The sequence below is a fragment of the Acinetobacter sp. D009 genome, from assembly GCF_038562025.1.
GTDB lineage: Bacteria > Pseudomonadota > Gammaproteobacteria > Pseudomonadales > Moraxellaceae > Acinetobacter > Acinetobacter pittii.
Genome location: NZ_CP151886.1, coordinates 517,642 through 632,984, shown reverse-complemented (window position 1 = coordinate 632,984; position 115,343 = coordinate 517,642). Strand labels below are relative to the sequence as shown.

The window sequence follows — 115,343 nt, the reverse complement described above, 5'->3', positions numbered from 1 at the left end:
TAGTAGGTGAAAAAAAAGGTGGTGTTGAACGCGCTGCCAAACAACTACAAAGCTTCGGCAAAGTACTTAAACTCGATAGTGCACGCCACTGTCAGCTATGGCACTTAAAGATTGAAAAAACAGAACAAATTAAACCTCTCGAAAGTTGGCTTAAAACTTATACTGTTCATGTTAATCAACAAGAGCTTACGATTTGTGCCCTTCCCGGTGTATTTAGTCAAAATCATTTAGATGTCGGAACTGCTGTTTTACTCCCTTATCTTAATCAGGTGAAATCAGGTAGAATTGCCGACTTCGGGTGTGGTGCTGGAATTATCAGTTGCTATTTGGCAAAAATAAATTCAAGTAATATTATTCATGCCCTAGATATTGATGCTTTCGCTTTACGGTCAACGGAAATGACTTTTAGTCGAAATGGAATAGGTTCAGACCAGCTGAGATTGCAGCCTGTTACAGGTATTGCAGACGCTCCAACAGAACTCGATGCCATTGTCAGTAATCCCCCTTTCCATCAGGGTATTCATACCAACTATGATGCAAGTGAAGGACTCTGCCAGAACGCTAAAAAACATTTAAAGGCATCAGGTGAGCTATGGATTGTAGCAAACCGTTTTTTAAACTATCCGATCTTAATTGAGAAGCACTTTGGTCAGTGCCAGATTAAAACTGATCATCAAGGCTTTAAGGTGTTATATGCCTGTGCATAACAAACTATGTAAGGAATCTCCATGAGCGAAACACATGCTCCTGAAAAACTCCAGCGTAAGCTTGGGGCTCGTCATCTGAATATGATCGCCATTGGTGGTTCCATTGGTACAGGCCTCTTCCTTGCTTCTGGATCAACCATTGCAAACGCTGGCCCTGGTGGAGCGCTACTCGCCTATTCACTCATTGGCATTATGATTTACTTCTTAATGACCAGCTTAGGTGAGCTTGCAACTCACACACCAACATCCGGTGCCTTTTTTACTTACGGCAGTCGTTATGTCGAAGAAGGCTTTGGTTTCGCTCTAGGCTGGAACTATTGGTATAACTGGGCAATTACGGTTGCATTCGAACTTGTTGCGGTTCAGTTTATTATGAAGTTCTGGTTCCCTGATATTCCAGGGTTCTATTGGAGTGCCCTGTTCCTTATTGTTATCTTTCTGATCAATGCCATGACAGTAAAGGGATTTGGGGAAAGCGAATTCTGGTTTTCGATGGTCAAAGTAATTGCGATTGTTGCATTTATTATTATTGGCTTAGCCATGATCATCAAGATTATGCTAACTCCAGGTGTGGCAACTTTCGGAAACTGGACCTATAAAGAGGCACCTTTTGTAGGCGGTTTACAAGCCATGATTGGTGTCGCCATGATTGCCGGATTCTCTTTCCAAGGAACCGAAATGGTTGGGGTTGCTGCTGGCGAATCAAAAGATCCAAAGAAGACAATTCCACTTGCAATCAAACAGATTTTCTGGCGAATTTTATTATTTTATATCCTATGTATTTTCATTATCGGCACTCTGATTGCCTATGATGACCCGAATTTATTACAAGCAGCTGCCACTGAAGATATCGCACTATCTCCATTTACATTGCTTTATGAAAGAGTAGGTTTTGCTTTTGCTGCGAGTTTAATGAATGCTGTCATTCTTACTGCTATTTTATCAGCAGGTAATTCAGGCATGTATTCCTCAACTCGTATGTTGTTTAAAATGGCTCAAGAAGGCCGTGCACCAAAGTGGTTTGCAAAACTTGATGGTCGTGGCGTTCCAATGAACGCGCTATATGCAACGACATTTATTGCTGCATTCTGTTTCTTAACGACATTTATTGGTGAAAAACAAGTATTTAACTGGCTACTCAATATGTCGGGTATGTGTGGTTTTATTGTTTGGTTAGGAATCGCGATTTCACATTACCGTTTCCGTAAAGGATACATTGCTCAAGGCTATAAATTAGAAGATTTAGCATATCGTGCCAAATTTTTCCCATTTGCACCTTGGTTTGCATTTATTCTCTGTTCAATCATTATCTTAGGACAGAACTACCAAGCCATTTTAGGTGGAAAAATTGATTGGTTAGGCTTACTTTCAACCTATATTAGCTTACCTTTGTTCTTGATCATTTGGTTAGGTTATAAGTGGAAAAATAAAACCAAATTGATCTCTTACGATCAAATGAACGTCAAACCTGAACAAGATTAAAACTGGTCATTAAAGTAAATCAAAGATCAAAAACTTGATCTTTGATTAAAAGAGCGTAAAATGCCGTTCAGATTTTCAACGGCACTTTTAAATAAGGAGGACATCATGCCATTAGTACAAGGTAAAACAGATTAAATAATTTGGCACGATGTCAGCTCACGGACAAGTGTACAAATTCACACCACTTGTCCGAATGCTTAAATTTAAAACCTAGCATTCGCTAGGTTTTTTTATGCCTGCTCGGACAAAAATAAGAGAAAAAATTATGGGCATACAAAAAATATTAAACAAGGAGGCACTCTACGGTGTCCCTGTTAAAATTTTCACTCAAGACATAGATAGTGAAAGTATCGAACAACTCAAGAAAATGGCACAACTGCAATTCATCTATTCTCATATTGCTGTTATGCCCGATGTTCACCTAGGAAAAGGCGCAACTGTAGGTAGTGTTATTCCAACTAAACACGCCATAATCCCTGCTGCTGTAGGGGTAGATATTGGTTGTGGTATGAATGCAATTCGCTTGAGTTTAAAGGCTTCACAATTACCTGATAACTTAAGCCGTTTGCGTGATGCGATCGAACGTAAAGTACCGGTTGGCTTTGCTTTGCATAAACAAGTCAAAGCGAAAGCTTCTAGCATTATTCCACTTGAAAAACGCTTAGAACCAATTATCAAAAAGCATCCTGGACTTGTTCGAATGCTTCGACAATTTGATGCAACATGGCAAAAGCAACTTGGTACTTTAGGTGGTGGCAATCACTTTATAGAATTATGTATTGATGAAAATCAAGATGTCTGGGTGATGCTGCATTCAGGTAGCAGAGGGCTCGGTAATGTTATTGGTACTTATTTTATTGAACTTGCCAAGAAAGAAGCTCAGCATCGCTTTGGCCATGTACCAGATAAAGACTTAAGTTATTTTGCTGAAGGCTCAAAAAGTTTTGATGATTATGTAGAAGGTGTAGAGTGGGCACAAGAATATGCTTTTGAAAATCGCAAAGAGATGATGCGATTAATTTTAGAAGCGATCCGCACTCTTCTACCTTCTTTTCAAACGACAAAAGAAGCGATTAATTGTCATCATAACTATGTAAGCCGTGAAACACATTTTGGCGAAAATCTATTGATTACCCGAAAAGGTGCAATTAGAGCAGGCTTAGATGAGCTAGGTATTATTCCAGGTTCAATGGGAGCACGATCTTATATTGTTAAAGGCAAAGCAAATCCTGAATCATTTTGCTCTTGTTCTCATGGCGCTGGTCGCAAAATGAGCAGAAGTAAAGCAAAAGTTCTTTTTAATCAGCAAGATCTTATTGAACAAACCCAAGGAATTGAATGTCGTAAAGACAGTGGCGTTGTCGATGAAATTCCAAGCGCCTATAAAGACATTGATGAAGTCATGGCGAATCAGTCAGACCTCATTGAAGTCGTTCATACTCTAAAACAAGTTTTATGTATTAAAGGTTAAAGCATGAAAATTAAAGAAATGCCAAAGATTAAAGTCCGTAATCAAGTAGCTCTATCCCCTTTACTCCACAAAGGTGGTATGCACGAAACGGAAAAACCTCGTGCCCAACATCGCAAAGATAGACAAGATACTAAACAGCTATTGAAGAAAGGTGTTTGGTAAATAATTTAAACAAAGATCGAAGTAATTATTAAGGAGACACAGAAATGACTAAATATTTTAAAAATCGCAATAAAAAAAGCGACTCTAACGAGTCGCTTTTTTACTGTTCAAGAACTCAAATTATTGAGCTGCTGCAGGAGCTGCCGCTTCTTGACCAGGTTGAACAACTACAGTACGGCTACCAGTGATTGTCGCGAATACACGACGGTTCATAGCACGGCCTTCTTTAGTTTTGTTGTCAGCAATCGGTTGATCCCAAGCGAAACCTTGAGTAGACAAACGAGATGCATCAACGTTGTATTCGTTTACAAGAGCTGATTTAACAGAGTTAGCACGAGCTAAAGATAAACGTTCGTTCAACTTACGTGGACCAGTGTTATCTGTGTGACCTTCGATACGTGCAGTAGCGTTAGGGTATTCAGTTAACTTCTCAGCAACTTTAGCGATTTCTGGCTTGTATTGGTCTTTGATGTTTGATTTGTTAGTATCAAAGAACACACGAAGTTCCATGTTAAGGTCTTCAGTTAACTCTTGTGGTTGTGGAGCAACTGGAGTTGGTTCAACTGGAGCAACTTCTACTACAGGAGCAGCAGGCTTCAAGTGACCACCAAGAACTACGTTTAAACCAGCAAGAGCTGTATAGTTCCAGAATTTTTCGTCAAAGTTATAAGTACCACGAGCTTCTGTACGAAGAGATAAAGCATCGTTTAAGCGCCAGAAAGCACCAACACCAGCATTACCTAAAGTACCTTCTTCACCATCACGGTAAGCTAAACGAGCATCATCAAATTCATATTTGTAGTGACCAGCACCTAACAATACGTATGGCTTGATTTTGCTATCGTAGTTTTTAGTGATTAGATCAGAAGTAACATAGAAGTTACCGTTGATTTGTTTTTGTTTGTATTCACCGTAATTAGTGTCTACATCACCTTTTACTTGGCTATATTCAGCTTCGAAACCTAACCATGGTGTTAACTCGATACCAAGAGCTGCACCAACGAATAAATCGTCTTGTAATTCAGGTCCGTTAGTTAACTCACCTTCGTTACCGCCATTATTGTGTTGAGTGTCTTGGAAAGTGTAACCAAGCAATAATGGAGTAACAGTTACGCCAGCATTAGCAGCAGCTAATGGAGCAGCGACAAGCATAGCAAGTGCAATACGACTCAATTTCATGGATATCCTCCAGAGATAACAATTGTTGTTCAAGCTCAGCCTAAATTTATTGGCCCCTGAGATATTTTCACCCCAGTATTATTTTTAAGCTATTCACATTTGAATCATACAAACACTTGATAGACTTTCCAAGTGCTTGATAATTTTAATCAAGTAAATTATTGACAAAATTACTTACAATTTCCGTTGTAATTCGGTAATTTTTCACTCAACTAGCAAATATGAACAACTTCTTTCTTTCGCTTACGGTGATTTTACCAGTATTCTAGCATCCTGATAACCTTTATTTAATTTTGTGTTTCCTCACTATAAAAATCATTATAAATCATTGATAGAAAGCATAAAATCAAAATATTTCTTTATATATTAAGGAATTTTAATGTTTAAAACTTCCGGTTTCACGTTGTTGGAACTCACTATAACGCTCGCAATTCTTATGATCATGGTCACTATAGCGCTTCCTTTATATCATCAATTTATGGCTTCTGTAGAATTAAAAAATTCGTCTCGACTACTCACAATTCATATACAAAAAGCCAAATACGACGCAATTCTACGACATAAGAGTGTCGTACTTTGCCCAAGTGTTGATTTGTCTACATGTAATAGTAACTGGGATACAAGTCTTATAAGCTTTGTAGACACGAATCAGAATCTACAAAGAGAAAACAATGAAGAAGTATTAACCAATGTTGAACTTGCTCATCGCTACGGTTCTTTAAAATTTCATAAGTTTGGAAAAAAACTAAATAGTATTGTATTTCAGGGCGACACAGGACTGCCACGCGAATCTAACGGCACTTTTATTTACTGTTCTTATAACCAGCTTAAAAACTTTAAATTAGTTCTCAGCAAAATGGGACACACCCGTTTAGAAGACCTTAAAAATTGTTAGAACTCTACAGTCTAATGCAGAAGATATCTCTCTTTGATTTTTGCAATATACTGCCTAGGTTTTAAACATTTCTTATTTTGAGATTAAGAACAATCGGAGATTACAACAATGACTGACATCGTAATTGTAAATGGTGCTCGTACTGCCATGGGTGGTTTTCAAGGATCACTATCAGGACTTACAGCGCCTGAATTGGGTGCGGTAACGATTAAAGAAGCAATCGCACGAGCAGGTTTACAGCCTACTGATGTCGAAGAAGTCATTATGGGTTGTGTACTGCCTGCTGGCCTAAAGCAAGGTCCAGCACGTCAAGCGATGCGTAAAGCTGGCTTACCAGACTCTACAGGTGCAGTAACGATTAACAAGCTTTGTGGTTCTGGCATGAAAGCTGTTATGCAAGCCGCTGATATGATTAAAGCAGGTAGTGCTGAAGTTGTTGTTGCTGGTGGCATGGAGTCTATGACAAATGCACCTTATGTTTTACCAAAAGCACGAGCTGGCTATCGCATGGGCCATGGCGAAATTAAAGATCATATGTTCTTTGATGGGCTTGAAGATGCTGAAACTGGGCGTTTAATGGGTTCATTTGCTCAAGATATGGCCAATACTCGTGGCTATACACGTGAGCAAATGGATGACTTTGCGATTCGCTCTTTAAAACGTGCTCAAACAGCAATTACTGAAGGTTATTTCAAAGACGAAATCGTTCCAGTTACTGTACCTAGTCGTAAAGGTGATGTCGTTGTTGATCAGGATGAACAACCTTTAAATGCCAAGATTGACAAGATTCCTTCACTCAAACCAGCTTTTGCAAAAGACGGTACGATTACCGCCGCAAATGCAAGTTCTATTTCGGATGGTGCATCTGCATTAGTATTAACTTCAAGTGAAGTTGCAGCACAGCGCGGTTTGCAACCGCTTGCAAAAATTATCGCGACAGCGTCAAACTCTCAGCATCCTTCAGAATTTACGATCGCTCCAGTTGGTGCTATCGAAAAAGTGCTTAAAAAAGCGGGATGGAATGCGCAAGACGTTGACCTGTGGGAAATTAACGAAGCGTTTGCTATGGTTACCATGTGCCCAATTGATGATTTCAAACTTGATGCAGAGAAAGTAAATATCAATGGTGGTGCTTGTGCACTAGGTCACCCTGTAGGTTCTACGGGCTCTCGTATTATTCTTACACTTATTCATGCACTGAAACGTACTGGCGGTAAAAAAGGTATTGCTGCACTCTGTATTGGTGGTGGTGAGGCAACAGCAGTTGCAATTGAACTCATTTAATCCAAATTCATTATTTTAAAATCCCACTTCGGTGGGATTTTTTATGAAAAAACTACAAAAAATGACCCACAAAATCACTTTTAAGTTTTAACTTATTCCTTTAAACGAAAACAACAATGGACAATAACAATGCAACTCAATCACTATCTCAATTTCCAAGGTCAAGCAGAACAAGCCTTTAACTTTTATAAATCAGTATTTGGTGGTGAATTCGGTATGTTAAGCCGTTATGGTGATATGCCAGCGCCTGAAGGTGTGACGTTATCGGAAGCCGACAAAAATCTGGTTCTACATGTTTCACTGCCAATTAATGAATACACTGTGCTTATGGCCTCAGATACAAATGATCAGTTCTGTGCTCCTAACAGCGTTTTTACCCAAGGAAATAATCACTATATCTCGATCAATCTTGAAAAAGATGAGCAAGAAAAAGCAAAACAACTTTTTGATGCTTTATCTGTTAATGGTCAAATTGAAATGCCTTTAGAAAAAACGTTCTGGGGCGCATTGTACGGTGCTTTTACCGATCAGTTCGGTATAAAGTGGATGGTTAACTGCCAGCTTGATACCTAATATGTTCAATATTTAGCCCTTATAGAGATACTTAATATTTCTATAAGGGCTTTAAACATCGATATTGGAATATTGCGCAATAATCATTAAACCTACAGTAATAAAACCAATTCCCACCCATCCTGCCACATCAATATTCTGACCAAGAAAAATCTTTGCTAAAAAAGCTGTTGCTAATACACCTATCCCAGACCAAAGCACATATAAGATTCCAGCTTGCATATATTTCAAAGCAATAGCAGCGCATGCAAAAGAAATAATATACAAAACCAGAGCAATGCCCTGAGCTGTTTTATTGACTAAGCCATTCCCCTTAGCAGAATAAAATGTTGAGAGTACATCTGTCGCAATAGCAAAAAGTAGCCACCAAGCACCAGGATTTATTTTTGAAATTAAACCTAACATTGTTGTTCTTCAGTCGAGTCAGTTAAAAATTATTCATAAAAAAAGCTGAACCTGAGTTCAGCCTTTATATTTAAAAACTATTTAAGCACCAGTTTGATAACTTGCTTGCGGTACGGCTGTTGAAGCTTGGTATGGGTTGGTAAAGTCTTGCAAACCAGCTGCCGCTTCTTGCACATCTTTACCTTCTTTAATCACAAAACTATCAAAACCTGAACGTTTTAAATAGTTTAAGACATCCTTAAACACATCACCAGTTGCACGCAACTCACCTTGAAAACCTTGACGACGTAGTAGTGCAGCGAATGAATAACCACGACCATCACCAAAACCCGCAAACTCAATGAAGATTGCATCAAGTTCATTTAATGGAAATGTGTGCTCTTCAGGTGAATCATTTACAGTCACATACAAAGCTTTTTTGCCTTGAACGTTAGCTAATTGATCGAGTTGAGCTGTTGTTACAACAACATCACCTTGGGGAATAACACCATCTTCAGCAATGATTTGATAAGTATTATCTGTAATCGTGCCATCTTTATAAAGCACTGGTAGAGCTGTATTAAGCATATGCACGCTCCTTAAATGGTTGAATTCCTACACGGCGATATGTATCAACAAAACGCTCACCTTCAGTACGTAGATCAAGATAAGTATTCAATACTTCTTCAATGACATCTGGCACTGCATCTGCTGCAAATGATGGGCCTAAGATGTCACCAATTGATGCATCATGGTCTGAATTACCACCTAATGTAATTTGATAGAACTCAGCGCCTTTCTTATCTACACCTAAAATACCGATGTTACCTACGTGGTGGTGACCACAAGCATTCATACAACCAGAAATATTTAGATCTAAATGACCAAGATCATAAATTTTGTCTAAGTCATCAAAACGACGTGTAATCGCTTCAGCAATTGGAATTGATTTCGCATTTGCAAGTGAACAGAAATCACCGCCTGGGCAACTAATGATATCGGTAATAAAGCCGATATGTGCACGCGCCATATTTTGTTGTTCAAGCGCTTGCCATACATCAAACAAATCTTTTTGAGGCACATCTGCCAAAGCAATGTTTTGTTCGTGAGTCGTGCGAAGTTCGCCAAACGTATATTTATCAGCAAGATCTGCAATAAAGTTCATTTCTTCAGTGGTCATATCACCCGGTGCAATACCTGCGCGTTTTAGAGAAATCGTAACAATACGATAGCCCTTCACTTTATGCGCATGCGTGTTGATATTGAACCACTGTTTGAATTTTGGATGCTCTGCAAACAATGCTGTGAAATCTTCATCTTCCAAATCTTGATAGTCAAATGGTGTGAACTCTTCATCTAACTTTTTCAAGATTTCTGGCTGAATCTTCAATGCTTCACGTGTATGTTCAAATTCAGCTTCAACTTTTTGTGCAAACACTTCAGGAGTTAATGCCTTAACTAGAATTTTGATACGCGCTTTATATTTGTTATCACGACGACCATGCAAGTTATAAACACGTAAAACCGCTTCTAAATAAGCAATTAAATCTTCACGTGGTAAAAACTCACGAATCACACTACCGATGATTGGGGTACGGCCTAAACCACCACCAGCCATAATTTTATAGCCGATCTCGCCTGCTTCATTACGCACGATATAAACACCAATATCGTGGAATGCAGTTGCCGCACGATCTTTTTCTTCAAGTGCAGAAACAGCAATTTTGAACTTACGTGGCAAGAATGCAAATTCTGGGTGGAATGTACTCCACTGACGAATCAACTCACATGTTGGACGTGGGTCTGCAATTTCACCAGCAACCACACCTGCATATTGGTCAGTTGTCGTGTTACGAATACAGTTACCACTGGTTTGAATGGCATGCATTTGTACAGTTGCAAGTTCAGCCAAAATATCTGGCACATCTTCAAGCGCAGGCCAGTTCAACTGGATGTTCTGACGTGTAGATACATGTGCATAACCACGGTCATAAGCAGTTGAAACTTCAGCAACTTTACGTAATTGTTTAGAATTCATTAAGCCATACGGCACAGCTATACGCAGCATAGGCGCATAACGTTGCACATATAAACCATTTTGCAAACGTAATGGACGATATTCGTCTTCAGAAAGTTTGCCAGCTAAATAGCGTTCTGTTTGATCACGGAACTGAGCAACTCGTTCATTAACCAGCTGCTGGTCGAAATCGGTATATAAATACATGGCGTATGGCTAGTAGATTCATTATTAAGGCGGATAGCATAGCGAGCTTTTATTCATCAATAAAATGCTTTTTTTGCATATTTAATAACGGTTTTATTGATAAGCTTTAATATAAATCGACATAAAAAAAGCCCGGATAAATCCAGGCCCTTTCTATAAAAGCTTTTTATTTGTTATCTGGTAAGGCATAAGCCACTAAATAGTCGCCCATTTTCGTACCAAATGAACCATGACCACCAGCCATGATCACAACATATTGCTTACCATTGATTTCATAAGTCATTGGTGTTGCTTGCCCACCTGCTGGTAAACGCGCTTCCCAAAGTTTCTTACCGTTAGTAACGTTAAACGCACGTAAGTAGTTATCTTGAGTTGCACCAACAAACATGACATTACCGGCAGTAGAAATTGAACCACCTAAACCAGGCACACCAATTTTCACAGCTGGTAACTGGAACAAGTTCGGCAAGCTGTCACGAATTGTACCAATACGTTTTTTCCATACCACTTCATGAGTTTTCAAATCAACGCCAGCTACATAGCCCCAAGCCGGTTGTTTACAAGGTAAACCAAGCGGAGATAAGAATGCGCTAATTTCAACACCATACGGTACGCCGTACATCGGTTGTACGCCCTGCTCAGTTCCCGCACCTTTTGCAGTTTGTGCACGGTTTGGATCAGCAGGAATTAAACGACTGACGAATGGCAGACCAATCGGGTTCATTACAGCAACCTGACGATCAGGGTTAACTGACATACCACCCCATTCAAATACACCTAAGTTACCAGGGAAAACTAAAGTACCGTTTTCAGATGGTGGAGTATAAATACCATCGTAATTTAGACGTTTGAAAGATACACGACACATAAGCTGATCAAGCATAGTGGCGCCCCACATGTCTTTATCAGTCAATTTATCTTGTGGTGCCAAGTTCAAGTCAGAGAATGGCTGAGTTTTTGAATAGAACTCACCTTTAGTTTGTGGTCCACGTTTAACTGTTTGTGGAACTGGTTTCTCAGTTACAGGAACAATCGGTTGACCATTACGGCGATCAAGCACAAAGGCATTACCTGTTTTCGTCAATACATAGATTGCAGGAACAGTTTGGCCAGCTTTGTTTTTGATATCAGCTAAAGATGGTTGTGATGGTACATCCATATCCCATAAATCGTGATGGGTTGTCTGGAAGTTCCACACTAATTTACCAGTAGAAGCATTAATCGCTAACATTGAGTTTGCATAACGCTCTTTCAGCTCGGTACGGTCACCACCCCAGATGTCTGGTGTACCTACACCTGTTGGTACATAAACGATGTCAAGTTTGGCATCGTATGCTAAAGGTGCCCACGCATTTGGTGAGTTGTGAACAAAAGTAGTACCTTCGCCCGGCATTGCATTTGGATCCGCTGCGCCAGTGTCAAATACCCAAAGAAGTTTACCAGTGTTAACGTCGTATCCACGAATCACACCAGATGGCTCTTTATTTGAGTAGTTATCTGTTACAGAACCAGCAATAACAACAGTTGAACCAGTCACAATACCAGGAGATGTTGGGTTATAACCGCCTGGATAAGCATATGGCATGAACTCTTGTAAGTTCACTTGACCATTTTGACCAAAGTCAGTACATGCTTTACCAGTGTCAGCATTTACAGCCACTAAACGGCCATCGTTGACTGGTACAAATACCTTACGTGGACATTGTGTAGAGCTAGATTTCTTGCTTTGAAGACTCGTTGCAAACTCAGTTGTATTGTTTGCATCGTAGTACATCACACCACGACAAGTTAAATGCTGGAACGATTTATCCGTTTTAAGTTTCGGATCAAAACGCCATTTTTCTTTACCTGTAGCAGGATCAATCGCAATTAACTGCTGGTGAGCTGTACAGATAAACATGTTATTACCGATTTTAATCGGTGTAACCTGATTGGTCGTTTCGCCAGAGTCGTTATCTGTCTTAAGATCGCCAGTACGTAAAGTCCAAGCAACTTTCAAGTCTTTTACGTTTTGGTCATTGATCTGTTTCAATGGAGAATAACGCACACCTGCTTGAGTACGACCATAAGCTGGCCAATCACTTTCAGCAACACCAGGCACGGCTTGAGCTGTTTCTGGTTGAGGTGTTTTGATTTCACCATTAATTTCTTGCGGATCATTGAAGATAGAATAAACCATCAACACGATTGCAATTGCTAAAGTTGAAGATAAGGCAATCTTACTTGATCCAAGGTTGTTGATTCCACGAGTTACAGCCGGAACCAATAACCATAAACCAAGAATACCTAAAATATCTAAACGTGGTGCAAGCGCCCAAAAGTCTGTGCCAACTTCCCAGACACTCCAGATAATAGTTCCTAGCATTAATGCAGCATAAACCCACAAAGCAGTAGAAGCACGCTTGTAGAGTTGCCATGCAACAATGAGGAGTAATACTCCAGCTATAATGTAGTAAATTGAACCGCCTAGTGTAGCGAGCCAAATACCTCCAATTAACAGGAATAACGCCAGTAACCCAATAATAATTACGGTAAAAGTCGTTAAACCTGATCTTGAAGTAGGTTGATTCATAAACCACCTCTTATCAATCATCATTTTTATAGGAAAGATGTGCCAAGAACCTTATAGAAAAATGGCATCACCAATACATCTAAAACAAATTCAGGCATCAAGAAAAAACGGAAGGTCAGGATAATTCAATCAATGATTTAGCCCTCGACAATCCGTTTTTCGGAGTAATTACGCTTAGAATTCAGTTGAGAATTTAATACCGCCAACCCAAGTGTTATCACCATTTTTTAATGCACCAACATGACGAACATATTGCACATTTGGACGAATAGTTAACCAGTTAGTGGCATGAATACCGTAGTAAAGCTCGGTATTGTATTCAGTGTCATATTCTTTAGTTTGAACATCGTTCCAATCATCATTGATATGGATACGAGCCACACCGAGTGCCAACTCATCTTGAGGACGTTGATTGAGCAAACCTTTATAGACCAAGCCTACATTTTGCATGTTATCAATTTTGTTGGTATCAGAATCGTGGAAAGTCAGGTTCACAAAACCTGTCAAACCGCGATCTGTTTGATCAGCAGGCTGGAATAATTTTTGTTTTGCAGTTACCCACACCCCTTGTTTATGAGATGTTTGGGCCTTATTCGTAATTTCTTCAGCGTCAGCAGTGCTGTAGTAATAACCTAAACGGTATTCACCAGCCATACTTTGAACACCTAATTTAGGTGACCAAACTACTTCGGCAGGAATAATTGCACCGTGAGAACCATCAGTACTTAAGTTAAAACCTTTGCCTCGATCCAGATTTTCTGGGTTGTATTCATATACACCAATTTGGGTATATAAGTCAGGTTGCAAGTTATATTTAACACGCATTGCCCATTGGCTTACTGGCCAGTTATACCACTGATCACCCACCCAGTTACCGACTTGCGAACCACAAAGGGCCAAGTTCTGGAAATCGCAATCAAAACTGTTAAAGTCTTCACCTTCACCAAAACGACCAACTTTCACATCTAACTTCTGGTCAAGGAATTTCTTCTTGATCCACAAATCTGTTAAACGCCAAGTTTGTTCACGCCCCCACACTTCTTGCACCGAGCTTAAGTGCCCTGCTAAAGCTGGTGAATGTTCAGAAAGCGACTGCCCATCACGATATGTTAATGTGATTTGAGCTTCAGTATCTTGCCAACCTAAAATTTTATTTAGGTCAAAATGAGTTCCTAGTGCAAGTTGCCCCGTATAAGCACTACCATGCGTAGACGTATTTTTTGAATCTAAAATACCGGCATATTCGCCGGTATATCCAAAAGAAAAATCATAACCTTGTGCTTGTAACGCGGTGCGTTGACCGTTCCAATCACCCAACATCCAAGGACTATTTGGGTCGAATGCAGCAGCAGCTTGTGCATGCTGTATAAAAAGAGTAATTGATAAAACGGATAAACAGGAAGCCATCAAGGATTTATGTGTTTTCATGTTTACATACCTTTTATGTCTTTGTTTATAAAGGGTACGCTAATTTTATGTAAAGAAATTATTCAAAATGTTAATCGATTGATTAATCTAATAATAATCTTAATACACATTGTATGAAAAATGGCCCCAGCTCTTTACCACTGCCCTTCACCAAGTTTTTGACCTATAAAGGAATATCTCATTTTCGATCTTGAAAACTTAATTGGACAAGCCAATTGTGGTTCTGTATCCGCTGTATTATTTTGCAAAGGTACATCCACAATCCATCCACGTTCTTGTGCTAAAGGCGAGTTTAAGGACTCTGTTAGGCTTAAAACAGGTTCTACACACACATCAAGATTTGCAAAAATTTCATGCCATTCTTTAAATGATTTCGTTTTAATTTTCTCTTGAATGGCTTGTTTAACTTCTTGTCGGTCTTCGACATCTAAAGAAGCACCTTTTTGTAATAATAAAGGCAAATCAAGCGCCACTGATAAACCAGACATGAATTGTGGCTCAAGACTACCTATTGAAAGATAACGTCCATCTTGAGTCATATAATAGTCATAAAAAATACCGCCATTGAGCATGCCATGCTCTGGTGCCTGTTCAACCTGTGCAGCAAGTGTCGCTGATGCGGCCATACTGTTTAGGCTAGCAACACAATCGGTCATGGAAATATCAATATATTGTCCCATTCCACTACGTCCACGTTCAACGACCGCAGCCAAGATCGCAATGACCGCATGAAGTGAACCACCTGCAATGTCTGCAACTTGAATACCAAGTGGTGGTGGACCACTGTCTTGTCGGCCGCTATATCCAGCAATACCTGCTAAAGCTAAATAGTTAATGTCATGCCCAGCTCTGTCTTTATAGCTCCCCGTTTGTCCATAACCTGTAATTGAACAATAAATGAGACGTGGGTTAATTTCGGCAAGTGTCGCGTAGTCTAAACCGAGACGGCGCATAACATCAGGTCGGAACTGCTCTATAACAATATCAAACTCAGAAATTTTGGCTTTAATCAGATCAATACTCGCCTTATCCTTTAAATCGAGAACAATCGACTGTTTATTTCGGTTTAAATAACTATGTGCTGTTGCTTGACCATTTGCATATGGCGGCATGATTCGGATTAAATCAGGACGTGATGGAGATTCGATATGGATGACTTCTGCTCCCATATCGGCCAAATACATTGTGGCAAAAGGTCCAGGTAAGAGCGTCGAGAAATCGAGAACTTTAAGTCCATTTAATGCTGTCATCATCGTATTTTTAACCACTATTATTCGAATTTTCTTTTATATTAGTTAAGCAAATATACTAAAACAATGTCATGTTCAGCCATTTACCTTGATCATTTCGGCAATTTAACATGTAAAAAGTGCTTTTACTCTGTTGTAAATCGCCAATTTATTTTTTTAGACGGTCATTTAGGTCAATTTAAAGTGAACATCAAAGAGACTGAAGGATTCAATATGAGTCGCGATACGATTAGCATCCACTTCGTGAATGCGGCTTTGACAGGCGTAAAACGCCTTGGCATGGATGTTGAAATGCTCCTTTCACATGTGGGTATTGAAGCGGAATTATTACGTCAACCTAAAGCTCGAATCTCACCAGAACAATACACTCGTTTTATAAAAATGTTGTGGATGGTCACACAGGATGAACACGTTGGATTTGACGTACAACCGCGTCGTCTGGGCACTTTTGCCATTATGTGTCAGTTGATTATTCACGCAAAAACATTGGGCCAAGCCCTTGAACTGTCATCTCAATTCTACAAATTATTTGGCGATGAATGGTCTGTAACTCTAGAGCGTGACAAACATGAAGCACGTCTAGTTCCCCTCATTCCAAAAACTTTAGATCCAGACCATTTCATTACTGAAAGCATGCTCATGATTTGGCACGGTCTAGCATCATGGTTGATTGAACGTCGTTTGCCATTAGAACGTGTTCATTTTAGCTATCCACGTCCTGCACATGCCGATGAATATGATGCATTATTTTTTGCACCAGTTATGCAGTTTGATGCACCACGTACTGAAATTACCTTTGCAGCTGATTATCTTGATTTGCCAATCCGCCAAGATGAGAAAACGCTAGAAGAATTCTTAAAAGCAGCTCCTGCTCAGCTTTTAGTAAAATTCAAAAACACCAACTCGCTAACTTCTCGTATTCGTGAAGTGCTCAAAAGCCAAATTGGTGAAGAAATGCCAACGCTTAATGACGTGGCATCAATGTTGTATTTATCTCCGCAAACCTTACGCCGCCGCTTGGCTGCCGAAGGTAAAAGCTACCAAGGCGTAAAAGATGCCCTACGCCGAGATGCTGCGATTCACTTGTTACTCAACCCTGAGTTAACACTTGAAGATGTTGCCCAACAAGTTGGCTTTAGTGAAACCAGTACTTTCCACCGTGCATTTAAAAAGTGGACGGGTGTAACCCCTGGCCTATATCGCCAGCTACATGGTTATCACTAATTCTTAAATCTATTTAGCTTCACATTTAGCCCAAGTTCAACTTGGGCTTTTTTGTATTTCTATTGGCAAAAATCATCACCTGACTGGTGCGCTTATCGTCATTGCGTTGCCTTTTAAAACCAGTACACTCAAAACACAACAAAGTTTAAGTAATAAAAAAGGAACTGTTATGAGCGAGGCTTATATTATTGATGCCATTCGCACCCCACGCGGAAAAGGAAAAAAAGATGGCTCTCTTTACGAAGTAAAACCAATTACCTTACTCACCACATTATTAAATGAATTACAGCAGCGCCATCAACTCGATACCTCTAAAGTTGACGATATTGTTTTGGGCTGCGTAACACCAATTGGCGATCAAGGTGGTGATATTGCCAAAACAGCAGCGATTGCAGCAGGTTGGAATGATGATGTTGCTGGGGTGCAAATCAATCGCTTTTGTGCATCAGGCTTAGAAGCAGTCAATATGGCAGCAATGAAAGTCCGCTCTGGTTGGGAAGATTTAGTGGTTGCTGGTGGCGTTGAATCAATGTCACGCATTCCAATGGGTTCTGATGGCGGACCGTGGGCGTTAGACCCTGAAACAAACCTTAAATCATCATTTGTTCCGCAAGGTATTGGGGCCGACCTCATCGCAACCTTAGATGGCTATAGCCGTGAAGATGTTGATAATTTCGCTGTGAAATCACAACAAAAAGCTGCGGCAGCTCAATCAAATGGTTATTTCGACCAATCAGTTGTGCCGGTAAAAGATCACTCAGGTGTGGTGATTTTAGAGAAAGATGAATTTATTAAAGGCAATACCACACTCGAAGGTCTAACGAAGCTCAACCCAAGCTTTGAAATGATGGGGCAAATGGGCTTTGATGCAGTTGCTTTACAAAAATATCCAGAAGCACAAAAAATCAATCATGTTCACCATGCAGGTAATTCATCAGGCATTGTCGATGGAGCAGCTGTAGTTTTATTAGCTTCTGAAAAAGCTGTCAAAGAACAAAATTTAAAACCACGCGCTAAAGTTTTGGCGACTGCATTGGTTGGTACCGACCCAACCATCATGCTGACTGGCCCTGCGCCTGCTGCACGTAAAGCTTTAGAAAAAGCTGGGCTTACGATTGATGATATTGACCTATTTGAAGTTAATGAGGCATTTGCGGCAGTTGTTATGCGTTTTATTAATGAACTCAACGTCCCAGCTGAGAAAGTCAACGTAAATGGCGGTGCGATTGCTTTAGGCCATCCACTAGGAGCAACAGGTGCCATGATTTTAGGCACTTTACTTGATGAGCTTGAACGACAAAATAAAAAGCGCGGTTTAGCGACGCTCTGTGTTGGCGGTGGGATGGGTATTGCCACCATTATTGAACGCGTATAAAAATTAGGGATATAGAAGATGAGTGCAATTCAATACGAAAAGAATGCCGACAATATTGTCATTTTAACGCTTGATTCAACTGGTCAATCTGCGAACACCATGAATGCCGAGTTTCGTGACTCGCTCGATGAAGCGACTCAGAAACTTAAAGCAGAAACAGAACTTTCAGGGGTTATTTTCCGCTCGGCTAAAAAAACGTTCTTTGCAGGCGGTGATCTAGATGAACTAATTCAAGTTCAGCCTGAACACGCAACTGACTTTTTCAACATGGTTGAAAAGCTAAAAGGCCATTTACGTACAATTGAAACGCTTGGTATTCCAGTCGTTGCAGCATTAAATGGCACAGCACTTGGCGGTGGTTGGGAAATCGCATTAAGTTGCCATCACCGTATTGCAATCAATGACCCGAAAAGCAAATTTGGCTTACCAGAAGTTACTTTAGGTTTGTTACCAGGCGGCGGTGGTATTGTACGTATGGTACGTTTGCTTGGGCTTCAAAATGCATTTCCTTTCTTAATGGAAGGCAAACAGTTCGGTGTTGATAAAGCAAAATCTTTAGGTTTAATTCATGACACTGCCGAAAATGAGCAAGAACTTTTAGATAAAGCAATTGCTTGGATCAAGGCCAATCCAAAATCTCAGCAGCCTTTTGATGTAAAGGGCTACAAAATCCCGGGTGGCGATCCAAAAACTCCAGCAGTTGCACAAGTTCTTGCAATTGCGCCAGCCATGTTAAGAGACAAAACTAAAGGTTGTTACCCTGCCCCTGAAGCAATTATGGCTGCCGCAGTTGAAGGTGCTCAAGTTGATGTCGATACTGCACTGCGTATTGAGTCTCGCTACTTTACTCAGCTTACAACAGGTCAAATTTCTAAAAATATGATCGGTACTTTCTGGCATGGTCTAAATGCAATTAAGTCTGGTGCGAGCCGTCCTGCCGATGTTGCAAAATGGCAAGCCACTAAAGTGGGGGTGTTGGGCGCGGGCATGATGGGTGCAGGCATTGCTTATTCAACAGCCATTAAAGGCATTCCAGTTGTACTTAAAGATGTATCTGTTGAAAATGCAGAGAAAGGCAAAGCATATTCACAAAAGCTCTTAGATAAACGTGTTTCACAAGGCCGCATGACCGCAGAAAAACGTGATCAGGTTTTATCGCTCATCACAGCTACAGCTTCTGCCGAAGACTTACAAGGCTGTGATTTAATTATTGAAGCAGTATTTGAAAACCAAGAGCTCAAAGCGAAAGTTACTCAAGAAGCCGAGCAATATTTAGCGCCTAACGGTGTGATGGCATCAAACACCTCAACCCTGCCAATTACAGGTTTAGCGCAAGCAAGTAAGGATGATAAAGCTTTTATCGGTCTGCATTTCTTTAGCCCTGTCGACAAAATGCAGTTGGTTGAGATTATTAAAGGTAAAAACACCTCCGCAGAGACACTTGCCAAAGCTTACGACTTTGTACAACAAATTGGAAAAACACCAATTGTTGTCAATGATAGCCGTGGTTTCTTCACGAGTCGTGTGTTTGGTACTTTCATTCAAGAAGGTATGCGCTTGCTTGCCGAAGGTGTCCACCCAGCGCGTATTGAAATGGCAGCACTGAAAGCGGGTATGCCAGTTGGCCCCCTCGCTATTCAAGATGAAGTATCTTTAACATTAACCGAACATGTTGCCAGTGAAGCACGCAAAGCTCTTCAGGCCGAAGGAAAAGATTTACCTAAAACTTCTGTAGATGAAGTGGTTCACACCATGATTCATGAGTTAAACCGTAAAGGTAAAGCTGCTGGAGCTGGTTTTTATGAATACCCTGAAAATGGTAAAAAGCATATATGGGAAGGCTTAAACCGCTGGAAAAAAGATCATGATATTTCTGAACAAGATATGATTGATCGCATTCTGTTTGTACAGGCGTTAGATACCTTACGTTGTTATGAAGAAGGCGTATTAGAGTCAGTGATTGATGCCAACGTCGGTTCTATTTTTGGAATTGGTTATGCCCCTTGGACTGGAGGAGCAATTCAATTCCTAAATCAATACGGCACTGATAAAGCACAAAAACGAGCTGAAGAATTAGCTGCCAAATATGGTGAACGTTTTACACCGCCCGCATTACTAAAGACCAAAGCAGAGCAGAAACAAAATATTCAATAACTTAGACTTATTGAATATTTAAAAACTGCATAAACCTTGCCCATATAAATATATTTTATTTATATGGGTTTTTCTTTATGACCTTTAAGATTCCTGCCACCGACCTAAATATGCTATAAATAGACTTCATTTTTGTGCTTCTACAGCACATTCGAGAAATTCTTATGTCCGATAAAAATTCTTCAGAGTCAGCAATTTTAGGCTGGAAATTTGTTCTGATTGTTGGTGTTTTAAGTGCAACTTTCCTTGGCTTTTTCTATTTAGCAATGAGTAATGAACCTGACTATATGCCAGGTGCACAGCGCAAAGCACAACAAGAGCAAATGCAGCAAAAGGCTGAGCACTCTACAGAGCAACACGCTCAACATAGTGACAACATGCCTGAAATGGATATGCAAGAACATAAGCAATCAACTCAGTAATCAGATATTTTTCAAATGACAGATTTTTCCCGCAACGCACTGGTTGTAGAAGGTGGAGGCATGCGTGGTGCCTTTACCAGTGGTGTACTTGACGCGTTTTTACAACAACAGTTCAACCCATTCGATTTATATGTTGGTGTATCGTCTGGTTCAACTAATGTCGCCAACTACCTAGCAGGCCAGCAAGGCCGCACTTTAACATTTTATATTGATCATTCACTGCGTCCTGAATTTATCGATTACAAGCGCTTTTTTAAGGGCGGCGATTTACTTGATTTAAAATGGATGTGGGAAATTGGTGAGCAAGAGCATCCTCTTGATCAACAGAGTCTTTTTGCCAAAAATCCTGATTTTTATATGGTGTTGACGCATGCTAAAACAGGTCATGCAGAATATCTTCGTGCGGGTAAAGACAATTTACTCAATGCGCTTCGTGCTTCTAGCTCAATTCCAGTTTTAACGCGTCATCCCGTCGATATTATGGGTGAACCTTATTTTGATGGTGGTGTTGCAGATGCCCTACCCGTTCGCTGGACGGCTCAGCAAAGTGGCGTCAAAAAACTGTTAGTTTTACGCACTCGCCCGAAAAATTACTTCAAGGCAAGTAGTCGAGGTGATCAATTCCTAGCAAAATATGCTTTTAAACATCATTATGGTTTCGCTAGTAGCTTGCGTAGCCGCTGTGCTCGTTATAACGCTTCAGTAGATTTCGTTCGTGGTCAAAACTCAGACCAGCAAATTTTAGAAGTGTGTCCACCTCCTCTTAAAAATATGGCTGGCCGTTTAACTACCAATCCGAAAAAGCTTCGCTACAGTTATGAAGTTGGTTTAGAGACTGGCTTACAAGCCATCGAAAACTGGAATGCAATGAAATAAATCTAAATTGAGATTTCTAAAAAGAAGTCTCAATTTAACTCTAAAACCATATCAATATGTGGAATGCCACAGTCTTGGTAAACTTCACCTTGCACGTAAAAACCTAAAGCTTCGTAAAAAGCGGTCACATAGGTTTGTGCTGAAAGCTTTAAGTAAGGCAATTTATGTTGGCGCGCATATTCAATAATATGCTGCATTAAAATTTTACCTATACCCTGCTTTCGATAAGGCATTAAAACAGCAACACGCCCTACGCTATGCTGTGGCAACAAACGTGCTGTAGCGATAGGCTGCTCTTTGTCATAGACAATAAAATGTAGAACTGTGGCATCCAAGTCGTCCCATTCATCTTCAGGTGCAATTCCCTGTTCTTGGATAAAGACTTGTTCACGGATGTATTTGGCATCTTGCTCAAGCTGTTCCCAACCACCCTCTACAATTTTATACATCCATTCACCTTCCTAGCACTTGCAGCCAATATTTTCGATCGGCAACTGATCTTGTAACAACAATTCCAGCGTTTGTTTTTTAATTCCGTACATTTCTTTCAATGCTTGGATTTGAGCCATAATCTTGGCGTCAGGTTGTGAAACATTTTTGCGTTTTGTTGCCAAAATCATTTTATTTTTGCTGGTATGTTCAAGCGATACAAACTCAAAAACTTTGGTTTCATAACCATACGCTTTTAAAAGTAACGCACGTAAAGTGTCGGTTAACATCTCGGCTTGTTGTCCAGCATGAATACCAAACTGTAGCATTGGTTGTAAAACTTCTGGGCTATGTAATTGAGGGCGTAACTCTTTGTGGCAACATGGCGCACACATAATCATCGAAGCGTTTAAACGGATTCCAGTATGAATAGCAAAATCTGTCGCAATATCACATGCGTGTAAGGCAATCATTACATCCAGCTTTTCCGGTTGATAACTACGAACGTCACCTTCAAAAAAGTCTAAGTGGTTAAAATGCACTTTGTCTGCAACGTTCTGGCAAAATTCCACCAAATTACGGCGCAGCTCTACACCAGTAATCAATGGTGTTTTCTGCTGTTGTTGCAGATAATCATACAATGCAAAAGTTAAATAACCTTTCCCCGAGCCAAAATCGACAATGCGTAACTCTTGTTGAGACGCATCAATTTGTTCATAGGCACTCGCAAAAATTTCGATAAATTTATTAATCTGTTTCCATTTACGAGCCATGCTTGGAATGACCTGAGCTTTTTCATCAGTAATACCCAGCTCTTTTAAAAATGCATTTCCCTGCTGTACATAGCGCTGCTTTTCACGGTCATGCGCCTGAACCGTTTGTGTCGTATTTACCGCCTGCTTTTTACCCATATTTAATATGGCTTTTTTCTTATTTTTTTTAAGCTGAATTTCTTGAGTGGTTGAAAATAAGTTTGCTTGCTTACACTGATTGATTAAATGCTCAATCTGTTGCAAACCTTCTTGAAATGAATAGTTTTTAGTCACATCTTGGGTCGTGTGATGATATAGAGCTGAAAGCTGTTTTTGACCATGTAGCTCTACAACGCGGAAAGTGATTTTTTCCAGTTGCGCTAACTCTCCCTTATATTGGCTCAAGATCAAACGCTCAAAAGCTTGTTGGTCAAGCATTTGCTTGATTTCATAAAAGAATTGCTGTTCTTGCTCAAAGGAGAAAACCGACACGGATATACCTGAAAAATGAAGACTCATATAAAATAGAAGTTTAAAGGGTCTAGGATTAAAAATAAAATAACTTTACGACTGTTTTGTATTTCTATACATTTGTATTTTTAATCAAAAAAATTAAAGTTATGAGTAAATCTGTGTTGGAAACTTACGATCCAAAAGAAGAACTATTTAATGCCTATAGTCATGGTGCTGGTGTTGTTATGGCAGTTGTAGCTTCTATCTTTTTAATTATAAAGGGATCTTATCTTTCAACTGCTCAGTGGGTGGGTTTATGGGTATATTCATTTAGCCTAATTTTAGTTTTTACCAGTTCTACACTCTATCATTTTGCTCAAACACAAAACCTACGCTACTGGTATAAAAAACTCGACCATACTGCTATTTATTATTTAATTGCGGGAACATATACCCCGTTCTTAAGCATTGCTATACCTACGCAAAAAGCTCATATTTTACTTATTGCTCTCTGGAGCATTGCTGCAATTGGTACACTTTTCAAGTTAGTTTTTATTCATCGTTTTCAGAAAATTTCGCTACTTGCTTATGTTCTTATGGGGTGGCTTGCTGTATTTGTTATGGATGATATGCGCACCTATCTGAGTAAAGACGCGTTGATTTTGTTAATTATTGGCGGATTAGCTTATACGGTTGGAGCATTGTTTTACGCGTTAAAAAAGGTAAGATATACCCATGCGATCTGGCATATTTTTGTGCTTTTAGGTGCAGGGGCACATTTTCTTGCAATCTATTGGTACGTAGTTTAGTCCATTTTTCACTCATATTCAGTGATCCTGAAAGAGTCATGGATGATGTTCTTTCACGCTATTCTTTGAGAAAAATACGTCTTTAAAAAGAGTAGTCATTAAAAATAAATTTTAACGGATATAAGGACTTATATGGAGTCAACCTCTGCGACTGCTGCTCCTGTAGTAGCCACTAATTCAAAAACACGAGTTTTGTTTGCAAGCTTAGTCGGTACAACTATTGAGTTCTTCGACTTTTATATCTATGCAACAGCTGCCGTGATTATCTTTCCTCACCTATTTTTCCCTGCTAGTAGTGGCAGTGCCGCAGTCTTACAATCTCTGGCAACCTTTGCAATTGCCTTTATTGCTCGTCCTATCGGTGCCGCATTATTTGGCCATCTAGGAGACCGTATTGGTCGTAAAGCCACATTAGTTGCAGCTTTACTGACCATGGGTATTTCAACCGTATGTATTGGTTTACTTCCGACTTATGCTCAAATCGGGATTATCGCACCATTACTATTAGCTGTTTGTCGTTTAGGACAAGGCTTAGGTTTAGGCGGTGAATGGAGCGGCGCAGTATTATTAGCGACTGAAAACGCCCCAGAAGGTAAAAGAGCATGGTATGGCATGTTTCCACAGCTAGGTGCTCCAATTGGCTTTATTCTGGCAACAGGTTCATTCTTATTATTGAGCGCAGTTATTCCTGAGCAAGCATTTATGCAATGGGGTTGGCGTATTCCATTCATTGCCAGTGCTGTATTGGTTATTGTTGGCTTATATATTCGTTTAAAACTTCATGAAACTCCAGCTTTCCAGAAAGTCTTAGATAAGCAAAAAGAAGTTAATATTCCATTTAAAGAAGTTTTAACCAAACATACAGGTAAGCTTATTCTTGGTACAGTTGCAGCAATCTGCACCTTTGTTGTGTTCTATCTTACTACCGTATTTGCCTTAAACTGGGGAACCACTAAACTGGGTTATGCGCGTGGAGAGTTTTTAGAACTTCAATTGTTTGCCACACTTTGCTTTGCCGCATTCATTCCTTTATCGGCTATTTTTGCAGAAAAATTTGGTCGGAAAACAACTTCTATTGGCGTCTGTATCGCTGCTGCGATTTTCGGTTTGTTCTTCTCTAGTATGTTAGAGTCTGGAAATACCTTAATCGTATTCCTTTTCTTATGTACTGGCTTGGCGATTATGGGATTGACCTACGGTCCGATCGGTACAGTTCTTTCTGAACTTTTCCCAACTTCAGTTCGATATACAGGTTCAGCATTAACTTTTAACTTGGCTGGTATTTTTGGTGCATCTTTTGCCCCACTCATTGCGACTAAGCTTGCTGAAACTTATGGTTTATATGCAGTTGGTTATTATCTTACGGCTGCATCACTTTTATCATTAGTTGCGTTCTTACTCATTCGTGAAACAAAAAATGATGATGTAAATAATCAGATTTAAAGTTTTAAAGACACCCCCATAAAAAAGCCAGTTCAATTTGAACTGGCTTTTTTATACGTATATGAATTAATTCATTGATGCAGGATTTGCTGGAGCAACACTATTTGTTGCAGCTGGCGCTGTTACATTGCTTGCTGCAACTGCTGCTGGTCCTGCTACAGCTGCTTCACCGATTAAAGCAACTTTTGCTTTTTCTTGGCTTTTTGCAGAAAGAGCTGGGTTACTTGCCACAATACGATTAATGTTTGCTGAGTTTGCTGGAGCAATCGCAGTAGTTTGTAAAATAATTGGGCGATTACCTGTGTTACCCAACGTATAGCGAATACCTGTACGTGGACTAATCACTGTAGTATTTTCTTGCTTCACTACAGCTTGAGCCGAAGTTGGGCCTTTTGCTGCAAGTACTTTGTCAACCGTTGTCGTTTGAGGGGCTGAAGCTGCTTCTGCTGCAAAAACAAAACTTGGTACAGCAAGAACAGTTAAAAATAAAGGTTGTAATACTTTTTTCATTGTCTTTCCAACATACACTCTGGATGAGAAGTAAATAGCATTTAATGCTTAAAACTGCAAACATTATTCACAGGCTTACTACAAACATAAAAAAAGCAGAACAATTGTTCTGCTTTTTTTTGTGGAGGCAGATTAGATCTTACCGTGACATTGCTTATATTTTAGTCCTGAACCACATGGGCATGGGGCATTACGGCTTTCTGGAACAGGGAAAGCTTGCTGATCGGCAGACTCGTTCATGGTTTCTTGAGAAAGTGTAACTTCACCAGTTAAACCATCTACATCATCATGTTCAAAAGAAAGCTTCATCGATTCAGCTTGCTGCTGCTGTTGAGCTTCCATTTCTGCAAGTTCTTCTGGTGTTGGGATATGTACACGAGACAAATCAGTCACAACATCAGTTTTAATAATACCCAACATGTTTACGAACAGGTTGAAAGCTTCTTTCTTATATTCCTGCTCAGGGTTCTTTTGCGCATAGCCACGTAAGTGAATACCTTGACGCAAATAATCCATTGCAGCCAAGTGATCTTTCCAATGGCGATCAAGAGAGTTTAAAACGAAATGGCGCTCAAGCATTGCTGCTGATTCATCACCCATTTGAGCACGGCGCTGACGATAACGCTCAATCACTTCATCACTAATACGCTCAACCAAACCTTCTTCATCTAAACGACGATCTTGGTCTAACCATTCTTGAATTGGCAGCTCAATACCTAAATCAATACGTAAAGCATTTTCTAATCCTTCCACATCCCATTGGTCATGAATTGACTCTGGTGGAATAAAGTTAGCAATCATGCCTTGCATCACTTCACGATGCATTTCTTCAACGTATTCTTTTAAGGTATTTTCAGCTAATACTTCATCACGTTGAGAATAAATGATCTTACGCTGTTCATTATTTACATCATCGTATTTCAATAAGTTCTTACGAATATCGAAGTTACGCGCTTCAACTTTACGCTGAGCATTCTCAATCGAACGACTCACCATTTTATGTTCAATCGCCTCGTCTTCTTTCAAACCCATCGCACGCATCATACCAACGACACGGTCACCTGCGAAAATACGCATAAGGTCATCTTCAAGAGACAAATAGAAACGAGAAACACCAGGGTCACCTTGACGACCGGCACGACCACGTAACTGGTTGTCAATACGACGTGATTCATGGCGTTCAGAACCAATGATATGCAAACCACCTGCTTGCAATACATCTTCGTGGTCTTGTTCCCATTGTGCTTTTAGACGTGCTTCATCTTCTGCTGTTGGGTTTTCAAGTTTGGCAAGCTTAGCTTTCCAGTTACCACCCAAGATAATATCCGTACCACGACCAGCCATGTTAGTTGCAATCGTTACTGCATTCGGGCTACCCGCTTGAGCAATAATGTCAGCTTCACGCTCATGCTGCTTTGCATTCAAAACTTCATGATGAATACCAGCTTGCATTAGCTTAGAAGATAAAATTTCGCTGGCTTCAATGGTTGCTGTACCAATCAAAATTGGAGCAACACCCTGCTGACGAATATTCATAATTTCTTGAATAATCGCGTTATATTTGCCGTTACGGTTTAAATAAATTAAATCGTTTTGGTCGTTACGAATCATTGGACGGTGAGTTGGAATAATCACAACATCAAGACCGTAAATTTCTTTCATTTCCGCAGCTTCAGTATCAGCAGTACCTGTCATACCTGAAAGCTTTTTATAGAGACGGAAATAGTTCTGGAATGTTGTTGTCGCTAAAGTTTGGTTTTCAGGCTGAATTTCTAAGCCTTCTTTTGCTTCAACAGCTTGATGCAAACCTTCTGACCAACGACGACCCGGCATCGTACGACCCGTATGTTCATCGACAATAACCACTTCACCATCATGAATAATATAGTGAACATCACGTTGGAATAGGAAATGCGCACGAATAGCAGCAGATACATGGTGAACAAGGTTTAGGTTTGTTGCTGAATATAAGCTTTCGCCTTCAGCCAACAAGCCCATTTGAATAAGTTCTTGTTCAACAGTTTCATAACCAACTTCGGTCATTTCAACTGAACGCTGCTTTTCATCAATCCAGAAATGACCACCATCTGCTACTTTTTCTTCTTTTTGCGGATGTAATTTAGGTGGAATTGTATTGATTGCACTGTAGAGGTGTGAAGAGTCTTCACTTTGACCAGAAATAATTAATGGTGTACGAGCCTCATCAATTAAGATCGAGTCAACTTCATCGATAATGGCATAGTGCAAACCACGTTGTTTCTTTTCTGCTAAAGAAAACACCATGTTGTCACGTAAGTAGTCAAAACCGAATTCGTTATTGGTACCGTAAGTGATATCAGCAAGATAAGCTTCCGCTTTTTCTGACGGACCTTGCATTGAATAAATCGTACCAATTGATAGACCCAAAAACTCAAATAATGGGCGGTTCAACTCGGCATCACGCTGTGCCAAATAATCGTTCACAGTAATGACATGTACACCCTGGCCACTCAAAGCGTTTAAATAACACGCCAGAGTACCCATAAGGGTTTTACCTTCACCAGTACGCATCTCGGCAATCTTACCTTCATGTAAGGTAATACCACCGATTAACTGAACGTCATAGTGACGCATACCCATCACACGCTTAGCAGCTTCACGACAAACTGCAAACGCTTCTGGAAGTAATTTATCTAAACTTTCGCCATTATTATAACGTTGTTTGAATTCTGGAGTTTTTGCAGATAAGTCTGCATCGCTTAAAGCTGATATCGTCGGCTCGAGCGCATTGATTTGCTCAACAATTTTGCGCATGCGTTTGAGTTCACGCTCATTTTTTGTACCGAAGATACCTCCGATCAGACTTGCCAACATGGATAAACTCTCTAAATCTTGCTTGGTCAAATGAATAAACTTTTTCTCAGTCGTTTATTATGGTGCCAGAAATTTGAAGTACAAGGGGTTTGCACAAAACCCCTAAAAAAAATCTGATAGTTAGACGAATGGTTTTTTCATTCATCTAATCTCCCCTTAATGTGCCGAGCACCAAAAACACACCATTAACGCTCATCGATTAAGCATAACTTCCGAGAAATCTAATTTAGCAAATTTACCTTAAAGTTACATTGATTAAGCACTTAAAATAATGAGTTTTAGTCATATATATTTACACTTATATAAAAAGTTCATAATAAAATATAAAAACAATAATTTTAATCATAAAGTAAATGCTGCATATTCATTCAATCGAATAACAAATTATGCGCAATTGAGGAAAGATCATGACACTACGATTAGGAGATACTGCTCCCGATTTTCAACAAGAATCGAGTGAAGGCACAATTAATTTTTATGATTTTTTAGGGGATAGTTGGGGAATCTTATTTTCACATCCAGCCGACTATACTCCCGTATGTACAACTGAATTAGGTTATACAGCAAAATTAAAAGATGAATTTACGAAGCGTAATGTTAAAGCGATTGCTTTGTCAGTAGATGATGTAGAGTCTCACAAAGGCTGGATCAACGACATCAATGAAACACAAAACACAACTGTAAACTTTCCAATCATTGCAGATAAAGATCGTAAAGTATCTGAGCTTTATGGTTTCATCCATCCTAATGCCAGTGAAACACTCACGGTGCGTTCTTTAATAATTATTGATCCAAACAAAAAAGTTCGCTTAATTATTACCTACCCTGCTTCGACGGGCCGAAATTTTAATGAAGTCTTACGTGTTGTGGATTCATTACAATTAACAGACAAGCATAAAGTTGCTACACCAGCGAACTGGCAACAAGGCGAAGATGTCGTTATTGTGCCATCACTTAAAGATGAAGAAGAAATTAAACAACGTTTCCCTAAAGGTTATACGGCTGTTAAACCTTATTTACGCCTCACGCCACAGCCAGAAAGCAATAAAACCGACTAAAGGTTTTATTGCTTGCAAGACAAACGAAGTGCGTAGGCAAAACTTTGAAAAGTTAGCTACAAGACAAGCGAAGCGCGTAGGCAAGCATCTGAAAAATTCCCTACAAGACAAATGCAGTGCGTAGGCACACTTAGATTAAATATCACACCCGAAAAAGTCATCCAGAGTGATGGCTTTTTTATTTATGTATTGAATACTCATGGTTTTTATTGCTCAGATCAGTTATAACTCGAAATGATTCGGTAAAAAAATAAAAATCATGATCTATAAAATTCATCATTTAAAGTGTGGCAGTATGTGCCCAGTTTGTGCACCCTTATTTGGACAAAAAGGCTTCCGAGCTGAGGTAATCTGTCATTGTCTTTTAGTTGAAACTGATCGAGGCTTAGTGCTTATCGATACTGGCTTTGGCTTGCAAGATTACTTACATATGAAACAGCGCCTAGGCTCATTAGTTAAACGCTTAGGCAATATTGAGCATAATCTTGAATTTAGTGCGATCCAACAAATTCAAAAGCTCGGGTTTAGCCCCAAAGATGTACAGCATATTTTTGTCACTCATCTTGATTTCGACCATGCTGGTGGTATCTCAGATTTTCCTCATGCCACAGTTCATGTTTTAGCAGCAGAATACAACGCTGCCCAACTTCCAAATTTTAAAGGCAAACTTCGCTATAGAACCAATCAATATAAAGATCATCGGTATTGGAACTTCGTTGAATATCAAAAAGGTGAAGCATGGTTCAACCTCGAAAAAGTTAAAGGTTTTCCGCTGTTTCAAGATGAAATTTTAATGATACCGCTGTTAGGACATACAGCTGGACATTGCGGGATTGCCATAAAGCAACAAAATCAATGGGTATTATTTTGTGGAGATGCCTACTACTCACACCTAGAGTTAAACCCTAAAAATAAATTAAGATCACTTGATCTGGTGGAAAAAACATTTGCAGAAGACAATCAAAAGCGTCTTTTTAATCTCAAGCGTTTACAGCATTTAGCTCAACATGAACCCACGATTGAAATAATTTGTGCTCACGACCCTGATGAGCTTAAACGGTATCAAACATGAAAAAATTATCGCTCCTTACACTTGTCATCTGTATAAGTTTACAAGGATGTATGCAGCACGAAAGTATCGCCCATGAGCATCGACCACAAGATTGGGGAAGCTTAGTTTCTCAGACTCATAACTTTTATCAAATTAGTAATGATGTTTATCGCAGTGAACAACCTGATACAGCAATGATTTCTGAATTAAAGAATCATCAAATTGGAACGATCATTAATTTAAGAGCCAAAGACGCAGATAGTTTAGTTTTTAAAAATGAAAATTTTAATCTTGTACATATTCCTATCAACACTTGGGCAATTGACCGACAAGATCTCTTAGAAGTCATGCAACAAATCAAAATTGCCAAGCAGAATGATCAGCGCGTTTTATTGCACTGCTACCATGGTTCAGATCGTACAGGGGCCAGCGTTGCCATGTATCGCATTATTTTTGAAAATTGGGCAATTGATGATGCGGTTAAGGAAATGAAACAAGGGGGTTACGGTTATCATATTATTTGGAAGAACATTGACCGATTATTTACACCTGAAAATGTAAAATGGATTCAACAGCAACTGTCGAATCCATCTTAGTGACATCTTGAGTGGAATTTTTAATTTGGTTAACGTTGGTCTAACGGTACCCAGTCAATCACCCACGCTGATTTCATGTTTAAACTTGAATCAGAAGTAATTTTCTTACGAGCAGCATCTGCTGTATCACGGTCTTTTGCAGGTCCAACCATAATACGAATACCCTTACTGGTTGGGCTTGTAGTGACCTTATAGCCTTTAGCTCGTAATTTAGAAACAACTGCATCTGCATTGGCTTGGTTAGCAGCCAAAGCGACTTGAACCATCCACTTTTTATCGCCATTTTCAAGCAGTTCACGTGCTTTTTCAGCTTCAGCTTTTTTCTCAGCTTCAGCTTTTCGTTTAGCATCAGAGGCTTTTTTATCAGCTTCTGCTTGTCGTTTGGCTTCAGCAGCTTTCTTGTCTGCTTCTGCTTGGCGTTTTGCTTCAGCAGCTTTTTTATCTGCTTCTGCCTGTCGTTTAGCTTCAGCTGCTTTCTTGTCTGCTTCTGCTTGGCGTTTTGCTTCAGTTGCTTTTTTGTCTGCTTCTGCCTGTCGTTTAGCTTCAGCTGCTTTCTTGTCTGCTTCTGCTTGGCGTTTTGCTTCAGCAGCTTTTTTGTCTGCATCTATTTTTGAAGTATCAGTTGTTTTATTCACCGTATTGGTTTGCTGGTTTTTAGCTTTCGCCTCACCCACTAACTCCGGTGGAATATTATCTGAACTTTCTTGAGCCGCTGTACGGCGCGCATTGATCGCAGCGTACTCTGCTGCAGCTTTACGAGCAGCATCAGCTTCAGCTTGCTGCTGCATTGCTAAGAACTCAGCTGCACGTGCTTCTTGTTCAGCAACGGCCTTTTCACGCGCACGACGCTGTTCTTCTAGCAAACGTTTTTCAGTTTCAACATCAACCGCAAGCGGTTGTAGTTGTACCATTTGCCCTTCAGTTGTCTGTTTTGGTTTAGTTTGAGTTTTTGGCGATGTGGATGCGGATGGTTGAGCTTCAACCTGTTTTATTTCCTCATTTCCTTTTAGAAGCAATGCTGCCAATAAAACACCACCTCCTAGTAAAACAACGCCACCCATCCAGCGTTGTTTGTTATTCATTGACATTCTTCCAAATACTCCCAAATCGCTTCTAAAGTATGAAACGAACCACAGGCCAAAATCAGCTGATTGTTATTTGTTTGCTCAAGCGCTGATTTAAAAGCCTCTTTGATATTGCCATATTGTTGTACTGTCTGGCCTTGCAAGGCATCATTGAGTTGCTGAATCGGTGCAGCACGCGGCACATTCAATTCAGCAATTTTCCAATGTAAAACAGTAGGTTTCAATAAATCGACTACTGATTTTATATCTTTATCTGCCAGCATTGAAAATACTGCGACAACTTCTGTGTACTGTTTATTGTATTCTAAGAAATTTCGCAATTGCTTTAACAAAAATTCAACACCATGAGGATTGTGTCCGGCATCAAAAATTATCGTTTTCCCGTCCACTTGGCGCTGTTCAAAACGCCCTGCTAAGCGAGCAGATTGAATACCTTTTTCTAATGCTGACTGAGAAATCTCAAGTCCGCTATTTAAAATGGCCGCAACTGCTCCTGCAATATTTTCAATCGCTAATGTACCTAAAGGAAGTTTTAAAGTGGTTCCTTCCGAAGCAAAGTACCAGTTTTGTCCATCTTCTGCGAGCTTATAAAAATAATCACGATTAACGGTATATAAGTCTGCTTGTGAACTTTGTGCTTTATCCTGAATTGCTTGCGGTAATTGTTGCTCACCCGCGAAGATAACTGGAATATGTGAACGAATAATGCCTGCTTTTTCAAAAGCAATTTTTTCGATGGTATCGCCTAGCCAATCTGTGTGATCTAGGCCAATATTAGTAATCACTGCAATGTCGGGATCAATCACATTGACGACATCTAAACGTCCGCCCAGACCAACTTCGAGCACCCATACATCACATTGTTGTTGTTTAAAAATAACAAAAGCAGCCAAAGTGGTTGCTTCAAAAAAAGATAAGCTTAAATCACAATCGCGACGAGCCTGATCAACTTGAACAAAAGCATCAATCAGACTTTGATCATCGACTTCAACTCCACCTAACTTAACTCGCTCATTAAAGCGATAGATATGCGGTGACTGATATAACCCAACTTTATAACCCTGTGCGTTTAATATCGCAGCCAGTGTGGTTGTGGTTGAGCCTTTACCATTCGTTCCGGCTACTGTAAAAACTTTAGCATTAGGCTGAGTTACACCCAGCTTTTCTGCAACAGGAATTACACGTTCCAGACCAAGATCTATCCCTGTAACGTGAACATGGCTCCAATAATTGAGCCATGTATCTAAAGAGTCTATTGAAAGTGGAGCTTGTTGGTTCAAGGTAAGTTCATCAATTTCGATACAAGTCGAGATACAGTATCACGTAAAGCATGACGATGAACAATCTGATCGATTACACCATGATCAAGCAAATATTCAGCACGTTGGAACGGTTCTTCAAGAGTTTCACGTACAGTCTGCTCAATTACACGCTTACCAGCAAAGCCAATCATCGCTTTAGGTTCAGCAATATGAATATCACCCAACATTGCTAAAGAAGCTGTTACACCACCATACACAGGATGTGTTAACACAACGATATATGGTAAGCCAGCATCTTTTAATTTTTGAATCGCGGCAGAAGTACGCGCCATTTGCATAAGCGACAACATACCTTCTTGCATACGCGCGCCGCCAGAAGCTGCGAAACAGATTAATGGCTGACGTTTTTCAATTGCAAGCTCGGCAGCCTTTACAAAACGGTCACCTACAACTGTACCCATTGAGCCGCCCATAAAGTCGAACTCAAAAGCACATGCAATCATATCTACGCCATTTAAGTTACCTTGCATGGCAATTAATGCTTCCGTTTCACCAGTTTTGCTTTGCGCTTCACGCATACGATCTGGATACGGTTTAGAGTCAACAAACTTTAATGGATCTTTAGCAGTAAATTCTTGACCCAATTCAGTTACAACATTATCGAAGAACCAGTTCAAGCGGTCACGAGCTTTCATTCGTAAGTGTTCGTCGCATTGCGGACAAACATATGCATTGAAAGAAATTGCTGTACGTGTCACTAGTGCATGACATTCAGGACATTCAATCGTTGGCTCAGTAAATGTTGCTTTGAGAATTTGTTGCTCATCTGCGACTTCAATACCTGGAACCGGACGTTTTGTCCATGGTGTCGAAGGGCTAAGAACTTTCCCTGGTTTCACTTCTTGATTCATACTAACTCATCGAGCGCTGCTCGAAGCTCCTTGACTTTACTCACCGTCTGTTCAACAGCGTCATCCGCTGCCAACGTTGCAAAATTTTTAACGAAAGCACTACCCACAATCACGGCATCAGCAACATTACCCATTGCTTTTGCTGAAGCGGCATCACTAATACCAAAACCAACACCCACTGGAATATTAGTGGCATTTTTGATTTTTTGAATACGTGCAGCAGCTTCTGCCGTATCAAGTGTTGCTGCTCCAGTTACACCCTTAAGTGAAACGTAGTAAATAAAACCACTTGCCTGATTTGTCACATGTTGAATGCGTTGATCTGTAGAAGTTGGTGCAAGTAAGAAAATTTGGTCCATATCATGTTGTTTCAACACAGCACCAAATTCTTTTGACTCTTCTGGTGGTAAATCCACAAGTAATAAGCCATCTACACCACATTGTTTCGCATGAGAAACAAACTTCTCGTAACCAATCACTTCAACCGGATTGAGATAACCCATTAAAACAACAGGTGTTTCCTGATCCTGCTCACGGAACTCTTTTACCATGTTGAGTGCATCCAACGTGTTAGTCCCTGCTGCAAGCGCACGTTCAGCTGCAAGCGCAATTACCGGACCATCAGCCATTGGATCTGAAAATGGTAAACCAAGCTCAATGACATCTACTCCTGCTGCAACCATTTTATGCAGTAACGGAACCGTTACTTGTGGCTGTGGATCACCCGCCATAACATAAGATACAAGCGCTTTACGTTGTTGGGACTTAAGCTTTTCAAAACGGGTGGCAAGACGTGACATAGGGTTGTGCTTTCCTTGAATTATTTAAAATTGAGGAGTTGTTTGTAGAAATACAAGAACATCGCATTTTAACGCTATTTTTTGTCCATTGAACAGGTCTAACGTTATGGCGATATTCGATTGTATGATTCATACAACCCATGGTGTACATTTATCAATATTTTGAAACTTTTCTCAATGATCAAAGCTTCCTATTTTCGAGCCATTATTAGATCTCCATATGATCAAAAAACAATCATGCAAAACTTATTTCTCAATATTTTTATTGGCGAGTTGTAATTCCTTTTTCCGCGTGAGTAAAGTTTGTCCTGTCAAATTTTTATGAGCCCGTGCAAGTGCCGACTGATCCGAATATCCCAACTGTTCAGCAATTGTGGTGAGGCTCTCATTTTGGTGAAGTAATATTTCACAGCGTTTCATGCGTTCAGTATCTAAAATTAATTTAAATGAAGTATTTAATGACTGTAATTGACGCTGCAAGCTTCGTACTGAAATATTCAACTCAATAGCAATATCCTCTATTTTCGGGGCTTGTTGCTTGTGTTTGAAATATTCATGAACAATCCAATGTATTTGCTGGGCTAAATCTGTATGTATTTTCCGCTGAGCCAATGCCTCTTCTGCTTGTTTCACTAAAAGTTGCATTAAGCTGGGGTCTGCGTGTCGAGGGCGAACATTCAATCCTTCACTTGCAAAAGTTAATGCATAGTAAGGTTGTTCAAATGACAATTTGCATTGAAAGAAACGCTGATAATGTACCAATGGACCACGTGAGCGGTGCACAAACTCAACATGCTGCAAGAGAAAATCATGGAAAGGGGCAATTTGTTTAGCAAGCTGTACCATAGCAGCTAAAGTCAGCTCACAAAGTATGATATTACTGGCATCAACCAAAGGCCAATACAAACGAATGTTAGAAGCATCTTGTTCAACTTGCATAGGCACGACTTGCTCACCGTCAATCACGAGACGATGAAATTTCATGACATATTCAAGAACCTCTGCAAAGCTCCCACTCCGAGAAGCCATATATCCCAGTACACCAAAATTGGCAGGTGTAATACAAGTTGCCATTTCTAGGGCTAAATTAGAAACTTGTAGACGAGACTCTGTCAGCTCTAAAAGTTCAAGAAAAAAGTTTAAAGAAGATTGAGCATCAATAGATGAAGCTAAAATATTTTGAACTTGACGGGCCTGAACATCTGTAAGGTTTAATACCTGCCAATCGATTCCTTTTTCTTTTAGATAAGTATTCCAAAGATAAAAGTAGCCATTTGAAATCGTAAAATCCAGCATGGCTCATCCTTTTTTTAATGCCATCTTGTCGCAAACTGTATAAAAATTGGCAATAACTGTCAAAAAAAAGCCGACTATTAGCGACATACTAATGAACATGTTAGATGCGAGAAATAAAAATATGAACGCACATGTTTCTTATCAGGTCGAGCCAGTGGTTCGTAAAGATCTGGATTTTCATTTAAACGAAGCGCCTCGCTTTTGGTTTAATAATGATCCTTTTTTGACTCGTATGTTTGATGCGCTCAGCTTAACCTTTCCAGATGGAGAGCGTTATTTTATTGAATGTGTCCGTATGTTCCGAGATAAAATTGATGATCCTGAACTACAAAAACGGGTTGCAGACTTTATTAAACAAGAAGCTCAACACGGTATTGCACATGACAAAATGAATCAGCTCATGAAAGAGCAAGGCATGCCTGTTGACCAGTTCACAGCTACACTTAAAAGAATTTTTCGTTTTGAACTCACCAAACGCTCACCGCAATACAATATTGCAATGACGGCAGCAGCTGAACATTTAACTGCATTAATGGCAGAAACTTTTTATAGCCATAAAAAAACTTTGGAAAATGCTCACCCCTATGTTCGAGCGCTATTCGCGTGGCATGCCATTGAAGAAATGGAGCACCGCGATGTTGCTTTTGATGTCATGAAACAAGTAGGTGAAGTTCCTGAGTCGACTCGTCGTTTTGTCTTGGTTCTTACGACAGTACTGATGTTTGGCTTTACACTTTACCGCACGAATATCATGTTGAAATGTGATGGCTTTAGTCCAAGAGAAAGACTCTTGATGAATCTTAAAGGTTTACCTTGGTTCTTTGGCAAAAATGGCACATTAACCGCTATGAAAAACCAATATTTAGATTGGTTTAAAAAAGACTTTCATCCAAGTCAGCATCCAGTCATTCGTCAATATCCTGTTTGGATTGAAACACTCGAAAAGACCAATGATCCTATTGCAGCTGGTGAGGCATTCTGGCAAGCAGGTTTATAACCTGCTTGTTACCATTTTGCATAATGTTGTTCTAGTAAACCGTATTGCTCATTGCAATTGATGATATCGGTTGCCTCATGCTCAATCGTGCCGCTCATTTTAGCTTGCCACTGATTGAACTGGCTGCCGATCATTCTTAAATTAATATTTTCGTATCGGCACCAACCAATATGCACTTGTAGATTAAGTTTTTGATCTAAAGAGCTAATTTGCCAAAGTTCATCATTTACTTTTTCAAATAAAACATCAGTCAGTGGAAATAAAACTCCGTTAATCCATAAGCAGTTTTCATTACCAAAGCTTTCATTAACCCCTGAAGCTAAATTTAAACCGATACGCCGCCCTTGATCATCCCAGAAATTACATGAAAGCCAGAACCAAGCCGTTTCAGGTCGCAAAAAACCGCAAGTATCATCTAAAGAGGCAAATGTCTTTTCATCAAATTGTACGACTTGGTTTTGCTTATTAATAAACATTCCCTCTACAGCCAATGTGGTCTGCTTTTGGGTATAAGTCCAACCATTGATGCCAGTTGGTGTACACAAACTTAATATATCGGTTCCAGCACAAAAAATACGAGCGCTAAGTTGAATCTCACCATATTTAGTGACTCGAATGTATCGCACACCATTGGCATGCTGGATATCAAACTGATAAGGAGATTTAGAAAAATAACTTTGATTAAACAAAGGCTGTTCATCAAGATACGTCTTGTGACCTAACGGCTGAATAGCATTCCACTCAATGACTTGCCCTGTTTCATGGTCATAGATATAGAAAAAACCGTGTCCGACCCAGCCAATATCTGCAATGGCCAGACCAATACTATAATGTTTATGTTGAATGCCACAGAATTTAAACTTCTTATATTTTAATTGTTTGCGCCAGCCTTTTAGGACTTTGCCATAAGGAGTTTTATAAATATAACGTTGGACATGAATGGTGGACGGTACAGATTCAAAACGCCCATAACGAGGCTGTCCATTTTCTTGAATTAAATCCATTTACCCACTTCCATATGAATATTAGATTTCAAATGACCTATCCCACAGTCAAATATGTATTTTCCCAAATTGTTGCAGCAAAATCGCCTTTTATTAAATGAATATAACGGCCTGCCACGCAATCTATCGCTAAACAGTCATCAATATCAATGACCCGGTCTGTATGTGCTTTTTGCCACTGCCGATCTATAAATTGTTTACCTAATTGTTTGGCAACTACCGTGTTGGGTGCCACCACAAACTCATAACGATGAAGTTCACCGAATTCACTTGCATTATATCCACCTAGATTAATTAAATATAACTTTAAATCATCTGGTTGTGGAGCAGCATCTGTAAAATGAATTTGATAGTTCTGTCCTTGAGAACTAACTCCTGAGAGCTTAGCCCAAGCATCAATATGTAATCCTTGAGCCTCACCAAACCAAGCTTGTTTAAGTTGAGGATAAACTTCTTCCAAAGTATCTCCTACAGCCATGACCACATCATGAACTTCTGTATTAGCACGTGCATGACGCCCGCCCAACATCACCATAAACAAGCTTGGCATTGTATCCTCTTACATCTCGACCATTTCTACGCCATCAATGCGTGCAACTGTCATTAAGTCTTTATCGCCACGGCCTGAAACAGTCGCAATAATAATCTGATCTTTAGACATCGTCGGTGCAAGCTTAGAGACATACGCCATCGCATGCGAGCTTTCAAGCGCAGGAATAATCCCTTCGATTTTGGTTAAATCACGAAAACCTTGCAAAGCTTCTGTATCATTAATCGGCACGTATTCTACGCGCTTCATATCTTTCAAGAAGCTATGCTCAGGACCGACACCCGGATAGTCAAGACCAGCTGAGATACTATGTGTCTCAATAATCTGACCTTGTTCATCACTCATCAAGTAAGTACGGTTACCATGTAATACACCCACATGACCTGCATTTAACGGCGCAGAGTGTTTACCAGTTTCAATACCAAAACCAGCTGCTTCAACACCATACATTTTCACGTTGGCATCGTTTAAGAAGGGATAGAACAAGCCCATTGCATTTGAACCACCACCTACACAGGCAACTAATGCATCTGGTAAGCGACCTGCTTGTTCCAAAATCTGTTTACGTGCTTCACGACCAATAATTGACTGGAAGTCACGAACCAATTGAGGATATGGATGCGGACCTGCAACTGTACCAATTACATAGTACGTAGTATCAACGTTGGTTACCCAGTCACGCATCGCTTCGTTCATGGCATCTTTCAGCGTTTTAGAGCCGCTTTGTACAGGAACAACTGTAGCACCCAACAAACGCATACGATAAACGTTCATTGCTTGACGTTTAACGTCTTCAGCACCCATATAAACAACACATTCAAGACCTAAACGTGCTGCAATTGTTGCTGTTGCTACACCATGCTGCCCTGCACCAGTTTCGGCAATAATACGTTTTTTACCAGAAAGCTTTGCCAATAACGCCTGTCCAATCGTGTTGTTTACCTTGTGTGAGCCAGTATGGTTCAAGTCTTCACGTTTAAGGTAAATTTGCGCACCACCTAACTCTTTTGACCATCGTTCAGCATAATAAAGTGGACTAGGACGACCTACATAGTAGGCGAGGTCACGGTCGAATTCTGCCAAAAACTGTTCATCATTTTTCATACGGGAATAGAGATTTTCTAAATCTTCTAATGCCGCCATTAGAGTTTCTGACACAAAACGTCCGCCATGGATACCGAAATGCCCTGCAGCATCTGGGTACTGTGTATAGTCAATCACATTGTTTTGCTGATCCACGTTGGACTCCTTGCATAAATCGTTCAATGAGTTGTTGGTCTTTTATACCTTTTGCGGACTCTACGCCTCCGCTCACATCTACTGCAAAAGCACCGGTAGTATGAATAGCGTCAATGACATTGTCAGGGGTTAAACCGCCTGCCAAGATTAATGGAATATCAAGTTTTGGGAATTTAGACCAGTCAAACTGATGTCCTGTGCCCCCTTTAAGCTCAGGATGCCACGCATCGAGCAATACAGCACTGGCACCAGCTGCCTGATATTTTTGAATTTCAGCAACTACATCCAGATCAGGTTTAACCTGAATCGCTTTATACCAGCGACGTTTACAATGGCGAGCAATTTCCTGACATTGTTCTGGAGTTTCATCGCCATGTAGTTGTAATACATCTAGGGGAACACAATCAAGTACATCCTGAATTTCAGTAGCACTCGCATTTACAAACAAACCTACCATTTGTACATAAGGTGGAATTACTTTTGCTAATTCTTCGGCCTGTTCAACCGTTACATGTCTTGGACTTGGCGGGAAAAAAACAAAACCAATCGCATCAGCTCCAGCAGCAACAACTGCCTGAACATCTTGAATGCGAGTAATTCCACAGATTTTTGCTCGTGTACGTTTTTGGTTTGATGGGCTCATGATCTGCCTAAACTACAACCATTTCTTAAAATAAGCGCCATTGTAATGCAATTTTTGTCCCTTGCGTAAAAGTTCTCTGGGAATTGCTCCAAATGACATTGTATGAAGTAAATCGCCACTTTATACTGCGTAAAATTGGAAGCAAGTGTAAGCAATTCATGCTTTAGGGAAGCTGGTGAAAGTCCGGCACTGCCCCCGCAACGGTAACAATGTAAAGCATATTTTTTAAGTCGTTCTCGACTTACGCCACTGCAGTAATGTGGGAAGGTGAATATGTCCATAAATTAAATATGGCGCTGAAGTCCGGAGACCTACTTGTTTCATCTATCTACCCGATCATTCACGTGGGGTGAATGTATGGAGCATGTTATGTCTAAGTCTTTTCAACCTACTCGTCTGGTAGGGGCTATCGCAATTGCGATGGGGTTTTCACCTGTTATTTTTGCTGAAGATACAACGAATGTAACTCAGCTTGATCCAATTGTAGTGACTGCTTCAAAAAGTGCTGAAAAAGCCAGTGAGGTTCCGGCGCGTATTTCAGTGATTTCAAAAGAAGAAATTGAAAAAAATCCTATTTCAAATTTATCTAATATCTTACAAAAAGATGCATCTATTTATATCAAACAAAATGGTGGTCTTGGACAAGGCACTAATCTTTTGATTCGTGGTACAAATCCAAATCATGTACTGTTATTAAAAGATGGAGCACGTCTAAATACTCCAAATACCCTTTCCCCAATCTATCCTGAACTTTTAGATACAACTAATCTTGACCGCATTGAGATATTAAAAGGTCCTGCATCAGTTCAATATGGTACTGATGCGATTGGTGGTGTGATTCAAATGATTACATCTACACCTGAAAGAAACTCTGCATTCGTTACAGGTATTTATGGTGAAGATAATACTTATAAGGCCATTATTGGAACAGATTTAGTCAGTGATGCAGGATTCTTTGCTCAGATTCATGGGCAAAGTATGGAAAGTGATGGAACACATATTTTCAACACACAACCAGACAATTTAAAAGCTGCTTATGATCAAAAAGGTTATAGCGCAAAATTAGGATATGACAATAAAAATAATTTAAATACAAGTGTTGAAATTTCTCAAAATAAAGGCGCTAATAATTATTCAGACAATGGTGGCATAAGTAATACAGCTAAACGTGAGTTTGACAATCAGTTAGTCAGTACCAGAGTCGAATACAAACCGACAACTAATATCACTATCAATACAAGATATTCTAATTTTAAAGATACACAAAAGTATCGTGAATCATCACCTTATCATGCCGACACTAAACGCAATGAAGGTGATTTAAATGTTAAGTGGCAATTTACACAGGCACAAAACATCTTGGTTGGCACAAGTATTGATAATACAGAGTATCAAGATGCCTCCATTTTAAATGGAAAGCAAGATATTGACTCTACTGGCTATTATCTACAACATCAATATAAAACTGATAAAATCAGCACGCAATTAGGCGTCCGCCTCGAAGATAATGAAAAATTTGGAACACATAATGTAGGACAAGGGGCTATTCGTTACTTTGTATTACCGTCAACCAGTATATATGCAAATATCGGAACAGCATTTAGAGCTCCGTCACTTACTGAATTGTATTATCACAGCGAAGCGGATTATGGTTCTTTTGGAATTTATCATACTTATGGGAATACTAATCTAAAACCAGAAGAAAGTACTTCATATGAAATTGGCTTAGATCATCAGTTTACTCCTGCATTAACAGCATATTTATCGGCATACAAAACAGACGTCAAAAATTTAATTGCCTCAACTTCAAGCTTTGATGTTGCAACTAATACAACGACAAGTACTTATGAAAATCTAAACAAAGCACAATTTTCTGGTGGAGAAGTTGGATTTAAATGGAAACAAGATGATCTATTTTTATCGACTGAATATGCCTATGTAAAAACTGAGAATAAAGAAACTGGTTTAGAAATTGCTTATCGACCTAAACAAACACTTACCTTAACTACAGGCTTAGAAAATGCTGTTTACGGTGTTAGCGCTTCTGTTATTGCCCGCTCTAGCTCTAATGCGCAGAATAGCTCTAATCCACAAAAAGTACCAGGCTATGCTACTGTCGATTTAAATGCTTACTGGAATATCAATCCAAACGTTAAAGTATTTACTAATATCGAAAATGTAGGTGATGCTGAATATAAAACAGTTTACAACTTTAGTAACTGGTATGTGAACGGTGGCCGTCAAGCTTCTGTTGGCGTAACTTTCCGTTATTAATTTCTCACGCCAACTATAAAAATATTTTCTTAACTCCAGTTTCGGGGTAATGTTCTGACCGACATTATCCCTTTTTTATGTTCAGGATATCCATCATGGGACACCGTTTAAGCAAAATCTATACACGCACAGGCGACTCAGGTACAACAGGTTTAGGCGATGGTTCTCGTGTTGCCAAGGATGATTTACGAATTACGGCACTTGGTGATGTTGATGAACTCAACGCCATTATTGGGGTACTTCGTGCTCAAATCACAGATAGCCAAGTAACTGATAAGGCTGATTGGGATAAAAGCTTAAGTCTGATTCAACATTGGCTTTTTGATTTAGGTGGAGAGGTTTGTATTCCAAATTACAATCTACTCCAGCCCGTTTGTATTGAATTTCTTGAAAAAGAAATTGACCGTATGAATGAAGACTTACCGATGCTTAAGGAGTTTATTCTACCGTCTGGTTCTTTATCTTGTAGTTATGCTCATCAAGCCCGTGCCGTTTGCCGCCGTGCAGAGCGATCACTCATGTCGGTGCAAACTCGTGATCAAAATATTCAAGCTACAGCACTCCAACTTTTAAACCGTCTATCTGACTGGTTATTTGTCGCATCGCGTGCTTTACAGCGTGCTGAAGGTGGACAAGAAGTGCTTTGGCAAAAAAATATTAATGAGATTATTTAAAAATAGATTAGATTAAACATGGTCTCTGCTCTTTTTAAAAAGACCATAGTCAAAATATTTCATAGAAGAAAATCATGCGCATTATTGGTCATCGTGGTGCACGCCGAGAAGCTCCTGAAAATACACTTGGTGGGTTTCAGCACATAAAAAATTTAGGTATTCATGGTGTCGAATTCGATATTCGCCAGCTTCAAGACCAAGAGTTAGTTGTTATTCATGATGACAATTTTTTGCGTACAGCTGGAGTCGACCAAATTGTAGAGCAATCGACTTTGGCTCAAGCGTCGTCATTTGATCATCGGCAAGGCTGGCCCAATTGGCCAACTTCTGAACCAACACCGACCCTTACAGGTGTTTTAAACTTACTTGATAATTTCGATCATATTGAAGTTGAAGTTAAAGCTGTAAGAGATATGGCGTTGGCCGAAAAGCTCGTTCAAAAGCTTGAGACGGAATTACAGGGCTTTGAAAAAGTTGTAACCATCACAAGTTTTGATCTTCAAATTCTAACCGCCTTACGCGATATCAACTCTCAATTTAAACGCGGATTGTTAGTTGAACTTCCTGTTGGGGCAACGGCAATTGAACTCGCGCATCAATATGGGTGCTGTCATATTGGTTGGCATGATCAGCTGGCAACAGATGAAATGATTCAAGTGTCTCATCAAGCTGGTTTGAACATTAGTGTGTGGACAGTCAATGATGTAGAAAGAGCAAAAAGGCTGCGTGATTTAGAAATTCAGGGCTTAATTACAGATATTCCAACTACGATGTTACAAGCCCTGTAAATATAAAAAAGGTGGTAAAAACCACCTTTTATTTCTTTTGTGCCTGAATAAGGCGCTGACCACTCTGGTCAAGTAGATATAAGGTATTACCTACGAGTTGAAAGCGTTGAATACGTTGCAAAGCATCTACCAGCTCTGCTTCTTGAGCCAAAGCACCATCACAGCTTGAATGGCCTGCATTTACTTGCATATCAAGTTTTTGCTGACTGAAGTTAAATGTATAACGGCCAAAAACAGCATTACAGCCAGTATGTCCCGATACTGTTTTGACTGCTGAGTTCAGTGAAAGAGTAGGCCATTGGTTAAAGAATTTTGCCTTATGACCACTGATCTGAGTAATCTGCCAATCAATATCTTGAATACCATCTGGACTCACTCTCTTTTTTACAACAGGTGCTTGAGTCTGATGAACTGTTTTTTTTGTTTGAACTTTTTTCGTAGTTTGTTCGGGTGCACTTTGACATGCGGCTAATACAAGACTGATTGTGACCAAGACACACTTCAATGATAATTTTCTTGAAATATCAATGCTGTTCTTTTTTTTCAATCGTTGTACGTTCATTAAACAACTTCTCCTGCTTGAAAAACTCTTTGACATAGTTTAATTCTGTTACGGTTCTTTCAATACATCTGTACAATAATGCTAGTGATTCTCACTAAGCACGTGCTAATATGAAGGATAGAATAGCAATATATCTTGATGATTGGTTTTGCTATGTCGTTTTGTCTTTGTACCTTGTTTCACAAGGATTCTAGGAGCGCTGCCGGATATGACTTCCGCCCCACTCAAAGCCCCAATTAACTGGACCGCTAGCATTACCTTAATTGGTTTACCAATTCTTGCCGCAATCATAATCCCGATTTATGCGTATTATTATGATTTTAGTGTAAGCGCATGGGTAAGCTTATTTTTTCTTTTAGCTCTAAGTAGTATGGGGATTACTGCTGGTTACCATCGCCTTTGGGCTCACCGAGCTTATGAAGCGTCGTTACCGCTTAAAATTCTTTTAATGATCGGTGGAACATTTGCCGTACAAAATAGTATTTTGTTCTGGGCATCTGGTCACCGTACTCACCATCGACATGTCGATGATGTTGATGAAGATCCGTATTCAATTGAACGTGGTTTTTGGTATGCCCATATGGGTTGGATGATCCGCGATCATTCACCATCTGAGCCAGACTTTAAAAATGCACCAGACCTACTCAATGATAAATTGGTCATGTTCCAGCATAAATATTACGCGCTACTTGTAGTTGCAGTTCATGTTGGTATTTTAGGTTTAATTGGTTGGGCAACAGGTGATCTATGGGGTGTAGTCCTCCTAGGTGGCCTCTTACGTTTAATCATCAGCCATCAAGTTACATTCTTTATTAACTCGCTTTGCCATATGTTTGGTAAACGTCCTTATACAGACGAAAACTCAGCACGTGATAATTTCTGGTTAGCTATTGCCACTTGGGGCGAGGGTTACCACAACTATCACCATATCTTCCAATACGACTATCGTAATGGTGTGAAATGGTGGCAATATGACCCAACAAAATGGTTGATCTGGTCATGTTCTAAAATTGGTTTAGCTAAAAATTTACGTCGTATTCCAAGCTTTAATATTAAAAAAGCAGAACTGGCGATGAAATTTAAATACGCTGAACAAGACCTCGCTATTTATGGTCATGATGTAAATGCAGACATTACTCAAATGAAGCAACGTATTGCACAAGAGTACGAAGCATTTACACATACATTAAATGATTGGGCAAAACTTAAAGAACAAGAGTTACAAGCTAAAAAAGCAGCAATGGCTGAAAAGATTCATAGAATGGATCATAAGCTTAAAGTTGATTTCCAATTGCTTGAACACCGTTTAAGTCATCACCGCGAATGCTTAGAAACACTTATGCGTAGTGTTAAAAAGAATACCAATGTGGTGTCAGACTAAAATAAATTCTGATCTAAAATAGCTCTTTCGGGAGCTATTTTTATGCCTGCTTTTTAACTATGTTATAGTGAAATCCGCTCTTTCTATTTTGCTAAGCCTATGCAGTTTAATCCGCTCTACCCTTCACTTCCGTCTAAATTATTTCATGTTCAGCAACCATCACCTTTACGTGGTGCAAAAGCAGGACATTTTAACAGTGCTTTGGCTGATGAACTGCAATGGTCAGAAGACGATAAAAATGCATGGGTTGAGATCTGTAGTGGACAGCGTACATTCCCTGAATTTCCGTCTCTTGCGATGGTCTATGCTGGCCACCAATTCGGACAATGGGCAGGACAACTCGGCGATGGACGTGGCTTACTCATTGCGCAAATACTAAATACAAAGGGCCAAACCATCGACCTTCATCTCAAAGGTGCAGGTCCTACGCCTTATTCAAGAATGGGAGATGGGCGAGCAGTATTACGTTCTGTGGTCCGTGAATATTTAGCAGGACATGCTCTAAATGCTTTAGGCGTCGCATCTAGTCATGCAGTCGGTTTTACAACCTCGACTCAAGGTGTACAGCGTGAAAAACTAGAGTTAGGCGCAATGCTACTTAGAACATCTGAATGTCATATTCGTTTAGGACACTTCGAATGGATTAATCAATATGCGCCTGAATTGCTGTCAGAATTCACTCAAAAATGTATTGAATGGCATTATCCAGAATGCTTAGAAACTGAAAATCCAATTTTATCCTTTGCAAAAAAGGTAGTTGAATGTACTGCAATTATGATTGCGAAATGGCAATTGGTTGGGTTTGCTCATGGCGTTATGAATACCGATAACTTAAATATTACAGGTTCAACACTCGATTTTGGTCCATATGGCTTTATGGAGCGTTTTCGCCCGAACTGGATCAACAACCATTCCGATTATCAAGGTCGTTATACTTACCAAAATCAACCAAGCATAGGCCATTGGAATTTATGGACGTGGTTAAACAACTTGATTCCACTTGCTGAACCTGAACAAAAAGATAAGTTCAAAGAAGAGTTAGCACGTTGCTTAGAACAATTTGAACCAATCTTTTTAGAACACTATGGACAAGGTTTATGTCAAAAAATGGGACTTCCCCATTTCCACAAAGACAGCCTTGATTGTAGTTTTGCGTTTTTAAGAATCTTACAAACTGAACAACTCGATTACACTCAAAGTTTTATTCGTCTTCAAAATAAAGAATACAAAGCTTTACGAGATGATTGTCTTGATATTCGACAGTTTGATGAGTTTCTTAGCCAATATGAAAGCATTCGTGAACATCAAGATACTGATGAACTTGATGCAAACATGCAGCAAGCAAATCCGATTTATATTTTACGGAATCACATGGCTCAGCGTGCTATTGAAGCAGCGGAAAGAGATGATTTTAGCGAAGTAGATCGTTTATTTAAGCTACTTAATCATCCATACACAAGACAACCAGAGCTTGAGCAACCACAAGATTTAGGGCCATTACCAAGTGATGTTCCAGATGTAGCAGTGAGCTGTTCATCTTAATATTAAAAAACTAAAACTCTCTTAAGTTAATTTGAGACACTTAAGAGAGTTCATTGAGTATAAAAAATAATATATGAAAATTAGATCCTTCATTATTTGCACACTTCTTATCATTCCACTGGGAATCGCTTTTTATAATTATGAAAAATATTTACCGACTTTTACATCAAGCCATCAAGCGCTCTCAAAAGAAGAAATATTAGAACTCATAAAGACCAAGCCAGTTACCTCAATTGAAGTGTTTAAAAACCAACGTCTACTTCTGCTCAAGAGTAATCAGGACGTGATTCGGCAATATCCGATTCGTCTCGGCTTTAATCCTAAAGGACATAAACACTTTGAAAATGATGGTAAAACACCTGAAGGAATTTATTCTATAGATTGGCGAAACTCACAAAGTGCTTACTATAAATCTTTGCATATTTCGTATCCCGATGCGAAAGATATTGCTTATGCCAAGCAACATAATCAACCAACGGGAGGAGATATCATGATTCATGGATCTGTTCCGAAATCATTACTCTCGATGCCTTTTAGCTCGACTTATATGCCCCATAAGGATTGGACGTTAGGATGTATCGCGGTTAGAAATGTAGATATAGATGAAATTTGGCAATTAGTACCCAATCACACCAAGATTATAATTTATCCATAACTCTTTAAAACTATCCACATTTTCTGTGGATAACATTGTGGTTATCCACAGAATAACTTTTATGAAGACTTACTCTTCAGGATATTCGAAGCGATAACCTACACCATAAACTGCTTGAATCCACTCATGACGGTTACCAGTTTCTGCTGCTTCACTAATTTTTCGGCGCAAGTTTTTGATATGGCTGTCAATCACACGATCGGCAACATCAAAGCTATCTGGATTAATATGATCCAATAATTGTGCACGTGAATAAACTTGCCCCACATGCTCTAAAAATAGCTCAAGTAAGCGAAATTCGGTTGGCGTTAAGCTCAACGATTTTTGTTGATACCAAATTCTTTGTTGTGCTTTATCAATTCGGAAAGAATCATTTTGCTCAGGCTCTGCTTTACGCTCTAAACGGCGTAGCACAGCTTGTACACGAGCAACCAACTCTTTTGGACTAAATGGTTTACATACGTAATCATCAGCGCCCATGTTAAGACCTAATACTCGGTCAATTTCTTCGGTACGGGCGGTAACCATAATAATTGGTAAATCTGATTGTTCACGAACTTTACGGCAAATCGTTAAACCATCCATTCGTGGAACCATTAGGTCCAGAATCATCAAATTTGGTTTACGTTGCTGGAAACTCGCATAGGCATCTTGACCATCATGAAACATACTTACTTCAAAACCGGCAGCTTCAAGATAATCACGCACCAAATGCGCCAATTCGACTTCATCTTCAACCAACATCACATGTTTCATGAGATATTTTTCCTTTTATATTTAACTCTGCTTTTTAAAAGTAAGTACACAACGTAAACCACCTAATGGTGAATGTTCAAAACTGAGTGTACCATCAAGCGCCTGCGCAATCTTACAAGACAAAGCTAAGCCCAGCCCTGTTCCACCTGTACTACGCGTACGCGAATCATCTACGCGATAGAAACGTTCACCTAAACGGGATAACTGCTCATCACTTAAACCAAACGGACTGTCATCCACATACAAAGTCCACTCTTGAGGAGTCTGACTTGTATGAATATGAATTTTGCCACCTGTTTCCGTGTAACGAATACTATTACTAATTAAATTAACAACAATCTGTTTAAACCGGTCACGGTCTAATAATAGCGGAGAACTTGTTCCTTCAACTTGAATTTCGAGACCAGCCTGCTCAAGTTTGGGTTTAAAGTTTTCAACTTCTTGTAGTACCACCTCCCATGGATTTACAGAGCTCAAATAACACTTAAGCTGCTGAGCATCTGCCTGCGCCAAGTCTGCAAGGTCTTGGGTCAATTTTTTCAAGCTTGAAACCTGACGCATCATTGCATCTAAATGTTCAGGTGTGGCTTTTCGAATCCCGTCTTGCATCGCTTCAATTTGTGCTTGTAATACAGCCAGCGGCGTTTTTAATTCATGAGAAGTATCAGCCACCCATTGACGTCGTGACTCTTCATGCTGATGTAAAATCTCTGCCAAATGGTTCAACTGGGTTGATAAATCACCTAGCTCATCATTTCGCTTAATGACCACTTGGTGTTGATAATTTCCTTTGGTTAATTCATTGGTTGCATTTAATAAACGCTGAATTGGCTTTTTAAAATAAGTCGCCATTAACAGTGCTGCAACTAAACTTGATAGCAAGGTTAAAGCATAAATTAAGAGTAAATAACGCTTTTGATTACTAAAGAAATTAATACTCAAAGCGTCTTCTTTATCTAAAACAGGCTTTAAACCTAAATATCCCACGACTTTATTATTTAAAATAATCGGGCGAAATGACATTTGATCTGAAGAAGGCGGTTCACCTACCACAAACTGGTGCTGTGCATCATATAGAGATAACCGGGAACTCAATCCTAAACGGTCTGGTAAAGCAATAAAACGTTTCTTGCCATTTTGAGTTTCAATATCTTTTAAGCTTCCCTTCTTTGATTTATTTTTATCATCACTTGGACGAAACTGGTTTGCACTTAAAGGGAAACGTAATCCTTCAAAAGGTTGATACTGTGAAGGTAAATTTTGCTCGAGTGCTCTTAATTCCTCATCACTAAAAATAGTATTTTTATTTGTCGGTGCAACCTGAGGAGAAATATTAATAAGCGCGTGTTCATCAAAAGAATGCTGCTGTATGGCAATGTCATATTGGCGACGGAGCCACCACTGCGAGAGACGATCGTAGTCATCGGGAGCCGCGGTTCCTTCGATTTGTAAAATCTGTGCCTGAATCGCATTCCCCCAATCATGGTACACGGTATAGACATCGCCAAGATTGGTAATGAGACGGTCTAGTTTCTGCATTTCAACGTCAGCCACATATTTGGCAAAGTTCTTTTGCATTGTCCAGTGCAAAACGCTCAAACTTGCAGTGGCAATAAGCAATGTGGTGAGCAGGACTGTCAAAAATAACCGTAATGCAATGGGAACACGTAGAACGTTCAAAAGCACTCTCTCATTTTTACGCTATATTTTGCATTGTAACCAACAACGAAAAGAAAAACTCTCCATTGTTTCTACATCTTTATTATCTAATCTTTAAGACATCAGAAAACACAACATTAAAGGGCTTTAAATATGAAAATGACGGCAAAAATTGCATTATTCAGTGCGGCAATTGTAACAATGGGAAGTTTGGCTGCGTGTCAATCGACAACTCAACCACCTAAACCAGAGCATGGAATGATGCAAGATGGCCCACGTGAGGGTCACCACCGTATGAAGCATCGTGAGTTCACTCCAGAACAAAAAGCTGCATGGGAACAGCACCGTGCAGAACGTCAAGCTCGCTTTGAACAAATTCAAAAAGCATGTGATGGTAAGGCCAATGGACAACCCGTAAGTGTTCAAGTTGGGGATAAGACAGTTGAAGGTACTTGTAACCTTCGTTTTGAACCAAAACGCCCTCAACCACCTGTTAATGCCCCTGTTCCTGCACCAGTTCAAGCAAAATAATTCTAAAAATCATAAAACAAAAGGCGCCTATAGGCGCCTTTTGTTTATACATAAGTGTTTACGATTTTGACTATTTGTATCATATAAACATAACCAAAAGTATTTACACTCAAAGCACTTACATAGTTTCAGCATTTTTTTCTTGACTTTGCAGTCACAAAGTAAAGGTCCTGAGGTGCTTGTACAGTTATGCAAGTTGTTGCACGATGTAATAGTCCAAGGTGCCTCATGGCACATTATCATAGATTAAGATTATAACTCTGGTTTCACCAGTATTGAGGAACCCGATATGCCACAATACAAAGCGCCCTTACGTGATATGCAATTCGTTTTGCATGAATTATTAAATGCTGAAGAACACTATGCAAAATTACCTGATTTCCAAGGTAACGTAAGCCGTGAATTGGTTGATCAATATTTAGAAGCTGCGGCGGACTTCTGTGAAAATGAGCTTTCTCCTTTAAACCAAGTTGGCGACCGCGAAGGTTGTACTTGGAATGATGGCGTAGTCACTACTCCAACAGGTTTTAAAGAAGCTTATCAAAAATATATTGAACTTGGCTTTCCGTCTTTATCAGCAGAAGAACAATACGGTGGTCAGGCCTTACCTAACTCTTTAGGTATCGCAATTTCTGAAATGGTAGGTAGCTCTAACTGGGCATGGGGCATGTACCCAGGCTTGTCTCACGGAGCTGTACGTACGTTAGAACATCACGGTTCTGATGAACAAAAAAATACTTATTTGCCAAACCTTGTTTCAGGTGTTTGGACAGGTACGATGTGCTTAACTGAGTCTCATGCAGGTTCAGACTTGGGTATTATCCGTACTAAAGCAGAACCAAATGCTGATGGTAGCTATGCAATCTCTGGCGAGAAAATCTTTATCTCTGCTGGTGAACATGACATGGCTGAGAACATTATCCATATCGTTCTTGCTCGCCTACCTGGTGCACCAAAAGGTACTAAAGGTATCTCATTATTCATCGTTCCTAAATTCAATGTAAATGCAGATGGATCTATTGGCGAACGTAATGCGGTACGTTGTGGTTCTATCGAACACAAAATGGGTATTCATGGTAACGCAACTTGTGTCATTAACTTTGACCAAGCTAAAGGTTACTTGATTGGACCTGAAAACCGTGGTTTGAACTGTATGTTCACCTTCATGAACACAGCACGTATTGGTACTGCTGTTCAAGGTTTAGCAGCGTCTGAATCATCTTTCCAAGGTGCGTTGACTTACGCGAAAGAACGTTTAGCAATGCGTTCACTTTCTGGCCCTAAAGCTCCAGAAAAAGAAGCAGACCCTATTATCGTTCACCCTGCTGTTCGTAACATGCTTTTAACTCAAAAAGCGTTTGCTGAAGGTGGTCGTGCTCTTGTTTACTTACTTGCTCAATACGCAGATATCGTTGAAAAAGGCGAAACTGAAGAAGAGCGTAAGTTTGCTGACAACATCTTGTCTTTATTGACTCCAATTGCAAAAGCATTCTTAACTGAAACAGGTTCTGAATCTGCTAAGCACGGTGTACAAGTCTTCGGTGGTCATGGCTTTATTTCTGAGCATGGCATGGAGCAAATCGTACGTGATACACGTATTGCTTGCTTGTATGAAGGTACAACTGAAATTCAAGCACTTGATTTGTTAGGTCGTAAAGTATTGCAAACTCAAGGTGCAATGCTACGTGACTTCACTAAGATCATCCATAAATTCGTAGAAGCAAACAAAGACAACGCTGCTATGAAAGAATTTGTTGAACCGCTTGCGGCACTTAACAAAGAATGGGGCGATCTTACTATGCAAATCGGTATGCGTGCGATGCAAAACCCAGATGAAGTCGGTGCTGCTGCTGTAGATTACCTATACTTCGCAGGTTATATCACTTTAGCTTACCTATGGGCTCGTATGGCGCTTGTAGCACAAGAGAAATTGGCAGAAGGTACAACCGATGTTGACTTCTACAATGCGAAAGTAACTACTGCTCGTTTCTACTTCAAGAAAATCTTGCCACGTGTACGTTCTCACGTAGATGTGATCGCTGGTGGTCTAGATCCATTAATGTCATTAGACGCTGAACATTTCGCTTTCTAACCATAGTTAGTTGTGATATGCAATGTTAAAAAACAAAAAAGGACTGCTCAGTTTTGACGGTCCTTTTTTTATAAAATCAATGATAAATTTACACTTTAAATTCCATATCCATTTCGTTTTACAGGATATCTAGCACAGGCCAATGTGCACAAAAAAGGTGAACGATTATGCCAATTTACAATGCTCCTTTAGCTGATATGAAATTCATCTTAAATGATGTATTTAAAGCAGAACAATTTTGGCAGTCTAATGAGAAACTCGCTCATGTAGATGCTGCAACAGCTGAAGCAATTTTAGAAGAAATGGCTAAATTTGCTCAGAACGTGACTCATCCATTAAACCGTACCGGTGACGAAGAAGGCGCTCGCTATGAAAACGGCGAAGTATTCACACCAGCTGGTTTTAAAGATGCATTTCGTCAATATGCAGAAGGTGGTTGGATTGGCTTAGGTGCCGATGAGGAATGGGGCGGTCAAGGCATGCCAAAAATGCTCACCGTTCTTTCTGATGAAATGTTATTTGCGACTAACCCATCTTTCATGCTTTACCCACTTCTTTCAGTAGGTGCTGGTATGGCTTTAAGCAGCTACGCATCTCAAGAACAAAAAGAAACTTATTTACCTAAGATTTATTCAGGTGAATGGTCAGGTACCATGTGCTTAACCGAGCCACATGCAGGTACTGACTTAGGGATTATCAAAACTAAAGCAGAACGTAATGAAGACGGTACTTATAACATTACAGGTACTAAAATTTTCATTACTGGCGGTGACAACGATTTAGCGGAAAACATCATTCACTTAGTACTTGCTAAAACTCCAGATGCCCCTGCTGGTTCACGTGGTATCTCGTTATTTATCGTACCGAAATATCTTGTAAATGAAGATGGTTCTTTAGGTGACCGTAACCATGTTGGCCCAGGCTCTATTGAACATAAAATGGGTATCAAAGCATCTGCAACTTGTGTAATGAACTTTGATGGAGCTAAAGGTTACCTCGTTGGTAAAGAAAACGAAGGCCTTGCTGCAATGTTCGTGATGATGAACTACGAACGTTTATCAATGGGTATTCAAGGTTTAGGCGCTTCTGAATTTGCTTATCAAAATGCTGCACAATACGCGACTGACCGTTTACAAGGCCGCAGTGCAGCTGGTGTTCAATCGCCAAATAAACCTGCTGACAGTATTTTAGTGCATGGTGATGTACGTCGTATGTTGTTAAACGTACGTGCAAATAATGAAGCATCTCGTGCATTTGCTGTATATGTAGGTCAACAACTCGATATCACTAAATTCTCAACTGATGCAGCGGCAGTGAAAAAAGCCAATGACCGTGTTGCGCTTTTAACTCCAATTGCAAAAGCTTACCTCACAGATACCGCATTCCAAGCAACTTTAGATGCTCAAATGGTTTTTGGTGGTCACGGTTACATCCGTGAATGGGGTATGGAACAATGTATTCGTGACCTTCGTATTGCTCAAATCTACGAAGGAACCAACGGCGTTCAGTCTCAAGATTTAATTGGTCGTAAAACCATTAAGTGTGGCGGCGCTTTCATTGCTGAATACATCACTGAAATTCGTGACTTTGCAAATGATTTAGACACTGATTTGAACTTCATTAAAGATGCAACTTTAGATGCTGCAACTGAAATTGAAGCAATCACTCAGTTTATTATTGAGCAAGCTGCTGAGAATGTAGAGTTCCCTAACTCAGCTGCGGTTGATTATTTACATGCGGTTGGTTTACTCAGCTTCTCATACATGTTTGCAAAAATTGCTGCCGCTGCTAAAGATAAGTCTGGTGATTTCTATCAGAACAAACTTGCTTTGGCTCAGTACTTTGTTGAACGTATCTTGCCGGATATTGATGCGCGTATTGCTAAAATCAAAGCTGGTTCTGAGTTAATTATGGGCTTTAGTGAAGATTATTTTACAAATCAAGCTTAATTAAGTTCTTTATAAAAACGCCTGAATAATCAGGCGTTTTTTTATTTCTAATCATAAAAGATAGATAACTTTTAAGTTTTTAATTTCTCAACCAAGAAGTCAGCAGTAATATTGACACTGGGTAAAAGCCCTCGTCTTGTCAGCATCAATAAACTTGTCGTTACGCTACCAGCAGACCAGTCTGGCAAAACATGAATTAAGCTACCCTCAGATAGTTCATTCATACAAAAAGTTTCAGGTAAAAGCGTAATACCCAATCCCCTTTTTGCAGCCCCCTTTAAGATCTCCGACTCATTTGCTACAAAGCGGATGTTTGGATGTACTATCTCTTTCTGACCATTTATATTTTGAAAATGCCATGGATTCATTTGCAATTCAGGCCATAAGCCTTCGTGTTTAAGCAAATCTTCTGGTGTATGTATAGGAGCCGATTTCATTAAGTAGGTAGGCGCTGCAACAGCAATGATTTTATCATTTTTAAGCACACGTTGAATTAATCCAGAATCCGGCAATGGTTGAAAATGACTACGGATCACAATATCAAAGTTTTCACTCATAACATCAACGTAACGATCAGTTACCTCTACTTGTAATAACAGCTTAGGATAACGTTCTGCAAGTTCAGGCAAACAATCAGATAGAAGATACTGAGCAATGGGTACAGAAGCACTGAGCCTGACTACACCACTTGGCTCTTGTTGTTGTATTAATAAATTTTCTTCTGCGTAACGAAACTCATCTACTGCATTTTTGGCATGTTGATAAAACAGTTTACCTGCTTCGCTTAAGACAAAACTACGTGAACTACGATGAATTAACGTTAAGCCCAGCTTATTTTCTAATATTGCAACACGCTTACTAATAGTTGATTTAGGTAAATTGAGCTGTTTAGCTGCGGCAGAAAATCCTTGATGCTCTACAGCAACAACAAAGAGATAAACATCATTCAAGTTTTGTCTAAGTAGCATTCTTCAATGTCCATATATGTAGACAATAAGTTTCATAATACCTGACTACTAGAAACTTTTCTGTCGACTTATGATGATTTTACACATCAAAAAAGAGTAATCATCATGTCAACTTTCACTTTATTTTATGGCGTACCTTCTGGATGCTCATTTGGTTCAATAGTTGCATTGGAATGGTCAGGTTTACCATATCAACTCTGTAGAATTGAGATGCCAGCTCAATGCAACACCGAGGAATATCGCAGAATTAATCCAATGGGTGAAACACCTGCACTGCTCTACGATAATGGTAAAGTTTTAACGGAAAGCATGGCTATCTTGAACCATATCATGGCAAAAAGCCTGAATGCGGCTTTTCATTATGAACAAGGAACAGAACAATTTAATATGTTTAATCAGAAACTAGCTTTTTTGAATACGACTTTATTCAATGCATTTAGCCCACTCTGGTATAGTCTTGAACACTCTTCATCAGAAAGTAATAAACAAGCATTACGTGAATATGGAGCAGTCCAAGTTAAAAAAGCATTTACCGCTTTAGAAAATAGTCTGATAAATCAAACTTGGCTAATGGGCGATCAATTGTCTTTTGTAGACGGATACTACGCAGGTATCGCACGATGGTTGAAATATCATAATGTTATTGATATTGATCAATTTCCAAACTGCAAACGACTTTATGAACAATTACAAAATGAGGCGGCGGTTAAATTTGCGCATGCAATAGAACAAGAACAATCCGTAAAGAGTACAGGTAACTTTTTAGGCCATATTGTATTTGAAGATGTCATTCAACAATATAAAAATTTGAAATAGTCTTTGTATTTATAGTGGATATCACCTTACTACCTGAGTTGAATTAAATCTTCATAAAAACGCCTGAATAATCAGGCGTTTTTTATTTTGTATTTACTATTTCCATTGGCACAAAATTTGTTTAATTTCTAAACATTACGAAGTGAACAAAAGATCTTATTATGCCTGATCCTAAAAAATACGAACGAATACTCGACCGTTTCGGACATTACGCCGTAGAAGCCTTCCATTATTTAGCCTTATTTATTATCGGGTGTATGGTGGCATGGTCGGCAGCCAATACGGTTTTTGAAATTCTGACCGTCAAAAAGTATGCTTCAATTGATGATATTTTATTATTATTTATTTACTTAGAACTTGGAGCAATGGTTGGAATTTACTTTAAAACCAATCATATGCCTGTACGTTTTCTTATTTATGTCGCGATTACGGCCTTAACCCGTCTACTCATTTCAGATATTCAACATGATCATAAAGCGGATATCGATCAAGTCATTATTACGGGCTCAATTTTGATTTTAGCCTTATCTATTTTAGTCGTACGATTTGCTTCATGGCACTACCCATCAGTGATGAAAGAAAAACATGCAAAAACTTCTAATAATTTGAAAACCCCTCAACCGCAAGATGACGAATTAGCATAGAAAAAGGCCTCAATATTGAGGCCTTTTTATTTTTACGTTTAACGAACTCGGTAAATGTTGTGTCTTGAGTCTACTAATAAGTATTGATTAGGTGTTTTAACCCAGTGGTATCCACGTGGTGGCGCATATAAACGGTGTGCTCTCCAGTCCGAAACATAATAGCGGCTATGGCGATATTGAGCAGGAATACGTTCACCACGCTTAAAAGCAACATAGTTACCATAATGCTTACCACGATCAGCATTTGACCAAACTGGCGCTCGGTGATCATTACGATAATCATGACGGCGGTCATCACGATGCTCATATCGATCATAGTTTTTACCATGGTCATTGTTCCAACGGTGTCCAGAATCGGCCATCGCGGTAGCTGATATACCTAACATTAATGTCGAAAGTACAAGAACGATTGGCTTTTTCATGGCCTATTTCCTTTTAATCTTGATATGAAGCTAGATTAAAAGAGACTCAAGGAGAAACCATGAATAAAACCGCTTTGATTGCTAAACTTTGTAATGACTATAAAGAAAATATGAAGAATCTGTATCTGTGCTACCATTAGCATTTTTCAAACTAGGTCAATTGCTGTGTCTGAAATCAGTTTTGAGCGTCTTCATCAATTTTTTTGCAAAGTTCCAAGTGTACAAGAAGCCCGTATTATGGCTCATGGAGCAGATGGCGAACATGCTTGGTGGTTTAAGTTCAGTATTGACGTAGAGCATGCACTTGCATGGCAAACAGTTCAAGAATTAGGTCATGTTTTAAATTATCTATCGACAAATGAACGCCTACCCACATTATTCTTCCCTGTTTCACCACCGCCTTACATGAATGGTGAAGCGAAAGATTTTTTATCATGGATTATTCAATGTAACCATCCTGAATTTTCTCCGGATGTGGTTTGCGATTGGCTTGAAGCGCGTTTGCCAAATCCTGTTGACGACGAGTCACAGTGGAAAATTAAAACGGATTTGAGTGAAATCGAAAAACTTGATGATAAAGCGTTGGATCAGTTGATTCCGCCAGCGCCTTAAATTATTTCAATGATGGGTAGGCTAAGGATATAGAAATTAATATTTTCCAATATTCGCTTGTGCTAAATGTCATCCACAACCTGCCCGAAATTTATGAATATATTGTATTTGCAATAAAATCGGTTAAATGAAGATATTGAACAGGTTTTGTGGATGACAAATGCCTTTGGTTACTTTGGGCAAAACCAAAGTAACGAATGAGCTCTAGTTTTAGGGTGAGACTAAGTAAGACTCCGTCGTGAACATATAGCCTCAACGTTTATATAAAAAAATAGAATTAGAAAGTCGATAATCCTGACCATTCCATAAAACGATAAATCCAATACTTCACTTTAGACTCATCTGCATACTTCACGTAATCCACACTCATCTGTCTATCTTTTAGGTTTGACCACGAGGTATTGAAGTAATCTTGTGCATCTTTAAAAACTTGATCTTGAACTTTGCCAATGACCAACATATCCGTTTCAAGGTTATAATTTTTTAAATTACGGGCCGTAAAGTTGGCAGATCCTACAATCAACTCAGCGTGTTGGGCATTATATTTCAAGATCATTTTGCTATGGTTCTGCTCGCCATGAGTATCACACCAACGGATTGGAATACCGGTAGCATGTAACTCTGAAGCCACCTGACGGTTTGGAATACCATTCTTTTGTCGACCAAACGCATCTTTATTTGGATCGAGTAAAACACGAACAACAACACCTCGTTCTTGAGCACTTTTTAGAGCTTTAATAATCTTACGTTCAGACAAATAGAACATACTTAAATCAAGATGCTCTTTCGGCTTCGCTGAATTAATCAATTTCAATACAGATTGATAAATTGCGCCTTCAGTTAACACCTGCACCTGAGGCTTGCTAACGTCTTTTTCAAAGTCACCTAAAATGAGCGATGGAGAGCTACTGCCTGACATTTGTGCAACTGCAGCTTCAGTTTGAAGAACATCAGCAGCTGTTGCCCCTGTTACAACCAACGCGACATTAGAGTGTCTAGAACTGCCATCGTGTGGATTTGCTGAGGTCACCAATGACTTCCAACCAGCATCGGTATCAACGACAACAGTTTTACGGTGATTTGCCTTAAAATTAAATAAGTTTAGATAGCTGCGCAGTGTAATTTTTTCATCACCGAATGGATTCGGTAACCAGCCCTTTTCAGGGTTATTGCCAATATTTTGACAGCAGATGTACCAGAACCCAGACCAAAACGGGTTAGAAGCTCGTAAAGGGGCTAAGTTCGTTTCAATCACATCAACACCTGCCTGACGTAACTGACGGTAGTGTTCAGGGCTGATACCACCATAAACCGAGTTAATCGGGTCGGTAATCATAACGATCTGAATTTGGCGGTTCTGTCTTTTCTTACTTACTAATGCATCGGTTAGCTCTTGCATTAATGGTCTTTGCTTGAGTTTTGAGTCACCTACTTCAGAATTAAACAAGAACATATCCACCACAATCGTGGTTTTTGCCTCATCAATCATTTTCAAGATTTCATCAAAGATGTGCTGATCAACCTCCTGTTGCCCTTTTGCATCAAGATAAGTTTTGTCTGCTAAAAATTTGACATCGGCATGTCTAAGCTTGCCACTAAAGTTAATCCCTTGTGGTAATGGTTTTACTGTGTGGTAAATCGCTGATGCAAGATATGCAATAGCAACAACGCAAAGTAATACCGCCATATAACGACGCCCTGACCAATTTATTTTTTGATGAATTCGTTGAAAAATACGCATAAAAAAGACCTAACTTGATGCTTTCAAATTAGGTCTTTTGGATTGATTTTTCAAGTTTAGTTTCGTGTTAAAGCCTTAGAAACTAAAATCAACACCTACAGTAAAATTACGTCCAACTTGTGGAATATTTGATAAGAATGAAGCATGTTGATAAACCGTGTCATCTAACAAGTTATTTGCTTTCATATAAACACGGTAATCAGTTTTTGCACCATATTGTCCAGAGTATGCTACGCCAAGATTAAGCATGTTGTAGCCTTCAGTTTCGGTCTCGTAAGCTGCAATCTTATCTTGGTTAAAGACATGGTAGTACTCGGCAGAACCACTAAAACCATCACCAAAATCTGCATCGACTTTAGTACCTAAACGTCCTGCTGGAATACGTGGAGCATTACCTTCTGCATCAATTTTACCGCGCACATAATCCCCAAAAGCACTGATCTTGTACATTGGGGTAATTTGATAACCAATTTCACCCTCTGCGCCATAGAAGCGTGCTTTATCTTGAGTGTATTGAACTAAACGGAAGTCTTTATAACGGTCAAGGGTTTGCGCATAGATGTAGTCATCAAACCAGTTATGGTACACATGAAGATGATAATCAAGTTTGTCATTATCAAAATGCAAACCTAACTCAACATTATTCGATTTTTCCTTACTGAGTTGATCATTTCCTAACTCATAAGTATTTGTCGCAAAGTGCCCACCATTTGCATATAACTCTTGAGCTAAAGGCAAACGCTCTTGATGTGAAGCGACAAAAGACAGTTTATAGTTCGGTGCAAACTCCCAATTCGCAGCACCTGCGTAAGAAAATGCAGAACCATCAAAATCTTGTTTAGAGTTATCGTCTACATCAATTTCTTGCTGATCTGCACGGGCAGAAAGCTCAAAATGTACGTCTTTCCATTGTTTATGTTCTAAAGCAAATACGCTCCACTTTTTGGTAGTGGTCGGAGCCATAAATGCTTCTTCGCCAGTTAAATCTAATTTCTGTTGACCTAACTGTGCGCCAATTACGCCTTCCCAACTTGCAATCGGGTTATGTACTAACTCAATACGTCCATCATAACCTTTGTTTTGGAATCGGGTTGCAATTGTTCCCTCTTCAATTTCATCATGCTGATAGTCAGTATAGCTTGCTTGCGCACGTAACTTTTGGAAGCCTGCAAATGGATCATTTAACTCGGTTTTAAAATCGTAACGCTCAGATTTTAAATCAATCCATGGGCCGCCATGCTCGTGCTCATGTTCTTCATGCTCATGATCGTGAGCTTCTTCACCCTCTTCATGTTCATGGTCTCCACAATGCAAATGCGGTCTTCCACCTAGATGAGCGCTACAACTTTCGTACTCATGGCTATGCCCCGGTAAGCCATACTGGTCTCTGCGGTTGCTATAAGAAATACCCGTATAACCACGGTCATAAATCCAAGACAAACCAACATTAACCGAGTCACCCTGCGCAAAAGTATTGTCTACACGGCGCTCTTTTTCACCTTCATGAATATAATTGGGAGCAATATAATTATTCGCATCACGAGTTAACCCCTCAACACGTAAAGCAACTTGGCTGCCTAGGCCAACAGTTACGCCAGCGCTCGCCAGTTTTTCATCACTTCCAGTGTTGTAACGTAAGCCAACTTGTCCTTCATAACCATTTTCAGGCATTTGCGTAGGGATCTTGTTATCAATGACGTTAACTAAACCACCGACGGTCCCCGCACCAAACAGTAAAGTTGAAGGGCCGCGAATTACTTCGACTTGCTTTGCAAGCACAGGATCTACAGTGACAGCGTGGTCAGGAGACAAGGTCGATACATCAATATTTTCTGATGAATTTTGAAGTACTTTAACGCGTGGTCCATCTTGTCCACGGATGACCGGGCGACTCGAACCAGCCCCAAACTGATTCGCGTAAATTCCGACTTCACTACTGAGTGCATCCCCAATGGTAGCAGCGCCTTGCGACAGATGCTTTTGATCAACAACAGTATCTGCCACAGCAAAATCTTGTAAAGTTTGCTCAAGTGGATGAGCCTTAATTCGAATGGTTTCTAGCTTTTCAACATTTTCACTTTCTGCTGCAAACGAAGGTACGGATATGACAGCTAAAATGGATAAGGTCAAAATATTTTTATAGAACAACATGAGGTGATTCTCTAATCGCTACGCCTTTTGTTTTGTTATATTATAACATTTCAGTCTTTTTGCAATAAAAAACATTTCCAATCGGCTGATTCGTTAGACTGGGCAATTAAATGATGTGAGTAATCTCTGTTTTATAATGCCTTTTACAATCTCTCATGCCGTTATAGCTCCTCCTCTTTCAAAGCTTAGCCGAAACACTTTACCAGTTGCAGCTCTAGCAATTGGAAGTATGACACCCGATCTTTACCGCTTATTTACAATGCAGTCAGGGATGTTGACACATCAATGGAAAGGACTTTTCTACCCAAATCTTGCATTAGGATTATTATTCTGTGCTATTTGGTATTTACTTTACCGGCCTGTAATTTATCGTTTTTTGGGTATTCAACATGATCTTGACCTCCACTCTTTAAAACGTATGTTTTTATTTTTGATTGGAACATTACTCGCGCTTATTTTAGGGATTGCCACTCATTTAATTTGGGATGGCCTAACACACTCAGACTTTCGGACTTTTATATTTAAAGATGTATTAGCGACCACAGTTCATCTTTTGGGACACCCTTATCCCTTACATCGTCTTTTACAGCTAGGCTCCTCTGCTCTTGCGCTACCTTTTATTGCTTGGATGTGTGTTCATTATTATCAGCGCTATAAACAACACTGGAAAGTAAACTATAAAATTAAAATTTTCGCATGGTGTCTGTTAATTCTATCTACAGTGTTAGGTTTATTCTCTTTTTGGGATTATGCCCGCTACATTCCTCATGAAGTTTGGCATGCCGATACCTATTATTTCACTGGTCGTTCTATTAATGAATTTATGCAAGGCTGGCTAAGTAGCTTTAGCTTAGGATGCTTACTATTCTTGGTTTTAGATCGGCAAAAAAGAATGGGGTGAATACTTAAAGTTGCTGCCAAATTGCTCATTTTCAGCTTAATTTCTGCGGTTTTTTGATCTAGTTCTTGTGACAAACCATCCAACAAGGCATAATCGAAAACTTACTTTTTTGACGGTGCGCGGTTTACGCATCCGTCCTTTCAGCCAATATAGTTTGGATAATCTTCATCATGATGCGAACTCATTACTGTGGCTCTTTAACTGAAGCCCAAATCGACCAGACCGTTACACTATGCGGTTGGGTACATCGTCGCCGTGACCATGGCGGTGTTATTTTCCTTGATATGCGTGACCGTGATGGTCTCGTTCAAGTGGTTATTGACCCAGATACTCCAGAAGCATTTGCAACAGCAGATAAAGCACGTTCTGAATATGTATTAAAAATTACAGGTCGTGTTCGTCGCCGTTATGAAGGTACTGAAAACCAAAATATGGTGAGTGGTCAAATCGAAGTTTTAGGCAAAGAAATCGAAGTTCTTGCTGCTTCTGAAACTCCGCCATTCCCGTTAAATGATGACACCATTAACGTGTCAGAAGAACACCGTTTAAAATATCGTTTCTTGGACATCCGTCGCCCAGAAATGTTAGATCGCTTACGTTTCCGTTCTAAAGTAACTAACTTGATCCGTAATTATTTAGACGATCACGGTTTCTTAGACGTTGAAACTCCGATTTTAACTCGTGCAACTCCTGAAGGTGCACGTGACTATTTAGTACCAAGTCGTGTACAAAATGGTAGCTTCTACGCACTTCCACAATCACCGCAATTGTTTAAACAATTATTGATGGTGGGTGGTATTGATCGTTACTACCAAATCGCGAAATGTTTCCGTGATGAAGACTTACGTGCTGACCGTCAGCCAGAATTCACTCAAATCGACATTGAAACATCGTTCTTAAACGACGATGAAATCATGGATTTGATGGAAGGCATGACTGTTAAATTATTTAACGACTTGCTTGGCGTAAAATTTGAAAAATTCCGCCGTATGCCATATAGCGAAGCAATGCGTGACTATGCATCTGACAAACCAGATTTGCGTATTCCGTTGAAACTCGTTGACGTTGCAGACTTAATGCAAGAAGTAGAGTTCAAAGTATTTGCTGGCCCTGCAAAAGATCCTAAAGGTCGTATTGTTGCTTTACGTGTTCCTGGTGCAGCTTCATTGCCACGTAGTGCAATCGATGAATACACCAAATTCGTTGGCATCTATGGTGCAAAAGGTTTAGCGTATATTAAAGTTAATGAACTCGCTAAAGGAATTGAAGGTCTTCAATCTCCAATCGTGAAATTCATTGAACCGATTGTACTTGAGCTGTTGGAACGTGTTGGCGCACAAGATGGCGATATCGTATTCTTCGGTGCTGATAAAGCTAAAGTTGTAAATGACGCAATGGGTGCGCTTCGTGTCAAGATTGGTCACGACTTGAACCTTTCAACTTGTGAGTGGGCTCCACTTTGGGTTGTTGACTTCCCAATGTTTGAAGAAACTGACGATGGTAAATGGACTTCTGTTCACCACCCATTCACATTACCTAAATCTAGCGTAGAAGACGTGAAGAGCAATCCAGGTGAAGCACTTTCTGTTGCTTACGACATGGTATTGAACGGTACTGAAGTTGGTGGTGGTTCACTTCGTATTTACACATTAGATATGCAAAAAGCGATTTTTGAAGCGCTTGGTATTTCTGATGAAGAAGCAGAAGAGAAATTCAGCTTCTTACTTAACGCGCTTCGTTATGGTGCTCCTCCTCACGGTGGTTTGGCATTTGGTCTTGACCGTTTAGTTATGCTTATGACTGGCGCGACTTCAATTCGTGACGTTATTGCGTTCCCGAAAACTAAGACTGCTGAATGTCCACTTACTCAAGCACCTGCTCCTGTTGAAGCAAACCAGCTTCGTGACTTGGGTATCCGCTTACGTGAAAAGCCAAAAGCTGAAGAATCTAAATAATTTTTTAGATCTTCAAATTAAAAAACCCTGCTTATGCAGGGTTTTTTATTGAGAAAAATTTAATGAGACATTTCTTTTTCAAAACTTGAAAGCGTATTAAATTTTTGTTCAAAAATTTGAATAACTTCTGTTTTTAGTTTTTCAAAATCGACCACTTGTTCATCGTCATTTAGACAAATTTGTGGAAGCCGTCCATTTTTAATAATTTGATTAATTTCGGGAAGGTTTTGCAGTCTTAAATTAAAATTTTGGCCACGCTCAAATATATTTACAGGATAAAAGCGGGATGAACATAACTGCCATAACCTAAACAAATATTGGTTAACGTCTAAAGGCTGTCTAAAACGATGACTTGATACTTCTTTTAAATAAGTCTCTTCAGTTTGCCAAACTTCTTCAAACACTGATTTCAAAAATGGTTGAGGCAAATGAGTACTATAAAAGCTCGAAAATTTTCGGTTATATAAACTTAAAAAATTCCCCCAATTATTACTCATAGAGTAGCGATGATTAAAAAGTGCATAGGGATTATTATGAAATAATTTCCGCTTATCAAAATACTTATTAATGATTGCGACATCAGTCAATGCAACTGCGCCTAAAAAGTTCTCTTCTCCCACGACCATTAAAGGCTGTAGCTGAATACCATCACAAGGTAAACCATTTTTAAAAAAGAACTCTGGCTCTAAAGGACTATTAATAAAGGTGTCATCATTAAAATAGACAAAGTGTTCTGCTAAGCCTTCTATTTTATGAATATTGATTTCGATGGCATGTGAGTTAAAGGTCGGTAAACAGGTTGGCTCTATAATTTGATCATGGGTAACTAGATTTAACTTGGGGTGATTGCTGACTAAAAATTCTGGGAAATGACCACATGTCACAAGATGAATTTTTCTAACCCAAGGACAAAATTTTTCAACAGATCTAAACCAAAAATGAAGATTATTCCAGTCACGATAGCGACATTGGTCAGCGAGTTCATCGATCTTAGTTTTAGTTTCTTTGGATTTATAATATAGATATTGTTGCTGCCATTTCGTATCGGTTGAGTCCACCCAAATCATTACAAAATCTATAGGCTGCATCAAACATATATCCAAATAAATTCAGCAATTTACTAGATAAAATTCGATAAAAATCGGATACCAAGTTTATTAATGTTAATAAAACTTCACAATTTATCCATAATTTTACTTTTTCTACAGAATTTGCTTAATTAAGACTCTATTGAGATGGTAGTAGGCAAATGGCATAATACCCCCACTCTTTCTTTTCTCCCTTGGTAATTCATTATGGCAATGCGTCCTGACGTTCGTCGACATGCTTTAGTCGTGATTGTATTCTCTCTCGCACAATGGTTTTTCATGCGCTATATTCTTGCAAATGAATTATTTAACATGACTACAAATCAACGAATTTTATTTTTCTGTGTAAGTAGCTTGGTTGGTGCATTGCTTATATTTGTTGCATTGATTTATATGGTTTTAAAAGGAAATGCGGATAAAAATTAATATCCGCATCCCACATAAAATTTAGAAAATCTTAAATTTATTTCCCAATATAATTATCACATAACTGAATCAGTTCCGGATGTCTGTCATGTTGATGGACAATAGGAATGATTTCTTGATTGCGATTGATAATAAATCCCTGATCATTAACTGCAATTTGATCTATTGGGTATAACCCTAGGGTTACAATAATGGATTCAAATGGCTGACAGCGTGTTACATCAGCTAAATTATTAGTAATTAATAATTTATTATGCATAGCTTGATCATAAATTCTTTCAGACATTTTTTGATATGGCTGTTTGCAGAATTCTTCGATCATCTTATTGATATAGACTCTAATTGATTCATGATCACCAATAGTGACACCTGAACAAGAAACTTGCTCATCTTTTGCAAGATTATAAAAGTCCTCACCGTATGCATCCAAGATCCATTTTTGGTTATATTGCTCAGTACCTATGGTGAAATTTGGATTTTCCATCCCAACCAATAGTCCTTTGCCAAGATTTTTGAAAGGGTTACTTTGGAAAAAAACATCTCGAACATCGCTAAGCAATACATGTGAAGCATCAGGATGGCTTTCTACAATTTCTTTATATTCAAAGAAACGGCTCACATGCGGATAGCCTGTAATTTTAAGCGCTTTTATTTTTGAATCAGCGTTTTCTTCATTTACAGTTAAGCCAATAATTTTCTTAAGAAGATTTTTTACAAACTTGAATTTATAAACACCTGAATATTTTGACTTTGATTTAAATTTTCCAATAGTTGAAACTTTAAATTCAATTTTAAAATTTTTGATATCTGAAAATGCATTAACAAATTCTGTCATTTGCTCTTTATATATAATTAAAGCCAATATGCCATCAAAGTTTGCTTTTTCCAAAGAATATACAAAAGAAGAGATGAGGTCAGCATCATATCCAGTAGCTGACCCGATAATAATATTTTTTTGCTTAATCATAAAATTATCAATAAAACCCATAAAAATGACTAAATTATATATTTATTAAGTATATATTTCTTTAGTTTAACTCTTAAGTAACGTAATAAATCACTATCATCTTGAGAAAGAGGCGTAACTAGACTCCTTTCCTTTTCTAAGTAACTTAATGCATCATTATTTTCAATAATTGGGTGATCGAATAAAAAGCTGACATAGAAACTAAAATCCCCTCGTCCAACAAGGTCCTGCCAATGATCATAAATTTTTATCGGTTGATGATAATCAACTAACATTTGAGCCATTTTACGATCTACAACATAGGCATATGCATAGGCAAGTTTTTCAAGATAGTCGTAATCAACTTTTAAAACTTTTTGGTTATACAATTCTTCGGGTAAAAATTTTCCACGAACACGATTGCATATTTTCATTTGAATACCGCCCAAGCTTAAGAAAAAGCAAGGACCTAAATTCAAAGAATGAATATGTTTTTCTAAATCTTGGAAATCAATTTCAAAACGTTCAATCACATCATCTTCAAAAATAATGGCATATTCTTCATCAGAGCTTAAAAAATCTTTTAATGCAGCTATATGTGACATTGCACAACCAAGCTCACCTGGTGTCATCGGTTTCTTCTTACCAGCTACACCCTGTTGAAAATACTCACTAACACTTAAATTTTTTCCTATAACCCCAAATTGCTTAAATTCATCGCGATATTTGTAAAATGTTGCTTGAGAGTACAACTTTTTTAAACGTTCGCTATTAGCAGATTCAATACTGATTAAATATTTTTTCATTTCATTCAAATGTTAAAATGAGACAGGGATAGTCTATCTAATTATAGTTATATCGAGTGTAAAATTTAATGCTAAATCGCCTGATTCAAAAAAAATGGTACAAGTACCAACAAGCAAAAAAAGCGAAAACTTTTGACTCCCATTGGTATATGCGTTTTGGCTGGTTAGAGCAACCTTTTAATACACTCGAGCAATTAGATTCACTCTTTGAGATCCACTCTCCTAGAAAGTTTACATTTGCAGACAGCTTTTATGCTTATGAAAATGGCCGTCATTTCATTTTTTTTGAAGAAGTCGATGATCAGCATCCGGTAGGCTTTCTTTCAGTTTTAGAAGTCTTTAGGGATGGTACTTACACCCCGCCTGAAACCATTTTAAAACTCGATTACCACCTCTCATACCCTTGCGTATTTAAAATAGATAACACTTGGTATATGGTCCCAGAAACTTCTGCCAACAAGACCATCGAACTTTGGAAATGTACTGAGTTTCCGCTAAAATGGGAAAAGCATTCTAACCTTATTGAAAATATTGAAGCAGTCGATAGCACCCCTTTTTACCATGAGGGCTTATGGTATCTTTTTACCTCAACGCGTCGTGATTGTAAGAAATTTGGTGACCGTTTAGACCTGTTCTTTACCGAAGATATTTTAAATCCGAACTGGCAAGAGCACCCAATGAACCCAGTGTGCCGAGGCAGTCAGCAGTTCCGTATGGCAGGCAAACCTTTTATTTATAAAGGGCAACTGGTTCGACCAAGCCAAGATTCTTTAAAGCGATATGGCGGCAATATCGAATTAAAAGCGATTGCTCAGCTTAGCCCAATAGCTTATAAAGAAAAATTACTAGAAGTCGTTTTACCAGACTGGAATCAAGCAGATGACGGTTGTCATACCATTAATGTCGAAGATAACTTCGTAGTACTTGATGCCATCCGCCTTACACCAAAAAATAATTAAGTTTTTAGCAGGCCTTTATAAATATTAAGCGTCTGCTCAGCCATGGCTGGTACAGTCAGTTCGGCCTTGGCTTTTGCATATAAAGGGCCAAAGTTGTTTTGAGCCTCAGGTTGCAGTGCATATTCAATCGCTTTTGCTAAACCTTGTGCATCTCCAATTTCGGCTAGATATTGCTCTGGCAACCACTCAACCACACCGTTTACTTTGGTTGAAGCCATTGCTTTATCAGCCTGTAAAGCTTCGACCATGACGAGTGGAAAACCCTCACGGTCTGATGATAAAACTACAATATCAGCCAGTTGCACCAGATCACGCGCATCAGTTCTAAACCCAAGAAAAGCGACCCGATTTTGCATATTCAATTCGCTGACTTGTTTTTCTAAACTTGCTCGAAGTGAACCGTCACCAATAATCCATAAATTGGCATCGATCTGTTGCATCGACTCAATCAATAAACTGATATTTTTTACTGGTTCTAAACGCCCAATACACATAACAACTTTTTTTCTTGTGTCTAGTTCAGCAAAATCTTTTTGAATCGATTGAAGTAACTTTTCTTTATTTTCAACTGTAAGTACGGGTTGAGGATATACACCGTTATAAACCACGTGTGCTTTAGACTCAGGAATACCTTGCGTTAGTGCTTGGCTCACTGCAATAACTGCATCACCAGCTAAATAAGCAGATTTATTCTTTTTAGTGCCGTGTACTGTTGTCACAAATTTTGGGCCAGATAAAAATAGCTTAATGCGGGCAATCAGTTCAGCCGCCTTTCCTGCTTGTGCATGAACAATAGCGGGTTGAATTTGCTGAATAAGATTTTTAAGTTGCCACAGTAAAAAAATATTCCAACGGCTACGTGCAAAATCGACAGCATAAAAATGTACTTGTTGGCTAAACTTGTCTACATAGCAAGGATGTGCAATCACATGTACTTCATGGTTTAAAGCGAGTTCATTAACAAGATTAAAAGTGTGCTGCTCTAAACCACCAATTCCACCACTCGTTGCCAATACCTGAACAATTTTCATAGCTCGCCTACTTATTTTTATCTTTATTCAGAGTCTGTTCAAATAGTTTGGCTTCTTTTAGAAATGCATAAAATGCGTTAATCATACTATTTACGAAACCACGCCAACCATTTAAGAAACTACGGCGAATGAAATAAGACTTCATAAAAGTCACTGGCATCACCAAAACCAATTTTGCAACGCTTGGAGACTTTCCTTTTTGGAATTTCTCTAATGCTTTTAAATTGGAATATTGGTTATTTTTTTCGACTTTAACAAAAATGCTCGACTCGCCATAATGATAAATATCATGTTGAGCGCGCTGAGATTCACCATCCACAATCACATTTTCATGGACTTTATTGGCAAGGTCGTAATGCCCTTTAGACTTGCGAAAAAAACGCACTTTTGCATGCTTTTTAGTATGTTTGCTGTTGGGAACACCTAAGAACACATCATTAATGGGTGTGATTAATGCATCAAGCTTGTTCTGTCGAATCGTTTCAACAATCTCTTGTTTTAACTCATTAGATAAGACTTCATCACCATCTAAATTGAGTACCCAATCATTTCGGCATTTTGCTAAAGCCAAACTTTTTTGCCCAGCATAACCTTGCCAATCTTGATGAGAAATATGCGTATTTTCAAAGCGCTGTGCAATTTCATAAGTATTGTCAGTACTGCCAGAGTCTAAAATAATAACTTCATCAAAATCACTGACACTTTGCAAAGTTCGCTCTAACCAAGCGCCACAATTTAAAGTGACAATATAGACACTACATGGAATTTTATTCATAACTTATAACGTCCTTTAGCAAGGGCGATACGCATCTGTAAAGCATTCATGGCACCATGCGTGCTGACACGTGGAATATTAAATTGATTAATTGCTTCGTACGCTTCGATTTTTTTACGAGTTGATACGGCGTTTTTAAAGCCAATCTCTTGCGCCATTTTCTGGTGCTTTTCGTTAAATCGACCAAATGGATAGGCAAAGCTAGGGCATTTTCCAACCAAAGCTTCAACATCTTTTTTAGATTGAAGCATTTCATCATAAGCGGTTTGATCATCAAGCTTAAGTAAATTCACATGATGTTGTGTATGCGCACCAAACTCTATGAAGCCAGAACTTGCCATTTCATGGATTTGCTCATGAGTTAGCTTTTCGATTCCTTCAATTTGTGTCGCCAAATAAATGGTTGCTTTTGCATTATATTTTTTAAGTAATGGATAGGCATATAGATAATTATCCATAAAGCCATCGTCAAAACTTAAAGCAACAACGTTCTTTTGACCACGATATTGTTCAAGCTCAGAGACAAGGCAAAAAGTAGCTTTTTTACGCGTCAACAACTGTAAGAGTTGTTCAAACTTTTCAGGAGGCATATTCATGCCAGAGGCCGCATCTTTAGGGGTCACCTGATGCAGCATGACAATACGTGGTAGTTTGCTCGAACGAAACGGAAGCCAAAATGTATAATTACCCAGCACATATAACAGTGCAGCAAGTGCTAGTAGGCCTACCGCAACGTACAAAAACCACATCATGCATAAACCTCATGTGACCATTCATAATTTTCTGAAAGGGGCTGCTTAAATGTCACTTCAATCATAAATTGGGTGATGCGCTTAGCATTGAAAGATTTGCGTGTTTTCTCCCATCCCTCTTTCGCTATTTTTTCAGCTTGCTCTGGATTCTGATCAAAGAATTGTATCTTTTTGGCCAAGTCGAACTGATCATCAAAGTAAACCACTTCCTGCTCAGTGTAGAGTTTTTCAAAGCCAGGAATTCTTGGGCTAAAGGTGAGTAAACCATTACCGGTCAGTTGTACAATACGGTCAGAACTATACAAGGTTACATCATTACGGCGTGAGTAATTGAGTCCCATTTTTGTCTCAGACAGAACCTTATAATAACCTTTACCGTAAACACCTGGCTGTTCAAAGCAACCATAATATTGATAGTTCACATGGCCTTGTTTCAATGCATCTGCCAAATCTTTTAAGAACTTCTCACGCTCAGGTTCTTTATAAACCACGCCACAGAAGATAAAAGTCTTGTCTGTGTTAGCGTTTGAAAATTGTTGTAGCGTTTCTACATTACGGTGACCAACATTTGGCAAATAGGCGACGCTTAAATGAGGCTGCTTTAATTTTTGTAGATATTCGCCACCTGTTGTGCAGAAAATAGCGTCCAGATAAGGTGAAAATGCTTTTACGAAATCGAGTTTGCTTTCGAGATAAAGCGGGTCAACATACCAAAATGCAATTTTAGTATTTGGATAAGATTCTTTAATCTGTCTAAGGACATCTGGACTCATTAAATCACTATGTCCGATAAGTACCAGATCAGGTTCAATATTATTAACGACTTTTAGTACTTCTTTATTGGCCCAACTGGCACCCAGTTTTTTTGTTTTAAAAATGGTTCCCATGCGAGCCATGTCACGAAAACTAAAGTCATAAACGAAATGGCCATTTTCAATTAATCCGGCAGAAATTTTACGGTCTGTGCAGTAAAAATGGGCGCCTTGTTTATTAAAGCCAAAATTCGCAATATGCAATATTTTCATTTATTTACTCAAAATAAAAAATTTAATTTTTCGCTAAAAGGTATGTTGCCACACGGTCTGCTTCTTTAAAAGCATAAGGTTGTGGTAACTGTACAACACAAGTCTGCTGTGAAATTAACTTTGATTCTAACATTTGATCAACTGAGTAGGTAATGCGGTCGTCTTTCAAACGGTCCATTGCCATTACCCCTACTCGACAACCCGCAGTAAGTGCCTCAAAAATCATAGATACACTGTCTTCTGTCACCCAAACAGCTTCTGCTTTTTGCATTTCTTCAAAAATCCAGCCTTGAGGTGTTTGCTCAACCGGAAATATTTGCAAATGTGTGGCAAAGCTTTGCTGTCTTAAAATATCGATAAATCCTGCTGGCGTTCGGCGTGAAGTCGTCAGAATAATTTCAGAGTCTGGATTATTCTCAACAATTTTTTGAACACTGCTTAATACTTTATCTTGGTTCCATTGATGTCGTTTAGATGAGCCACCTAAAGCTATTAAAACTCTGGCTGTTTGATGGCGGTTTTCATTACGAATGGGATTGAGTGCACCACGCGTGACAATCACATGGCTATCGGCATGAATGCCATCATGTTCTGGAATAACAGCATAATCAAAACAAACCACAGGTAAGTTAGGCTTCATCAAAATAATAGTTTTAGCTTTTCTAAAAATTTTACCGAGTAACCAGACCCGAAAATGAGTGTGACTGCCCACTCCAAATATAAAATCGGGGGCTTGTTGAAATAAGGAGTTTTTTGAAGAGAAAAGTACCTGAATTAAAGAAATAATAGGTAAATCAGAAATGAGGATCTCTTCAAAAGTTGTATCTGCCTGTTGTCTTTGCATCGCCTGAAACAAGCCTAATGCTTGTGAGCGATGTCCTGCCTTACCATCAGAGACATAGACAATATGCATAAAAGCTCCATAAGCCAAAAATAAAAAGGCGAAACCAAAGTTCGCCTTTTTATGTTAACGGATTAACTTATTTTACGTAAGTTAACCAGTGTTCATATTTCGGATTTCTACCTTGAACTGCATCAAAGTAAGTCTTTTGAATTTCAGTAGTAATTGGGCCACGGCCACCTGCACCAATTGGACGGTCATCGTATTCACGAATTGGTGTTACTTCCGCAGCAGTACCTGTGAAGAATGCTTCGTCTGCAATGTAGAATTCATCACGTGTAATACGACGCTCAACAACTTGATAACCAAGATCTCTCGCAATCGTCATGACTGTTTGGCGTGTAATACCATCAAGCGCACCACCAGCGATATCTGGAGTATGTAAAACGCCATCTTTAATTAAGAATACGTTTTCACCTGAACCTTGGCATACATAACCTTGTGGGTCCATTAACATTGCTTCATCGTAACCTGAGTGTGCAACTTCTTGGTGAGCAAGAATTGACAACGTGTAGTTACCAGATGCTTTTGCTTTACACATGGTCACGTTTGGATGATGGTGAGTAAATGATGAAGTTTTAACGCGAATACCATTCGCCATCGCTTCATCACCAAGATATGCACCCCACGCCCACGCAGCAACAGCGGCATGAATCGTGTTATTTGTTGCTGCAATACCTAGTTTCTCTGAACCGATCCAGATCAACGGACGTAAATAGCAAGAAGCTAATTTATTTTCACGAACAACATCAATTTGTGCTTGTTCAAGCGTTGCTTGATCATACGGCACTTTCATTTGATAAATTTTTGCTGAATTTAACAAACGTTTTGTGTGGTCTTGAAGACGGAAAATGGCAGTACCTTTAGGAGTTTCATAAGCACGAACACCCTCAAATACGCCCATACTGTAGTGTAAAGTATGGGTTAATACGTGAATCTTTGCATCACGCCAATCAATTAATTTTCCATCTTGCCAAATAAAACCATCACGATCAGCCAAATTCATGGAACACTCCAAATTGTTATAAAATCATTCACTATCCAACTCAACCGAGGCGGTTGGGTCTATTAATCTTTGCCATAAATTGCAAACGACCGCACGGGTACTACGCCAGTCCGCTGCGCTGACTTGCATGGATTGATTTGCAAGGGCTAAGCGGTGGCTTTCGGCACGTTCACTAAGATAGGCTCGAATTAATGCTGTGGCATCTTCACTGGATAAGCAGTCTGCTTTAGCAGCATCTTCTAATATTCTTACATTATCAGAATAATGGGCGAGATCGGGTTTCGTCCCGCTCCATGCAAGTACAGCATACTGTGCCATAAATTCGATATCGACGATACCACCTGCGTCCTGTTTTAAATGAAAAATACCATGTTTTTTTTGTTCAGAAGACGAACCTAGGTGGTCTTTCATTTTCTGACGCATTTTCAACACTTCCTCACGAACATAAGCCTCATCTCTAGATTGAGTCAATATCTCGCGTCGAAATATTTCAAATTTCTGGCAAAGTATCTCATCACCTGCAATAGAGCGGGCACGTACTAATGCCTGATGCTCCCAAAGCCATGCACTTTTCAACTGATAGTGTTCATAGGCTTTTAGACTTGTTACCAATAAACCTGCTTCACCTGAAGGTCTTAAGCGTGTATCAATTTCATAAACACGACCATCTAGCGTTTGCGTAGTCATCAAAGACATAAACTTTTGGGCAACACGCATAGCGAATTCAAAGCCACTAATTGACTTCGTTCCATCAGTATCTGCTTGTTCATCTAGATAATGAATAAAGACAAGGTCTAAGTCAGAACCGTAGCCCAGCTCAATACCTCCTACTTTGCCATAACCAATGACAGCAAAAGCTTTATAGTCGAGTGAGCAGCGTTTTCCATCAACATCGCAAGGGTAACCATGACGTTTTGCTACTGTTTGATAAGCTAAATTAAGTGTTGCATTCACACTAACCTCAGCAATATCAGTTAATGCATCAGAGACTTTCATAAGAGGGCTTTCAGCTAACACATCACTTGCAGCGACCGTTAACACATTACTCTTTTTAAACAGGCGAAGTACCCGCATTTGATCTTCAACCTGATCAATTTCGATACGAAGTAATTGCTGACGTAATGAGTCTTCCAAGTCCTTACGTTTTGGTAATTCAAAGTCCATCGATAAAAACTCATCAAGCAGTACTGGATATTGCGTTAGCTCTTCACAAATCCATGGACTTACGGTCGCCATTTTAACTAAGCGTTGTAATGCCCCTTTACTTTCAATCAGCATGACTAAGTACACTGTCCGGCGCATGACCGATTCAATCAGCGGCATTAAACGTAAAAGTGCTGTTTGAGGTTGTTCGGACTGTAAGATCACTTCAATTAAATGAGGCCAGAATGTTTTTAAACGCTGAACTGCATTTGAAGGTAGTTTTTTAAGTGCATGACCGTGCCAAAACTCATGAATCAGATTTTTCGCATTGTCATCCAACACTTCATCTAATTGCTGCTCTAACTGCCCAAAGTTTTCAGTCGCTGCATTTGAACTTGTGTCTTCAATCAATTGCTTAAATTGAACTTTTACTTTCTGGCGTTTCTCGTTTAAAATATCAATAAATTCATTCCAGCTCGCAAAGCCCAAGGTATCTATAATGCGTTGTCTTAGGTCAATTTCTTCTGGCAATAGCTGAGTTTGCTGATCATTGAGGGCTTGAATTGCATGTTCAACACGGCGTAAAAACAGATAGGCATCTTCTAATTCTAAAACGGCTTGTCTTTCTAACAAACCTGCTTCGCCAATGTGCTCAAGGCTAACTAAACACTGGCGATCTTGCAGCTCACGTTTAGACCCTCCATAAATAAGCTGAAAGACCTGAACAATAAACTCAATTTCGCGAATACCACCCGCCCCAAGTTTAATATCATCCTCGATATGACGGCGTAGAACTTCTCGCTCAATCATCGCTTTCATATCGCGCATAGCAGCAAAGGCGGTGTAATCGACATAGCGACGGAAAACAAAAGGACGTGTCATTTCTAACAAGTCTTGCCCTTCTTTACCCCCAGTTACAACACGTGCCTTAATCCATGCATAGCGTTCCCATTCACGACCATGCTGACTTAAATATTTTTCCAAAGCTGCATGACTAATCGCCAATGCCGAGCCATCCCCCCAAGGACGCAAGCGCATGTCTACTCGAAACACAAAACCATCTGCGGTAATGTGCTCAAGCAAATAAATGAGTTTTTGTCCCCATAAAATACAGAACTGCTGTACATCAATGCATTTACGACCATTGGTTTCGCCTTGTTCATCAAAGGCAAAAATTAGATCAATATCACTCGAGAGATTAAGCTCTTGTGCACCGAGCTTACCCATCGCAACTACAATCAAATCTTGAACTTTGCCAGAGTAACCGACAGGTTCACCGTGTTTCGCTACGAGTGCTACACGTGCAAAAGCCTTTGCCGCACAAATGCTGGCATCGGCAAAATCAGAAAGTTCACGAGTAAGTGTGACAACATCGGTAAGCTGATTGGCATCTTGCCAGATCCAGCGAAACATTAAACGACCACGCAAAATACGAAGTGCGCGCATCCAAGATGTTTCGTCACCAATTCCATCTAATGTGGTTTGTACAAATTGATAAATTTGATCAGTTGAGAGCGGTGCAGTAAATTGATCTATTTGGTAATCTTGTTCTAAAACAGCCTGATGCAGGCCTAAAACTTGTTCTGCATACTGACTAGCACGCAATGTTTTTTGTAACTGCTCCGCATTCATATAAAAAGCTCTTTTCCTCGTACTCTCTTTTTAGTTATAGCAGTTCGAGTAGTGGTAGGAAAAGGGATTAGACTAATTTTGCTTCCGATGATGATTGATATTCGATATGAGGATCATGACTGTCTTGAGCCGAAGGTAATAAAACTTTAAATGTAGTTCCAACACCCTCTTTGGAACTGACATTAATTTTCCCCTGGTTAATCTCGACAAAACGTTTACACAAGCTCAAACCTAAACCCGCACCTTTTTCACCTGCGGTACCTTTGAAGCTGGCCGTAATACGTGGATGGAACAAATTCGCCATTTGTTGCTTGGTCATACCGAGACCTGTGTCTCGCACTGTTATTTCAATATTTTCGCCAGTTTGTTTGGCTTCAATAAAGACTTTGCCCGAACCATCAACATCTGTAAATTTCAGCGCGTTTGACACCAAGTTTTGAATCACTGAGGTCATCATATTGATATCAGCATAGATTTTTAAATCTTCTGGAACAGCATTCACCAATTCAATATTTTTCTTTAAAGCTAAGGTATATAAAACATCAAAAACGATATTACTGACTTGTCTAAGGTTAAAGTTAATCGGGTGATAAACAAAACGCCCACCCTCAGCCATCGCCCATGTCAGTAAACTTTCGAGCAAGTTATAGGTCGATTGAGAAGTGTCATATAGATAGTCTGCAATGTTTTGAATGCTCGATTCATCTAAAGTTTCACGCTCTTTGGCGAGTACTTCTGAAAAACCTAGCAGACCATGAAATGGCGCTCGTAAGTCATGCGAAATAATCGAGAAAAATTTAGTTTTACTTGAGTTAATCGCGACTTGCTGCTCATAGAGTTCGTTTAACTCTTCGTAGTTAAACTTCAACTCGACTTGTTGCATAAAACTAGAACAATAATCGAGCAATAATTGAATATCATCATCTTCAAACGTTGACGCATCATCATCGAAAAAGACAGCAAACCCCATTGAGGTTTTATCAGGGTGTAAAAGATGCACAGCCAATGCCCTGCTGCACTCAATATTTAATTCTTTTAAATAGTTGATTAAATTTTGATATGAGGGATGTAAGTGATTAATGATCTGTTGTTTGGCGAAGCACTGTTTTAAATGCTTCGATGGCTTAAACGAAATTGCCGTCATGCCTTCAGGGCAACGGTGCCAAAAGTAAGGTTCCTGATTAAAAGTCAATAAGGCTTTTTTACAATTCAAAAGACGAAGACTAAACCGGAAAAATTGCTCGATGTAGTTCTGCTCGGCGTTTAATCCAAGCAACAGAGATATCCTACAAGCACTTAACTGCTCAACCTGATTTAGTTCTAAACGTTGGAATGCCATTGCCCGCCTCACAGATTATGTCGTTTTTGGTCGGAACCGCTTTCAATAAATGTACTTATAATCATTATGATCTACTACAAACTTTAACACAGTACATTAAAAGAGCAACGTTCTTTTCAAAATAGAAATGTGAAGTTTCAATTAAAGGTTTTCAGATACATAAAGTGGGTATGCTTGAGGAAAATACAACAAATATTTGAAGGTAGACAGTTGTAAGATGTTAGAAATGCGAGTTCAGAATACTAGCAAAAACAGAATAAAAAATAATATTTGAATAAGAATTATACAGTCCGACTGAATACGCTTGGCACATCGCTAAGCCTATAGTAGAAATTGTAGGCAGAAGGATGCTCACACGATTTCTTTTATAAAAAGGTATAACGAACCTTCAGATATAAAAATACCGCTTAAGTAGCGGTTTGTCTGCTTCAAATTCATAACGAGACGCCAAACTCGACCACCATTTGGGTGGTAGCTTAGATACTTTGTAGGGTCAAATAATTTATGAATGTAATTTTAAAATACTGTAGTATCTTCAATTATCTTCAAATTTATCTAGTGATAATAGGCTCAAAAAATGTTTTTTCATTTTCGAATTTCATCATTTAAATCCATAAAAGACCTAGAAATTTCAGTTGGCCAAGTAAATGTAATTATTGGTGAAAATGGTGCTGGAAAAAGCAATTTTTTAGAAGCTTTAGCAGTTTTTAGTGCTGGGCTATCCAATAAATTAGATAATGAATTTTTAACTGCTAGAGGAATTCGAGTAGTTAGCACAGAAACTATGTTTTCAATTTTCTCAAACCAACCATCTACTAGCTCATCTATTTTCGCTTTTGATACTTTAGGTGGGGTAGCTGTAATGTTGGATTATGATAAAGAAAGTCCATATCCAACTTTAAATCATAATATAGGCTACGCTACGACTGATATTGAAACAGATGAATCACAATTTTTTTATACAAATGATGGAGATAGCCTGTTAAATCAGAAAGTAGAAGAATTGTACAAAAATATTGCTGATAAATATGGATCAGTTGATGAATACGATAAAAAATTGCGTGAATTCATGTCAACAAATACAAATGATATTAAGGCACCTAATTCAATTATAGAAGACTTACTCAAAATATCTCCATATTTAAATATTCAAAGCTACTTTGACTCATACAACAATAAGAAAGAACTGAGGAAAAAAGGAGACTTTGTAATTTATTCACCGGAAGCATCTAAACTTCGAATATTCGAAAGTGAATCTCAGATTGAACCACTTGGAGTAAATGGTGAAGGATTACTGAAACTTTTAAGAGTAATGAAAGAACATGAAAATGAAAAATACACCAAGATTTTAGATATAGCTTCAATGTTTCATTGGGTAGATAATATTTTTATGGGTGAAAAGGAGGATTCAAAAACTGCCAATAAAATTGAAATTCATGATCGTTTTATGGATTTTAAAATTGATCACCGTAGTGCAAATGAAGGCTTTCTTTTTGTTCTATTTTATGCAGCCTTATTTAGTTCTAAATATACTCCAGATTTTTTTGCTGTAGATAATATTGATGCCTCATTAAACCCTAAATTATGTCGCGTCTTAATTAAAGAATTAATAAAATTAGCGAAAGAAAATAGTAAACAAGTATTTGTTACTACACACAATCCTGCAATTTTAGATGGATTGGATTTACATGATGATGAACAAAGATTGTTTGTAGTAGAACGCGATGATGAAGGAGCAACTCAACTTAGACGTGTGGGTGTAAATGACCTACCGAAACCTACTCGTTCAGGTCAATCAATTAAATTATCTGAAAGTTTTATGCGCGGCTTTTTGGGCGGTTTGCCAACCAATTTCTAAGAGATATGAATTAAAATGAAATTAGGGGTTATATGCGAAGGTCCTACAGACTTTCATGTTTTAAAACATACCATACAAGCTTATTTAGATCCTATACAAATTCGGGATATACAGCCTCCATTAAATGCCCAACAAACTCAAATAGCAACAGATGCTTGGGGAGGATGGGAAAAAGTCAGTGATTATCTAAAATCAGAAGATTTTTTAATGCTATTAGAAAATATGGACTACGTAGTTATTCAAATTGATACAGATGTTTGCGAACATAGAAATTTTAACGTTAGTCCCATTAGTTTAGCTAATACTAATCACAATGAATTTTATGAACTCATAAAACAGAAACTATTAGAATGGATTGATTCTGCTGGTATCCCCTTTAATAAAAAGAAGGCTCAAAGATTTATTCATTACCAAAAACTTAGAAATCGTAAAATTAGTACGAACTATATCCATAAAATTATTTTTGCTATATCTGTCCATAGCTTGGAATGTTGGTTACTTGCATATCACGATACACGACCAAGAAGTTGCAAAATTACTGGCTGTGAAAATGCTTTAACCAGATACTTTGCTAGTATGAGGAAAACTATTAATAAAAATGCGAAAGATTATATTCAACATAGTCTAGATTTTAAAGATGCTAGAAATCATCCTCGAATATCGACTAAATCAGAAAGTTTCAAGCTTTTTGTAGACCAATTGGCAGCAATTTCAGCTTAAGAAAAAGAGAGTTTAAAACTCTCTTTTTTATTATGGGTATATCTTAGTCTTTTGACATTCACAAAAGGAAATGGCAGGCTTTCGTCTCCCTATTTAATCCACCATAATGTAGAGTACAAGGATAGTTGGGACAATAAAGGTTTCAAACTTTATTTTTAAAAATATCCTTCAGTACCTGTAAAGTATTATTCGTATTATTAGAACTGATACGCTCTTTTTCAATTTCAATTGTCGATTGTTCTTTTTCCAGAATAAAGTTTCTTTCTGTTGATAGAAACTCCTCCACACATAAAGTCAATAATTTATGATTATTTGCTTGTTTTGAAACGTGGACAGCTAAATTTTTATATTCAATATTAGTTAACTCATTTTGATAATATTTAATATCATCTAAGCTTTGTTTATATAGTTTTAAGAAAAAATATGCAAAAACTTCTATAAGCAAAACAAAAATAGCTTTAGGAAAAGTATTTATTAACATTTTCTCAAGACTATCAAATGACTGTGCATTTACTACAAAACTTCCTAGATATAATATTCCGCCAATACTAAGCATCATTCCTAGGGACAAATTAATGATAGCACTTTTAGATAACCTGTTGATTTCTCCATTTACTCTTGTTTCTATACTTTTAGCTTCTTGTAAAAAAATTTCAACTACAGTTTCAACTTTTACCTTTTCTCTAAATTCTTTAAAATAACTTTCATTAGAAGCAGATTCTATTTTATTTTTAATTAAATTAGTTACTTCCTCTACTTCACGATTATTATTTTCCTTCTTAACTGGGGAATAAGCTTCCTCAATATTTTTTTCTTTTCCTAACTCTCTATATAACTTAAGTTGTTTATACTTATTACTATTAATAAAATCATTTAACGAATTAACACTAGATTTACTAGAATCCAAATATAGTGAAATTGTAGATACTAATGCAAATAAAATTCCTACAAATACAGCAACATACTTTACGATTGTAAAATCTAATTTATCAGACATTTCCATAATATCTCGAATTAGGAAATATAGAGCAAAAACAACTACAAAAACCATTATTGCTGTTAAAACATAACCAAACTTTTTATTCATTAAAGAAAAACCGATACTAATAATAAAATTTTTATTGTTTTATTTTAACATAAAGTATCTTAGATACCATGGAGTTTTAGTACCAATAAAAAAATAAAAATTAAATTATAGCTCCATTAGATTAATCAGCTTTTCATTTCATTATAATTTTTAAACTGAACTATAGTTTCACCCGCTCATTCATTAATGGTATTGGCTATCCGTGTTTGTTCAGGAATAATTTCCTAATACCAATAGGTTTCACGCGCATCTTTAATTCAACCGAAGCTTTTAGCAAATTAAAAACTTGTCCAACAAAAAACCCCTAAGCCGTCAGCTTAGGGGTTTTCGTAGAATCTTACGATTCTGAATATGGTCCCGAGGGTCGGACTCGAACCGACACGTCATCTCTGACAGCGGATTTTGAGTCCGCCGCGTCTACCAATTTCACCACCTCGGGAGAGGAAGTATGTTTGTGTTGCGTATATTAGCGCGTTTGTAAAACTTGTCAAACCCTAAGTGAATATTATCGTTCACTTTTAGATCATTTAAACATTTTTCATGATTTAGGTCAGAAGCACAGCCATAAAAAAGCGAAAAAGTTTATACTAGGCCCAATTTTTGTGGTGTTTTTTCTCAAATATGCAACTGTCTGACTTTTCCTTTGAATTACCTGATGAACTCATTGCCCGTTATCCTCTTGAATCACGTAGTGCTTCACGATTGTTGCACTTAGATTCAAAGGGTCAATATCACGATCACATGTTCACAGACATTATCGATCTGTTCGAAGAGGGTGATTTGTTGGTGCTTAATGACACCAAGGTCATGAAAGCTCGACTTAAAGGAAAACGCTCTACAGGCGGTGCAATTGAGATTTTGGTTGAGCGTATGCTGAACCACACTACAGCGTATTGTCATATCAAATCGAGTAACTCGCCTAAAGCGGGTGCAGAGCTTTTTGTTGGTGCAGATAATATTCCTGTGATTGTACGTGGCCGTCACGAAAATTTATTTGTGGTTGAGTTTTCACAGCCGATCTTGCCTGTTCTTGAGCAATATGGCCAGTTACCTATTCCACCTTACTTTAACCGTGAAGCGGAAGAAATTGACACTGAACGCTATCAAACGGTTTTCCATAATCCTGAAAAAATTGCCAGTGTTGCCGCTCCTACTGCGAGCTTGCACTTTGATGAAGAGTTACTAGCAAAGTTAGAGCAAAAAAATATTCAAAAATCTTTTGTGACTTTACATGTCGGTGCTGGCACCTTTATGCCTGTTCGTACTGATGACATTACCAATCATGTCATGCACAGTGAATGGTGTGATGTTCCTCAAGAAACTATTGATTTAATTTTGGCGACTAAAGCACGCGGCAATAAAGTGATTGCCATTGGTACAACTGCGACACGTGCTTTAGAAAGTGCAGCTCAAGCTCATGGCGGTAAAATTGCAGCTTGGACGGGCGACACACAAATCTTTATCTATCCGGGTTATGAGTTCTGCATCGTAGACCGTTTAATTACCAACTTCCATTTACCAGAGTCTACCCTGCTCATGTTGGTATCAGCGCTATCAAATCGAGACAACATTTTAGCTGCCTACGAACATGCAGTTAAAAGCCGCTATCGTTTCTTTAGCTATGGCGATGCAATGTTGATTGATAAGTTAGAAGCTTAAAAATTAAATTCTGATCGATATTGTTAATCATCTATAATATGGATGCAAATATTTAGCAATATCGATTAGCTTTACCAAGTCGATTATAATTTTTATAAGCCTGAATTTTAGATATTTCCTTCATTAAAATATCTATGCCATAAAACCTATCCTTAGTTTCTCCAATCTTTTTATATAACAGCTACATTTAGTAGTAGAACTACATCGCAGAATCAAGGAAAATAGCCCTCTTTTTAGCAGCGAACTGTTTCTTCGCCTCTGCTCGTGTTCAGGATTTTTAGATGAAGTTTGAAAAATTAGGTCAGTCGGGGCGCGCCCGTCGTGGTCGTTTAACTTTAGAACATGGTGTTGTTGAAACACCTGTTTTTATGCCAGTGGGGACTTACGGCACAGTCAAAGGCATGTTACCTCGTGACATCGAAGACATTCAGGCACAAATTATTTTAGGAAATACATTCCATTTATATTTGCGTCCGGGTCTTGAAGTGATTAAAGAACACGGCGGTTTGCATGACTTTATTAAATGGAATAAGCCAATTTTGACTGACTCTGGCGGTTTCCAGGTTTTTAGTCTTGGCGCAATGCGCAAAATCAAAGAGGAAGGTGTTACTTTCCGCTCACCGATTGATGGTTCAAAAGTATTTTTATCACCTGAAATTTCTATGGAAATTCAGCAGGTCTTGAACTCTGACATCGTGATGATTTTTGATGAATGTACACCTTACCCTGCGACACATGAAGAAGCTCAAAAATCATTGCAGCTTTCTTTACGCTGGGCAAAACGTTGTAAAACTCATCATCATGATGAGCTCAAAAATCACAATGCGTTATTTGGCATTATTCAAGGTGGCATGTATGAAGACTTACGCGATGAGTCTTTAAATGGCCTTTTAGAAATCGGCTTTGACGGTTACGCAATTGGCGGTTTATCTGTAGGTGAACCTAAAGAAGAGATGATCAAAGTTTTAGATTATCTACCGAATAAAATGCCGCATGACAAACCGCGTTATTTGATGGGCGTTGGTAAACCAGAAGATATCGTTGAAGCGGTGCGCCGCGGTGTCGATATGTTTGACTGTGTAATGCCGACTCGTAATGCTCGAAACGGTCATTATTTTGTCACTGATGGTCTGGTACGTATTCGTAATAGCAAATATCGCCATGACCAGAGCCCGCTCGATCCACATTGCGATTGCTACACTTGTAAGAACTTTACCCGTGCTTATCTATTCCACCTTGAAAAATGTGGAGAAATGTTGGCATCTATGCTCGGTACTATTCATAACTTACGTTATTACCAACGTTTAACTGAAGGTATGCGTGATGCATTAGACAATGGCACATTTGATGAATTTGTTCAGGACTTTTATGCCCGTCGTGGTTTAGAAGTTCCACCATGTCCGGTTGATGAATAAGCCAGATTTGCGCTCAACCTCAAGACAAGGTAAATTGCAAAACGAATTAGGATTATGTCAGTTATCTGACTCATATTTTTAACTTTAGGAAATCAAAATGAGCTTTTTAATTTCTGCTGCTCATGCAGCACCGGCAGCTGGCCCAACTAATGGTATTTTGCCAAACATCTTGATGATTGTCGTATTCGTTGCAATCTTTTATTTCTTAATTTGGCGCCCTCAAGCAAAACGTGCTAAAGAACACCGTTCTTTAATCGAGAGCTTAGGTGTTGGTAGTGAAGTTGTTTTCGCTGGTGGTTTAATGGGCAAAGTAACCAAAATTGAAGGTGACTATGCAGTTGTTGAACTTAGCCGTGGTGTAGAAGTAAAAATTCAGCGTGCCAGCGTAATTTCAGTATTACCTGAAGGCACTCTAAATAACCTTTAATCATAAAACAGTCGTGCTTTAGCACGGCTTTTTCATTTAAGAAGAAAGCGAATGCGTTACCCTGCATGGAAATATTTACTGATTCTGGTTGTTCTGGTAATCAGTACATTATACGCACTGCCAAGTCTATATCCGGATGAGCCCGCTGTTCAAATTTCCGGTGCCAAAGCTGGTACCCAAATTGATCAAAGTGTGGTGAAAAAAGCAGAGCAAATTTTAAAAACAGCAAATATTGCGAGCCATGACAATACTTTTACAAATAATGCTGCCCTATTGCGTGTCAGTTCATCTGAAGCACAGTTAAAGGCAAAAGAAGTATTACGTCGTGACTTAGGTGATGAATATGTTGTCGCCCTAAACCTTGCACCAACTACACCGGAATGGCTGCAAAAGATTGGGGCAAAACCAATGAAACTTGGTTTGGACTTACGTGGTGGTGTCCACTTCTTGCTTGAAGTAGATATGGACAAAGCCGTTGCCCAACGTATGGAAACCTCTGCCACCGATTTGCGTCGTCAGTTCCGTGAAAACAAGATCAAATTTAACAGTCTTGCATTAACGAATAATGTGATCACTGTTCAATTTGCTGACAATGCTGACCGTGATGCAGCAATGGATTTTTTACGTCGTAATGGGAATGAATATACCCAACAGGCATTAGCAAGCTCTACAGGTTCTACTTTAAAGCTTACTTATACTGATGTACGTCGCCAAGAAATTCAGTCATATGCGGTAAATCAGAACTTAACAACATTACGTAATCGTATTAACGAACTTGGTGTTGCAGAAGCATTGGTACAAAGTCAGGGTAGCAACCGTATTGTTGTTGAATTACCGGGTGTACAAGATACTGCTGAAGCTAAACGTGTTTTAGGACGTACTGCGAACCTCGAATTCCGTTTAGTTTCTGACTCAAATGATCAATATATTGATCCATATACGGGTAAATATAATGGTCAACCTTTACCTCCGGGCACAGAAGTTTTTGCTTATGAGTCTTTAGATAGCGGCCGTCAACTCTTATTGCAACGTAACCGAATCTTGACTGGTGAGCGTGTTCAAAATGCAAGCTCTGGCTTTAGTCAGGACTCTGGCGGTGCCGAGGTAAATATTACGCTCGACAGTGCTGGCGGTAAGCTAATGTCTGATGCAACCCGTAATGCTGTTGGTAAACGCATGGCGGTATTGTTCATCGAGAACAAGCAAAAAATTAACTATGTAACAGATCCAAAAACTGGTGCACAAACAGAAGTTCGTACGCCATACACTGAATCTGTAGTCATTAACGCAGCAACAGTTCAGGCTGTTTTAGGTTCGACTTTCCGTATTACAGGCTTAAGTTCTCCTCAAGAAGCATCTGAACTTGCATTAATGCTTCGTGCTGGTGCTTTGGCTGCGCCAATGTACTTTGTTGAAGAGCGTGTAGTTGGTCCAAGCCTTGGTCAAGAAAACATTGATAAAGGTGTATTGTCTACTCAAATCGGCTTCTTGCTCGTTGCAATCTGGATGGTAGTCTTCTTCCGTCTATTCGGTTTAATCGCGAACTTTGCACTTGTGTTTAACTTGGCAATGATTTTAACCGTCATGTCATGGATTGGCGCTTCCCTCACCTTACCGGGTATTGCGGGTATCGTTATTACCATTGGTATGGCGGTCGATGCCAACGTATTGATATGTGAGCGTATCCGAGAAGAAATGCTCTGGGGAGCCTCACCCAAACAGGCCATTGTGGCCGGTTATGATCGAGCCTATAACACCATTTTTGACTCGAACTTAACCACGTTCCTCGTTGCATTCATCCTGTTTGCAATTGGTACAGGTCCAATCAAAGGTTTCGCCGTAACATTAATGATCGGTATTATTTGTTCAATGTTTACTGCAATTACAGTAACTCGTGCAATCGTACAAATCATTTATGGCAAACGCCGTAACTTGAAAAAGTTGAGCATTTAAGGAGATCGATGATGACTAAAGTGACTCAACAAGATTCAAAACAATATGGTCGTCCGGATGATTCAAAAATCATCCCGTTCATGAAGATTGCCAAACCTGCGGCAATCTTCTCGATCCTTATTACTTTAGCGAGTATTTTCTTTATTGCGACTAAAGGTCTTAACTTAGGTTTGGACTTTACAGGTGGTGTTTCAGCTGAGCTTAACTATGCTCAACCAGCCAATCAGTCAGAAGTTATTCAGGCGCTCGATAAAGCTGGTTTTAAAGATGCTGTAGTACAAACCTTAGGTAGTAATAAAGACTTACTTGTGCGCATGCCAGTACAAGAAGTTAAGGTTGAAGACCTTAATAACGCGATCACTAAGGCTGTACAATTACCAAATAATGCTGCTGAAGTTCATAAAGTGGACTCTGTAGGTGGTCAGGTTGGTAACGAACTCTATGTTCGTTCTGCTGGCGCGGTTGCACTTGCACTTATCTTAATGTTGATCTACGTAACCATCCGCTTTGAGTTCAAACTCGCGATGGGTGCCGTAATGTCTTTATTCCACGACATCATCATTATTATTGGTGCTTTTGCATTATTCCAATGGCCATTTGACCTTACAGTGTTAGCTGCGGTACTTGCTGTTATTGGTTTCTCGCTTAACGATAACATTGTAGTGTCAGACCGTATTCGTGAAAATTTCCGTAAGATTCGCGGTGCGACTCCTCGTGAAATCGTCGATATTGCGTTAACTGAGACTTTACGTCGTACCATTCATACATCAATGACTTTATTGCTGGTTGTACTAGCAATGATGTTCTTAGGTGGTGATGGCCTACACTGGTTCTCTGTGGCAATGTTTGTTGGTGTATTTGTTGGTACTTATTCTTCGATTTATATCGGTACTGCATTTGCATTATGGCGTGGTCTTAACCGTCAAGACTTCATCGTTCAGGTTAAACCTGAATTTGAGGATGAAATTCCTTAAGCTGTCGAAAACAAGACAAATAAAAAAACCGCGATTCATTCGCGGTTTTTTTATTTGATTCAAAAATTATTTACGGCGTAATGCATCCGAAATAGCTTCAACCAATTGTTGAGAGATTTCTTGTTTAGAGGCTTTCTCTAATTCACGCTTTTTCATGTGATAGCTTTCAGCAAAGAAAACTGTCATCGCATTCTCATCAGAAGCAAACCCAATATCAGCACGAGATACATCGTTGCACGCAATCATATCTAGTTTTTTAGCCACTAGTTTTCCTGCCGCATATTCTTCAACATTTTGCGTTTCGGCTGCAAAGCCCACCATAAATGGACGTTTTTCCTGACCTGCGATTGTTGCCACAATATCCGGATTTTTAACAAGGGAAACATTCAACTCATCCCCTGCTTTTTTAATTTTATGCTCAGCAACTTCTGCTACGCGATAGTCTGCGACTGCGGCAGTGGCAATAAAAATATCGCAGCCTGTTTCTAGTGAACTCATACTGACATCGAGCATTTGTCGTGCTGAGGCAACATTTACACGTTGAACACCATTAGGCGTATCTAAACTTACAGGTCCCGCAATCAGAGTCACTTGCGCGCCAGCAGCATAACAAGCAGCGGCTAAAGCAAAGCCCATTTTTCCAGTACTATGGTTTGAGATATAACGGACAGGGTCAATCGCTTCACGTGTTGGCCCAGCAGTAATAACTACTCGCTTACCTGCCAACAGCCCAAATTTCTCAGCGATGGCACGTTGAGCTTGATGGAAATAGCCAGCGACTTGGCGAGCAATTTCTTCTGGCTCAGGCATACGGCCTAAGCCAACATCACCACAAGCCTGCTCACCCGCATCCGGCATGATCACATGCACGCCATCTTCGACCAAGGTTTGCAAATTACGTTGTGTAGCTTTAGCAGCCCACATTTGCTGGTTCATCGCCGGAGCTACCCAGACAGGAGATTTTGTTGCCAAAAAAACTGTACTGAGCAAGTCATCTGCCAAACCATTCGCAAATTTAGCCAATGTGTCACAGCTTGCAGGTGCGACTAGTAATAAATCAGCCCAACGTGCTAATTCAATATGTCCCATACCCGCTTCAGCCGCAGGGTCTAGAAGTTCAGTATGAACAGGATTACCAGAAAGAGCCTGAAAAGTTAGTGGTGTAATAAATGCCTGAGCACCATGTGTCATCACTACTCGCACGTCAAAGCCATAATCTTTGAGGCGGCGGACTAAGATGGCACTTTTATAGGCAGCAATTCCGCCAGTAACAGCTAAAACAATGTTTTTATGAGGAATAACGCTTAGATCAAAGCTCACGAACAGGATACCTTTCTGTTGCAGTGGCGCTCACAATAGCATTAAATACGCGCAGACCCAAGATTGATTGGGCAAACAAAATAAAATTTTAAGCGAATAATGCTGGGGAATATGAATACTTCTATTAAAAATTGGCCTGAACAAGAACGGCCAAGAGAACGGTTATTACAACAAGGTCCACAAAGTTTATCAGATGCTGAGCTACTCGCGATTTTTCTTCGCTCAGGTTCACGGCAATATTCAGCAGTAGAACTGTCGCGTTTACTCATTCAGCACTTCGGTAATCTTAATGCCGTGTTTGATGCCTCATTTAGTGAGTTAACTCAATTTAATGGCATTGGGGCAACGAAATATTCACAATTACTGGCAGTCAAAGAACTTGGACGGCGTTATCTCGATCATCATTTCCAGACAAATAATCTCAGCCTTCATTCATCAGATCTAGTTTTGGATTATTTGCGCTATGAATTAAAAGGCGAAAAACAAGAGGTCTTTGCGGTTTTGTGTCTAGATCCCGAATTAAGAAAGCTTCATTTTAAAAAGCTATTCTTTGGTTCAGTTCAGCATTGCACAGTTTCGATCAATCTAACCCTACGCTACGCCTTACAGCACCATGCTTGTCAGCTCGTTATTGCACACAATCATCCATTTGGTTCTCCACAACCATCTCCCGAAGACATTACCTTAACTCAGCAACTCGAACAGGCTTGTCAGCTTGTCGAAATTCGTTTGCTTGACCATTTTATTATCTCACCAGAAGGGAGCTTTTCCTTTGCTGAACAACAACTGCTCAACCCAGCAACAATATCAATTCAATGATATTGACAAAGTACTACTAAGCCTAGAATATCAAAACAAAAATAGCGATGTTTAAAATAAAATGATTGTTCGGGAACAGCCTAGTATTTTCAAAGTATTATTCTCTTGGCGAGGCACAATTTTACCCAAAATTTTGCCATCCCTAGGCGTTGTGATGCTGATCTCGGCAATCATTGGTGGAGTCGAATACATCAATCTTTATCGCTTTCCAGAGATTCCTTTGGTTGGCTTCACACTCATTGGTGTCGTACTTTCAATCTTCCTAGGGTTTAAAAATACTGCGTGTTATGACCGTTGGTGGGAGGCCCGAAAATTATGGGGTGTTTTGATTGCAACTTCACGCCATTTTGACCGTGACTGCCGTATTTTAACTCAAGCTCGCCGTGAGCGTGTTATTCAACATGTGATTGTTTTTGCTAATGTATTGCGTGACCGTTTACGTCGTCAGACGGCGAACCCAACTGAGTTGATCCAAACCAGTGGTATGAGTCAGCAAGCACTCACTCAACTCTACCAACAAAATAATGCCCCTCAGTACACGCTCAGTCTCATTCACTGGGAATTGTTGCAGGCACTTAAAGAAGGCGAAATTTCTGACATCATTTATGCACAAATGAATAAGAATGTTGCCGACTTAAGCGTCGTACAAACTGGCTGTGACCGAATTGCCAATACGCCTATTCCATTTGCTTATTCAGTTTTACTTAACCGCACAGTCTATTTTTTCTGTTTTATGTTGCCGTTTAGTCTGGGTTCATTGCTTGGATTGGCAACACCTTTACTCGTCGGAATTTTAGCATACACATTTTTAGGTCTAGATGCGCTAAGCTCTGAAATTGAAGAGCCCTTCGGTACGCAAAGTAATGACTTACCGCTAGATGCTATGGTGCGTAGTATCGAGATTGAACTATTAGGGACTCTCGGTAAACCTACCCCACCACCCATTCAGGCTCAAGATAACAACTTACTGTAAAGAGTTTAAACAAAACGTTCCCAAATCCCATACTGCTTATCAGTGGGTTTAGGTGTATTTCCTAGTTTAATCCATGGCATATTTTCACCATGAAAATCACTGCCAATTGAAACTGCCAACTGATATTGTTCAATCATTCGATCAATCATTTGGCGAGTAGATAGAGGTTCCATTGGTGGAGGTAACTCAATTGCGTCTCCACCTGAAGTCGCGAATAATTCAATTAAATAACGAACATTAGTTGCAGATAAATCATAACGGGTCGGATGTGCTAATACTGCGAACCCTTTACTTTGATGAATCACATCAATGGTTTCTTTTAAGCCTAGTCCTTCAAACTTTACAAAAGCACGTTTTCCTTCTTTTAAGAAACGATCAAATGCTTGTTGAGGACGAGTCACGACATTTTTCTCGACCAATGTTTTAGCAATATGAGTTCTTGTTACCCTATCCGCCTGATTTTCTACTTTGGCAAGAACATCATCATAAATCTGAAAACCAATACATTTTTCTAATAGCTCACAAATCACTTTAGCTCTTTGCGCTCTAATTCTTTTTTGTTGTTCTAATGCTTCTAAAATTGGTGCTTCATCTTGCATATTTAAAGCAACAATATGTACACCATAACTCTTCTTAGTGGTTGGGCGCGACCATTGACTAGAAATCTCTGCGCCAGAAATAATATTTAAATCATGGCCTTGTGCAGCAATTTTTGCACGCTGCAACCCATCCATTGTATCGTGGTCAGTCAAAGCCAACGTATGCAAGTTCACATCAATAGCAGCTTGCACCAGCAATTCCGGAGACAAAGTTCCATCAGAAATATTGCTATGTGTATGTAAATCTATGCCTTGCATCTTTTATACTATGCCATTCGCCAAACCTGATCAGATACTCTAACATGAAAGCACTTCTGGACTTTGTTCCATTAATTATTTTCTTCTATTTATATAAAACAGTTGATCCAACTGACACCCAGCATCCTTTACTGAAACTGATCGGGTCTGCTGGTGGTGCCGATAATAATAATATTCTTGTAGCGACGACTGGCTTAATTATTTCAATGCTTGTGGTATATGGTGCCCTATTCGTTTTCCAAAAATTCCGTCTTGACAAACAACAGTGGTTTGTATTGTTTATGACTGTAATTTTTGGTGGTATCACCCTCATGTTAAGTGACGATTTCTATATTCGTCTTAAAGCTGCGATTTTAAATTTAGTTTTTGCAGGCGCATTCTTGGTTTCACCTTGGTTTGGTAAAGACCGTAAACCACTCATTCAACGCTTATTTGACCCGATTTTAGATTTGAGTGAAAAAGGTTGGAAAAACCTCAATTTTGCTTGGGCTGCGATGTTTGTTGTGATGTCTTGTCTGCATGTATTCTTCGCATTTTTATTTCACGGTGGAAAATATTGGGGCGAATTTACTGCATTTGGTGACATGATCGTGATGTTTTCATTTATCATTATTCAGTTCATTATTTTACGCAAACATTTTAAGTCACCAGACGCTTAAAGTGCTTCCAGATTGATTATAGAGATACGATTACATGCCTTTTTTTGTTCTAAGCTGTACCGATAACGAAGGAACTTTAGAAAAACGCTTGGCAGTACGCCCTCAGCATATCGAACGCTTACAAAAACTCGATGATGAAGGCCGCCTTGTTACAGCGGGTGCTATGCCAAAAGATCCTAATGATCCGCAAGCAGGCTTCTATGGTAGCACCATGATTGTTGAATTCGACAGTCGCGAAGCATTAGATGAATGGTTAAAAGAAGAACCATTTCTTAAAGAAGGCATTTATGCTCACGTTGATGTAAAACCGTTTAATAAAGCATTTCCAAAAGGGTAATCGCATGCAGCTTGCAATCAAAAGCTTTCTTGGCTTGTGTTTGATATGTTCAACTGCTGGAGCAGTTGAACCTGCTGCGACACCAGCAACTCCTTCCCCAAGTGCGCCTTCAACTCAAGCCGCTAAACCAGCTCCAACATCTACAACTGGAGTCAAAACAGTAGCGACGACGGCACCAACTGCAACACAACCACTTACAGCAGAACAGCTCGCAAAGAACAAGCAACAGCAAGACGCAAAAATCAAAGCCTTAGTCCAAGATCAAGCATCTCGCTTAAAACAGCTAGAACATGCCAACCTTGAAGCGCTAGCCCAGAACCAAGAGTTACAGCTAAAAAATGATAATCTCTCTGTTCAGGTTCAAGTCTTACAAAGCGAACGAAGTGCGCAAATGTTTTTATATGGCGCTGTTACCTTAGCGGGTGGTGTATTGCTAGGTTTCTTTATTGCTAGTTATATTCATACAAAACGTCGACGCCAGTGGTAATACCAAGCGATCTATTAAATTCAATGAACGTATCAAACTGTATCCAAACAGCAGAGCTGGACTGGGAATTTGTCGATGGTATCGAGATTCCCATTTCTAAACAATTTGGTGATGTCTACTTTTCTAAAGATAATGGCCTACTTGAAACACGACATGTTTTTCTAAATGGTAATGACTTATCAGAACGATTAGCCAATTTAAAAGATTTTGAATATTTCAGTGTAGGAGAAACTGGTTTTGGTACAGGTTTAAATATTCTTGCACTCTGGCAACTTTGGCAGCAAGTTCGTCCTGATAATCAAAGTCATTTACATGCAATTAGCATAGAAAAATTTCCATTAAGTAAAGCTGATCTTATTCGCGCTTTAAATGTCTGGGATGAACTTAAACCGCTTGCAGAGCAGTTAATTGAACAATATCCCCTGCCTATTGCCGGATGTCATCGTTTAACTTTCCCTAAAGAACGTTTTAGTATCGATTTATGGCTTGGAGATGCGCAAGAAATTTTTCCAAGCATGGCTAAAACTAAAGCTGTGAATGCCTGGTTTTTAGATGGCTTTGCACCGTCTTGCAACCCAGACATGTGGGAACAAAATGTTTTAAACAATATTGTCCGTCTTTCAAGTTATGGCACTACATTTGCCTCTTTTAGTGTTGCTGGCATTCTAAAACGTGGACTAAAAGCACATGGTATTGATATTTCTCGTCCACGTGGTTTTGGCCATAAACGAGAAATGCTCAAAGCAGTCTGGAATCTGCCTGAATCTGATGAAGGTTCCACAGAATTAGGGCAAACTCACGCATTGGCTACAGAGCAACAGCATATTGCGATTATAGGGGCTGGTGTAGCAGGTTTAAGTACGGCGTGGGCATTTGCAGCACGTGGCCACCAAGTGACCTTATACGAGCAAACCAATGCATTATCGGGTGCCTCTGGAAATCCTTTGGCATTACTTAATCCGAAACTATGCCCAATTGAACAAAGTCATGAACATCTCATGACCTTAAGTTGGCAACATGCTTTAAATTTTTATAAAAATTTTAATGCATTCCGTTCACTTCAAATTCAACAAATTGCTTTGAAAAATACAGAAGAACTTCTCGATTTGGTAAATCAGTATCCAGCAGAAGTTGTTACCCACTCAACAAACTCACTTGAAACTGCATATTCTAGTATTTCACTAACCGAAGCGGGTTCCGTTTCACCACATCAATTACGTGATGAAATTTTGCAGCATCCATGTATCAATCTCAAAATTGCCCATGTCACAGCACTTGTTTCTTGTGAAAGTAAAGTTCAATTGCAAACCAATAATCAAGTTATTGCAGAAGCAGATCATGTCGTTGTGTGCTGTGCTCGAGAAAGTGCTGCCTTATTTGACAGCTATCCGCAGTTAAAACCAATACGTGGACAAGTGAGCTGGGTTGATAATACGTTTGCCCCTTTACCTTTAAATGAAGCGTATAGCTATGGCGGCTATTGCATGCAACTTGATGCTTCACAGATGATTTTGGGTGCGTCTTTCTACCCAAATCGTGAAGACCAAGATGTACTTCCCGAAGACCATGTGCATAACTTTGAATTAATCCACAGTGTGTTCCCTGAATATGCTGAAAAGTTACCATCACCTTCGGCATGGCAAGGACGTGCATCTATACGGGCACAAAGCTTGGATTATTTTCCTCTGGTTGGAAAAATGCAGGACAATAGCCGAATTGCTACTTTTGCTGGGCTTGGCTCTAAAGGTTTCTTATTTGCCCCGCTGTGCAGTGAAATCTTAGTTGCTCAAATATTAGGAGAAGCTTGTCCAGTACCAGACCGCTTATTACAAAAATTGAATCCTCAACGGTTCCAAAAGAAAGTGAAACCTAAAAAGCCTTATTTTAAACCGTAATAATTCACTTCAATAAAAAAGCACCCGAAGGTGCTTTTTTTTATGCGCCTTGCTCTAGAGGCAAGCCAGCATCACGAGCTGCACGTGTCCCGCCCATCAGCACGACATATTCACGCGAGGCATCCAATCCTTCTAGTTTCTCAGCTGCACGAGGAGCTTTGCTACCACCACCACATAAAATATAAATCGGCTGACCCGCAGAGACCTGGTTCAAAATATCAGCATTCAAATCATTAATTGGGCGATTCACCGCACCTTTAACATGCCCTTCTGCATAAGCATTAGTATCACGGACATCCCAGATAACAGCATTTTCTGGGAATTCAAATGTTGTAATTTCTTGTTTACGGATCATTGTGCACTCCTTTGATGTAAACAACACTTGGCAAATGAAGAAAACCCTCTTAGCATCTCAAATATTCTTTCACTTTGTAAAGGTCTAAACTATGCCTTCTTTCGATATTGTCTCTGAATTAGAGTTATTTGAAGTTAATCATGCTGTACAAAACACACAAAAAGAGATTGCAACACGCTTTGACTTCCGTGGTCACGATGTTTCTATCGAATTAAATGAAAAAAATAAAGAAATCAAAATCAGTACCGAAAGTGATTTCCAGTGTGAACAAGTTTATAACATGTTAGAAAATCATTTTTATAAACGTAAAATTGATGTTCAAGCACTTGATCCACAAAAAGCTGCGGCTTCAGGCAAAAACTTTGTACAAGTCATTAAACTTAAAGATGGTCTTGACTCTGATACTGCAAAAAAAATTAATAAAGCCATTAAAGAAAGTGGCGTTAAAGTGCAATCTTCTATTCAAGGCGACAAAATTCGTGTGACTGATAAAAAGCGTGACACCTTACAACAAGTCATGACTTTTTTACGTGAACAACAATTCGGTGTGCCATTACAGTTTAATAACTTTAAAGATTAATATCTTGTCGGCCATTTAAAGCTAAGGTAATCCCATGTCTCAATCCAATCGTCTATCAAAACTGGTAAAAGCAACTTCAAAATTCCCTAAAGGTATTCGGAGCACGCTTTGGAGCAAGGCGTTTGGCCGTATCGTACCAATGGTGGGTACAGCAAATATCCGCTATCTAGAAGTAGACTCAAACCACGTTACTGTCCGTTTAGATAACCAAAAAAATATGCAAAATCATATTAAAGGAGTGCATGCTGCGGCTATGGCTCTTTTAGCAGAAACTGCAACAGGTTTTCTAACTGGTTTACATATTCCTGATAATCGTATTTTATTAATCAAATCATTACATGTAGATTATTTAAAAGTGGTTGAAGGCGGTTTGACTGCTACAGCAACATTGTCTGCTGAACAACAAAAGTTTATTGCAGATAATGAAAAAGGTGAACTTGTGATTCCTGTTACTGTGATTGATGACGCAGGCAATGAACCAATTCAATGTCAAATGCTCTGGGCATGGTTACCTAAACGTAAGAAATAATAACTAATCTAAAGTATTTTTAGACGGTTATTTACCTCAAGATATAAAACTAATATTTTGTATCTTGAGGTTAAAAATGAAAAAAATATTAATTCTTTCCTCTTTATTTACCAGTTTAATATTTACAATTATAAGTTCTCACGCGACTGAACCCAGCATTAAAACCAGTAAAGTAACTTCGGCTAAATCAGAAGCTATTGATAAAGTAAGTGCTCAAAACAAAAGAATAGTGACCGACTTCTATGAAGGTGTCTTTTTAAAACATAAAGTCAAAGAATATGCAGACCGCTATATTGGTCAACAATACATTCAGCACAATCCTAATGTGCCAGATGGTAAAGCACCTTTCGTTAATTTCTTCACTGAAAAATTCCAAAAGAATCCTCAAGCTAAAAATGAGATTAAACGTGCGATTGCTGAAGGCAATCTTGTCGTTTTACATGTCCATTCGACTGAAAATGAAAAAGATCGAGGAAGAGCAATTGTTGATATATTCCGTGTTGAAAATGGAAAAATCGTAGAGCATTGGGATGTGATACAAAATATTCCTGAGCAAAGCAAAAATACAAATACGATGTTTTAATTTCTAAAAACTAGTTTTTCTTTTGAATAAAAATTAAAGCCTGAATACTAAGATTCAGGCTTTCTGATTCTTATTGAGTTTCCAAAAACTTCTGTTTCGCTTCTTCAGGTATTTGACGCTTATTACCTTTTACATCTACTGCTACAAAGGTAAAAACTCCTTCAGTAATGCGTATTGGTTCACGAGAGTCATCATGACTATCCCAAACTTCAATTTGCATCTGAATAGAAGTATTTCCAACTTTTAAGATCTTGGTATAGCAGCTAATGACAAAGCCAACTTTTACCGGAACCAAAAAGGTCATTTGATTAATAGAAATCGTAGCACAGCGACCACGACTGAAACGTTCTGCGTGAATTGCTCCAGCCAAGTCCATTTGTGACACAATCCATCCACCAAATACATCACCACTCCAGTTTGTATCTGCTGGCATGGCAATCGTTTGTAAGGATAAAATTCCTTCTGGTTTGGTATAAGCTTCTGACACCTTAGCTCCCGAAATTCGTTTGAAGTTGTTGATCGAGCCACTGCTGCAATTCAGGCGCACGTAATGCACCGCTAATACGCGCGACCTCTGTCGTTTTATTCATTAAGACAAGTGTCGGAATACTTCTCACATGAAAAGCTTGGCTCAAGCGAGGAGATTCTTCGGTATCAATCTTGGCAAAAATAACGCCTGGATTCTGTTTTGCGACCTGCGCAAAATGTGGAGCCATCATTTTACAGGGTCCACACCATTCTGCCCATAAATCTATAAGAATAGGTAGATCACTATTCGTGATGTAGTTACTAAAATTTTGCTCATTTAGCTCAATAGGTGCAAGCGGTAGTAATGGCTGATGACATTGCCCACAGCTTGGTTGCTCTGGAAGTTTTTCTTCCGGAACTCGGTTTTTAGCACCACACGATGCACATACAATAATCATTTACATCACTCCTATATGCTGATGTAAAAATTCTAATTGGGCTGTCACTGCTTTTTCAAACCATGAACCGTGATAGATATCAAAATGTTTCATATCCCATTCATGATAACTCACAAAAGGCGCAATATTTGTCGCAGCTTCACGGCTTGACTCAATAGGAATAAGCGAATCTTTTTGAGCAGCAATAAATAAAACAGGAATATTAATCTGGCGCACAACTTGGATTGGACGGTATCGCATCAGATTAAAAAAGACACGAGCAGGAACTTCCCCACTCCAATAATAATCAGGATTTACAATCGATAAATAGCCATAATAACTATCAGCCGTAGGCATAAAGCATAAGTTATGTTGATCAACAACAGGTAATCTCTTTGGATTAAGCCCCATCTTTGATCCCATATAATCCTGACTCGATAGCTTTAATGCTTGGGGATAGCGCTGCAAAGGATAGAGCTTGGCAGTTTCAGCACCATCTACATAAGGAATTTGTACTAAAACTGCTTGAATATTCTTTAACTCAGAAGCTAGGCTTAGCGCATATCCCCCACTTAAAGAAGTTCCCCAAAGCACAATCCTTCGGTTATCTACAAGTTTACAAGTCGAAGCATACTGAATCACCGTCTTCCAATCTTCTAATTGTGAATTGATGGAGACCATTTCTCTAGGCTTGCCAGTACTTCCGCCCCAATATCTGTAATCAAATAAAATAACAGCGTAACCTGCTTGTGCAAATCGCTGGGCATACTGAATAAGTTTAAATTGACGCAATCCGGCAAAACCATGCGCCATGATAATTACCGCAGATTTATTATTTGTTTTTGGAATATAAAAGTCAGCTGCGATCATTTCCTGATCACATGGAACATATAAAGGCTCAACCGTATAAGCGTGCATATGTGCTCCGTGGCATTATGGTCGAAGTAATGAATTTACAAAAAACATCCTGATCGCCTTTTAAAAAATCTAGAGCTGTTCTATGACATAAGTTTTATCTATGTAGGAACAACGTTTTAGTGTCTTGTATCTCAGGTTAAGCTTAATGCTATGATACAGCATAAGAGGTTTTGTTAAATTTTGGAGTGACGAAATGTCAGATAATGTTGGTTTCGCAGGTCAAATTGGTCCAGAACACGTTGGCCAAGTTGTAGAAAAAGGATTTAAATCTATTATTAATAACCGACCAGATATGGAAGGCGGCCCAGAACAACCTACAAGCGCTCAGATTGAAGAAGCAGCACGTCAAGTAGGCTTAGACTATGTTTATCAACCTGTTGTAGCTGGACAAATTACTGAACTAGATGTACGTACTTTTGCTAATCATTATAATGAATTGCCAAAACCTGTGCTGATGTTCTGCCGCACAGGAAACCGTTCAAACAACCTATATCAATTAGCAAAACAAATGGATTTATTAGACGATTAAATTATTGAATGAGCCAACGAGAAGCTCTATTTTTCCTAAAAAGTAGAGCTTTTATTAATAAAAAGAAAATATACAACTGTATCAATTCAACAGATATATAAATAATTTTCAGCTAAAGTATTAAAATCACATTAAATTTCTCAGTTCTCTTATGAATAAACTTATATTTTTATTGGTCAGTTGTCTTATTCTTAGTGCATGCTCATCTATGCAGGTCCGACCTACCGTAGGAGTTAGTATGGGAACACAACTCTAAAAAAAGAAGCAGCTTAAATGCTGCTTCTTTTTATATTAATTACCATTTGAACAATTTGGATCTATTCCATATGGGCTTTCTATATTTGGCCCATTAAGATCAGTAAGATTAACATCTTTCGATAAATAACCTAAAGTTAAAGATGTAGATCCTTTAATTAAACTTCCCGAAACTGTAGATTTAGCAGTTAACTGAACAGTTAACCATGATGCATAAATTTTAGGATATTGAATTTTAAGATCAAAACGTCCATTTGCATCTGTCGTATATTTATTATTGGTTGCAGCGGTACCTGCACTGTTGATATACGATACAACTTGGACTGTAGAATTTTCTTTAAGCGGCTTTAATTGATTAATAACGTCCCCATTCACATTTACAGCTTGGACTGGTGATGTACAGGCTGTTCTAATAACAGGAAGATATTCATCTGGTTTACCATCAGTTGGATTAGAAGTATCAACAAACCCATATCGCCCCTTATAATACGCAAGAGCATTAACGCCCATGACTACATCTTGATTGGGTATCGGTTTACCATCCACATCAGTCACTTGTACTGAAATATTTTTATAGTAGTAGACTCCATCACTTGAATCTTCCATTGTGGTCGGATTATATGCTACGGCAATAGCGCCTACTGCTACTGGTACATCAGAATTAACCACGTCAAGTTTATAAGTATAAATTTTTGTAGATTGGCCAAAGTTTGCTTCTAAAACAAGATCATCTGTTACGAACTGAGCAGCACTATATGATGAAGTTCTTTGATTTTCACTAAAAGATAAAGTATAGGTGATCTGACCATTTGCATCAGTTTGTGTCGAATTAGGAGTAAATTTGACACCATTTAAAACCGAATTTTTAACTTTAAGTGTAATCGCTTGGTTTGCTAAAGTTGCACCATTTGCATCTACAGCTGTTAATGTGACGGTTGTCTGATCACCTCTAACATTTAGAGAGGTTTTTGTAGCATCAAACAATACAATACTCGTAGTATCAGCTTCGACAGTACTGTTGCTACCTGTTACTGTCACTGTCTGTTCTTGAGTAAGTGTACCATTATTCGTAGAGACTTTTAATTTAAAACCATTTTTCACCAACTCATTTATCGAACTCGATGTTTTTGGTGTTTTTATAATGTATATAGCATTACCTGCCGCATCAGTAGTTTGAGTAGATACGCCTTCTATAGATACGTTATTTGTTGGATCATCTAATTCCAAAGTGACATTAGCACCAGCAACACCGCCTTTATTCTTATCTAAAGCTCTAACAGTAACAGTTAAAGTATCATTCGTTGCAGCAACTGATAATTTATCTAGTTCTATCTTTAAAGCTGTAGCAGTCGCTTGCTGAGATCCGCTATTATTACTTCCAGATGATGAGTTACTATTTGATGAACCATTTTGGTAATAGCCATCACCGCCTCCCCCGCCACAACTTGCTAACATAATTGACACAGCAATAGCCGACAACTTTAAGGTAAGTTGTTTTTTATACATACTTTTCATTTCCCCAATCTTTCCTAAAGGTATAAGATTTTTTAATTATTTATATTATTAGTGTAATCATATTCACCATACTCTGTAAACATAAATTACATTGTGTTTTATTATGTAACTTATTAAGTGAAAAACTTATAGATATTGGAATTTATAATGTTCGATATTATTATCATTGGCGCAGGTACTGCTGGTATTAGCGCATACAAAGAAGCCGTTAAACATACCAACAATATTTTAATTATAAATGATGGACCATGGGATACCACTTGTGCCCGTGTAGGCTGTATGCCAAGTAAAGTTCTCATCTCTACAGCAAACCGTATGTTTGACATTCAAAATGCTCAAGAGGTTGCTTTAGATGTATCTGCAAATATTAATACTGATCAAGTGATGCAGCATGTACAAACTTTACGTAACAGATTTACACAAGCAACTTTAAAAGATGTAGATCAATGGCCGACTGAGCATAAAATTTCTGGCAAAGCATATTTTATTGATGCACAAACTGTAGAAGTTAACGGAAAACGGTATAAATCAAAAAGTTTTATTCTGGCTGTTGGTTCAACTCCTAATTATGATCAAATTTGGAAGCAAGAATTAGGAAACCGGCTTATAACAACAGACCAAATATTTGAGTTAAAAACACTTCCTAAATCTATTGCTGTAATTGGTAGTGGTGTGATCGCTCTTGAGATCGCACAAGCTATGCATCGTCTAGGTGTAGAAACAACAATCTTCGCTCGCAGTAAACGAATTGGAATCCTAACTAGTTCTAGACTTCAACAGCTTGCTCAAAAAGAGCTAGGAAAAGAATTAACAATTCTATTCGAGACTTTACCGAGTGAAGTTAAATGCAGTCAGGAAAACGCTGTATTAACTTACCAATTTGATGAAACAGAGAAAACTCTCGAAGTTGAATATGTTTTAGCTGCAACCGGCCGTACAAGTTTAATTGATACTTTAAAACTAGAAAATATTGATAATTCATTTAAAGATATTAAGTTATTACCTGTAAATGCTAAAACTAAGCAGCTAGATACATATCCAATTTTTGTTGTCGGTGACGCTTACACCTCAACACCACTACAACATGAAGCAGCTCATGAAGGTAAAAAAGTTGTTTATAACTGCTTAAATTATCCGCAGGTAAACTCAGTTAAGACACTTACTCCATTAGGAATTGTCTTTAGTCATCCTGAAATGGCGATCGTAGGTCAAAGTTATAAGCAATTAAAAGATGAAGGTATAGATTTTATTACAGGCGAAGCCTCTTATGAACGACAAGGAAGAGCTATAGTTCTTGGAAAAAATAAAGGTGCTATTGAAGTTTATATAGAACGAAAAAGCCAAAAGCTTCTAGGTGCTGAGCTATTTACAGAAGCAACTGAACATATGGCCCATTTATTAAGCTGGATAATCGGTGAAGAATTAACGCTAAATGATATTCTAGAAAAACCCTTTTATCATCCGACTTTAGAAGAAGGTCTTCGCACTGCTCTAAAGCATGCGCGTAGACAACTGAAATAATCGATTTTAGAAGAGCTCTTTATTAATAAAAATTGGCTCTTCTCTACTTCACATTGCTTTAATTAATTCATTTGATGGGAAATAACCGCAACTAATGAAGCATTCTTTTCAGATGAACTAGTATATATCCATGTTTCTAAAGCCTTCCCATTTTTAGAAATAATATAATTTGTTGTGGTCAAATTCTTATCTTTATATACTTCTTTTTTATAAGTTAGGCCCGTAGATTCTGGAGGTAGCCAGCTTTCTAAGTTCTTCTGAATTTCAGTTGAATTTCCTTTATTTATAAATAATGAACATACGCCATTATCGAGTTGAGTAATAACAAATTTTCCTTCAGAGGAACTTATCATCCATGCATGACCATTATAATCTTTTAAAAAATGTGCAGCATATTCATTAGGCATTTGGATAAATCCCATATTTTTTGCTTGTTTATTTATTAATTCAGGATTTCCTCTAGAACTTACACAAATATTTAAAAAGGCTTTTGTACTATACAAACTTTTCACAGTTTCATTAGCATATATAGAACTACAACTGAGTGTTATAGCCAATATAAAGGAAAATATTTTAAATTCTGAAAATTTCATTATTAATACTCTTGTTATCATTTTAAATAATGTGATTTATATCATAATTCATTCTAAAGTTAGTCGGGGATTTAGATTTTTTTTATCGCGATAAAAAAACACCCCCATTCATTAGAATGGGGGTGTTTAGAATAATGAGCTGGCGATGACTTACTCTCACATGGGTAACCCCACACTACCATCAGCGCTAAGAGGTTTCACTTCTGAGTTCGGGAAGGGATCAGGTGGTTCACTCTTGCTATGGTCGCCAGCACAACTGGTATGGATACTTGCTTCGTTTTATTCACTGTGTGATACGTTGCGTTTTCCAAATCTTTACAGATGGGCTGATTGGTCTGATTTTTCGTTGTTCATTTTAGCTAAGTGTTTAACTAAATCAAGTTGCTTTGCATGTTTATGAATCGATTGATGCTTCATATACAACTGCTTGGGTGTTGTATAGTCAAGCCTCACGAGCAATTAGTATTGGTCAGCTTCACATATCACTATGCTTCCACATCCAACCTATCAACGTCCTAGTCTCGAACGGCTCTTTAGAGGAATAAATTCCTAGGGAAATCTTATCTTGAGGTAGGCTTCCCGCTTAGATGCTTTCAGCGGTTATCCCTTCCGAACATAGCTACCCGGCGATGCGACTGGCGTCACAACCGGTACACCAGAGGTTCGTCCACTCTGGTCCTCTCGTACTAGGAGCAGATCCTCTCAAATTTCCAGCGCCCACGGTAGATAGGGACCGAACTGTCTCACGACGTTCTAAACCCAGCTCGCGTACCTCTTTAAATGGCGAACAGCCATACCCTTGGGACCTGCTTCAGCCCCAGGATGAGATGAGCCGACATCGAGGTGCCAAACACCGCCGTCGATATGAACTCTTGGGCGGTATCAGCCTGTTATCCCCAGAGTACCTTTTATCCGTTGAGCGATGGCCCTTCCATACAGAACCACCGGATCACTAAGACCTACTTTCGTACCTGCTCGACTTGTGGGTCTCGCAGTTAAGCGCGCTTTTGCCTTTATACTCTACGCGTGATTTCCGACCACGCTGAGCGCACCTTCGTACTCCTCCGTTACTCTTTAGGAGGAGACCGCCCCAGTCAAACTACCCACCAGACACGGTCCTCGTCCCGGATAACGGGACAGAGTTAGAACCTCAACATTACCAGGGTGGTATTTCAAGGACGGCTCCATTGGAACTAGCGTTCCAACTTCAAAGCCTCCCACCTATCCTACACAAGTAAGGTCAAAGTTCAGTGTCAAGCTGCAGTAAAGGTTCACGGGGTCTTTCCGTCTAGCCGCGGGTACACTGCATCTTCACAGCGATTTCGATTTCACTGAGCCTCTGCTGGAGACAGCGCCGCCATCATTATGCCATTCGTGCAGGTCGGAACTTACCCGACAAGGAATTTCGCTACCTTAGGACCGTTATAGTTACGGCCGCCGTTTACTGGGGCTTCGATCAAGAGCTTCGCTTACGCTAACCCCATCAATTAACCTTCCAGCACCGGGCAGGCATCACACCCTATACGTCCACTTTCGTGTTTGCAGAGTGCTATGTTTTTAATAAACAGTTGCAGCGGCCTGGTTTCTGCGGCTGTCGTCAGCTCAGGAAGCAAGTTCCATCACCAACAACAGCGTACCTTCTCCCGAAGTTACGGTACCATTTTGCCTAGTTCCTTCAGCAGAGTTCTCTCAAGCGCCTTGGTCTACTCGACCTGACCACCTGTGTCGGTTTCGGGTACGATTCCTGTGTAACTGAAGCTTAGAGACTTTTCCTGGAAGCATGGTATCAGCCACTTCACTGTACAAGTACAGCTTGCTATCGGATCTCAGTATAGAGTACCCCGGATTTGCCTAAGATACATACCTACATCCTTCCACCTGGACAACCAACGCCAGGCTGACTTAACCTTCTCCGTCCTCTCATCGCATTACACAGAAGTATTGGAATATTAACCAATTTCCCATCGACTACGCCTTTCGGCCTCGCCTTAGGGGTCGACTCACCCAGCCCCGATTAACGTTGGACTGGAACCCTTGGTCTTTCGGCGAACGGGTTTTTCACCCGTTTTGTCGTTACTCACGTCAGCATTCGCACTTCTGATACCTCCAGCATACTTCTCAATACACCTTCATCGGCTTACAGAACGCTCCCCTACCACTTGACTAATGTCAAATCCGCAGCTTCGGCACATAGTTTTAGCCCCGTTACATCTTCCGCGCAGGCCGACTCGACTAGTGAGCTATTACGCTTTCTTTAAAGGGTGGCTGCTTCTAAGCCAACCTCCTAGCTGTCTATGCCTTCCCACATCGTTTCCCACTTAACTATGATTTTGGGGCCTTAGCTGGCGGTCTGGATTGTTTTCCTCTTGACTACGGACGTTAGCACCCGCAGTCTGTCTCCCGGATAGTACTCATAGGTATTCGGAGTTTGCATCGGTTTGGTAAGTCGGGATGACCCCCTAGCCGAAACAGTGCTCTACCCCCTATGGTATTCGTCCGAGGCGCTACCTAAATAGCTTTCGGGGAGAACCAGCTATCACCAGGCTTGATTAGCCTTTCACCCCTATCCACAAGTCATCCCCTGGCTTTTCAACGACAGTGGGTTCGGTCCTCCAGTTAGTGTTACCCAACCTTCAACCTGCTCATGGATAGATCGCCTGGTTTCGGGTCTATACCCAGCAACTAAACGCCCTATTAAGACTCGATTTCTCTACGGCTCCCCTATACGGTTAACCTCGCTACTGAATATAAGTCGCTGACCCATTATACAAAAGGTACGCAGTCACACCACGAAGGTGCTCCCACTGCTTGTATGCATGCGGTTTCAGGATCTATTTCACTCCCCTCACAGGGGTTCTTTTCGCCTTTCCCTCACGGTACTGGTTCACTATCGGTCAGTCAGGAGTATTTAGCCTTGGAGGATGGTCCCCCCATATTCAGACAAGGTTTCACGTGCCTCGCCCTACTCGTCATCATTATGTGTGCCCTTTCGTGTACGGGAATATCACCCTCTACGTTCGCACTTCCCAGAGCGTTCCACTAAAACACACATAACTTAATGGGCTGATCCCCGTTCGCTCGCCGCTACTGAGGGAATCTCAATTGATTTCTTTTCCTAAGGGTACTGAGATGTTTCACTTCCCCTCGTTCGCCTTGCAACACTATGTATTCATGTTGCAATACCTACCTTAAAGTAGGTGGGTTCCCCCATTCAGAAATCTCCGGATCAAAGGATATTTGCCGCCTCCCCGGAGCTTTTCGCAGGCTATCACGTCTTTCATCGCCTCTGACTGCCAAGGCATCCACCACATGCACTTAATTACTTGACTATACAACCCCAAACAGTCGTCAACACCTACAAGTGAGTGTTGTCCGTGCGATTCTTCATCGCTACTATCTGTTGTCTGTGTACTTAAACACTGTACAGCTTCAATCTAAATTCATATACCAAAACGCTTGATTCAGTTAATTTGCTAGTTCTCAATTCATCTAGATTAATTGCTTAATCTAAACTCTTGAGTGAACAATTTATTTCAGACTCAATTTTGCCAATCTGTTAATGAATAAACACGCCTTCGTCAGGTCATGCTTAATACCGTGATACTTAAATCACAGAAGTTAATAAACCAAGACCGAAATCTCTATTTACTAATTTCTGTAATCCGAACTTCTCTTAAGTTCTGGTGGAGACTAGGAGAGTCGAACTCCTGACCTCCTGCGTGCAAAGCAGGCGCTCTACCAACTAAGCTAAGTCCCCAGCTTACATCATCAGTCATGTATCTTTTATCTATAACTTCAACCAGTCAAAGTCATGGTGGGTCTGACAAGACTTGAACTTGTGACCCCACGCTTATCAAGCGTGTGCTCTAACCAACTGAGCTACAGACCCTCAGATACATCTATGAAGAACAACTTGTTGTGGATTCTTACCAATCGTCAATCTTTCGTTAAGGAGGTGATCCAGCCGCAGGTTCCCCTACGGCTACCTTGTTACGACTTCACCCCAGTCATCGGCCACACCGTGGTAACCGCCCTCTTTGCAGTTAGGCTAGCTACTTCTGGTGCAACAAACTCCCATGGTGTGACGGGCGGTGTGTACAAGGCCCGGGAACGTATTCACCGCGGCATTCTGATCCGCGATTACTAGCGATTCCGACTTCATGGAGTCGAGTTGCAGACTCCAATCCGGACTACGATCGGCTTTTTGAGATTAGCATCCTATCGCTAGGTAGCAACCCTTTGTACCGACCATTGTAGCACGTGTGTAGCCCTGGCCGTAAGGGCCATGATGACTTGACGTCGTCCCCGCCTTCCTCCAGTTTGTCACTGGCAGTATCCTTAAAGTTCCCGACATTACTCGCTGGCAAATAAGGAAAAGGGTTGCGCTCGTTGCGGGACTTAACCCAACATCTCACGACACGAGCTGACGACAGCCATGCAGCACCTGTATGTAAGTTCCCGAAGGCACCAATCCATCTCTGGAAAGTTCTTACTATGTCAAGGCCAGGTAAGGTTCTTCGCGTTGCATCGAATTAAACCACATGCTCCACCGCTTGTGCGGGCCCCCGTCAATTCATTTGAGTTTTAGTCTTGCGACCGTACTCCCCAGGCGGTCTACTTATCGCGTTAGCTGCGCCACTAAAGCCTCAAAGGCCCCAACGGCTAGTAGACATCGTTTACGGCATGGACTACCAGGGTATCTAATCCTGTTTGCTCCCCATGCTTTCGCACCTCAGCGTCAGTGTTAGGCCAGATGGCTGCCTTCGCCATCGGTATTCCTCCAGATCTCTACGCATTTCACCGCTACACCTGGAATTCTACCATCCTCTCCCACACTCTAGCTAACCAGTATCGAATGCAATTCCCAAGTTAAGCTCGGGGATTTCACATTTGACTTAATTAGCCGCCTACGCGCGCTTTACGCCCAGTAAATCCGATTAACGCTTGCACCCTCTGTATTACCGCGGCTGCTGGCACAGAGTTAGCCGGTGCTTATTCTGCGAGTAACGTCCACTATCTCTAGGTATTAACTAAAGTAGCCTCCTCCTCGCTTAAAGTGCTTTACAACCATAAGGCCTTCTTCACACACGCGGCATGGCTGGATCAGGCTTGCGCCCATTGTCCAATATTCCCCACTGCTGCCTCCCGTAGGAGTCTGGGCCGTGTCTCAGTCCCAGTGTGGCGGATCATCCTCTCAGACCCGCTACAGATCGTCGCCTTGGTAGGCCTTTACCCCACCAACTAGCTAATCCGACTTAGGCTCATCTATTAGCGCAAGGTCCGAAGATCCCCTGCTTTCTCCCGTAGGACGTATGCGGTATTAGCATTCCTTTCGAAATGTTGTCCCCCACTAATAGGCAGATTCCTAAGCATTACTCACCCGTCCGCCGCTAAGATCAGTAGCAAGCTACCTCTCTCCGCTCGACTTGCATGTGTTAAGCCTGCCGCCAGCGTTCAATCTGAGCCATGATCAAACTCTTCAGTTAAAATCATTTTGTACCTTATTTAAAGACAAGGTACCAATTCTGGCTCATCAATTACTGACTTAAATTTCGCTCAAATAAACTTCGAGTAATTTAAACCAATCAATCAATGAAAATTATTTCGATTAATCAACCAGTAAAAATCCACACAAGTTGTTCTTCAATTCTCTTAATGATCTTCTTCCTGGTTCGTCACCAGCAAGCTAGGTCGGCTATATTACTCTTAATCTCTTAAAAGTCAACAGGTAATTTCGATATTTTTAAAACTCATTCTCAAAACCAACTTACCATCAAATTCATCACTTAAAGCAATCAACTTAATCACAAGTAACTGTTTTTCAACAAGTTTCTATCTGCATCACCGCCGATGGATGTGCATTATAGATGATTAAGATCCCTTTGCAACCCTTTTTTTAAATCAATATCATCAACTGGATACTTTTTAAGCTTTTTGGTCACTTTTAGATGAGATATTAAACTTTTTTTACGTTATCAACTTCATGTAGAATAGATTATTCGTGCAATAGTTTGGCATTAACTCACCATGTGGCAGTTCGCTAAAAAAGTATTTGTTTGCATACTTGTAGTGCTTGCTACGAGTGGGCCTTGTTATGCCAATTCAAAACATAATTTCTATGTACTTACTTTATCTATCCTAAGCTACAGTAAGTGGGAGAATGTAAATACTCCTACTCTTTGTGTAATTGATAACCCTTCTATTACATCTACTTTTCAATCTTACATCCAGCAAATGTCTTATAATTATCGTGTTCAAACTGTAAATGCGAAAGATTTTGCTCGGTCACATTGTCAGGCTGTCTATTTTTCTAGTACTTCTCCGCAGCAACAACAAAACCTTATTCAAAACTATCCTTATCATTCTTTACTTTCTTTAAGTATTAATAATTCAGAGTGCGAGATAGGAAGTATCTTTTGTTTATATACTCAGAATAATTACACTACCTTTAAAGTTAACTTAGATGCTTTAAGTCACTCCAAAGTCCATATTGATCCGAGAGTATTACTCTTGGCTAAGAATGCGGAGTAAGGATCATGATATCAAAGTTGTATCAGTCCACTTCACTACACGCATTATTTAGAAAATCTCAATTTACTATTTTTGCTATTACTTTTTTTATTTGCTCTTTTACGTTTGTCTCAATTTCCGTTTTTACTATGGAAACTTATGCCAAACAGAATTTGCAATTGCTTAGTCATACTCTATTAGAGCGTATTCAGCCCGCAGTCGTGTTTAATGATAAAATTACAATAGAGCAGATTTTGAATGAATATACGAATGATCATTCAATTCGTACTATTCATATTTATGATTCAGAACATCATCTGATCGCCCAAAGTTTTAAATTATCAAGTCAAACTTCAATTTTAGAAGGCTGGTTTGATCACTGGTTTTTAAATGAGCCTGTTCATCTTACAATTTATCATCATGAGCAAAATGTAGGTGAACTCACACTTTTTGGTAGCTCTGAAAAAATATTGCAGTTCCTCAAAATGATTATGGTAGGGCTTGCGATTGCAATGTTGTTTATTGTTTGCGCTTTATGGTGGTCAGTAAACTTAACTTATCGTCAAATTATGCAGGCTATTTACCCACTTACTAATATTGCTCAAATTGTAAGTGAACAAAAAGCTTATAATCTTCGTTTTCCTTATAACCGAATTAAAGAATTTCAAGATTTAAATACCGTTTTTAACGAGTTACTTGAAGAAATTCAAATATGGGATAATCAGCTGCAAAAGGAAAATCGTAAATTATCCTTTCAGGCTCATCACGACCAGCTCACCTTATTACCTAATAGACATTATTTTTACCAAATCCTTTTAGACATGTTTGAAGATAAAGGGTTTGATAATAAGTCTGCATTATTATTTATAGATAACAATAACTTCAAAGCAATTAATGACCAATTTGGCCATTTAGCTGGCGATGAAGTTTTAAAAGAAATGGCGAATCGCCTGCAAACTCGTTTGCGTCATCAAGATTTTATTGCACGGTTAGGTGGTGATGAATTTGCTGTCATTTTGCATTCCATTAGTCATGCTGATCATTTAATATCTATTGCTGAAAATTTACTCGAAAGCTGTAAAGAACCTTTGCATCTAAATGGTCAAACCATTTACTTCAGTTTCAGTGTAGGTATTGCTTTATCACAATTTGCATCTAGCCCCGAAGATTTCATTATGCAAGCAGATCAAGCAATGTATAAGGCTAAAAATTCGGATGAACACTGGTTTATCTATAAACCTGAAAATTAAATTTAGGCTAATCTATGAATACAAGATCTTTAAAACTCTCTTTTATTGCATTGCTATGCATTACTCTTGCAGGGTGCCTGAGTTTTGGTCCATTAAAATATCGTCAAGTAAAATTGCTCAAAAAAGAAGGTTTCGTTCTTACTGATGAAGGCTGGACTTTAGGTTTACCAGAACGCTTATTATTTGACTTTAATAATGCGCAGTTAAAACAAAGTCATGAAGCTGAGTTAGTACGTCTAGCAAATCAACTGAATAAATATGACCTGAATAAATTGAAAATTGTTGGTCATACTGATGATGTTGGTGATGCTACATATAACCAAAAGTTATCTGAAGAGCGGGCTCAAAGTGTGGCAAACCTTTTCTTAACACGTGGATTCAAAAAAGAAAACATCTACGTAATTGGTCGTGGTTCAACGCAACCTTATGTGCCAAATACAACCAATGAAAACCGTGCGATTAACCGACGTGTTGCGATTGTCGTTATTCCATAAGTAAATTTATAAAAAAGCCAATCCTCTGTGATTGGCTTTTTATTTTAAACTAGCTCAATAATATCAATGGTTGGTGGCACTCTGAAACGCAAAGGAATTCCAACCATTCCTGTGCCAACGGTAACAAAGACATCCGCATGCTCATGAGAGTAGAAACCGCGCTTATGACCTAAAATTGATACTTTTTTCATAATATAGTTAGTCAACCATGGAAGCTCTACCTGCCCTCCATGTGTATGCCCAGATAACATTAATGGTCGATTCGGTAATTTAGGTACCATATCTACCGTATCGGGGTTATGAGATAAAATTAACCAAGGCTTGTCTTGCGGTAAATCTGGCATAGAACGCATATCGGTTTTGCCTGCCCAGAGGTCACCAATGCCAATCAAACGAAATTCTTCAAAATCAACAATCTTACCTTCAATATCAACAACTTCATTATAAAATAGGGCATCTTTTAATAGTTGTTGAATTGGTGGTCCAGGATATTGCTCATCATGATTTCCAGGAACCGAATATACTGGTGCCTGAATTTCTTTTAAAACTCTTAACTCTTCAATCAATCTGTCTTCTGGCTCATATGTCCAATCACCAGCGACTACCACTAAATCAGGCTGCTGTTCATTTAATTTTCTAACTATGGTTTTGAGCTGACGTTCATGCCCTGAAAATAAACCAATATGTAAATCTGCAATTAAGGCTACTTTTACTGGCTTATCAAAACTACGATCTGGATTTAACCGATATTGATGAGTATCGACACGCACTAAATGAGGTTCAATAAATCGGGCGTAAATTAACACGCCACTTAAGAAAAAGATGAAAATACCTTGATGAATTGAGTAGTAACCAATCCAAGCAGCATATAAATTAAAAAACCAGAGAGGAATAAGTAGATAAGAGAGATAAAATGCGAGTAGATGCACAAAAGCTTTAAATGGATGAATCGTCTCGGTTCGTGATTGATGAATCCAAGCCTCAGAAATTCCCCATAGAGCAAGTATTGAAAAAATAAAGTAAAAACAAAAAATGATTGAATTTGGATTCCACATTACGAC

Annotated in this window: 103 protein-coding genes, 3 tRNA genes, 3 rRNA genes and 1 riboswitch (1 of these 110 running past the window's edge); of the genes, 55 read left to right on the top strand and 54 right to left on the bottom strand. The window is 39.2% G+C overall.

Features of this window, described 5'->3' with window-relative positions; all coding sequences use genetic code 11:
* The 4 genes from AAC388_RS03115 to AAC388_RS03100 form a co-directional block, all read left to right on the top strand.
* A protein-coding gene (locus tag AAC388_RS03115) for a methyltransferase (RefSeq protein ID WP_342371178.1) crosses the window boundary here: on the top strand, positions 1–707 show its 3' portion. 307 nt of this gene lie to the left of the window's left edge; the window shows 707 of its 1,014 coding nt (coding positions 308–1,014); the start codon falls outside the window, past its left edge; it ends in the stop codon at positions 705–707.
* 21 nt (positions 708–728) lie between these two features.
* Positions 729–2,189: an amino acid permease gene (locus AAC388_RS03110; protein ID WP_014207587.1), complete on the top strand. Its 1,461-nt coding sequence runs from the start codon at positions 729–731 to the stop codon at positions 2,187–2,189.
* 265 nt (positions 2,190–2,454) lie between these two features.
* Entirely contained in the window at positions 2,455–3,660 is a 1,206-nt protein-coding gene (locus tag AAC388_RS03105; RefSeq protein ID WP_342371177.1) for an RtcB family protein, read from the top strand.
* 3 nt (positions 3,661–3,663) lie between these two features.
* Positions 3,664–3,822: a hypothetical protein gene (locus AAC388_RS03100; protein WP_342371176.1), complete on the top strand. Its 159-nt coding sequence runs from the start codon at positions 3,664–3,666 to the stop codon at positions 3,820–3,822.
* Positions 3,823–3,942: 120 nt separating this feature from the next.
* On the opposite strand, the gene omp38 is transcribed toward AAC388_RS03100, so the two are convergent.
* Positions 3,943–5,001 carry an outer membrane protein Omp38 gene (gene omp38, locus AAC388_RS03095; protein ID WP_061874119.1) on the bottom strand — a complete coding sequence of 353 codons (1,059 nt, stop codon included), beginning with the start codon at positions 4,999–5,001 and terminating at the stop codon, positions 3,943–3,945.
* 379 nt (positions 5,002–5,380) lie between these two features.
* Here omp38 and AAC388_RS03090 point away from each other — a divergent pair, with 379 nt between their 5' ends.
* The 3 genes from AAC388_RS03090 to AAC388_RS03080 all read left to right on the top strand — a co-directional run bounded on the left by AAC388_RS03090 (position 5,381) and on the right by AAC388_RS03080 (position 7,753).
* Positions 5,381–5,896, top strand: a complete 516-nt coding sequence (locus AAC388_RS03090) for a GspH/FimT family pseudopilin (protein ID WP_342371175.1) — start codon at positions 5,381–5,383, stop codon at positions 5,894–5,896.
* Between the two features lie 108 nt (positions 5,897–6,004).
* Positions 6,005–7,180, top strand: a complete 1,176-nt coding sequence (locus AAC388_RS03085) for a thiolase family protein (protein WP_014207591.1) — start codon at positions 6,005–6,007, stop codon at positions 7,178–7,180.
* Between the two features lie 129 nt (positions 7,181–7,309).
* Positions 7,310–7,753: a VOC family protein gene (locus AAC388_RS03080; protein WP_005072758.1), complete on the top strand. Its 444-nt coding sequence runs from the start codon at positions 7,310–7,312 to the stop codon at positions 7,751–7,753.
* 51 nt (positions 7,754–7,804) lie between these two features.
* On the opposite strand, the gene AAC388_RS03075 is transcribed toward AAC388_RS03080, so the two are convergent.
* The 6 genes from AAC388_RS03075 to AAC388_RS03050 all read right to left on the bottom strand — a co-directional run bounded on the left by AAC388_RS03075 (position 7,805) and on the right by AAC388_RS03050 (position 15,614).
* The gene (locus AAC388_RS03075) at positions 7,805–8,158 is read right to left on the bottom strand and encodes an SMR family transporter (RefSeq protein ID WP_002116446.1); all 354 of its coding nucleotides are present in this window, start codon (positions 8,156–8,158) and stop codon (positions 7,805–7,807) included.
* Between the two features lie 81 nt (positions 8,159–8,239).
* Positions 8,240–8,725, bottom strand: coding sequence for a DUF934 domain-containing protein (locus AAC388_RS03070; protein ID WP_017385604.1), 486 nt, complete (start codon positions 8,723–8,725; stop codon positions 8,240–8,242).
* Positions 8,718–10,361, bottom strand: a complete 1,644-nt coding sequence (locus AAC388_RS03065; protein ID WP_342371174.1) for a nitrite/sulfite reductase — start codon at positions 10,359–10,361, stop codon at positions 8,718–8,720. The genes AAC388_RS03070 and AAC388_RS03065 overlap by 8 nt, the downstream gene beginning before the upstream one ends.
* Before the next feature lie 166 nt (positions 10,362–10,527).
* Positions 10,528–12,933 (bottom strand): glucose/quinate/shikimate family membrane-bound PQQ-dependent dehydrogenase, encoded by a 2,406-nt coding sequence (locus AAC388_RS03060; RefSeq protein WP_017385605.1) that lies wholly within the window; start codon positions 12,931–12,933, stop codon positions 10,528–10,530.
* Positions 12,934–13,107: 174 nt separating this feature from the next.
* A complete protein-coding gene (locus tag AAC388_RS03055; RefSeq protein WP_342371555.1) occupies positions 13,108–14,340 on the bottom strand; it encodes a carbohydrate porin in 1,233 nt (410 codons plus the stop codon).
* 155 nt (positions 14,341–14,495) lie between these two features.
* Positions 14,496–15,614, bottom strand: a complete 1,119-nt coding sequence (locus AAC388_RS03050) for a CoA transferase (RefSeq protein ID WP_174723257.1) — start codon at positions 15,612–15,614, stop codon at positions 14,496–14,498.
* 210 nt (positions 15,615–15,824) lie between these two features.
* Between AAC388_RS03050 and AAC388_RS03045 the strand changes: the two genes are divergently transcribed.
* The 5 genes from AAC388_RS03045 (at position 15,825) to AAC388_RS03025 (ending at position 21,662) form a co-directional block, all read left to right on the top strand.
* Positions 15,825–16,835 carry an AraC family transcriptional regulator gene (locus tag AAC388_RS03045; protein ID WP_002116561.1) on the top strand — a complete coding sequence of 337 codons (1,011 nt, stop codon included), beginning with the start codon at positions 15,825–15,827 and terminating at the stop codon, positions 16,833–16,835.
* Between the two features lie 169 nt (positions 16,836–17,004).
* Positions 17,005–18,210, top strand: a complete 1,206-nt coding sequence (locus tag AAC388_RS03040; protein WP_342371173.1) for an acetyl-CoA C-acetyltransferase — start codon at positions 17,005–17,007, stop codon at positions 18,208–18,210.
* Between the two features lie 18 nt (positions 18,211–18,228).
* Positions 18,229–20,364: a 3-hydroxyacyl-CoA dehydrogenase NAD-binding domain-containing protein gene (locus tag AAC388_RS03035; protein ID WP_284091433.1), complete on the top strand. Its 2,136-nt coding sequence runs from the start codon at positions 18,229–18,231 to the stop codon at positions 20,362–20,364.
* Positions 20,365–20,528: 164 nt separating this feature from the next.
* Complete coding sequence (locus tag AAC388_RS03030; protein ID WP_342371172.1) at positions 20,529–20,786, top strand: hypothetical protein; 258 nt, start codon at positions 20,529–20,531, stop codon at positions 20,784–20,786.
* A gap of 15 nt (positions 20,787–20,801) precedes the next feature.
* On the top strand, positions 20,802–21,662 hold the full coding sequence (locus AAC388_RS03025; RefSeq protein WP_068612086.1) for a patatin family protein: 861 nt from the start codon (positions 20,802–20,804) through the stop codon (positions 21,660–21,662).
* Between the two features lie 29 nt (positions 21,663–21,691).
* Here AAC388_RS03025 and AAC388_RS03020 read toward each other — a convergent pair whose 3' ends face one another.
* Together AAC388_RS03020 and AAC388_RS03015 are read right to left on the bottom strand one after the other, a co-directional pair.
* Positions 21,692–22,111, bottom strand: coding sequence for a GNAT family N-acetyltransferase (locus tag AAC388_RS03020; protein WP_069036196.1), 420 nt, complete (start codon positions 22,109–22,111; stop codon positions 21,692–21,694).
* Positions 22,112–22,123: 12 nt separating this feature from the next.
* Positions 22,124–23,335 carry an SAM-dependent methyltransferase gene (locus AAC388_RS03015; RefSeq protein WP_342371171.1) on the bottom strand — a complete coding sequence of 404 codons (1,212 nt, stop codon included), beginning with the start codon at positions 23,333–23,335 and terminating at the stop codon, positions 22,124–22,126.
* A gap of 128 nt (positions 23,336–23,463) precedes the next feature.
* On the opposite strand from AAC388_RS03015, the gene AAC388_RS03010 reads away from it, so the two are divergent.
* A complete protein-coding gene (locus AAC388_RS03010) occupies positions 23,464–24,105 on the top strand; it encodes a hemolysin III family protein (RefSeq protein ID WP_031944657.1) in 642 nt (213 codons plus the stop codon).
* Between the two features lie 132 nt (positions 24,106–24,237).
* Positions 24,238–25,548 carry an MFS transporter gene (locus AAC388_RS03005; RefSeq protein ID WP_005072730.1) on the top strand — a complete coding sequence of 437 codons (1,311 nt, stop codon included), beginning with the start codon at positions 24,238–24,240 and terminating at the stop codon, positions 25,546–25,548.
* 66 nt (positions 25,549–25,614) lie between these two features.
* On the opposite strand, the gene AAC388_RS03000 is transcribed toward AAC388_RS03005, so the two are convergent.
* Together AAC388_RS03000 and secA are read right to left on the bottom strand one after the other, a co-directional pair.
* Entirely contained in the window at positions 25,615–26,058 is a 444-nt protein-coding gene (locus AAC388_RS03000) for a hypothetical protein (RefSeq protein WP_002116535.1), read from the bottom strand.
* Positions 26,059–26,190: 132 nt separating this feature from the next.
* The gene (gene secA / locus AAC388_RS02995; protein WP_060466018.1) at positions 26,191–28,911 is read right to left on the bottom strand and encodes a preprotein translocase subunit SecA; all 2,721 of its coding nucleotides are present in this window, start codon (positions 28,909–28,911) and stop codon (positions 26,191–26,193) included.
* A 407-nt stretch (positions 28,912–29,318) separates the two neighbouring features.
* Here secA and AAC388_RS02990 point away from each other — a divergent pair, with 407 nt between their 5' ends.
* The 3 genes from AAC388_RS02990 (at position 29,319) to AAC388_RS02980 (ending at position 31,616) form a co-directional block, all read left to right on the top strand.
* Complete coding sequence (locus AAC388_RS02990) at positions 29,319–29,969, top strand: peroxiredoxin (RefSeq protein WP_342371170.1); 651 nt, start codon at positions 29,319–29,321, stop codon at positions 29,967–29,969.
* 259 nt (positions 29,970–30,228) lie between these two features.
* Positions 30,229–31,041, top strand: a complete 813-nt coding sequence (locus tag AAC388_RS02985) for an MBL fold metallo-hydrolase (protein ID WP_176563845.1) — start codon at positions 30,229–30,231, stop codon at positions 31,039–31,041.
* Positions 31,038–31,616: a dual specificity protein phosphatase family protein gene (locus AAC388_RS02980; RefSeq protein WP_032005523.1), complete on the top strand. Its 579-nt coding sequence runs from the start codon at positions 31,038–31,040 to the stop codon at positions 31,614–31,616. Before AAC388_RS02985 ends, AAC388_RS02980 begins: the two co-directional genes overlap by 4 nt.
* A 29-nt stretch (positions 31,617–31,645) precedes the next feature.
* Here the strand turns inward: AAC388_RS02980 and AAC388_RS02975 are convergent, their stop codons facing one another.
* The 5 genes from AAC388_RS02975 to AAC388_RS02955 all read right to left on the bottom strand — a co-directional run bounded on the left by AAC388_RS02975 (position 31,646) and on the right by AAC388_RS02955 (position 36,970).
* A complete protein-coding gene (locus AAC388_RS02975; protein ID WP_002116434.1) occupies positions 31,646–32,704 on the bottom strand; it encodes an SPOR domain-containing protein in 1,059 nt (352 codons plus the stop codon).
* The gene (folC, locus tag AAC388_RS02970; RefSeq protein WP_342371169.1) at positions 32,695–33,981 is read right to left on the bottom strand and encodes a bifunctional tetrahydrofolate synthase/dihydrofolate synthase; all 1,287 of its coding nucleotides are present in this window, start codon (positions 33,979–33,981) and stop codon (positions 32,695–32,697) included. The genes AAC388_RS02975 and folC overlap by 10 nt, the downstream gene beginning before the upstream one ends.
* Positions 33,978–34,874 carry an acetyl-CoA carboxylase, carboxyltransferase subunit beta gene (gene accD / locus AAC388_RS02965; protein ID WP_002116475.1) on the bottom strand — a complete coding sequence of 299 codons (897 nt, stop codon included), beginning with the start codon at positions 34,872–34,874 and terminating at the stop codon, positions 33,978–33,980. Before accD ends, folC begins: the two co-directional genes overlap by 4 nt.
* Positions 34,871–35,674 (bottom strand): tryptophan synthase subunit alpha, encoded by an 804-nt coding sequence (gene trpA, locus AAC388_RS02960; protein WP_002116163.1) that lies wholly within the window; start codon positions 35,672–35,674, stop codon positions 34,871–34,873. Before trpA ends, accD begins: the two co-directional genes overlap by 4 nt.
* Before the next feature lie 246 nt (positions 35,675–35,920).
* Positions 35,921–36,970, bottom strand: a complete 1,050-nt coding sequence (locus tag AAC388_RS02955; RefSeq protein ID WP_336016828.1) for an AraC family transcriptional regulator ligand-binding domain-containing protein — start codon at positions 36,968–36,970, stop codon at positions 35,921–35,923.
* 121 nt (positions 36,971–37,091) lie between these two features.
* Between AAC388_RS02955 and AAC388_RS02950 the strand changes: the two genes are divergently transcribed.
* Positions 37,092–37,967: a metal-dependent hydrolase gene (locus AAC388_RS02950; protein WP_005072715.1), complete on the top strand. Its 876-nt coding sequence runs from the start codon at positions 37,092–37,094 to the stop codon at positions 37,965–37,967.
* Positions 37,968–37,975: 8 nt separating this feature from the next.
* On the opposite strand, the gene AAC388_RS02945 is transcribed toward AAC388_RS02950, so the two are convergent.
* Genes AAC388_RS02945 through AAC388_RS02930 form a run of 4 tightly spaced genes read right to left on the bottom strand, consistent with a single transcriptional unit; the run spans position 37,976 to position 41,403 of the window.
* Positions 37,976–38,971, bottom strand: a complete 996-nt coding sequence (locus tag AAC388_RS02945) for a DUF2804 domain-containing protein (protein WP_342371168.1) — start codon at positions 38,969–38,971, stop codon at positions 37,976–37,978.
* Positions 38,972–39,008: 37 nt separating this feature from the next.
* Complete coding sequence (locus tag AAC388_RS02940) at positions 39,009–39,521, bottom strand: DUF1543 domain-containing protein (RefSeq protein WP_001139544.1); 513 nt, start codon at positions 39,519–39,521, stop codon at positions 39,009–39,011.
* 9 nt (positions 39,522–39,530) lie between these two features.
* Entirely contained in the window at positions 39,531–40,760 is a 1,230-nt protein-coding gene (trpB, locus tag AAC388_RS02935) for a tryptophan synthase subunit beta (RefSeq protein ID WP_002116129.1), read from the bottom strand.
* Complete coding sequence (locus AAC388_RS02930; RefSeq protein WP_342371167.1) at positions 40,735–41,403, bottom strand: phosphoribosylanthranilate isomerase; 669 nt, start codon at positions 41,401–41,403, stop codon at positions 40,735–40,737. Before AAC388_RS02930 ends, trpB begins: the two co-directional genes overlap by 26 nt.
* 126 nt (positions 41,404–41,529) lie before the next feature.
* Positions 41,530–41,737: riboswitch (cobalamin riboswitch) on the top strand.
* Between the two features lie 23 nt (positions 41,738–41,760).
* Here AAC388_RS02930 and AAC388_RS02925 point away from each other — a divergent pair.
* From AAC388_RS02925 to AAC388_RS02915, 3 genes are all read left to right on the top strand, one after another.
* Positions 41,761–43,677, top strand: a complete 1,917-nt coding sequence (locus tag AAC388_RS02925) for a TonB-dependent receptor (protein WP_262463018.1) — start codon at positions 41,761–41,763, stop codon at positions 43,675–43,677.
* A gap of 95 nt (positions 43,678–43,772) precedes the next feature.
* A complete protein-coding gene (locus tag AAC388_RS02920; RefSeq protein ID WP_017482190.1) occupies positions 43,773–44,351 on the top strand; it encodes a cob(I)yrinic acid a,c-diamide adenosyltransferase in 579 nt (192 codons plus the stop codon).
* Between the two features lie 74 nt (positions 44,352–44,425).
* Complete coding sequence (locus AAC388_RS02915) at positions 44,426–45,139, top strand: glycerophosphodiester phosphodiesterase (RefSeq protein ID WP_337078412.1); 714 nt, start codon at positions 44,426–44,428, stop codon at positions 45,137–45,139.
* A gap of 28 nt (positions 45,140–45,167) precedes the next feature.
* On the opposite strand, the gene AAC388_RS02910 is transcribed toward AAC388_RS02915, so the two are convergent.
* Positions 45,168–45,701: an META domain-containing protein gene (locus AAC388_RS02910; protein ID WP_206217015.1), complete on the bottom strand. Its 534-nt coding sequence runs from the start codon at positions 45,699–45,701 to the stop codon at positions 45,168–45,170.
* Between the two features lie 208 nt (positions 45,702–45,909).
* Here AAC388_RS02910 and AAC388_RS02905 point away from each other — a divergent pair, with 208 nt between their 5' ends.
* From AAC388_RS02905 to AAC388_RS02895, 3 genes are all read left to right on the top strand, one after another.
* Positions 45,910–47,082, top strand: coding sequence for an acyl-CoA desaturase (locus AAC388_RS02905; RefSeq protein WP_002116208.1), 1,173 nt, complete (start codon positions 45,910–45,912; stop codon positions 47,080–47,082).
* 99 nt (positions 47,083–47,181) lie between these two features.
* Positions 47,182–48,624 carry a YdiU family protein gene (locus tag AAC388_RS02900; protein WP_337078411.1) on the top strand — a complete coding sequence of 481 codons (1,443 nt, stop codon included), beginning with the start codon at positions 47,182–47,184 and terminating at the stop codon, positions 48,622–48,624.
* 73 nt (positions 48,625–48,697) lie between these two features.
* Complete coding sequence (locus AAC388_RS02895) at positions 48,698–49,279, top strand: L,D-transpeptidase family protein (protein ID WP_206217017.1); 582 nt, start codon at positions 48,698–48,700, stop codon at positions 49,277–49,279.
* Positions 49,280–49,348: 69 nt separating this feature from the next.
* On the opposite strand, the gene AAC388_RS02890 is transcribed toward AAC388_RS02895, so the two are convergent.
* Positions 49,349–50,035, bottom strand: a complete 687-nt coding sequence (locus tag AAC388_RS02890; protein ID WP_002116101.1) for a response regulator — start codon at positions 50,033–50,035, stop codon at positions 49,349–49,351.
* A 21-nt stretch (positions 50,036–50,056) separates the two neighbouring features.
* The gene (baeS, locus tag AAC388_RS02885; protein WP_206217018.1) at positions 50,057–51,715 is read right to left on the bottom strand and encodes a sensor histidine kinase efflux regulator BaeS; all 1,659 of its coding nucleotides are present in this window, start codon (positions 51,713–51,715) and stop codon (positions 50,057–50,059) included.
* Positions 51,716–51,847: 132 nt separating this feature from the next.
* On the opposite strand from baeS, the gene AAC388_RS02880 reads away from it, so the two are divergent.
* The 3 genes from AAC388_RS02880 to AAC388_RS02870 all read left to right on the top strand — a co-directional run bounded on the left by AAC388_RS02880 (position 51,848) and on the right by AAC388_RS02870 (position 56,266).
* Positions 51,848–52,225, top strand: a complete 378-nt coding sequence (locus AAC388_RS02880; RefSeq protein WP_336031784.1) for a hypothetical protein — start codon at positions 51,848–51,850, stop codon at positions 52,223–52,225.
* A 289-nt stretch (positions 52,226–52,514) separates the two neighbouring features.
* Positions 52,515–54,317 (top strand): acyl-CoA dehydrogenase C-terminal domain-containing protein, encoded by a 1,803-nt coding sequence (locus AAC388_RS02875; RefSeq protein ID WP_005804712.1) that lies wholly within the window; start codon positions 52,515–52,517, stop codon positions 54,315–54,317.
* 167 nt (positions 54,318–54,484) lie between these two features.
* Complete coding sequence (locus tag AAC388_RS02870; RefSeq protein WP_342371166.1) at positions 54,485–56,266, top strand: acyl-CoA dehydrogenase C-terminal domain-containing protein; 1,782 nt, start codon at positions 54,485–54,487, stop codon at positions 56,264–56,266.
* Between the two features lie 71 nt (positions 56,267–56,337).
* Here the strand turns inward: AAC388_RS02870 and AAC388_RS02865 are convergent, their stop codons facing one another.
* The gene (locus AAC388_RS02865) at positions 56,338–57,216 is read right to left on the bottom strand and encodes a LysR substrate-binding domain-containing protein (RefSeq protein ID WP_342371554.1); all 879 of its coding nucleotides are present in this window, start codon (positions 57,214–57,216) and stop codon (positions 56,338–56,340) included.
* A gap of 123 nt (positions 57,217–57,339) precedes the next feature.
* Here AAC388_RS02865 and AAC388_RS02860 point away from each other — a divergent pair, with 123 nt between their 5' ends.
* Both AAC388_RS02860 and AAC388_RS02855 read left to right on the top strand, forming a co-directional pair.
* Positions 57,340–58,050 carry a glutathione S-transferase family protein gene (locus tag AAC388_RS02860; protein ID WP_342371165.1) on the top strand — a complete coding sequence of 237 codons (711 nt, stop codon included), beginning with the start codon at positions 57,340–57,342 and terminating at the stop codon, positions 58,048–58,050.
* Between the two features lie 161 nt (positions 58,051–58,211).
* Entirely contained in the window at positions 58,212–58,694 is a 483-nt protein-coding gene (locus tag AAC388_RS02855; RefSeq protein WP_002116490.1) for a phosphate-starvation-inducible PsiE family protein, read from the top strand.
* 38 nt (positions 58,695–58,732) lie between these two features.
* Here the strand turns inward: AAC388_RS02855 and AAC388_RS02850 are convergent, their stop codons facing one another.
* The gene (locus AAC388_RS02850) at positions 58,733–59,116 is read right to left on the bottom strand and encodes an RcnB family protein (protein WP_005064209.1); all 384 of its coding nucleotides are present in this window, start codon (positions 59,114–59,116) and stop codon (positions 58,733–58,735) included.
* Between the two features lie 165 nt (positions 59,117–59,281).
* On the opposite strand from AAC388_RS02850, the gene AAC388_RS02845 reads away from it, so the two are divergent.
* Positions 59,282–59,728: a hypothetical protein gene (locus tag AAC388_RS02845; protein ID WP_002116392.1), complete on the top strand. Its 447-nt coding sequence runs from the start codon at positions 59,282–59,284 to the stop codon at positions 59,726–59,728.
* Positions 59,729–60,005: 277 nt separating this feature from the next.
* Here AAC388_RS02845 and AAC388_RS02840 read toward each other — a convergent pair whose 3' ends face one another.
* Positions 60,006–61,469, bottom strand: a complete 1,464-nt coding sequence (locus tag AAC388_RS02840) for a phospholipase D family protein (RefSeq protein ID WP_342371164.1) — start codon at positions 61,467–61,469, stop codon at positions 60,006–60,008.
* 75 nt (positions 61,470–61,544) lie between these two features.
* Positions 61,545–63,620: a zinc piracy TonB-dependent receptor ZnuD gene (znuD, locus tag AAC388_RS02835; protein WP_342371163.1), complete on the bottom strand. Its 2,076-nt coding sequence runs from the start codon at positions 63,618–63,620 to the stop codon at positions 61,545–61,547.
* A 136-nt stretch (positions 63,621–63,756) separates the two neighbouring features.
* On the opposite strand from znuD, the gene AAC388_RS02830 reads away from it, so the two are divergent.
* The gene (locus AAC388_RS02830; protein ID WP_086393593.1) at positions 63,757–64,521 is read left to right on the top strand and encodes a DUF4184 family protein; all 765 of its coding nucleotides are present in this window, start codon (positions 63,757–63,759) and stop codon (positions 64,519–64,521) included.
* A gap of 170 nt (positions 64,522–64,691) precedes the next feature.
* Entirely contained in the window at positions 64,692–66,476 is a 1,785-nt protein-coding gene (aspS, locus tag AAC388_RS02825; RefSeq protein ID WP_032062597.1) for an aspartate--tRNA ligase, read from the top strand.
* A gap of 59 nt (positions 66,477–66,535) precedes the next feature.
* Here aspS and AAC388_RS02820 read toward each other — a convergent pair whose 3' ends face one another.
* Positions 66,536–67,564, bottom strand: a complete 1,029-nt coding sequence (locus tag AAC388_RS02820; protein WP_342371162.1) for a stealth conserved region 3 domain-containing protein — start codon at positions 67,562–67,564, stop codon at positions 66,536–66,538.
* A gap of 207 nt (positions 67,565–67,771) precedes the next feature.
* On the opposite strand from AAC388_RS02820, the gene AAC388_RS02815 reads away from it, so the two are divergent.
* Complete coding sequence (locus AAC388_RS02815; protein ID WP_014207632.1) at positions 67,772–67,990, top strand: hypothetical protein; 219 nt, start codon at positions 67,772–67,774, stop codon at positions 67,988–67,990.
* 37 nt (positions 67,991–68,027) lie between these two features.
* On the opposite strand, the gene AAC388_RS02810 is transcribed toward AAC388_RS02815, so the two are convergent.
* Complete coding sequence (locus AAC388_RS02810; protein ID WP_206236638.1) at positions 68,028–68,978, bottom strand: lipooligosaccharide outer core biosynthesis glycosyltransferase GtrOC6; 951 nt, start codon at positions 68,976–68,978, stop codon at positions 68,028–68,030.
* An 8-nt stretch (positions 68,979–68,986) separates the two neighbouring features.
* Positions 68,987–69,742, bottom strand: a complete 756-nt coding sequence (locus AAC388_RS02805; RefSeq protein ID WP_039762845.1) for a glycosyltransferase family 25 protein — start codon at positions 69,740–69,742, stop codon at positions 68,987–68,989.
* A 68-nt stretch (positions 69,743–69,810) separates the two neighbouring features.
* Here AAC388_RS02805 and ghy point away from each other — a divergent pair, with 68 nt between their 5' ends.
* Positions 69,811–70,701: a glycosyl hydrolase Ghy gene (gene ghy / locus AAC388_RS02800; RefSeq protein ID WP_342371161.1), complete on the top strand. Its 891-nt coding sequence runs from the start codon at positions 69,811–69,813 to the stop codon at positions 70,699–70,701.
* Here the strand turns inward: ghy and AAC388_RS02795 are convergent.
* The 8 genes from AAC388_RS02795 to AAC388_RS02760 form a co-directional block, all read right to left on the bottom strand.
* Positions 70,698–71,732, bottom strand: coding sequence for a glycosyltransferase (locus AAC388_RS02795; protein ID WP_342371160.1), 1,035 nt, complete (start codon positions 71,730–71,732; stop codon positions 70,698–70,700). The two genes, ghy and AAC388_RS02795, sit on opposite strands and share 4 nt — an antisense overlap.
* A gap of 7 nt (positions 71,733–71,739) precedes the next feature.
* A complete protein-coding gene (locus AAC388_RS02790) occupies positions 71,740–72,507 on the bottom strand; it encodes a glycosyltransferase family 2 protein (protein WP_342371159.1) in 768 nt (255 codons plus the stop codon).
* Positions 72,504–73,259, bottom strand: coding sequence for a polysaccharide deacetylase family protein (locus AAC388_RS02785; RefSeq protein ID WP_342371158.1), 756 nt, complete (start codon positions 73,257–73,259; stop codon positions 72,504–72,506). The genes AAC388_RS02790 and AAC388_RS02785 overlap by 4 nt, the downstream gene beginning before the upstream one ends.
* Positions 73,256–74,284 carry a glycosyltransferase gene (locus AAC388_RS02780; protein WP_342371157.1) on the bottom strand — a complete coding sequence of 343 codons (1,029 nt, stop codon included), beginning with the start codon at positions 74,282–74,284 and terminating at the stop codon, positions 73,256–73,258. Before AAC388_RS02780 ends, AAC388_RS02785 begins: the two co-directional genes overlap by 4 nt.
* 22 nt (positions 74,285–74,306) lie before the next feature.
* Positions 74,307–75,197, bottom strand: coding sequence for an ELM1/GtrOC1 family putative glycosyltransferase (locus AAC388_RS02775; protein ID WP_342371156.1), 891 nt, complete (start codon positions 75,195–75,197; stop codon positions 74,307–74,309).
* Between the two features lie 67 nt (positions 75,198–75,264).
* Positions 75,265–76,191, bottom strand: coding sequence for a branched-chain amino acid transaminase (locus tag AAC388_RS02770; protein WP_035358556.1), 927 nt, complete (start codon positions 76,189–76,191; stop codon positions 75,265–75,267).
* 24 nt (positions 76,192–76,215) lie between these two features.
* On the bottom strand, positions 76,216–78,966 hold the full coding sequence (gene glnE, locus AAC388_RS02765) for a bifunctional [glutamate--ammonia ligase]-adenylyl-L-tyrosine phosphorylase/[glutamate--ammonia-ligase] adenylyltransferase (protein WP_342371155.1): 2,751 nt from the start codon (positions 78,964–78,966) through the stop codon (positions 76,216–76,218).
* A gap of 67 nt (positions 78,967–79,033) precedes the next feature.
* A complete protein-coding gene (locus tag AAC388_RS02760) occupies positions 79,034–80,305 on the bottom strand; it encodes a HAMP domain-containing sensor histidine kinase (protein WP_342371154.1) in 1,272 nt (423 codons plus the stop codon).
* Positions 80,306–80,882: 577 nt separating this feature from the next.
* On the opposite strand from AAC388_RS02760, the gene AAC388_RS02755 reads away from it, so the two are divergent.
* Together AAC388_RS02755 and AAC388_RS02750 are read left to right on the top strand one after the other, a co-directional pair.
* Positions 80,883–82,163: an AAA family ATPase gene (locus AAC388_RS02755; protein WP_342371153.1), complete on the top strand. Its 1,281-nt coding sequence runs from the start codon at positions 80,883–80,885 to the stop codon at positions 82,161–82,163.
* A gap of 15 nt (positions 82,164–82,178) precedes the next feature.
* Positions 82,179–82,883 carry a hypothetical protein gene (locus AAC388_RS02750; protein ID WP_262440423.1) on the top strand — a complete coding sequence of 235 codons (705 nt, stop codon included), beginning with the start codon at positions 82,179–82,181 and terminating at the stop codon, positions 82,881–82,883.
* A 142-nt stretch (positions 82,884–83,025) separates the two neighbouring features.
* Here AAC388_RS02750 and AAC388_RS02745 read toward each other — a convergent pair whose 3' ends face one another.
* Both AAC388_RS02745 and AAC388_RS02740 read right to left on the bottom strand, forming a co-directional pair.
* A complete protein-coding gene (locus tag AAC388_RS02745) occupies positions 83,026–83,970 on the bottom strand; it encodes a hypothetical protein (protein ID WP_342371152.1) in 945 nt (314 codons plus the stop codon).
* A gap of 352 nt (positions 83,971–84,322) precedes the next feature.
* Positions 84,323–84,409, bottom strand: a tRNA-Leu gene (locus tag AAC388_RS02740).
* Positions 84,410–84,591: 182 nt separating this feature from the next.
* On the opposite strand from AAC388_RS02740, the gene queA reads away from it, so the two are divergent.
* The 5 genes from queA to secF all read left to right on the top strand — a co-directional run bounded on the left by queA (position 84,592) and on the right by secF (position 90,398).
* Positions 84,592–85,629: a tRNA preQ1(34) S-adenosylmethionine ribosyltransferase-isomerase QueA gene (queA, locus tag AAC388_RS02735; RefSeq protein WP_086399628.1), complete on the top strand. Its 1,038-nt coding sequence runs from the start codon at positions 84,592–84,594 to the stop codon at positions 85,627–85,629.
* Between the two features lie 281 nt (positions 85,630–85,910).
* Positions 85,911–87,044 (top strand): tRNA guanosine(34) transglycosylase Tgt, encoded by a 1,134-nt coding sequence (tgt, locus tag AAC388_RS02730; RefSeq protein ID WP_002116306.1) that lies wholly within the window; start codon positions 85,911–85,913, stop codon positions 87,042–87,044.
* A 97-nt stretch (positions 87,045–87,141) separates the two neighbouring features.
* Positions 87,142–87,471 carry a preprotein translocase subunit YajC gene (yajC, locus tag AAC388_RS02725; RefSeq protein WP_002116168.1) on the top strand — a complete coding sequence of 110 codons (330 nt, stop codon included), beginning with the start codon at positions 87,142–87,144 and terminating at the stop codon, positions 87,469–87,471.
* A gap of 51 nt (positions 87,472–87,522) precedes the next feature.
* A complete protein-coding gene (secD, locus tag AAC388_RS02720; protein ID WP_224992644.1) occupies positions 87,523–89,424 on the top strand; it encodes a protein translocase subunit SecD in 1,902 nt (633 codons plus the stop codon).
* Positions 89,425–89,432: 8 nt separating this feature from the next.
* The gene (secF, locus tag AAC388_RS02715; protein WP_224992643.1) at positions 89,433–90,398 is read left to right on the top strand and encodes a protein translocase subunit SecF; all 966 of its coding nucleotides are present in this window, start codon (positions 89,433–89,435) and stop codon (positions 90,396–90,398) included.
* Positions 90,399–90,464: 66 nt separating this feature from the next.
* On the opposite strand, the gene coaBC is transcribed toward secF, so the two are convergent.
* Complete coding sequence (gene coaBC / locus AAC388_RS02710) at positions 90,465–91,718, bottom strand: bifunctional phosphopantothenoylcysteine decarboxylase/phosphopantothenate--cysteine ligase CoaBC (protein ID WP_002116235.1); 1,254 nt, start codon at positions 91,716–91,718, stop codon at positions 90,465–90,467.
* Between the two features lie 99 nt (positions 91,719–91,817).
* Here coaBC and radC point away from each other — a divergent pair, with 99 nt between their 5' ends.
* Positions 91,818–92,537, top strand: a complete 720-nt coding sequence (gene radC, locus AAC388_RS02705) for a DNA repair protein RadC (RefSeq protein ID WP_342371151.1) — start codon at positions 91,818–91,820, stop codon at positions 92,535–92,537.
* Positions 92,538–92,598: 61 nt separating this feature from the next.
* Positions 92,599–93,510 (top strand): bestrophin family protein, encoded by a 912-nt coding sequence (locus AAC388_RS02700; protein ID WP_005064169.1) that lies wholly within the window; start codon positions 92,599–92,601, stop codon positions 93,508–93,510.
* Positions 93,511–93,515: 5 nt separating this feature from the next.
* Here AAC388_RS02700 and AAC388_RS02695 read toward each other — a convergent pair whose 3' ends face one another.
* Complete coding sequence (locus tag AAC388_RS02695) at positions 93,516–94,367, bottom strand: PHP domain-containing protein (RefSeq protein WP_206218996.1); 852 nt, start codon at positions 94,365–94,367, stop codon at positions 93,516–93,518.
* Positions 94,368–94,411: 44 nt separating this feature from the next.
* On the opposite strand from AAC388_RS02695, the gene AAC388_RS02690 reads away from it, so the two are divergent.
* Genes AAC388_RS02690 through mnmC form a run of 4 tightly spaced genes read left to right on the top strand, consistent with a single transcriptional unit; the run spans position 94,412 to position 97,745 of the window.
* A complete protein-coding gene (locus tag AAC388_RS02690) occupies positions 94,412–95,026 on the top strand; it encodes a septation protein IspZ (protein WP_005064166.1) in 615 nt (204 codons plus the stop codon).
* 34 nt (positions 95,027–95,060) lie between these two features.
* Positions 95,061–95,363 (top strand): YciI family protein, encoded by a 303-nt coding sequence (locus AAC388_RS02685; protein ID WP_002116400.1) that lies wholly within the window; start codon positions 95,061–95,063, stop codon positions 95,361–95,363.
* Positions 95,364–95,367: 4 nt separating this feature from the next.
* Positions 95,368–95,850, top strand: a complete 483-nt coding sequence (locus tag AAC388_RS02680) for a hypothetical protein (RefSeq protein ID WP_005064163.1) — start codon at positions 95,368–95,370, stop codon at positions 95,848–95,850.
* Between the two features lie 23 nt (positions 95,851–95,873).
* A complete protein-coding gene (mnmC, locus tag AAC388_RS02675) occupies positions 95,874–97,745 on the top strand; it encodes an FAD-dependent 5-carboxymethylaminomethyl-2-thiouridine(34) oxidoreductase MnmC (protein ID WP_342371150.1) in 1,872 nt (623 codons plus the stop codon).
* A 40-nt stretch (positions 97,746–97,785) separates the two neighbouring features.
* Here the strand turns inward: mnmC and AAC388_RS02670 are convergent, their stop codons facing one another.
* Entirely contained in the window at positions 97,786–98,100 is a 315-nt protein-coding gene (locus AAC388_RS02670; RefSeq protein ID WP_002116171.1) for a rhodanese-like domain-containing protein, read from the bottom strand.
* A 91-nt stretch (positions 98,101–98,191) separates the two neighbouring features.
* Here AAC388_RS02670 and AAC388_RS02665 point away from each other — a divergent pair, with 91 nt between their 5' ends.
* The 3 genes from AAC388_RS02665 (at position 98,192) to AAC388_RS02655 (ending at position 99,792) form a co-directional block, all read left to right on the top strand.
* Positions 98,192–98,680 (top strand): YajQ family cyclic di-GMP-binding protein, encoded by a 489-nt coding sequence (locus AAC388_RS02665; RefSeq protein ID WP_002051423.1) that lies wholly within the window; start codon positions 98,192–98,194, stop codon positions 98,678–98,680.
* 34 nt (positions 98,681–98,714) lie between these two features.
* Positions 98,715–99,209, top strand: coding sequence for a DUF4442 domain-containing protein (locus AAC388_RS02660; RefSeq protein ID WP_005804736.1), 495 nt, complete (start codon positions 98,715–98,717; stop codon positions 99,207–99,209).
* A gap of 76 nt (positions 99,210–99,285) precedes the next feature.
* On the top strand, positions 99,286–99,792 hold the full coding sequence (locus AAC388_RS02655; protein WP_075383768.1) for an ester cyclase: 507 nt from the start codon (positions 99,286–99,288) through the stop codon (positions 99,790–99,792).
* Positions 99,793–99,862: 70 nt separating this feature from the next.
* On the opposite strand, the gene AAC388_RS02650 is transcribed toward AAC388_RS02655, so the two are convergent.
* From AAC388_RS02650 to AAC388_RS02640, 3 genes are read right to left on the bottom strand one after another with little or no spacing between them, the layout of a single operon-like run.
* The gene (locus AAC388_RS02650) at positions 99,863–100,279 is read right to left on the bottom strand and encodes an acyl-CoA thioesterase (RefSeq protein ID WP_002116010.1); all 417 of its coding nucleotides are present in this window, start codon (positions 100,277–100,279) and stop codon (positions 99,863–99,865) included.
* A 1-nt stretch (position 100,280) separates the two neighbouring features.
* A complete protein-coding gene (trxC, locus tag AAC388_RS02645; protein ID WP_003655112.1) occupies positions 100,281–100,718 on the bottom strand; it encodes a thioredoxin TrxC in 438 nt (145 codons plus the stop codon).
* Positions 100,719–101,615: an alpha/beta hydrolase gene (locus tag AAC388_RS02640; protein ID WP_342371149.1), complete on the bottom strand. Its 897-nt coding sequence runs from the start codon at positions 101,613–101,615 to the stop codon at positions 100,719–100,721.
* 193 nt (positions 101,616–101,808) lie between these two features.
* Between AAC388_RS02640 and AAC388_RS02635 the strand changes: the two genes are divergently transcribed.
* Entirely contained in the window at positions 101,809–102,144 is a 336-nt protein-coding gene (locus tag AAC388_RS02635; protein ID WP_002116083.1) for a TIGR01244 family sulfur transferase, read from the top strand.
* 291 nt (positions 102,145–102,435) lie between these two features.
* On the opposite strand, the gene AAC388_RS02630 is transcribed toward AAC388_RS02635, so the two are convergent.
* The gene (locus AAC388_RS02630) at positions 102,436–103,914 is read right to left on the bottom strand and encodes an Ig-like domain-containing protein (RefSeq protein ID WP_032037041.1); all 1,479 of its coding nucleotides are present in this window, start codon (positions 103,912–103,914) and stop codon (positions 102,436–102,438) included.
* Between the two features lie 147 nt (positions 103,915–104,061).
* Between AAC388_RS02630 and AAC388_RS02625 the strand changes: the two genes are divergently transcribed.
* Positions 104,062–105,435 carry a dihydrolipoyl dehydrogenase gene (locus AAC388_RS02625; RefSeq protein ID WP_032005590.1) on the top strand — a complete coding sequence of 458 codons (1,374 nt, stop codon included), beginning with the start codon at positions 104,062–104,064 and terminating at the stop codon, positions 105,433–105,435.
* A 62-nt stretch (positions 105,436–105,497) separates the two neighbouring features.
* On the opposite strand, the gene AAC388_RS02620 is transcribed toward AAC388_RS02625, so the two are convergent.
* The 6 genes from AAC388_RS02620 to AAC388_RS02595 form a co-directional block, all read right to left on the bottom strand.
* Positions 105,498–106,028 (bottom strand): hypothetical protein, encoded by a 531-nt coding sequence (locus AAC388_RS02620; protein ID WP_017400291.1) that lies wholly within the window; start codon positions 106,026–106,028, stop codon positions 105,498–105,500.
* A 137-nt stretch (positions 106,029–106,165) separates the two neighbouring features.
* Positions 106,166–106,280 (bottom strand): 5S ribosomal RNA (gene rrf, locus AAC388_RS02615).
* Between the two features lie 186 nt (positions 106,281–106,466).
* A 23S ribosomal RNA gene (locus tag AAC388_RS02610) occupies positions 106,467–109,357 on the bottom strand.
* Positions 109,358–109,709: 352 nt separating this feature from the next.
* Positions 109,710–109,785: transfer RNA gene (locus AAC388_RS02605), tRNA-Ala, on the bottom strand.
* 55 nt (positions 109,786–109,840) lie between these two features.
* Positions 109,841–109,917 (bottom strand) — tRNA-Ile (locus tag AAC388_RS02600).
* A 59-nt stretch (positions 109,918–109,976) separates the two neighbouring features.
* Positions 109,977–111,514: ribosomal RNA gene (locus tag AAC388_RS02595) — 16S ribosomal RNA — on the bottom strand.
* The 16S, 23S and 5S rRNA genes sit together here with 2 tRNA genes alongside, the layout of an rRNA operon.
* Positions 111,515–112,055: 541 nt before the next feature.
* Between AAC388_RS02595 and AAC388_RS02590 the strand changes: the two genes are divergently transcribed.
* Genes AAC388_RS02590 through AAC388_RS02580 form a run of 3 tightly spaced genes read left to right on the top strand, consistent with a single transcriptional unit; the run spans position 112,056 to position 114,282 of the window.
* A complete protein-coding gene (locus AAC388_RS02590) occupies positions 112,056–112,559 on the top strand; it encodes a YfiR family protein (protein WP_002117836.1) in 504 nt (167 codons plus the stop codon).
* A 5-nt stretch (positions 112,560–112,564) separates the two neighbouring features.
* The gene (locus AAC388_RS02585; protein WP_005065229.1) at positions 112,565–113,788 is read left to right on the top strand and encodes a diguanylate cyclase; all 1,224 of its coding nucleotides are present in this window, start codon (positions 112,565–112,567) and stop codon (positions 113,786–113,788) included.
* Between the two features lie 14 nt (positions 113,789–113,802).
* Positions 113,803–114,282, top strand: coding sequence for an OmpA family protein (locus AAC388_RS02580; protein ID WP_002117846.1), 480 nt, complete (start codon positions 113,803–113,805; stop codon positions 114,280–114,282).
* Positions 114,283–114,326: 44 nt separating this feature from the next.
* Here the strand turns inward: AAC388_RS02580 and AAC388_RS02575 are convergent, their stop codons facing one another.
* Positions 114,327–115,337, bottom strand: a complete 1,011-nt coding sequence (locus AAC388_RS02575) for a metallophosphoesterase (RefSeq protein ID WP_005804928.1) — start codon at positions 115,335–115,337, stop codon at positions 114,327–114,329.
* Positions 115,338–115,343 lie beyond the last annotated feature (6 nt).

Coding starts and splice junctions, on each gene's coding strand:
- AAC388_RS02685 (WP_002116400.1), top strand. CDS start 95,061: ATGCCTTTTTTTGTTCTAAGCTGTACCGATAACGAAGGAACTTTAGAA.
- AAC388_RS03080 (WP_005072758.1), top strand. CDS start 7,310: ATGCAACTCAATCACTATCTCAATTTCCAAGGTCAAGCAGAACAAGCC.
- AAC388_RS02980 (WP_032005523.1), top strand. CDS start 31,038: ATGAAAAAATTATCGCTCCTTACACTTGTCATCTGTATAAGTTTACAA.
- mnmC (WP_342371150.1), top strand. CDS start 95,874: ATGAACGTATCAAACTGTATCCAAACAGCAGAGCTGGACTGGGAATTT.
- AAC388_RS02860 (WP_342371165.1), top strand. CDS start 57,340: ATGTCAACTTTCACTTTATTTTATGGCGTACCTTCTGGATGCTCATTT.
- AAC388_RS02880 (WP_336031784.1), top strand. CDS start 51,848: ATGAAAATGACGGCAAAAATTGCATTATTCAGTGCGGCAATTGTAACA.
- AAC388_RS02655 (WP_075383768.1), top strand. CDS start 99,286: ATGAAAAAAATATTAATTCTTTCCTCTTTATTTACCAGTTTAATATTT.
- AAC388_RS03090 (WP_342371175.1), top strand. CDS start 5,381: ATGTTTAAAACTTCCGGTTTCACGTTGTTGGAACTCACTATAACGCTC.
- AAC388_RS02760 (WP_342371154.1), bottom strand. CDS start 80,305: ATGGCATTCCAACGTTTAGAACTAAATCAGGTTGAGCAGTTAAGTGCT.
- AAC388_RS02670 (WP_002116171.1), bottom strand. CDS start 98,100: ATGATCCGTAAACAAGAAATTACAACATTTGAATTCCCAGAAAATGCT.
- AAC388_RS03010 (WP_031944657.1), top strand. CDS start 23,464: ATGAGTAAATCTGTGTTGGAAACTTACGATCCAAAAGAAGAACTATTT.
- AAC388_RS03000 (WP_002116535.1), bottom strand. CDS start 26,058: ATGAAAAAAGTATTACAACCTTTATTTTTAACTGTTCTTGCTGTACCA.
- AAC388_RS02895 (WP_206217017.1), top strand. CDS start 48,698: ATGAAAATTAGATCCTTCATTATTTGCACACTTCTTATCATTCCACTG.
- AAC388_RS03110 (WP_014207587.1), top strand. CDS start 729: ATGAGCGAAACACATGCTCCTGAAAAACTCCAGCGTAAGCTTGGGGCT.
- trxC (WP_003655112.1), bottom strand. CDS start 100,718: ATGATTATTGTATGTGCATCGTGTGGTGCTAAAAACCGAGTTCCGGAA.
- AAC388_RS02775 (WP_342371156.1), bottom strand. CDS start 75,197: ATGCATATTGTCTATGTCTCTGATGGTAAGGCAGGACATCGCTCACAA.
- yajC (WP_002116168.1), top strand. CDS start 87,142: ATGAGCTTTTTAATTTCTGCTGCTCATGCAGCACCGGCAGCTGGCCCA.
- AAC388_RS02665 (WP_002051423.1), top strand. CDS start 98,192: ATGCCTTCTTTCGATATTGTCTCTGAATTAGAGTTATTTGAAGTTAAT.
- AAC388_RS03020 (WP_069036196.1), bottom strand. CDS start 22,111: ATGTATAAAATTGTAGAGGGTGGTTGGGAACAGCTTGAGCAAGATGCC.
- AAC388_RS03035 (WP_284091433.1), top strand. CDS start 18,229: ATGAGTGCAATTCAATACGAAAAGAATGCCGACAATATTGTCATTTTA.
- AAC388_RS02585 (WP_005065229.1), top strand. CDS start 112,565: ATGATATCAAAGTTGTATCAGTCCACTTCACTACACGCATTATTTAGA.
- aspS (WP_032062597.1), top strand. CDS start 64,692: ATGATGCGAACTCATTACTGTGGCTCTTTAACTGAAGCCCAAATCGAC.
- AAC388_RS03040 (WP_342371173.1), top strand. CDS start 17,005: ATGAGCGAGGCTTATATTATTGATGCCATTCGCACCCCACGCGGAAAA.
- AAC388_RS02620 (WP_017400291.1), bottom strand. CDS start 106,028: ATGAAATTTTCAGAATTTAAAATATTTTCCTTTATATTGGCTATAACA.
- AAC388_RS02635 (WP_002116083.1), top strand. CDS start 101,809: ATGTCAGATAATGTTGGTTTCGCAGGTCAAATTGGTCCAGAACACGTT.
- AAC388_RS02900 (WP_337078411.1), top strand. CDS start 47,182: ATGCAGTTTAATCCGCTCTACCCTTCACTTCCGTCTAAATTATTTCAT.
- AAC388_RS03075 (WP_002116446.1), bottom strand. CDS start 8,158: ATGTTAGGTTTAATTTCAAAAATAAATCCTGGTGCTTGGTGGCTACTT.
- AAC388_RS02815 (WP_014207632.1), top strand. CDS start 67,772: ATGGCAATGCGTCCTGACGTTCGTCGACATGCTTTAGTCGTGATTGTA.
- omp38 (WP_061874119.1), bottom strand. CDS start 5,001: ATGAAATTGAGTCGTATTGCACTTGCTATGCTTGTCGCTGCTCCATTA.
- AAC388_RS02830 (WP_086393593.1), top strand. CDS start 63,757: ATGCCTTTTACAATCTCTCATGCCGTTATAGCTCCTCCTCTTTCAAAG.
- tgt (WP_002116306.1), top strand. CDS start 85,911: ATGAAGTTTGAAAAATTAGGTCAGTCGGGGCGCGCCCGTCGTGGTCGT.
- AAC388_RS02990 (WP_342371170.1), top strand. CDS start 29,319: ATGACACTACGATTAGGAGATACTGCTCCCGATTTTCAACAAGAATCG.
- AAC388_RS02985 (WP_176563845.1), top strand. CDS start 30,229: ATGATCTATAAAATTCATCATTTAAAGTGTGGCAGTATGTGCCCAGTT.
- znuD (WP_342371163.1), bottom strand. CDS start 63,620: ATGTTGTTCTATAAAAATATTTTGACCTTATCCATTTTAGCTGTCATA.
- AAC388_RS02785 (WP_342371158.1), bottom strand. CDS start 73,259: ATGATGTGGTTTTTGTACGTTGCGGTAGGCCTACTAGCACTTGCTGCA.
- AAC388_RS03045 (WP_002116561.1), top strand. CDS start 15,825: ATGAGTCGCGATACGATTAGCATCCACTTCGTGAATGCGGCTTTGACA.
- AAC388_RS02820 (WP_342371162.1), bottom strand. CDS start 67,564: ATGCAGCCTATAGATTTTGTAATGATTTGGGTGGACTCAACCGATACG.
- AAC388_RS02850 (WP_005064209.1), bottom strand. CDS start 59,116: ATGAAAAAGCCAATCGTTCTTGTACTTTCGACATTAATGTTAGGTATA.
- AAC388_RS02925 (WP_262463018.1), top strand. CDS start 41,761: ATGGAGCATGTTATGTCTAAGTCTTTTCAACCTACTCGTCTGGTAGGG.
- AAC388_RS02840 (WP_342371164.1), bottom strand. CDS start 61,469: ATGCGTATTTTTCAACGAATTCATCAAAAAATAAATTGGTCAGGGCGT.
- AAC388_RS02750 (WP_262440423.1), top strand. CDS start 82,179: ATGAAATTAGGGGTTATATGCGAAGGTCCTACAGACTTTCATGTTTTA.
- AAC388_RS03050 (WP_174723257.1), bottom strand. CDS start 15,614: ATGATGACAGCATTAAATGGACTTAAAGTTCTCGATTTCTCGACGCTC.
- AAC388_RS03055 (WP_342371555.1), bottom strand. CDS start 14,340: ATGGCTTCCTGTTTATCCGTTTTATCAATTACTCTTTTTATACAGCAT.
- AAC388_RS03030 (WP_342371172.1), top strand. CDS start 20,529: ATGTCCGATAAAAATTCTTCAGAGTCAGCAATTTTAGGCTGGAAATTT.
- AAC388_RS02695 (WP_206218996.1), bottom strand. CDS start 94,367: ATGCAAGGCATAGATTTACATACACATAGCAATATTTCTGATGGAACT.
- AAC388_RS02680 (WP_005064163.1), top strand. CDS start 95,368: ATGCAGCTTGCAATCAAAAGCTTTCTTGGCTTGTGTTTGATATGTTCA.
- AAC388_RS02915 (WP_337078412.1), top strand. CDS start 44,426: ATGCGCATTATTGGTCATCGTGGTGCACGCCGAGAAGCTCCTGAAAAT.
- AAC388_RS02795 (WP_342371160.1), bottom strand. CDS start 71,732: ATGAAAATTGTTCAGGTATTGGCAACGAGTGGTGGAATTGGTGGTTTA.
- AAC388_RS03025 (WP_068612086.1), top strand. CDS start 20,802: ATGACAGATTTTTCCCGCAACGCACTGGTTGTAGAAGGTGGAGGCATG.
- accD (WP_002116475.1), bottom strand. CDS start 34,874: ATGAATCAAGAAGTGAAACCAGGGAAAGTTCTTAGCCCTTCGACACCA.
- AAC388_RS02875 (WP_005804712.1), top strand. CDS start 52,515: ATGCCACAATACAAAGCGCCCTTACGTGATATGCAATTCGTTTTGCAT.
- AAC388_RS02700 (WP_005064169.1), top strand. CDS start 92,599: ATGATTGTTCGGGAACAGCCTAGTATTTTCAAAGTATTATTCTCTTGG.
- AAC388_RS02855 (WP_002116490.1), top strand. CDS start 58,212: ATGCCTGATCCTAAAAAATACGAACGAATACTCGACCGTTTCGGACAT.
- AAC388_RS02745 (WP_342371152.1), bottom strand. CDS start 83,970: ATGAATAAAAAGTTTGGTTATGTTTTAACAGCAATAATGGTTTTTGTA.
- AAC388_RS02660 (WP_005804736.1), top strand. CDS start 98,715: ATGTCTCAATCCAATCGTCTATCAAAACTGGTAAAAGCAACTTCAAAA.
- AAC388_RS02575 (WP_005804928.1), bottom strand. CDS start 115,337: ATGTGGAATCCAAATTCAATCATTTTTTGTTTTTACTTTATTTTTTCA.
- radC (WP_342371151.1), top strand. CDS start 91,818: ATGCTGGGGAATATGAATACTTCTATTAAAAATTGGCCTGAACAAGAA.
- AAC388_RS02920 (WP_017482190.1), top strand. CDS start 43,773: ATGGGACACCGTTTAAGCAAAATCTATACACGCACAGGCGACTCAGGT.
- AAC388_RS03105 (WP_342371177.1), top strand. CDS start 2,455: ATGGGCATACAAAAAATATTAAACAAGGAGGCACTCTACGGTGTCCCT.
- AAC388_RS02630 (WP_032037041.1), bottom strand. CDS start 103,914: ATGAAAAGTATGTATAAAAAACAACTTACCTTAAAGTTGTCGGCTATT.
- AAC388_RS02580 (WP_002117846.1), top strand. CDS start 113,803: ATGAATACAAGATCTTTAAAACTCTCTTTTATTGCATTGCTATGCATT.
- AAC388_RS02930 (WP_342371167.1), bottom strand. CDS start 41,403: ATGAGCCCATCAAACCAAAAACGTACACGAGCAAAAATCTGTGGAATT.
- ghy (WP_342371161.1), top strand. CDS start 69,811: ATGCTAAATCGCCTGATTCAAAAAAAATGGTACAAGTACCAACAAGCA.
- AAC388_RS02810 (WP_206236638.1), bottom strand. CDS start 68,978: ATGGGTTTTATTGATAATTTTATGATTAAGCAAAAAAATATTATTATC.
- AAC388_RS02955 (WP_336016828.1), bottom strand. CDS start 36,970: ATGCTGGATTTTACGATTTCAAATGGCTACTTTTATCTTTGGAATACT.
- AAC388_RS02755 (WP_342371153.1), top strand. CDS start 80,883: ATGTTTTTTCATTTTCGAATTTCATCATTTAAATCCATAAAAGACCTA.
- AAC388_RS02805 (WP_039762845.1), bottom strand. CDS start 69,742: ATGAAAAAATATTTAATCAGTATTGAATCTGCTAATAGCGAACGTTTA.
- AAC388_RS02905 (WP_002116208.1), top strand. CDS start 45,910: ATGACTTCCGCCCCACTCAAAGCCCCAATTAACTGGACCGCTAGCATT.
- AAC388_RS03085 (WP_014207591.1), top strand. CDS start 6,005: ATGACTGACATCGTAATTGTAAATGGTGCTCGTACTGCCATGGGTGGT.
- secF (WP_224992643.1), top strand. CDS start 89,433: ATGATGACTAAAGTGACTCAACAAGATTCAAAACAATATGGTCGTCCG.
- AAC388_RS02625 (WP_032005590.1), top strand. CDS start 104,062: ATGTTCGATATTATTATCATTGGCGCAGGTACTGCTGGTATTAGCGCA.
- AAC388_RS02640 (WP_342371149.1), bottom strand. CDS start 101,615: ATGCACGCTTATACGGTTGAGCCTTTATATGTTCCATGTGATCAGGAA.
- AAC388_RS03100 (WP_342371176.1), top strand. CDS start 3,664: ATGAAAATTAAAGAAATGCCAAAGATTAAAGTCCGTAATCAAGTAGCT.
- AAC388_RS03005 (WP_005072730.1), top strand. CDS start 24,238: ATGGAGTCAACCTCTGCGACTGCTGCTCCTGTAGTAGCCACTAATTCA.
- secD (WP_224992644.1), top strand. CDS start 87,523: ATGCGTTACCCTGCATGGAAATATTTACTGATTCTGGTTGTTCTGGTA.
- queA (WP_086399628.1), top strand. CDS start 84,592: ATGCAACTGTCTGACTTTTCCTTTGAATTACCTGATGAACTCATTGCC.
- AAC388_RS02590 (WP_002117836.1), top strand. CDS start 112,056: ATGTGGCAGTTCGCTAAAAAAGTATTTGTTTGCATACTTGTAGTGCTT.
- AAC388_RS02770 (WP_035358556.1), bottom strand. CDS start 76,191: ATGAATTTGGCTGATCGTGATGGTTTTATTTGGCAAGATGGAAAATTA.
- glnE (WP_342371155.1), bottom strand. CDS start 78,966: ATGAATGCGGAGCAGTTACAAAAAACATTGCGTGCTAGTCAGTATGCA.
- AAC388_RS02790 (WP_342371159.1), bottom strand. CDS start 72,507: ATGAATAAAATTCCATGTAGTGTCTATATTGTCACTTTAAATTGTGGC.
- AAC388_RS02890 (WP_002116101.1), bottom strand. CDS start 50,035: ATGAAACATGTGATGTTGGTTGAAGATGAAGTCGAATTGGCGCATTTG.
- AAC388_RS02870 (WP_342371166.1), top strand. CDS start 54,485: ATGCCAATTTACAATGCTCCTTTAGCTGATATGAAATTCATCTTAAAT.
- AAC388_RS03065 (WP_342371174.1), bottom strand. CDS start 10,361: ATGTATTTATATACCGATTTCGACCAGCAGCTGGTTAATGAACGAGTT.
- AAC388_RS02910 (WP_206217015.1), bottom strand. CDS start 45,701: ATGAACGTACAACGATTGAAAAAAAAGAACAGCATTGATATTTCAAGA.
- trpA (WP_002116163.1), bottom strand. CDS start 35,674: ATGTCACGTCTTGCCACCCGTTTTGAAAAGCTTAAGTCCCAACAACGT.
- AAC388_RS02940 (WP_001139544.1), bottom strand. CDS start 39,521: ATGCCAAGCTTGTTTATGGTGATGTTGGGCGGGCGTCATGCACGTGCT.
- AAC388_RS03070 (WP_017385604.1), bottom strand. CDS start 8,725: ATGCTTAATACAGCTCTACCAGTGCTTTATAAAGATGGCACGATTACA.
- AAC388_RS02690 (WP_005064166.1), top strand. CDS start 94,412: ATGAAAGCACTTCTGGACTTTGTTCCATTAATTATTTTCTTCTATTTA.
- secA (WP_060466018.1), bottom strand. CDS start 28,911: ATGTTGGCAAGTCTGATCGGAGGTATCTTCGGTACAAAAAATGAGCGT.
- AAC388_RS03060 (WP_017385605.1), bottom strand. CDS start 12,933: ATGAATCAACCTACTTCAAGATCAGGTTTAACGACTTTTACCGTAATT.
- AAC388_RS02780 (WP_342371157.1), bottom strand. CDS start 74,284: ATGAAAATATTGCATATTGCGAATTTTGGCTTTAATAAACAAGGCGCC.
- AAC388_RS02975 (WP_002116434.1), bottom strand. CDS start 32,704: ATGTCAATGAATAACAAACAACGCTGGATGGGTGGCGTTGTTTTACTA.
- AAC388_RS02945 (WP_342371168.1), bottom strand. CDS start 38,971: ATGGATTTAATTCAAGAAAATGGACAGCCTCGTTATGGGCGTTTTGAA.
- AAC388_RS02950 (WP_005072715.1), top strand. CDS start 37,092: ATGAACGCACATGTTTCTTATCAGGTCGAGCCAGTGGTTCGTAAAGAT.